Annotated in this window: 119 protein-coding genes and 2 riboswitches (1 of these 121 only partly in view); of the genes, 43 read left to right on the top strand and 76 right to left on the bottom strand. The window is 41.9% G+C overall.

Annotated features, from left to right (window positions below):
• Positions 1 to 123 precede the first annotated feature (123 nt).
• The 7 genes from NR125_RS11790 (at position 124) to NR125_RS11760 (ending at position 6,869) form a co-directional block, all read left to right on the top strand.
• Positions 124 to 1,029 (top strand): ABC transporter permease, encoded by a 906-nt coding sequence (locus tag NR125_RS11790; RefSeq protein ID WP_071155927.1) that lies wholly within the window; start codon positions 124 to 126, stop codon positions 1,027 to 1,029.
• A gap of 22 nt (positions 1,030 to 1,051) precedes the next feature.
• Positions 1,052 to 1,972 carry a nickel ABC transporter permease gene (nikB, locus tag NR125_RS11785; protein ID WP_009335793.1) on the top strand — a complete coding sequence of 307 codons (921 nt, stop codon included), beginning with the start codon at positions 1,052 to 1,054 and terminating at the stop codon, positions 1,970 to 1,972.
• Positions 1,973 to 1,992: 20 nt separating this feature from the next.
• The gene (locus NR125_RS11780) at positions 1,993 to 3,009 is read left to right on the top strand and encodes an ABC transporter ATP-binding protein (RefSeq protein ID WP_009335792.1); all 1,017 of its coding nucleotides are present in this window, start codon (positions 1,993 to 1,995) and stop codon (positions 3,007 to 3,009) included.
• 1 nt (position 3,010) lies between these two features.
• Complete coding sequence (locus NR125_RS11775) at positions 3,011 to 4,006, top strand: ABC transporter ATP-binding protein (protein ID WP_192908289.1); 996 nt, start codon at positions 3,011 to 3,013, stop codon at positions 4,004 to 4,006.
• Positions 4,007 to 4,099: 93 nt separating this feature from the next.
• Positions 4,100 to 4,870, top strand: coding sequence for a sensor histidine kinase (locus tag NR125_RS11770; RefSeq protein ID WP_009335790.1), 771 nt, complete (start codon positions 4,100 to 4,102; stop codon positions 4,868 to 4,870).
• Positions 4,867 to 5,559, top strand: coding sequence for a response regulator transcription factor (locus tag NR125_RS11765; protein ID WP_009335789.1), 693 nt, complete (start codon positions 4,867 to 4,869; stop codon positions 5,557 to 5,559). The genes NR125_RS11770 and NR125_RS11765 overlap by 4 nt, the downstream gene beginning before the upstream one ends.
• Entirely contained in the window at positions 5,556 to 6,869 is a 1,314-nt protein-coding gene (locus NR125_RS11760; protein WP_071155923.1) for an SLC5/6 family protein, read from the top strand. Before NR125_RS11765 ends, NR125_RS11760 begins: the two co-directional genes overlap by 4 nt.
• Positions 6,870 to 6,979: 110 nt before the next feature.
• Here the strand turns inward: NR125_RS11760 and NR125_RS11755 are convergent, their stop codons facing one another.
• The 9 genes from NR125_RS11755 to NR125_RS11715 all read right to left on the bottom strand — a co-directional run bounded on the left by NR125_RS11755 (position 6,980) and on the right by NR125_RS11715 (position 17,466).
• Complete coding sequence (locus NR125_RS11755) at positions 6,980 to 7,348, bottom strand: cupin domain-containing protein (protein WP_226280693.1); 369 nt, start codon at positions 7,346 to 7,348, stop codon at positions 6,980 to 6,982.
• Between the two features lie 26 nt (positions 7,349 to 7,374).
• Entirely contained in the window at positions 7,375 to 8,139 is a 765-nt protein-coding gene (gene allE, locus NR125_RS11750) for a (S)-ureidoglycine aminohydrolase (RefSeq protein WP_071155921.1), read from the bottom strand.
• Between the two features lie 24 nt (positions 8,140 to 8,163).
• Positions 8,164 to 9,426 (bottom strand): allantoate deiminase, encoded by a 1,263-nt coding sequence (gene allC / locus NR125_RS11745; RefSeq protein ID WP_071155919.1) that lies wholly within the window; start codon positions 9,424 to 9,426, stop codon positions 8,164 to 8,166.
• A gap of 43 nt (positions 9,427 to 9,469) precedes the next feature.
• Positions 9,470 to 10,861: an allantoinase AllB gene (allB, locus tag NR125_RS11740; RefSeq protein WP_019383471.1), complete on the bottom strand. Its 1,392-nt coding sequence runs from the start codon at positions 10,859 to 10,861 to the stop codon at positions 9,470 to 9,472.
• Positions 10,862 to 10,994: 133 nt separating this feature from the next.
• Entirely contained in the window at positions 10,995 to 12,230 is a 1,236-nt protein-coding gene (locus tag NR125_RS11735; RefSeq protein WP_071155917.1) for an amidohydrolase, read from the bottom strand.
• Between the two features lie 72 nt (positions 12,231 to 12,302).
• A complete protein-coding gene (locus NR125_RS11730) occupies positions 12,303 to 13,850 on the bottom strand; it encodes a glutathione ABC transporter substrate-binding protein (protein WP_175502135.1) in 1,548 nt (515 codons plus the stop codon).
• 142 nt (positions 13,851 to 13,992) lie between these two features.
• Positions 13,993 to 15,465 carry an amidohydrolase family protein gene (locus NR125_RS11725; protein ID WP_071155915.1) on the bottom strand — a complete coding sequence of 491 codons (1,473 nt, stop codon included), beginning with the start codon at positions 15,463 to 15,465 and terminating at the stop codon, positions 13,993 to 13,995.
• Complete coding sequence (locus NR125_RS11720) at positions 15,462 to 16,970, bottom strand: amidohydrolase family protein (protein WP_071155913.1); 1,509 nt, start codon at positions 16,968 to 16,970, stop codon at positions 15,462 to 15,464. Before NR125_RS11720 ends, NR125_RS11725 begins: the two co-directional genes overlap by 4 nt.
• Positions 16,971 to 17,100: 130 nt before the next feature.
• Positions 17,101 to 17,466, bottom strand: a complete 366-nt coding sequence (locus NR125_RS11715) for a DUF488 domain-containing protein (protein ID WP_009335779.1) — start codon at positions 17,464 to 17,466, stop codon at positions 17,101 to 17,103.
• Positions 17,467 to 17,581: 115 nt separating this feature from the next.
• Here NR125_RS11715 and NR125_RS11710 point away from each other — a divergent pair, with 115 nt between their 5' ends.
• The gene (locus NR125_RS11710) at positions 17,582 to 17,806 is read left to right on the top strand and encodes a hypothetical protein (protein ID WP_009335778.1); all 225 of its coding nucleotides are present in this window, start codon (positions 17,582 to 17,584) and stop codon (positions 17,804 to 17,806) included.
• Between the two features lie 38 nt (positions 17,807 to 17,844).
• On the opposite strand, the gene hemG is transcribed toward NR125_RS11710, so the two are convergent.
• The 3 genes from hemG to NR125_RS11695 form a co-directional block, all read right to left on the bottom strand.
• The gene (gene hemG, locus NR125_RS11705) at positions 17,845 to 19,230 is read right to left on the bottom strand and encodes a protoporphyrinogen oxidase (protein ID WP_071155911.1); all 1,386 of its coding nucleotides are present in this window, start codon (positions 19,228 to 19,230) and stop codon (positions 17,845 to 17,847) included.
• Positions 19,231 to 19,374: 144 nt separating this feature from the next.
• Positions 19,375 to 20,436 carry a C45 family autoproteolytic acyltransferase/hydrolase gene (locus NR125_RS11700; protein WP_009335776.1) on the bottom strand — a complete coding sequence of 354 codons (1,062 nt, stop codon included), beginning with the start codon at positions 20,434 to 20,436 and terminating at the stop codon, positions 19,375 to 19,377.
• A gap of 175 nt (positions 20,437 to 20,611) precedes the next feature.
• Positions 20,612 to 21,628: a DUF1835 domain-containing protein gene (locus NR125_RS11695; RefSeq protein WP_252246037.1), complete on the bottom strand. Its 1,017-nt coding sequence runs from the start codon at positions 21,626 to 21,628 to the stop codon at positions 20,612 to 20,614.
• Between the two features lie 144 nt (positions 21,629 to 21,772).
• Between NR125_RS11695 and NR125_RS11690 the strand changes: the two genes are divergently transcribed.
• The 4 genes from NR125_RS11690 (at position 21,773) to NR125_RS11675 (ending at position 23,618) form a co-directional block, all read left to right on the top strand.
• Complete coding sequence (locus NR125_RS11690; protein ID WP_256815359.1) at positions 21,773 to 22,249, top strand: glutathione peroxidase; 477 nt, start codon at positions 21,773 to 21,775, stop codon at positions 22,247 to 22,249.
• Positions 22,250 to 22,276: 27 nt separating this feature from the next.
• Entirely contained in the window at positions 22,277 to 22,717 is a 441-nt protein-coding gene (locus NR125_RS11685; RefSeq protein WP_009335773.1) for a MarR family winged helix-turn-helix transcriptional regulator, read from the top strand.
• An 87-nt stretch (positions 22,718 to 22,804) separates the two neighbouring features.
• Positions 22,805 to 23,107, top strand: a complete 303-nt coding sequence (locus tag NR125_RS11680; RefSeq protein WP_009335772.1) for a DUF5634 family protein — start codon at positions 22,805 to 22,807, stop codon at positions 23,105 to 23,107.
• A gap of 94 nt (positions 23,108 to 23,201) precedes the next feature.
• A complete protein-coding gene (locus NR125_RS11675; protein ID WP_071155907.1) occupies positions 23,202 to 23,618 on the top strand; it encodes a VOC family protein in 417 nt (138 codons plus the stop codon).
• A 41-nt stretch (positions 23,619 to 23,659) separates the two neighbouring features.
• On the opposite strand, the gene NR125_RS11670 is transcribed toward NR125_RS11675, so the two are convergent.
• The 11 genes from NR125_RS11670 to NR125_RS11620 form a co-directional block, all read right to left on the bottom strand.
• A complete protein-coding gene (locus NR125_RS11670) occupies positions 23,660 to 24,412 on the bottom strand; it encodes an AAA family ATPase (RefSeq protein ID WP_071155904.1) in 753 nt (250 codons plus the stop codon).
• A gap of 28 nt (positions 24,413 to 24,440) precedes the next feature.
• Positions 24,441 to 25,283, bottom strand: coding sequence for an SPL family radical SAM protein (locus tag NR125_RS11665; RefSeq protein WP_372675458.1), 843 nt, complete (start codon positions 25,281 to 25,283; stop codon positions 24,441 to 24,443).
• Between the two features lie 155 nt (positions 25,284 to 25,438).
• Positions 25,439 to 26,905: a protein adenylyltransferase SelO gene (locus tag NR125_RS11660; RefSeq protein WP_071155902.1), complete on the bottom strand. Its 1,467-nt coding sequence runs from the start codon at positions 26,903 to 26,905 to the stop codon at positions 25,439 to 25,441.
• A gap of 157 nt (positions 26,906 to 27,062) precedes the next feature.
• On the bottom strand, positions 27,063 to 27,218 hold the full coding sequence (locus NR125_RS11655) for a DUF1540 domain-containing protein (RefSeq protein ID WP_019383459.1): 156 nt from the start codon (positions 27,216 to 27,218) through the stop codon (positions 27,063 to 27,065).
• A gap of 102 nt (positions 27,219 to 27,320) precedes the next feature.
• Positions 27,321 to 27,743: a YhfM domain-containing protein gene (locus NR125_RS11650; RefSeq protein ID WP_071155900.1), complete on the bottom strand. Its 423-nt coding sequence runs from the start codon at positions 27,741 to 27,743 to the stop codon at positions 27,321 to 27,323.
• Between the two features lie 55 nt (positions 27,744 to 27,798).
• The gene (locus NR125_RS11645; protein WP_071155898.1) at positions 27,799 to 28,776 is read right to left on the bottom strand and encodes a tRNA dihydrouridine synthase; all 978 of its coding nucleotides are present in this window, start codon (positions 28,774 to 28,776) and stop codon (positions 27,799 to 27,801) included.
• Positions 28,777 to 29,108: 332 nt separating this feature from the next.
• Positions 29,109 to 30,491, bottom strand: coding sequence for a 23S rRNA (uracil(1939)-C(5))-methyltransferase RlmD (rlmD, locus tag NR125_RS11640; RefSeq protein ID WP_019383456.1), 1,383 nt, complete (start codon positions 30,489 to 30,491; stop codon positions 29,109 to 29,111).
• A 19-nt stretch (positions 30,492 to 30,510) separates the two neighbouring features.
• Positions 30,511 to 31,392, bottom strand: coding sequence for a DNA-3-methyladenine glycosylase family protein (locus tag NR125_RS11635; protein ID WP_071155896.1), 882 nt, complete (start codon positions 31,390 to 31,392; stop codon positions 30,511 to 30,513).
• A gap of 301 nt (positions 31,393 to 31,693) precedes the next feature.
• Positions 31,694 to 32,485: a delta-lactam-biosynthetic de-N-acetylase gene (gene pdaA, locus NR125_RS11630; RefSeq protein WP_071155894.1), complete on the bottom strand. Its 792-nt coding sequence runs from the start codon at positions 32,483 to 32,485 to the stop codon at positions 31,694 to 31,696.
• A gap of 122 nt (positions 32,486 to 32,607) precedes the next feature.
• Complete coding sequence (locus NR125_RS11625; RefSeq protein WP_071155892.1) at positions 32,608 to 34,161, bottom strand: fumarate hydratase; 1,554 nt, start codon at positions 34,159 to 34,161, stop codon at positions 32,608 to 32,610.
• Positions 34,162 to 34,347: 186 nt separating this feature from the next.
• Positions 34,348 to 34,530, bottom strand: coding sequence for an SE1561 family protein (locus NR125_RS11620; protein WP_009335760.1), 183 nt, complete (start codon positions 34,528 to 34,530; stop codon positions 34,348 to 34,350).
• A gap of 286 nt (positions 34,531 to 34,816) precedes the next feature.
• On the opposite strand from NR125_RS11620, the gene NR125_RS11615 reads away from it, so the two are divergent.
• Together NR125_RS11615 and NR125_RS11610 are read left to right on the top strand one after the other, a co-directional pair.
• On the top strand, positions 34,817 to 34,978 hold the full coding sequence (locus tag NR125_RS11615) for a hypothetical protein (protein WP_009335759.1): 162 nt from the start codon (positions 34,817 to 34,819) through the stop codon (positions 34,976 to 34,978).
• Positions 34,938 to 35,210, top strand: a complete 273-nt coding sequence (locus NR125_RS11610) for a YetF domain-containing protein (RefSeq protein ID WP_226280811.1) — start codon at positions 34,938 to 34,940, stop codon at positions 35,208 to 35,210. Before NR125_RS11615 ends, NR125_RS11610 begins: the two co-directional genes overlap by 41 nt.
• A gap of 12 nt (positions 35,211 to 35,222) precedes the next feature.
• Here NR125_RS11610 and ggt (NR125_RS11605) read toward each other — a convergent pair whose 3' ends face one another.
• Together ggt (NR125_RS11605) and NR125_RS11600 are read right to left on the bottom strand one after the other, a co-directional pair.
• Positions 35,223 to 36,929: a gamma-glutamyltransferase gene (gene ggt, locus NR125_RS11605; RefSeq protein WP_256815358.1), complete on the bottom strand. Its 1,707-nt coding sequence runs from the start codon at positions 36,927 to 36,929 to the stop codon at positions 35,223 to 35,225.
• A gap of 140 nt (positions 36,930 to 37,069) precedes the next feature.
• Positions 37,070 to 37,699: a hypothetical protein gene (locus tag NR125_RS11600; RefSeq protein WP_071155888.1), complete on the bottom strand. Its 630-nt coding sequence runs from the start codon at positions 37,697 to 37,699 to the stop codon at positions 37,070 to 37,072.
• 169 nt (positions 37,700 to 37,868) lie between these two features.
• On the opposite strand from NR125_RS11600, the gene yfkAB reads away from it, so the two are divergent.
• The gene (yfkAB, locus tag NR125_RS11595; RefSeq protein WP_071155886.1) at positions 37,869 to 38,984 is read left to right on the top strand and encodes a radical SAM/CxCxxxxC motif protein YfkAB; all 1,116 of its coding nucleotides are present in this window, start codon (positions 37,869 to 37,871) and stop codon (positions 38,982 to 38,984) included.
• A gap of 38 nt (positions 38,985 to 39,022) precedes the next feature.
• Here the strand turns inward: yfkAB and NR125_RS11590 are convergent, their stop codons facing one another.
• The 4 genes from NR125_RS11590 to NR125_RS11575 all read right to left on the bottom strand — a co-directional run bounded on the left by NR125_RS11590 (position 39,023) and on the right by NR125_RS11575 (position 43,728).
• A complete protein-coding gene (locus tag NR125_RS11590; RefSeq protein ID WP_071155884.1) occupies positions 39,023 to 39,844 on the bottom strand; it encodes a YfkD famly protein in 822 nt (273 codons plus the stop codon).
• 439 nt (positions 39,845 to 40,283) lie between these two features.
• Complete coding sequence (gene cax, locus NR125_RS11585; protein WP_071155882.1) at positions 40,284 to 41,345, bottom strand: calcium/proton exchanger; 1,062 nt, start codon at positions 41,343 to 41,345, stop codon at positions 40,284 to 40,286.
• 712 nt (positions 41,346 to 42,057) lie between these two features.
• Positions 42,058 to 43,200 carry an acyl-CoA dehydrogenase family protein gene (locus NR125_RS11580; RefSeq protein WP_009335735.1) on the bottom strand — a complete coding sequence of 381 codons (1,143 nt, stop codon included), beginning with the start codon at positions 43,198 to 43,200 and terminating at the stop codon, positions 42,058 to 42,060.
• A 144-nt stretch (positions 43,201 to 43,344) separates the two neighbouring features.
• On the bottom strand, positions 43,345 to 43,728 hold the full coding sequence (locus NR125_RS11575) for an OsmC family protein (RefSeq protein ID WP_071155878.1): 384 nt from the start codon (positions 43,726 to 43,728) through the stop codon (positions 43,345 to 43,347).
• A 160-nt stretch (positions 43,729 to 43,888) separates the two neighbouring features.
• Between NR125_RS11575 and NR125_RS11570 the strand changes: the two genes are divergently transcribed.
• Positions 43,889 to 45,067, top strand: coding sequence for an MFS transporter (locus tag NR125_RS11570; RefSeq protein ID WP_009335733.1), 1,179 nt, complete (start codon positions 43,889 to 43,891; stop codon positions 45,065 to 45,067).
• A gap of 363 nt (positions 45,068 to 45,430) precedes the next feature.
• On the top strand, positions 45,431 to 47,353 hold the full coding sequence (locus NR125_RS11565) for a heavy metal translocating P-type ATPase (RefSeq protein ID WP_019382406.1): 1,923 nt from the start codon (positions 45,431 to 45,433) through the stop codon (positions 47,351 to 47,353).
• 408 nt (positions 47,354 to 47,761) lie between these two features.
• Here the strand turns inward: NR125_RS11565 and NR125_RS11560 are convergent, their stop codons facing one another.
• The gene (locus NR125_RS11560; protein ID WP_071155874.1) at positions 47,762 to 48,586 is read right to left on the bottom strand and encodes a YihY/virulence factor BrkB family protein; all 825 of its coding nucleotides are present in this window, start codon (positions 48,584 to 48,586) and stop codon (positions 47,762 to 47,764) included.
• A gap of 19 nt (positions 48,587 to 48,605) precedes the next feature.
• On the bottom strand, positions 48,606 to 48,986 hold the full coding sequence (locus NR125_RS11555; protein ID WP_009334895.1) for a YtxH domain-containing protein: 381 nt from the start codon (positions 48,984 to 48,986) through the stop codon (positions 48,606 to 48,608).
• Positions 48,987 to 49,235: 249 nt separating this feature from the next.
• On the opposite strand from NR125_RS11555, the gene NR125_RS11550 reads away from it, so the two are divergent.
• A complete protein-coding gene (locus tag NR125_RS11550) occupies positions 49,236 to 49,466 on the top strand; it encodes a DUF1128 domain-containing protein (RefSeq protein ID WP_009334896.1) in 231 nt (76 codons plus the stop codon).
• A gap of 297 nt (positions 49,467 to 49,763) precedes the next feature.
• Here NR125_RS11550 and NR125_RS11545 read toward each other — a convergent pair whose 3' ends face one another.
• The 4 genes from NR125_RS11545 to NR125_RS11530 all read right to left on the bottom strand — a co-directional run bounded on the left by NR125_RS11545 (position 49,764) and on the right by NR125_RS11530 (position 53,439).
• Positions 49,764 to 50,279 (bottom strand): type 1 glutamine amidotransferase domain-containing protein, encoded by a 516-nt coding sequence (locus NR125_RS11545; protein ID WP_009334897.1) that lies wholly within the window; start codon positions 50,277 to 50,279, stop codon positions 49,764 to 49,766.
• An 83-nt stretch (positions 50,280 to 50,362) separates the two neighbouring features.
• Positions 50,363 to 51,112, bottom strand: a complete 750-nt coding sequence (gene treR, locus NR125_RS11540) for a trehalose operon repressor (RefSeq protein WP_009334898.1) — start codon at positions 51,110 to 51,112, stop codon at positions 50,363 to 50,365.
• A 39-nt stretch (positions 51,113 to 51,151) separates the two neighbouring features.
• A complete protein-coding gene (locus tag NR125_RS11535; RefSeq protein WP_256815356.1) occupies positions 51,152 to 52,141 on the bottom strand; it encodes a class I SAM-dependent methyltransferase in 990 nt (329 codons plus the stop codon).
• Positions 52,138 to 53,439: an FAD-dependent oxidoreductase gene (locus tag NR125_RS11530; protein ID WP_071155870.1), complete on the bottom strand. Its 1,302-nt coding sequence runs from the start codon at positions 53,437 to 53,439 to the stop codon at positions 52,138 to 52,140. Before NR125_RS11530 ends, NR125_RS11535 begins: the two co-directional genes overlap by 4 nt.
• A gap of 227 nt (positions 53,440 to 53,666) precedes the next feature.
• Here NR125_RS11530 and mnmH point away from each other — a divergent pair, with 227 nt between their 5' ends.
• Positions 53,667 to 54,725, top strand: a complete 1,059-nt coding sequence (gene mnmH / locus NR125_RS11525; protein WP_009334901.1) for a tRNA 2-selenouridine(34) synthase MnmH — start codon at positions 53,667 to 53,669, stop codon at positions 54,723 to 54,725.
• Positions 54,726 to 54,905: 180 nt separating this feature from the next.
• Positions 54,906 to 55,229, top strand: coding sequence for a helix-turn-helix domain-containing protein (locus NR125_RS11520; protein WP_009334902.1), 324 nt, complete (start codon positions 54,906 to 54,908; stop codon positions 55,227 to 55,229).
• Between the two features lie 103 nt (positions 55,230 to 55,332).
• On the opposite strand, the gene NR125_RS11515 is transcribed toward NR125_RS11520, so the two are convergent.
• From NR125_RS11515 to sipW, 6 genes are all read right to left on the bottom strand, one after another.
• Positions 55,333 to 55,479 carry an anti-repressor SinI family protein gene (locus NR125_RS11515; protein ID WP_083390439.1) on the bottom strand — a complete coding sequence of 49 codons (147 nt, stop codon included), beginning with the start codon at positions 55,477 to 55,479 and terminating at the stop codon, positions 55,333 to 55,335.
• A 30-nt stretch (positions 55,480 to 55,509) separates the two neighbouring features.
• A riboswitch (cyclic di-GMP riboswitch) is annotated at positions 55,510 to 55,598 on the bottom strand.
• 146 nt (positions 55,599 to 55,744) lie between these two features.
• A complete protein-coding gene (locus NR125_RS11510) occupies positions 55,745 to 56,002 on the bottom strand; it encodes a hypothetical protein (RefSeq protein WP_071155868.1) in 258 nt (85 codons plus the stop codon).
• Positions 56,003 to 56,053: 51 nt separating this feature from the next.
• Positions 56,054 to 56,359, bottom strand: coding sequence for a DUF5658 family protein (locus tag NR125_RS11505; RefSeq protein WP_071155863.1), 306 nt, complete (start codon positions 56,357 to 56,359; stop codon positions 56,054 to 56,056).
• A gap of 84 nt (positions 56,360 to 56,443) precedes the next feature.
• Positions 56,444 to 57,382 (bottom strand): LPXTG cell wall anchor domain-containing protein, encoded by a 939-nt coding sequence (locus tag NR125_RS11500; RefSeq protein ID WP_192908286.1) that lies wholly within the window; start codon positions 57,380 to 57,382, stop codon positions 56,444 to 56,446.
• Between the two features lie 80 nt (positions 57,383 to 57,462).
• On the bottom strand, positions 57,463 to 58,059 hold the full coding sequence (locus NR125_RS11495) for a CalY family protein (protein WP_071155860.1): 597 nt from the start codon (positions 58,057 to 58,059) through the stop codon (positions 57,463 to 57,465).
• Between the two features lie 81 nt (positions 58,060 to 58,140).
• Positions 58,141 to 58,731 (bottom strand): signal peptidase I SipW, encoded by a 591-nt coding sequence (sipW, locus tag NR125_RS11490; RefSeq protein WP_071155858.1) that lies wholly within the window; start codon positions 58,729 to 58,731, stop codon positions 58,141 to 58,143.
• A 267-nt stretch (positions 58,732 to 58,998) separates the two neighbouring features.
• On the opposite strand from sipW, the gene NR125_RS11485 reads away from it, so the two are divergent.
• From NR125_RS11485 to NR125_RS11475, 3 genes are all read left to right on the top strand, one after another.
• On the top strand, positions 58,999 to 59,340 hold the full coding sequence (locus NR125_RS11485; RefSeq protein ID WP_009334907.1) for a helix-turn-helix domain-containing protein: 342 nt from the start codon (positions 58,999 to 59,001) through the stop codon (positions 59,338 to 59,340).
• Entirely contained in the window at positions 59,341 to 59,952 is a 612-nt protein-coding gene (locus NR125_RS11480; RefSeq protein WP_009334908.1) for a class D sortase, read from the top strand.
• Between the two features lie 261 nt (positions 59,953 to 60,213).
• On the top strand, positions 60,214 to 61,344 hold the full coding sequence (locus NR125_RS11475; RefSeq protein ID WP_139266797.1) for a hypothetical protein: 1,131 nt from the start codon (positions 60,214 to 60,216) through the stop codon (positions 61,342 to 61,344).
• Positions 61,345 to 61,607: 263 nt separating this feature from the next.
• Here the strand turns inward: NR125_RS11475 and NR125_RS11470 are convergent, their stop codons facing one another.
• From NR125_RS11470 to NR125_RS11460, 3 genes are all read right to left on the bottom strand, one after another.
• The gene (locus NR125_RS11470) at positions 61,608 to 62,519 is read right to left on the bottom strand and encodes a pseudouridine-5'-phosphate glycosidase (protein WP_019382419.1); all 912 of its coding nucleotides are present in this window, start codon (positions 62,517 to 62,519) and stop codon (positions 61,608 to 61,610) included.
• Between the two features lie 14 nt (positions 62,520 to 62,533).
• Positions 62,534 to 63,631, bottom strand: coding sequence for a carbohydrate kinase (locus NR125_RS11465; RefSeq protein WP_009334911.1), 1,098 nt, complete (start codon positions 63,629 to 63,631; stop codon positions 62,534 to 62,536).
• Between the two features lie 133 nt (positions 63,632 to 63,764).
• On the bottom strand, positions 63,765 to 65,150 hold the full coding sequence (locus NR125_RS11460) for an alanine/glycine:cation symporter family protein (protein WP_009334912.1): 1,386 nt from the start codon (positions 65,148 to 65,150) through the stop codon (positions 63,765 to 63,767).
• Between the two features lie 158 nt (positions 65,151 to 65,308).
• On the opposite strand from NR125_RS11460, the gene NR125_RS11455 reads away from it, so the two are divergent.
• Complete coding sequence (locus NR125_RS11455) at positions 65,309 to 65,737, top strand: MarR family winged helix-turn-helix transcriptional regulator (protein WP_009334913.1); 429 nt, start codon at positions 65,309 to 65,311, stop codon at positions 65,735 to 65,737.
• A gap of 55 nt (positions 65,738 to 65,792) precedes the next feature.
• Positions 65,793 to 66,989 (top strand): MFS transporter, encoded by a 1,197-nt coding sequence (locus tag NR125_RS11450; RefSeq protein WP_071155852.1) that lies wholly within the window; start codon positions 65,793 to 65,795, stop codon positions 66,987 to 66,989.
• A gap of 305 nt (positions 66,990 to 67,294) precedes the next feature.
• Here the strand turns inward: NR125_RS11450 and motB are convergent, their stop codons facing one another.
• From motB to NR125_RS11420, 6 genes are all read right to left on the bottom strand, one after another.
• Entirely contained in the window at positions 67,295 to 68,092 is a 798-nt protein-coding gene (gene motB, locus NR125_RS11445) for a flagellar motor protein MotB (RefSeq protein WP_009334915.1), read from the bottom strand.
• On the bottom strand, positions 68,085 to 68,879 hold the full coding sequence (gene motA / locus NR125_RS11440; RefSeq protein WP_009334916.1) for a flagellar motor stator protein MotA: 795 nt from the start codon (positions 68,877 to 68,879) through the stop codon (positions 68,085 to 68,087). The genes motB and motA overlap by 8 nt, the downstream gene beginning before the upstream one ends.
• 137 nt (positions 68,880 to 69,016) lie before the next feature.
• Complete coding sequence (locus NR125_RS11435) at positions 69,017 to 69,436, bottom strand: hypothetical protein (RefSeq protein ID WP_009334917.1); 420 nt, start codon at positions 69,434 to 69,436, stop codon at positions 69,017 to 69,019.
• Between the two features lie 141 nt (positions 69,437 to 69,577).
• Positions 69,578 to 70,039 carry an STAS domain-containing protein gene (locus NR125_RS11430; protein WP_009334918.1) on the bottom strand — a complete coding sequence of 154 codons (462 nt, stop codon included), beginning with the start codon at positions 70,037 to 70,039 and terminating at the stop codon, positions 69,578 to 69,580.
• A 28-nt stretch (positions 70,040 to 70,067) separates the two neighbouring features.
• Positions 70,068 to 70,442, bottom strand: a complete 375-nt coding sequence (locus NR125_RS11425) for a DnaJ family domain-containing protein (RefSeq protein WP_009334919.1) — start codon at positions 70,440 to 70,442, stop codon at positions 70,068 to 70,070.
• A gap of 124 nt (positions 70,443 to 70,566) precedes the next feature.
• A complete protein-coding gene (locus NR125_RS11420; protein ID WP_226280810.1) occupies positions 70,567 to 71,154 on the bottom strand; it encodes a peroxiredoxin in 588 nt (195 codons plus the stop codon).
• 80 nt (positions 71,155 to 71,234) lie between these two features.
• Here NR125_RS11420 and NR125_RS11415 point away from each other — a divergent pair, with 80 nt between their 5' ends.
• Positions 71,235 to 71,504: a hypothetical protein gene (locus NR125_RS11415; RefSeq protein WP_306219773.1), complete on the top strand. Its 270-nt coding sequence runs from the start codon at positions 71,235 to 71,237 to the stop codon at positions 71,502 to 71,504.
• 38 nt (positions 71,505 to 71,542) lie between these two features.
• On the opposite strand, the gene hutH is transcribed toward NR125_RS11415, so the two are convergent.
• On the bottom strand, positions 71,543 to 73,036 hold the full coding sequence (gene hutH, locus NR125_RS11410; protein WP_026041753.1) for a histidine ammonia-lyase: 1,494 nt from the start codon (positions 73,034 to 73,036) through the stop codon (positions 71,543 to 71,545).
• A 346-nt stretch (positions 73,037 to 73,382) separates the two neighbouring features.
• The gene (locus NR125_RS11405; protein WP_009334924.1) at positions 73,383 to 74,222 is read right to left on the bottom strand and encodes an STAS domain-containing protein; all 840 of its coding nucleotides are present in this window, start codon (positions 74,220 to 74,222) and stop codon (positions 73,383 to 73,385) included.
• A 201-nt stretch (positions 74,223 to 74,423) separates the two neighbouring features.
• Between NR125_RS11405 and NR125_RS11400 the strand changes: the two genes are divergently transcribed.
• The 4 genes from NR125_RS11400 (at position 74,424) to NR125_RS11385 (ending at position 80,696) form a co-directional block, all read left to right on the top strand.
• A complete protein-coding gene (locus NR125_RS11400) occupies positions 74,424 to 76,517 on the top strand; it encodes a DNA topoisomerase III (RefSeq protein ID WP_071155848.1) in 2,094 nt (697 codons plus the stop codon).
• Positions 76,518 to 76,617: 100 nt separating this feature from the next.
• Positions 76,618 to 77,931, top strand: a complete 1,314-nt coding sequence (locus NR125_RS11395) for a short-chain fatty acid transporter (protein WP_009334926.1) — start codon at positions 76,618 to 76,620, stop codon at positions 77,929 to 77,931.
• Positions 77,932 to 78,046: 115 nt separating this feature from the next.
• Positions 78,047 to 79,327, top strand: coding sequence for an MDR family MFS transporter (locus NR125_RS11390; protein WP_192908285.1), 1,281 nt, complete (start codon positions 78,047 to 78,049; stop codon positions 79,325 to 79,327).
• Between the two features lie 136 nt (positions 79,328 to 79,463).
• On the top strand, positions 79,464 to 80,696 hold the full coding sequence (locus NR125_RS11385) for an aminopeptidase (protein ID WP_009334928.1): 1,233 nt from the start codon (positions 79,464 to 79,466) through the stop codon (positions 80,694 to 80,696).
• Positions 80,697 to 81,046: 350 nt separating this feature from the next.
• Here NR125_RS11385 and NR125_RS11380 read toward each other — a convergent pair whose 3' ends face one another.
• The 4 genes from NR125_RS11380 to queF all read right to left on the bottom strand — a co-directional run bounded on the left by NR125_RS11380 (position 81,047) and on the right by queF (position 84,901).
• Positions 81,047 to 82,243, bottom strand: a complete 1,197-nt coding sequence (locus tag NR125_RS11380; protein ID WP_009334929.1) for a hypothetical protein — start codon at positions 82,241 to 82,243, stop codon at positions 81,047 to 81,049.
• A gap of 272 nt (positions 82,244 to 82,515) precedes the next feature.
• Positions 82,516 to 83,958, bottom strand: a complete 1,443-nt coding sequence (gene panF / locus NR125_RS11375) for a sodium/pantothenate symporter (RefSeq protein ID WP_009334930.1) — start codon at positions 83,956 to 83,958, stop codon at positions 82,516 to 82,518.
• Positions 83,955 to 84,245, bottom strand: a complete 291-nt coding sequence (locus tag NR125_RS11370; RefSeq protein WP_009334931.1) for a YhdT family protein — start codon at positions 84,243 to 84,245, stop codon at positions 83,955 to 83,957. The genes panF and NR125_RS11370 overlap by 4 nt, the downstream gene beginning before the upstream one ends.
• 158 nt (positions 84,246 to 84,403) lie before the next feature.
• Complete coding sequence (gene queF / locus NR125_RS11365) at positions 84,404 to 84,901, bottom strand: preQ(1) synthase (RefSeq protein WP_009334932.1); 498 nt, start codon at positions 84,899 to 84,901, stop codon at positions 84,404 to 84,406.
• 110 nt (positions 84,902 to 85,011) lie between these two features.
• A riboswitch (PreQ1 riboswitch) is annotated at positions 85,012 to 85,057 on the bottom strand.
• A gap of 142 nt (positions 85,058 to 85,199) precedes the next feature.
• On the opposite strand from queF, the gene mscL reads away from it, so the two are divergent.
• The 3 genes from mscL to NR125_RS11350 all read left to right on the top strand — a co-directional run bounded on the left by mscL (position 85,200) and on the right by NR125_RS11350 (position 86,939).
• Positions 85,200 to 85,574, top strand: coding sequence for a large conductance mechanosensitive channel protein MscL (gene mscL, locus NR125_RS11360; RefSeq protein ID WP_009334933.1), 375 nt, complete (start codon positions 85,200 to 85,202; stop codon positions 85,572 to 85,574).
• A 66-nt stretch (positions 85,575 to 85,640) separates the two neighbouring features.
• Positions 85,641 to 86,282, top strand: a complete 642-nt coding sequence (locus tag NR125_RS11355) for a Bax inhibitor-1/YccA family protein (protein ID WP_009334934.1) — start codon at positions 85,641 to 85,643, stop codon at positions 86,280 to 86,282.
• Positions 86,283 to 86,492: 210 nt separating this feature from the next.
• The gene (locus tag NR125_RS11350) at positions 86,493 to 86,939 is read left to right on the top strand and encodes an AhpC/TSA family protein (RefSeq protein ID WP_256815354.1); all 447 of its coding nucleotides are present in this window, start codon (positions 86,493 to 86,495) and stop codon (positions 86,937 to 86,939) included.
• An 11-nt stretch (positions 86,940 to 86,950) separates the two neighbouring features.
• Here the strand turns inward: NR125_RS11350 and NR125_RS11345 are convergent, their stop codons facing one another.
• Positions 86,951 to 87,676 (bottom strand): 5-formyltetrahydrofolate cyclo-ligase, encoded by a 726-nt coding sequence (locus tag NR125_RS11345; RefSeq protein WP_009334936.1) that lies wholly within the window; start codon positions 87,674 to 87,676, stop codon positions 86,951 to 86,953.
• A gap of 455 nt (positions 87,677 to 88,131) precedes the next feature.
• Between NR125_RS11345 and NR125_RS11340 the strand changes: the two genes are divergently transcribed.
• The 5 genes from NR125_RS11340 to NR125_RS11320 all read left to right on the top strand — a co-directional run bounded on the left by NR125_RS11340 (position 88,132) and on the right by NR125_RS11320 (position 92,094).
• A complete protein-coding gene (locus NR125_RS11340; protein WP_009334937.1) occupies positions 88,132 to 88,896 on the top strand; it encodes a gluconate 2-dehydrogenase subunit 3 family protein in 765 nt (254 codons plus the stop codon).
• A gap of 27 nt (positions 88,897 to 88,923) precedes the next feature.
• On the top strand, positions 88,924 to 90,633 hold the full coding sequence (locus tag NR125_RS11335) for a GMC family oxidoreductase (RefSeq protein ID WP_009334938.1): 1,710 nt from the start codon (positions 88,924 to 88,926) through the stop codon (positions 90,631 to 90,633).
• A 92-nt stretch (positions 90,634 to 90,725) separates the two neighbouring features.
• Positions 90,726 to 90,944 (top strand): twin-arginine translocase TatA/TatE family subunit, encoded by a 219-nt coding sequence (tatA, locus tag NR125_RS11330; RefSeq protein ID WP_009334939.1) that lies wholly within the window; start codon positions 90,726 to 90,728, stop codon positions 90,942 to 90,944.
• Positions 90,945 to 90,958: 14 nt separating this feature from the next.
• Positions 90,959 to 91,687, top strand: a complete 729-nt coding sequence (tatC, locus tag NR125_RS11325; RefSeq protein ID WP_071155844.1) for a twin-arginine translocase subunit TatC — start codon at positions 90,959 to 90,961, stop codon at positions 91,685 to 91,687.
• Between the two features lie 65 nt (positions 91,688 to 91,752).
• Entirely contained in the window at positions 91,753 to 92,094 is a 342-nt protein-coding gene (locus NR125_RS11320; protein WP_071155842.1) for a DUF3243 domain-containing protein, read from the top strand.
• 41 nt (positions 92,095 to 92,135) lie between these two features.
• On the opposite strand, the gene NR125_RS11315 is transcribed toward NR125_RS11320, so the two are convergent.
• The 7 genes from NR125_RS11315 to NR125_RS11285 form a co-directional block, all read right to left on the bottom strand.
• Complete coding sequence (locus NR125_RS11315; RefSeq protein ID WP_019380285.1) at positions 92,136 to 92,459, bottom strand: hypothetical protein; 324 nt, start codon at positions 92,457 to 92,459, stop codon at positions 92,136 to 92,138.
• Positions 92,460 to 92,474: 15 nt separating this feature from the next.
• A complete protein-coding gene (locus NR125_RS11310; protein WP_071155840.1) occupies positions 92,475 to 93,026 on the bottom strand; it encodes a GNAT family N-acetyltransferase in 552 nt (183 codons plus the stop codon).
• 185 nt (positions 93,027 to 93,211) lie between these two features.
• The gene (locus tag NR125_RS11305; RefSeq protein ID WP_071155838.1) at positions 93,212 to 94,570 is read right to left on the bottom strand and encodes a TldD/PmbA family protein; all 1,359 of its coding nucleotides are present in this window, start codon (positions 94,568 to 94,570) and stop codon (positions 93,212 to 93,214) included.
• Position 94,571: 1 nt separating this feature from the next.
• Complete coding sequence (locus tag NR125_RS11300; RefSeq protein WP_071155836.1) at positions 94,572 to 95,963, bottom strand: TldD/PmbA family protein; 1,392 nt, start codon at positions 95,961 to 95,963, stop codon at positions 94,572 to 94,574.
• A 535-nt stretch (positions 95,964 to 96,498) separates the two neighbouring features.
• On the bottom strand, positions 96,499 to 98,010 hold the full coding sequence (gene cls / locus NR125_RS11295) for a cardiolipin synthase (protein WP_071155834.1): 1,512 nt from the start codon (positions 98,008 to 98,010) through the stop codon (positions 96,499 to 96,501).
• 164 nt (positions 98,011 to 98,174) lie between these two features.
• A complete protein-coding gene (locus tag NR125_RS11290; RefSeq protein WP_009334947.1) occupies positions 98,175 to 98,348 on the bottom strand; it encodes a hypothetical protein in 174 nt (57 codons plus the stop codon).
• Positions 98,349 to 98,464: 116 nt separating this feature from the next.
• Positions 98,465 to 98,608, bottom strand: coding sequence for a hypothetical protein (locus NR125_RS11285; protein WP_019382565.1), 144 nt, complete (start codon positions 98,606 to 98,608; stop codon positions 98,465 to 98,467).
• 133 nt (positions 98,609 to 98,741) lie between these two features.
• On the opposite strand from NR125_RS11285, the gene NR125_RS11280 reads away from it, so the two are divergent.
• On the top strand, positions 98,742 to 99,242 hold the full coding sequence (locus NR125_RS11280) for a GNAT family N-acetyltransferase (RefSeq protein ID WP_009334948.1): 501 nt from the start codon (positions 98,742 to 98,744) through the stop codon (positions 99,240 to 99,242).
• Between the two features lie 38 nt (positions 99,243 to 99,280).
• On the opposite strand, the gene NR125_RS11275 is transcribed toward NR125_RS11280, so the two are convergent.
• The 4 genes from NR125_RS11275 to NR125_RS11260 form a co-directional block, all read right to left on the bottom strand.
• The gene (locus tag NR125_RS11275) at positions 99,281 to 99,607 is read right to left on the bottom strand and encodes an SCP2 sterol-binding domain-containing protein (protein WP_071155832.1); all 327 of its coding nucleotides are present in this window, start codon (positions 99,605 to 99,607) and stop codon (positions 99,281 to 99,283) included.
• Positions 99,608 to 99,749: 142 nt separating this feature from the next.
• A complete protein-coding gene (ggt, locus tag NR125_RS11270; protein WP_256815352.1) occupies positions 99,750 to 101,531 on the bottom strand; it encodes a gamma-glutamyltransferase in 1,782 nt (593 codons plus the stop codon).
• A gap of 524 nt (positions 101,532 to 102,055) precedes the next feature.
• On the bottom strand, positions 102,056 to 102,244 hold the full coding sequence (locus tag NR125_RS29595) for a hypothetical protein (protein WP_306219769.1): 189 nt from the start codon (positions 102,242 to 102,244) through the stop codon (positions 102,056 to 102,058).
• Between the two features lie 15 nt (positions 102,245 to 102,259).
• Entirely contained in the window at positions 102,260 to 102,772 is a 513-nt protein-coding gene (locus NR125_RS11260; protein ID WP_009334951.1) for an acyl-CoA thioesterase, read from the bottom strand.
• A gap of 144 nt (positions 102,773 to 102,916) precedes the next feature.
• Between NR125_RS11260 and NR125_RS11255 the strand changes: the two genes are divergently transcribed.
• Together NR125_RS11255 and NR125_RS11250 are read left to right on the top strand one after the other, a co-directional pair.
• On the top strand, positions 102,917 to 103,489 hold the full coding sequence (locus NR125_RS11255; protein ID WP_192908282.1) for a TetR/AcrR family transcriptional regulator: 573 nt from the start codon (positions 102,917 to 102,919) through the stop codon (positions 103,487 to 103,489).
• 75 nt (positions 103,490 to 103,564) lie between these two features.
• A complete protein-coding gene (locus tag NR125_RS11250) occupies positions 103,565 to 104,515 on the top strand; it encodes an SDR family NAD(P)-dependent oxidoreductase (protein WP_192908281.1) in 951 nt (316 codons plus the stop codon).
• A gap of 10 nt (positions 104,516 to 104,525) precedes the next feature.
• Here the strand turns inward: NR125_RS11250 and NR125_RS11245 are convergent, their stop codons facing one another.
• A complete protein-coding gene (locus NR125_RS11245) occupies positions 104,526 to 105,485 on the bottom strand; it encodes a magnesium transporter CorA family protein (RefSeq protein WP_198286721.1) in 960 nt (319 codons plus the stop codon).
• Positions 105,486 to 105,668: 183 nt separating this feature from the next.
• Between NR125_RS11245 and NR125_RS11240 the strand changes: the two genes are divergently transcribed.
• On the top strand, positions 105,669 to 105,932 hold the full coding sequence (locus NR125_RS11240; protein ID WP_009334955.1) for a hypothetical protein: 264 nt from the start codon (positions 105,669 to 105,671) through the stop codon (positions 105,930 to 105,932).
• A gap of 58 nt (positions 105,933 to 105,990) precedes the next feature.
• Complete coding sequence (locus NR125_RS11235) at positions 105,991 to 106,665, top strand: TrkA C-terminal domain-containing protein (protein ID WP_192908280.1); 675 nt, start codon at positions 105,991 to 105,993, stop codon at positions 106,663 to 106,665.
• Positions 106,666 to 106,700: 35 nt separating this feature from the next.
• On the opposite strand, the gene NR125_RS11230 is transcribed toward NR125_RS11235, so the two are convergent.
• The 7 genes from NR125_RS11230 to NR125_RS11200 form a co-directional block, all read right to left on the bottom strand.
• Positions 106,701 to 108,026: a polysaccharide biosynthesis protein gene (locus NR125_RS11230; RefSeq protein WP_192908279.1), complete on the bottom strand. Its 1,326-nt coding sequence runs from the start codon at positions 108,024 to 108,026 to the stop codon at positions 106,701 to 106,703.
• 134 nt (positions 108,027 to 108,160) lie between these two features.
• Positions 108,161 to 109,528 (bottom strand): YjiH family protein, encoded by a 1,368-nt coding sequence (locus NR125_RS11225; RefSeq protein WP_192908278.1) that lies wholly within the window; start codon positions 109,526 to 109,528, stop codon positions 108,161 to 108,163.
• Positions 109,529 to 109,540: 12 nt separating this feature from the next.
• Positions 109,541 to 110,860: an aspartate aminotransferase family protein gene (locus tag NR125_RS11220; protein WP_192908277.1), complete on the bottom strand. Its 1,320-nt coding sequence runs from the start codon at positions 110,858 to 110,860 to the stop codon at positions 109,541 to 109,543.
• A gap of 86 nt (positions 110,861 to 110,946) precedes the next feature.
• A complete protein-coding gene (locus NR125_RS11215; protein ID WP_192908276.1) occupies positions 110,947 to 112,323 on the bottom strand; it encodes a sigma-54 interaction domain-containing protein in 1,377 nt (458 codons plus the stop codon).
• Between the two features lie 230 nt (positions 112,324 to 112,553).
• Positions 112,554 to 114,434 carry a ribosomal protection-like ABC-F family protein gene (abc-f, locus tag NR125_RS11210; RefSeq protein WP_256815349.1) on the bottom strand — a complete coding sequence of 627 codons (1,881 nt, stop codon included), beginning with the start codon at positions 114,432 to 114,434 and terminating at the stop codon, positions 112,554 to 112,556.
• Positions 114,435 to 114,763: 329 nt separating this feature from the next.
• Positions 114,764 to 114,898: an RAxF-45 family protein gene (locus NR125_RS11205; protein WP_019382576.1), complete on the bottom strand. Its 135-nt coding sequence runs from the start codon at positions 114,896 to 114,898 to the stop codon at positions 114,764 to 114,766.
• Between the two features lie 130 nt (positions 114,899 to 115,028).
• Positions 115,029 to 115,343 carry the final stretch of a cation diffusion facilitator family transporter gene (locus NR125_RS11200; protein ID WP_071155820.1) on the bottom strand. The gene runs 636 nt beyond the window's last position, so 315 of the gene's 951 nt are visible here — the last part of the coding sequence; the start codon falls outside the window, past its right edge — the gene reads right to left on this strand; it ends in the stop codon at positions 115,029 to 115,031.

Below are 115,343 nucleotides of genomic sequence, written 5' to 3'. Positions count from 1 at the left end.
ATTTACTTTACAGGTAATTTTGATAATTTTAACTAAACGTTTGCAATCCATTCTTCTTTTGAAAGGAGGAAGACTGATTTTCAATTTACTGCTAGTAAAAAAATCTTTTAGGGGGGAAATAAGATGACAGTTCAAGTAAAAACGGAGCAGCCAGATATAGCTGTAAAGACATTGATTAGCGGCTCAAAGGAATCTAGAATAAAAGATTTTCTTTCTATATTGATGCAAAATAAAGCAGCACTTGCTGGGGCTATTATTATTTTTGTTTATCTGTTAATGGCGGCATTTGCACCGCTGCTGGCTCCATATAGCCCATACGAAATTGATTTGGAAAATAAGCTGACTCCTCCATCTGCAGACCACTGGATGGGAACAGATGATAAAGGAAGAGATATTTTAAGCCGGATTCTATATGGTTCAAGGCTTTCAATGGGGGTCGGATTTGCTGCTGTGTTATTCGGAGCATTTTTCGGAATCATTTTTGGTCTTGTAGCTGGGTATTATGGCAAATGGGTTGACACCATTATCATGAGGATGATGGATGTTATGCTTGCATTCCCAGGGATTCTCCTTGCTCTAGCAATTATTGCAGCACTGGGTCCAAGTCTGATTAATGTGACCATAGCAGTAGGAGCTTTTTCTGTACCTTTATTTGCTAGAATCGTCCGGGGATCTACTTTAGAAGTAAAGCGCCTTGAGTATATTGATGCAATCCGATCGCTTGGCGCCTCTGATTTTGTCATTATATCCAGGCATATTTTCCCGAATATTCTTTCACCCATTATTGTTCAAGGGACTCTGCGATTGGCTACCGCCATTCTGTCAGCAGCTGGATTATCATTCCTCGGCCTGGGTGCACAGCCGCCTTCACCTGAATGGGGAACCATGCTCAGCAGCGGGAGGGATTTCTTATTCTCCGCACCTTATATCGCCCTATTTCCAGGTCTTGCCATCTCTATTCTAGTTCTTGGATTTAATATTTTTGGTGATGGTTTGCGTGATGCGTTTGACCCTAGGATGAAAAAATAAAAGCTTTGAGGAGGTTATATCTATGCTGATGTTTATATTACGCCGGATTTTACAAACAATCCCGGTCATTATTGGAGTTACTTTTGTTGTCTTCTTTATTATGCAGCTCGTTCCAGGGGATCCTGCAGTACTTCTTGCTGGTGAAGGCGCCTCAAAAGAAACGATTGAAGCTATTCGAGACCAGCTTGGATTAAATCAGCCTTTATATATCCAATACTTCGAATATTTAACGAGTGTGTTTAAGGGGGATTTAGGTGTCTCCTTAAAAAACAGCCAGCCTGTTCTTGATGAAATATTAGTAAGACTGCCAATTACCATTGAACTCGCCTTCTTTAGCATCATTATTACAATCGTGCTGGGAATGGCAGCAGGAATTATTTCAGCTGTTAAACCTTATTCTTTGACCGATGTCAGCGTCATGCTTGTTGCACTCTTAGGAATTTCACTTCCAAGCTTCTGGTTTGGCCTCATGCTTATGTATTTCTTCTCTGTTAAGCTTCAAATTTTGCCGGTTGCAGGATGGGACAGTCTGCTCCATGTCATCTTGCCGGCTATTACCCTTGGAGCAGGAGGAGCAGCAATTGTCGCAAGGATGACCAGATCGAGCATGCTGGAAGTTATTCGCCAGGATTATATTCGGACAGCACGTGCAAAAGGGCTTCGCGAACGAATCATTATTTATAAACATGCACTGAGAAATGCCCTGATTCCAGTGATTACGGTTGTGGGCCTGCAGTTTGGCGCACTCCTTGGAGGCACCGTATTGGTGGAATCGATCTTTGCTATTAATGGACTGGGAAGAATGATTGTCGATGCAATTCGAATGCGTGATCTTCCAATGGTCCAGGGAGGAGTATTATTTGCCTCACTTATTTTCGTAGTTGTGAATTTATTCGTAGATGTCTTCTATCGGTTCTTCAATAAACGCATTGAGCTAAATTAAGTTAAGGGTGGTGACTGGATATGAAAGAAAGTAACAGGCCAATACTTGAAGTAAAAGGATTAAAAACCCACTTTACAACAAAGCGGGGAGTCAGCAAAGCGGTTGATGGCATCGATTTTACACTGCATAAAGGGGAAACGCTGGGAATTGTAGGGGAATCCGGATGCGGGAAAAGTATGACTTCCCTCTCTATTCTCCGCCTCATTCCTTCTCCACCGGGAAAAATTGCCGGGGGTTCCGTTCTTTTTAAAGGAAGAGATTTAGTTACAATGCCAGAGGATGAAATGAGAAAAATTCGCGGGAATGAAATATCTATGATTTTTCAGGAGCCAATGACTTCCTTGAATCCTGTAATCCCGGTTGGGGAACAAATTGCAGAAGCTTTGAGGCTGCACCAAAAGATGGGAAAAAAAGCTGCATGGGATAAGTCAGTTGATATGCTGAAGATGGTTGGAATCCCCTCTCCTGAAAAACGAGCGAAACAAGAACCGTTCCAATTGAGCGGAGGGATGCGCCAGCGTGTCATGATTGCTATGGCTCTTGCATGTACACCTGAGGTATTAATAGCAGATGAGCCAACCACTGCCTTGGATGTTACGATTCAAGCGCAAATACTGGAGCTGATAAAAGAGCTGCAAACAAAAATAGGAATGGGTGTTATCATGATTACCCACGATTTGGGAGTTGTGGCAGAAACTTGTGATAAGGTAGCGGTAATGTATGCCGGAAATATAGTCGAGCATGCTTCTACAGAGCAAATATTTGCTGATCCAAAGCACCCTTATACGCAAGGGCTATTGAACTCATTGCCCAAAATCCATGAAGATCAGGAAGAACTAATTACGATAGATGGCAGTGTCCCCAGCCCTTACAATATGCCTGGCGGATGCCGGTTCGCCTCTAGATGCCCTTATGCGGAAGATATATGTGCTGCACACCAGCCTGATCTTGTTTCCTATTCTGAAGATATTAAAGTAAGATGCTGGAAATACACCGACAAGTGGACTGGCAAAAGAGATAAAGAAGGGGTTGTCTAACGTGGAAACGACAGCAGAAAAAAATATCATCTTGCAAGTAGATCGATTAAAACAATATTTCCCGGTTAAAAAAGACTCTATCTTCAAGCCAAAGGCATATGTAAAGGCGGTAGACGATATTTCATTTGAGCTTTTTGAAGGTGAGACATTAAGTATAGTTGGGGAGTCCGGATGCGGGAAATCAACAACCGGACGTGCAATTTTAAGGCTTGATGAACCTACTGACGGAAAGGTTCTTTATATGGGGAAAAATATTTTAACGTTAAATAAAATGGATATGAGAAAACTTAGAGGTGATTTGCAGGTTATATTTCAAGATCCTTTTGCTTCTCTTAATCCCCGGCAAATGGTGAAGCAAATTTTAAATGAAGCCATGGCCATTCAGAATGTGGTTGAAAAATCAAGGCGAAAGGAAAGAATGCTGGAACTGCTTGGCTATGTCGGACTTCCTCCAGAAGCACTTGACAGATATCCGCATGAATTTAGCGGCGGCCAGCGCCAGCGTATTGGAATCGCCAGAGCATTGGCCGTTAATCCAAAATTAATCATTTGTGATGAAGCTGTATCTGCCCTGGATGTATCTATCCAGGCACAAATTCTCAATTTATTAAAGAAGCTGCAAAAGCAGTTTAAATTGACCTTCCTTTTTATCTCTCATGACCTTAGTGTCGTCAGGCATATTTCAGACAGGGTTATGGTGATGTATCTGGGAAAAGTGGTCGAGATTGCAGAGAAAAAAGAAATGTTCGACTCTCCGCTTCACCCGTATACAAAAGCACTGCTCTCGTCTATTCCAGTTCCGGATCCAACTTTAAAAAGGGACCGCGTCATATTAAAAGGAGATGTTCCATCACCGATTGATCCTCCTGGAGGCTGCAGGTTTCATACACGCTGTCCTTTTGCTGTTGAAAAATGCAAGCAAGAGGAACCTCCCCTTAGGGAGCTGGTTAATAATCACTTTGTAAGCTGTCATATCGCTGAAACTCTTCCAGTTTAATACAAATACCTCTATTTTGTATAAAATGTTATATTAAAAAAGGGATAGGTTATTATACCTCCCTTTTTTAATACTTAAGGAGAAACGAACCACATGCTGCCTATTGAATCATTCTCCATATACATTATGTTTTGTGTTCTGGTTCCGCTGGCGGGAGCCTTTACCCTGCTATTTTTATTTGTTTTTGAAAAAAGAATTGATTTACTTGAGAGGCAAAAAAGAGAAATAGCGTTAGAAAGTGAACTTCAAACAGCTTTATACAATCAATTAAACCAGGAAATCCAGCCGCATTTCTTTTTTAATACCTTAAACTCCATCCTGGCTCTAGCTAGGCTGGACCGTAAAGCAGAATTAATACGGTCCATTGAAACCCTTTCAAAACTGCTAAAATTTAAATATCGGACTTTAAATAATTTCATATCAATTGAAGATGAGCTTACTTATGTTAATTACTATCTGGAGATACAGAAAACAAGATTTAGAGATCGTCTTCATTATGAAATTCATTTGGACAACCATGTGAATAATGCCATTATCATTCCCTTTTTAATACAAACACTTGTGGAAAATGCTTTTAAGCATGCCTTTGAAAGACATATTGGCGAGGCCTTATTAAAAATAAAAATAATAAAGATCGAATCAGCGATTCATGTTTCAGTGTGGAACAATTCTTTAGAGCGCTATGAAACAAGTCCCCAGGATGGCGGCGTGGGGCTGGAGAATATAAAAAGAAGACTTGAACTATTATTTCCCAATGATGAAACTTCTGTGCAATTAACAGACCAGGGAGATGGAACAGCAGTTTTGGCTATATTCCCCCACGTTATTATGTCAGAGAAATTGGAAGGAGAAAGGATGCAATGAATATTCTGCTTGTAGATGATGAACTTATAGAATTGGAACAGCTGGAATATCTCATCAAAAAGAAATTTCCCAATTGGATTCTTTTTAAGGCTCAGGATGCCTCACAAGCTCTTCAAATTATAAAAAAGCACGACATCTTTCTCGCTTTCCTTGATATTCAGCTCCCAGGCAAATCAGGGTTAGATTTAGCTATGGAGCTTTCCGCAGCTGGTGATATTGACTTAATCATGGTTACAGCCTATCAAAACTTTGATTATATTCAAAAATCACTCAGGCTTGGAGTAGTTGATTATATTACAAAGCCCGTCATTGAAGAGGAGTTAATGAGCGTTTTGCGGAGGTATGAACGAATTGGCAGCTACTCTGAGCAAATTGTTAAGGCTTTGCAAATTATTCAAAAGGAATACAATGAAAAGCTTACTTTAAATTATTTAGCATCTAAAATTCATATCAATTCAGCTTATCTGAGCAGAAAATTTCACGAGGAAGTAGGAATGGGCTTTTCCGAATACTTAAATGACTTTCGATTAAAACAGGCACAAAAAATGCTGATTGAAAGCCCTGAATTAAGCATTAGCACCATTTCAGAAAAGTGCGGATTTAACAGTCAGCACTACTTTAGCCAAATCTTTCGGAAAATGACTGGCCAATCACCCAGGGATTACCGCATGAAGGAGACTTCACAATGAAGAAAACCGATTTTCAATACTATATTGGCGGAGCATTTCAGCTGGGAATCGGTTTTGGTGTTGTGAGTCTTTTGTCAAGATGGGTAACAGGCAATACCATTCTTTCATCTCCCGAAACATTAATAAAGTATGGGTTAACCGGAGGAATCGGCTATTCCCTTATGGGGGCTCTTGCACTCATTTTATTTGGAATATTAGCAAAAAAGATTCGAGATCGGTTTCATGACCAGCAAACGATAGGTGATGTATTGCGCAAAAGATTGACTCCACCCGGTTACTGGTTCATGATTTTTATTCTTCTCGTAATTAGTTTCCATTCTATATTCGTTCAAGCTATGGGGGCAGGAATCCTACTGCACATGATTTTTCCCCTGCCTGTTTTTTCTGGTATGGTTTTCTTTTTATTGTTTTGTTTTTTTATTGGGGGAGCAGGGGGCATGCAAAGAATCCATCAGCTTGCAGGCATTAATGTCGTGCTCATATTCAGCGCTGTCATCATCATCCCTGTTTACTTTTATATCCAGGAAGGTGTATATCCTGTTTATGAAGGCATTAAATTATATCATCCATACATCCTTTACGTTAAAAACACGGAAGCTATTTTGTTTATTTTCACAGCTATTTTAATTGGCTTTGGACAAGTAATTATTGATCGTGCCTCTTGGCAAAGAGTTTTTATTATAAAAAAAGAAAAGCTGAGAATTACTTTTACACTAGCGGGTTTAATTTGGGCAACTATTCCTCTTGCATTATCATCTTTGATCATGATTATTATTTTTGGAAGAAGCTATGATTCCATATATTCCTTGTTATTTGAGTTAATAGGAAAAATCAATTCAACATTGCTTATTGTTTTATTTGTCCTGTTTTGCTTCAGTGCCATTTCATCTGCAATTAGTGCAGAATTACATGCTGTTGTCACATTGATCATTAAAAATATCGTCGGGATGCTTCGCCCCCTCAGCAATAAAGAAAAATGGGGATTCACCTATCTGTTTTCCGGAGCCATGTGTTTATTATTACTTATTATAGTTAGTATCCTGCCTCCATCTCCTATCGAACTGCTGTTTTTTTTCGGTAATACTTATGCTTCCATGATTGTTCCCATGCTGTATATTATCCTTGGCAGTAAAACCTTGCCTGCCCTTATTCCCCTTGCATCTATTATTGGGACTGCCGGGGGGTTTGCAGCTTTGCCTATTATGGAAAATCTTCTTACGATTTGGATCAGCTTTTCCCTGTCCAGCTTAATTTGCTTAGGTTATTTCATTTACAATCTATTAAGAACGAAGCTGACTGTGAAAGTTTAGCCGGGGTGCTTGTTTGTTATGAACATAAATTGGATCTAATTATACATATCGCTCTCTTCCAGAAAACTGGCTGAGAGCGATACACTTTTTAAAAGACTACAGCCTGCAAGTCAATATCTTGTTATATCCATTGGCAAAGACCCGGCTGCAAATCCAACAAATAAAAACCTGTCCTTCCCGGTATTGCGCATTCCATGAATCTGATTAGGCTTAGCAAGGATCACCATGCCTTTACCTATTTGAATTTCATTCTCCAAGTCAGGAAAGTAGGTTCCTGTTCCCTCCATACAAACCCATATATCATCAACATTGGAGTGAGAATGCAAGTATACCTCCTGTCCAGGTTCCAGACACCAGACAGCTCCTACCGTTTTATCAGTTTCATAAAAATAGTTCTTTTGCGGTTTATCTGAATCGAACTTTGCTATTTTATCGATTTCAAAAACTCTTTCTTCCATAATCTTCTGTATGTTTGGCACCGCTATTTCTCCTCTCCTGTAATTTTTTATAGTTCCGCATCCCGATTGCAATCTTTTGAGTAGATATATGTTAAATTTTCTCTCCCTATAGCGTACGCTGCCTGGTGAACATAAGGGCCCATGAAAATATAATCGCCTTTTTTTACTGGGATCCACTTGTTATCGAGATTATACATCCCTTCTCCGGAAAGGATATATGCTCCGTGTTCCTGAACATGTGTTTCAATAAACGGGTGGCTCGCAGCAGGATCGAACGAAAGGATATGAAAATTCATATCAAAATCTAAATCAGCAGGCAACAGATCTTTAATGTTGACATTATGCATATCATCGTAGTTCCTGAATTCTATTCTATTTGTATGTCCTGATATAACCCAGGGCTTTCTCCCTTCAAGACGGCGATATTTCTGCTTGTATAAGAAGAGCTTAGAATCCCCATCATTCATATTTTCTAAATACATTTTCACTCCCGGCGGACAATAAAGGTATCCGCTTTCCTCTAAGATAAATTCTTTTTCATCTGCTGAAGCTTTTATTTTCCCCTCCAGTATGTAAACAAATGTCTGTACTTCCTCCTGTCCGCCAAAGCCTTCTTTATTTCCGCCTTCTTTTTTCATTGTCACATGATAGTCGACAAAGCTTGCCCCAAGCTTAGGAGAACCTAAAATCGAAATATGGCAATGATGAAATCCAGGAATAACATTGTTCACTAATCCTTCAGGTGCAATTAAAGCATATTTTCCATGTTCTATTACAGACCTGCTCGATAATAAATCTTTTGGATAACCCATATATAACTCCCCTTTTCATTAATATTATTTATAAGCCAGTTCATATAAAGTGCTGATCAGTGCTTGAACTCCCTCAGCTAAATCAGCAGGCGCAGTATATTCACCAGGGTTATGGCTAATGCCCTTTTCGCTCGGCACAAATAGCATAGCCGCCGGAATGGACGGTGCAAAAATTTGTGCATCATGGCCAGCACCACTATACATTACTTTATAGCTCAAATTTTTCTCCTTGCACTTCTTTTCAATCAATTCTGTAATTTCAGGATCCATTGGGACCGGGTCCGTATCAAGCCATTTTTCAATGACCGTTTCAACCCCATGCTCTCGTGATATATCATTTATGTTTTCTATAAATCTTTCAGTAAAATGGGACATCGTATTTTTATCAATATGGCGCAGGTCTAAAGTAAACGCAGCTTTTCCCGGCACCACATTTGCAGTGTTGGGTGAAATATCAATCCTCCCAACGGTTGCTACAAGCGGATCGCCATATTGCTTTGCCATATTTAGTGTTTCATGTATCATTTGGCTGGCAGCATATACAGCATCTTTTCGATATGCCATGGGTGTTGTTCCAGCATGATTGGCTTGACCTTTTACTTCAATTGTAAAACGCCTTTGCCCAACGATGCATTTCACAATACCAACAGATTTTTTCTCAGTTTCAAGGACATTTCCCTGTTCGACGTGGATTTCAACGAATACCTTCAAATCCTGCCGCGGAGATTTTGTTTCATCCCTATAGCTGAACCCCGCCTCACCCATGGCTTCAGAAAAAATTACTCCATTTGAATCTGTAAGATTTTCAACATCTTTTTTATATGCGTATCCGGCAATATTCTTTGAACCCCAAAAGCAATAAGGAAATCTGCTTCCTTCTTCTTCTGCCAGTGAAACAACCTCGAGATTGCGTTCTGGAGTCCCATAATAATCTTTCAAATAAATTAAAGCCAGTATCCCAGCTACTATGCCAAATTGGCCGTCAAACAACCCGCCATTTTTCACGGTATCAATATGCGACCCAGTTAAAACGGTTTCTGTCTGATTTACCCCCTTTAGTATTCCGCTGAGATTTCCAACTTCATCAAACTTTACTTCCAAACCCTCAGTTTCCATCCATCTCTTCAAAGCTTGCTGAGTGTCCGTCCATTGTTGGGAATATAGAAGACGGGTAATTCCTCCTTCTGGGTCCTTTGCAAATGAGCCCAGCCATTCAAGCCTTTTCACAATATTTTTTGCTAAATTTTCATATTCAAGTTTCCCCTGCAAATTGATTAAGTCTGTCATACCCAGTTCCCCTATCTATAATCTTTCTGCGGACTTTTTAATTTCAGATCATATTCAAAGTTGACCTGCCATTTTTTAACTTAAGGGCTTTTCCGAGTGGTTTCCCAACAATCCCCTGATCCAAATCATATACAATCTTGCCGCGGACAAGGGTTTTGGTTATCCGGCAATTAATCATCCTTCCAATGTATGGGCTATGCTTATGCCGATAATATAGGCCTTCCTCCTCAACAACATAGGAACGATTAGCATCAATGAAGATGATATCTGCATCCATTGATACTGCTATTTCTCCTTTATTGGGAATGTTAAAACGTTCAGCGGGATTAGAAGAAATCATCCTTGCAAAATGAGTGATTGGCAGTTTTCTTTTCAAAACCGCTTCATCAAACATTAAATCAACGCTGTTTTGACACCCTGTGATTCCTCCCCACACTTCGAAAAAATTATTTGAAGGACTATGCTTCATTTCAGGCGGACATGGTGAATGATCAGATGTTAACATATCAATCTTGCCTTCTATTAACTTTTTCCAAAGCCTTTCTTGTTCCTCTATACTTCGCAGTGGAGGAGAACATTTGGCAGCCGGGCCAATTTTCTCAAGCTGTTCAGCTGATATCGTAAAATAATGGGGACAGGATTCAAGAGAGACATCCTGACCCGCGCTTCGGGCCTTCATAATTTCTTCTACCGCTTCTGCGGTGCTAATGTGCACAAAATGAATAGGGCACTTCGTTTCTTTTCCAAAATAAAGGGCGCGTTTCACTGCTTCAACCTCTGTTAAAACAGGCCGTGAAAAGACATAATCTGCTGCTGCTGTCCTGCCCTGTGCGGTTAACTCTTCGCCTAATCGATCAGTAATTTGGGCATTTTCCGCATGAATCGACAAAATTTGACCCAGTTCAGCAATCTTTTTCATCCCCGCAAAAAGGGTATAATCATCCACATTAGAAAAATCATCGGGATTATCCGTTCCACAAGTGGACATAAAGCATTTATAGGCGATAACTCCTTCATCTGAAAGCTCTTCGAGTCTTTCAAGATTGTCTGGAACAAGTCCGCCATAAAATGCATAATCAATATAATTCTTCCCCTTGGCTGCTTCTGCTTTTAATTGCAGTGTATGCCTGTCTATCGTAGCCGGAAGGGCATTCAAGGGCATATCCGCATAGCATGTAGTTCCTCCTGCTGCCAGTGCTTTAGTTCCAGTTATAAACCCTTCCCACTCTGTTCGGCCAGGCTCACAAACATGCACATGAGTATCGATCATTCCAGGCATGACATATTGATCAGAGGCATCGATAATCAGCTCAGCTTCATGGTCAATCGTCTCCGCAATCGCTGCAATTTTTCCATTAATAATGGCAATATCATTGTTAACTACCTCGTTTTTAAGAACCACTTTGCCGCCTTTTATTAACAAATCATAAATCATCGCATTTCCTCCGTTACTTTTAATCTTGTTCTGTATTTCGAGGAACCTCATTAACTGATTTATTAAATTGTATAAAAAAATCGAACTATTTTTTTCGGATTCTTTTATTAATTTTTTAGCTTTCTTTACTTCTTCAATTTCTTTTCTTCCCTGCTTTATCGCAAACTAAATTCCCCTTGTAGAACACTGCATGGCGTTCCGCTCTTCTAGCCATAGCCTCTGCTGAACAGCTTGCATCGACAAGGACCATGCTGGCTTCATCTCCAGGGGTTGGCCAGATCTGGTTTCCCTTCTGATCCAGCGGTGTTCTGCCCCCTGTAATATATCTAAATGCTTGCGAAAGAGACTTTTCATCTGTCCATCTATACCGTTCAATTAAGCGGCCTGCTCTTTCCAGGATATCGCCATTGCCTGTTGGCCACCAGGAATCAAAAATATTATCGTTTCCAACAGCAACCTCTACTCCACACTCACTTAACAGATCAACAGGCGGGATTGCCCGGCCAGTCGGGAGGCTAGTAACGATCGATATACTTGCGTCTTTTAAAATTTCTGCCATTTCAGCGGCTTCTGCCCTTGAAACATCACCCAGGCCGAATGCATGGCTAATCGCTACTCTTCCTTCCCAGCCAGCTTCCTTAGTCAGAAAGGCCAGCCTTTTCATTGTAAAGGTACCAAGGTGACCAGGATCATGTAAATGCAAATCAATATCTGCATTGCCTTCTACAGCTAGATCCATCAATTGAACAAGCGAAGCTTCAATATTGTTGTCAACGGTAGCTGGATCGACCGCACCTACAATTCCTGCACCATTTCTAATAGCTTCTCTAATAAGCTGAGGTGTCCCTGAGCGCAGCAAGCCATGCTGGGCAAAGGCAACAATCTCGGAGCTTGCATAGCTTGAAAATTCCTCCAATGCCTGCTGAACTTCAGCTAAATTCTGTAATTGGACTTCAGGGTATATATCCACATGGGTTCTAATGTGAGTTGATCCATAAGATATGAGTTGCTTAAGTAATGCTGTTGATCGCTGATAGGTACTTGCAGACATAGATAACAATGCATTCTTTTCAATTTCACACCGTTCTATAACACCCGATGCAGGGATGCAGGCCCTCCACTTATCCCCCATATAGGTTTTATCGAGATGGACATGCTTTTCAACAAAGGATGGCAATAGCAGCAGTCCCTTTGCATCTTTTATAGGCAGATCATCAGATGAAGCCTCTAAGTCCTTCGTAATCTTTGCAATGCAGCCGTCCTCTATTAATAAATGAAATCGATCTGTTATAGTACCTGACACTCTATTATTCTCATTTTTGTATCCGCATTCCAAACGCACATTCTTTAGCCAATAGCTATTATTCATTTTCATTCACCTTTCCGGCCCCGGACAAGATAAAAGGGTACCCAGAATGGATATCCCTCTTATCTTAGAGTCTTATTTAATTGAAATGTCATTGATCTCCAAGTATCCAGATGGACTTATAGAGAAGCCTTTTACATCTTTTGAAATAGCAGCCATATTCTCAATTACACGAACCGGAATATAGATAGATTCTTCCATTTCGATTTCCTGAGCTTTTGCATAGAACTCCATCCGCTTATCCGAATCTTTTTCAGCCCGTGCAGCTTCTATTAAGCCGTCCACTTCTTTATTGCTGTAAAAGAAGGTATTTCCGGCAGGGCCGTGTGAACTGCTATGGAAAAGGTTATATTGATTATAATCAGCATCTCCAGTCGCATTTCTCCAGCTTAAAATAAACATCTCGGAATCACCGCGGTTTACTTGTTCGACAAATGTCCCATATTCATATACCTGAATGTCCAGTTTGATTCCTATCCCTTTCAGCTGAGACTGAAGAACTTCCGCCATATTGATCCATTCTTTCTTATCCATTGTTTTCAACGTTGTTTCAAAACCATTTGGATAGCCTGCTTCGGCCAGAAGCCTTTTTGCCTCATTGAGATTATATTCATATGCTTCTAAGCTTTCATGATATCCAAATACCTTTGGCCCAAGCAGTGAATTGGACTTTTTCCCAACATTCTCAAATACACCTTCCAGGATAGAATCCATTTCAACAGCATGTCCAATAGCTTTGCGTACTCGGGCATCATCGAATGGCTCCTTTTCAACGTTAAACCCAATATATTCTGTACCAAATCCTTCACTGCGGAATATTTCTGCATTTTTGGAGTTTTCCACCGTTTCCATCATTGTGACGGATAAAGGTTCGGCTATGTGAGCTTCGCCTGTTTCAAGCATAGATATCCTTGTTGTTTCTTCAGGGACGATTTTAAAAATGACTTTCTCCAGCTTAGATTGAGTCCCCCAATACTTTTCATTTTTGTTAAAAACAATTTCCTTACCTGGAGTCCAGGATTCAAATACAAATGGACCTGTCCCTACAGGTTCTGCAATAACTTTATTTCCATATTTCTCAAGTGTTTTTGGTGAGATAATGCCGCCTTCATGACTGGCCAATATGGATAGTAAGGGTGAAAAAGGTTCTGATAGTTTAAATTGAACAGTAAATTCATCAACTGCTTTTACTTCTTCAACCATTTTGAATACTACAGCTCTTGGAGATGCAACTTCCGGATCTAATAACCGGTCAAATGTTGCTTTGACTGCATCAGCATTAAATGCAGTCCCATCGTGGAATGTAACATTCTCTCTAAGTTTGAACTCCCAAGTTGTTTCATCTAATTGTTCCCACTTTTCAGCCAGCAGCGGCTTGATTTCGGCATTTTTATCCCGACCAACAAGACCTTCATAAATTTTATTATGTGTAACGCTGGCAGCATTGATCGTCGACATAAAATGATGATCTAAATTTTCTGCGTCAGATAACCGGGCTATAACTAATGTTTCGCCGTTTTCAGATGCTGTTCCCTTGGAGTCCTGATTGCTGTTAACTTGCTTTTTAGTCGAACATCCTGAAATAAGGATCACGATCAGCAGAGCTAAGATCACTAACCCCATTCTTTTTTTCACTTTCAATTACACTCCCCCTTTTTTCAGCTCTAAATCCTTTGTCTAATTATATAAAATATTCTGATTAATCTGTTTCTACTTTCTTTACATGTTTTTAAACTTTTTCTACTACTTATAAAAAACGTCGTTGCTAATCAATAGAATCAACAAACCTAAAAGAAGGCGGCATCAATTCATTCTCAGGAAGCTCCTGATAATCTCTTTTTAAATAACCTTTTTTCATTTTCATAAAATATTCTTGCGCTTTTCCTTTTAATTCCTCTAAATCAAGGTTGGGTATTTTTCGGTCTGTCATGACTACTTTCCCATTGATAATGGATAACTTTACATCTCTTCCAGTTCCGCTTGCAATCACTGTTCTTAAGGGATCATCTAATACTCCCATATGGAATCCGTCTAAATCAATTGCAATAATATCTGCTTTTGCGCCAGCACAAAGACGGCCCAAATCTTCTCTTCCCAGAAACTTTGCAGCACCTAAAGTTGCAGCACGGTAAAGATCTGAGTATGCTGAGTCTTTAACTTCTTTATTTACGATCCGGGAAAGCATGCTCCCTGTTCTGATATTCTGGAACATGTCCGGAGGAAACGTATCTGTACCTAACGCTAAATTAATTCCTGACTGTTTATATTTTGCAAAGGATTCCATTGCCTGTCCGTGCCTTCCAATTATTAATGGGCAATGAATGACAGTTGTGCCCGTTTCCCTCAGCAGTGACAAATCATCTCCACCACCAATTTTTGCCCCACTGTAGCCAGCAATAAAATGGGCATGAGGAATCGCCGTTCTGGATCCTAAAAATCCCAGGTTATATAAATGCCTAATTGGCGTTACGCCATATTTCTCAATCATTGTATGGTATTCAAAATCACCTTGGGCTGCATGCAATTTTACCGGAACTTTATAGTGATCACTATATTGCTTTGTACGGAGAAGACTTTCTTCCGTTTGACTTTCAATCCGCTCAGGGGCAAGCATTCCCCTGACCAAACCATTAAATGAACCATCAAACTCTTCCAAAAAGCGCACAGCTCTTTTTAATCCTTGCCTTCCAGCTTCTTCATCCCAATGAATCTTTATATTGCCATCTGCCTGGACGACCCTTATCCCCGATTGATAGCTTGGACCCAGGTATATACGCAGTCCCAAGTCAGCAGCATGCCTCGCTGCTGAAGCAAGCTCCTCATATGTTTCTGCCCATTTTTTATAATGAACAGAAGTGATTGGCATAGCAGTTGTAATTCCATGAAGGATCAGCTGTGAATAGGCATATAAAGATTTAAAAGCCTCTTCTTCAGCTGTCATAATTTCATGGTGCCCTTGCTTAACATACCTCTCTGACCAAAGCAGATTTTTCTGTCTTGCTGAACTGGCCTCCAAATGCAAGATATCATGATCAATATCGCCTAATGCATTCAAGTCAATGAATCCCGGACTGATTATAGCGCTGCCGGCATCTATAACTTTATCAGCTTGGCCCGAATAACTTTTTCCAACATAAATGATGGTATCATTTTCAAATACAACCTCAGCATTTTCTATCAGGACATGATCTTTTCCATCATATCCAATTACATATTTCCCCTTTAGCCTGGTCTTCATTGATTTTCCCCTTTCTCCACAATATCAGATTCTTTATCATGATCCATACCATCCCCATAGGTTCGTGTGTGACCCCAAAAATATTTCGTTTGCTTCATGTATTTTTCAAGCCCTGCACGCTTAATTGTTGAGTTAGCTTCTTCATTTGCTTCTGCCAAAACTGATCTTTCATCAACGGAGCAGACTGCTCTGTCTTTCATAAGGACCCTGCCATCTACGATAACATGCCCCACATCAGTTGCATAAGCTTGATGGACGAGCCTGTGAATATGCATAAACTCAGGTGTTAAGTGCGGCTGATGCATATTGACAGTTATAACATCCGCCTTTTTCCCCGCTTCAAGAGAGCCCAATTCATCATCCCATCCAATACATTTTGCAGCATCAATCGTAACCATCTCCAGAAGTTTACCAGGAGGTAAGCAATATTCATCTCTATGAGCTGCCTGATGTATAAATTGTGTTTTTCTCATGGCTTGAAACATGTCAAAGCTAGTGGATGGTGAAGTGCCATCTGTTGATATTGCAACTGTTGTTCCCAGCTCGATCAATTCTATCATCGGTGTGCGGGCATGAATTTGAGAGAATCCAGGAGAGGCACTGACATTTGTTCCGGTTTCAGCTAATATTTTCGCTTCATCAAAGGATATCCCACGGCAATGCTGAAGATGAACATCAGGACCTAAAAGAGCATTCTCCCAATCTTTTACTGCTAAGTGAATCATGCCTCCAAAAGCATCAGAATGGATTCTTGTATTATATTTTCTGGCAATTCCTCTGACTTTCTTTGCTTGGTATAAATCATGCTCTGTTAAATGATGAAGTTTCGCAGGTGAAGTTGGGCCAGATGGTTCAACTGATGTAACAATTACGAAAGGGGTAATAAATGCTCTTGTCTGATCTTGATTGGCATGGTTTAAAGCTTCAATTACTGCTTCAGCACCATTTAACACTTCCTCGTAGGTGACTTCTTTAGTAATTCTTTGACCGTCTATCCACCTGCTGAATGAATGAGGCCATGGCGGATTGCAGGGACCGGTGCAAACAACCTCCCTGACACCAGTTTCTGCATAGGCTCTTGCATGATTGATGGCAAAAACCGGGTCATCCGACCTTGGCATTGAGCCAAGAACAGATACACCTGTTGTTATGCCCGCCTTCAGGCGCTCAAGTGCAGAAAGCTTTCCTTCAAAATACCAGAATTCGTCTGTTACAAAATGCTTATACGTATTCGTCATAATTGGCATCCAAAAATCCAAGCTTTCCATTGCAATTGTCTTAAACATCGAATGGCCGCCATGTCCATGTACATCTATTAATCCAGGCAGGATACAATGATGGCTGCAATCTATCACTTCTTTTGCCTCATACTTTTCCAATAGTTTCTCACTCATATCCACATCCAGGATCCTGCTTCCATTTATGGCAACAGCTCCATCGGTGATTATCCGCCTGTTTTGATCCATAGTAATGACAGTTCCATGAATCAGGAGTAAATCAATCATTTCCTTCTCCCTCACTTCTTTTAACTTAAAGTATAGGAAAAAAGAAAACACTTAACTTTCAGAATTATTACTTATTTTTAAAGTATTTCTACCTATTTTTTATTTTTTTCCTTCCTATAAAGTTAAGCTTCTATTTCACCTTCCTTAATAATTCTTCTAATAATACAATTGCATGATTATTTACTGTATCTTTTGCAGCATATAGTAATGTTAGTTTTTGCTTCTTTGATATCTCGTACAGTTCTTCCATCTTGTGAATCTTGTCTGTCTGTGTGCGCAGTTCAATGAGATACTTTTCCCGAAATATACCGAAAAGTTCAGGTTTATGATTAAAAGATTTTCTAAGCTCGCTGCTTGGTGCAACCTCTTTCTCCCAGGCTGATAAATGTGCATCTTCTTTTTTAATTCCCCTCGGCCACAGCCGATCCACTAATACCCGGTATCCATCAGCCTCTTCATACGGATCGTATACTCTTTTTATAGTAATTTCAGCCATTTCTTCACCACCAGATTATTTTCGCGTTTCTATCTCACTTGTCATTTGCTATAATTTATACAAATACAAATTATACAAAATTTTCTAATTCAATTAAATGTGAGGTGCAAGGAATTTGACAGGTACTATTGCTGTAGTGATGACTTTCTCTATTCCCATCATCGCCATCCTGACTTTTCATACACAAAGACTGGCAAAAATTAAACACAATATGATAAAAGATGAAATCACCCTGGAAAAGCTGAAGCAGGAAAACTTTCTGCTTGAAACAGAAAAAATGAAGCTCGAGCTTGAGCAAATGAAAATTGAAGGTCCTAAGGATCATACAAAAATCATATAAGAAAAAAATCCCCATCTTTAGCAGAAGGGGATTTTGGTTTATATACGATCAATAATTTTTCTGGCAGTTTCTACCCCATTTTCGATGCAATCTGGAATTCCTACACCATAATAGGAGCAGCCTGCAAGCCATATTCCAGGGTATTCCTGGTCCAGCCTGTTTTCAAGTGCAGCTACTGTCTGCGGATGGGATATCAAATAGTTTGGCATTTTTTCAGTCCATTTCGTCACTTCACTGGCAGCGGGAACAGATGTAATGCCAAGGCTTTTTTCAATATCGGCCAAAGCCGTCTGCAGCAAATCTTCATCGTTCATTTCCTTTAGAGATGCAAAGGCCGGATGGCTGCTTTTATAAAATAATCTAACAAGCAGATTACCGCTTTCTGAGGTATGCTCCCATTTGCGGCTTGTCCATGTACAGGCATTGCAAGTCAATTCATCCGTATTTGCAGTGATGAAGCCTGTCCCGTCTTCAGGCAGCTCGCTGTCTGGAATATCATAAGCAAGATAGATAGAGATTAAGGAACTGTTCTTCAAAAGTTCGAATTCCGCCTTCAGCTCCTCATGATCGAACAGCGCTGCAGCGGCATTATGCGGAATGCTCAGCACCACATGATCGGCCTCCAGGGTTTCGCCATTCGAGAAATCGACTATATATTTACGATCACTTTTCTCTATTTTAACTGCCTTCGTGTTTTTAAATATTTCTGATTCATCCAATTTTTCCTCATAAGCATCTATTAATCCATCCAGACCTTTTTTAAAGGAAAGGAACTTCTTTCCCCCTCCGCTCTGGAACACCTTTTTATTTTCTTCAAAACCTTTAATGATGCTGCCGTATTTTTCTTTATAATCAAACACCTGCGGAAGAGTCGAAGCAATGGTTAAGTCACTGAGATTCCCGGAATATACACCTGAAAGAACAGGCGCAATTTGCTTTTCCACCAGTTCTTTTCCGAAAAAATGCTCCAGGAAATCGCCGATGGAATCGTTTTTTGTAAAGCTATCATTTTTCGTATAAAAATCTTTCAGGGCTTCAACCTTTCCTTCTGCTGAAACAAGAGCAGATTTGGCAAGAGATTCAACACTGGCCGGTATCCCAAACACAGAATCTGCCGGTATCAGCTTCAGCTCACCATCACTGTATATATAAGACCGCCCCGCAGCATTGTAGACAACGTCTTCCTCCAGCCCCAGCTCCTGGATAAAGTTCATCGCATTCGCTTTGCGGGCAACAATCGAATCAGCTCCCGCTTCTATTACAAATCCGCCTTCCCTGACAGTGCGGATTTTCCCGCCAAGCAGTTCTGCTGATTCTGCCAGTACAAGCCTTATATCCTGATCATTTTCTTTTTTCCACTTATTCAGTTCATACATAGCGGACAATCCTGTTACACCGCCGCCTATGACCAATACTGTTTTCACTCGTATGCACCTCAGTTTACATCCAATTCATATATAAAGTGTACCATAACATGAAGTGATGAAAGAATGTGATGGTTTGTACAAATGATGAATTTATTTTTTTAAAAAAGGAAAAAACGGAGAACACATCTCTCCGTTTCATTATTACCTGAACCAATTCGCCTGTTCATCCATATGCAAAAAAGGAATGTCCGTATCAACTTCACCAGTGATTCTATTCATTTCAATATCCTGTCCATCGAGCCAATGCCCAAAATCAAAAATACTCGGCTCTCTGTCGCCGCCGAGCGCAAACCAGGCCTTCATCTCCCCCGGCAAATAGGCGGATGTATGAATCGTCCCGGCCCAGCTTCCATAAAGATCCGAGAAAACGCCTTTATCGCTATCATTCAAGAGGCGGAAAGCATCATGTGCATCTAATCGCTCACCCTGATGGCTTTTCATGACATCCAGCCTGCGCAGGCTGTCAGCTAGATGGTTGCGATTTTCATCCTTCATGATTTCAAAATGGTTTGTGCAGGCAGTTGTCTGACGGACCTTTACACCTCTCGGAGATGTTTCCACTGCATAAGTCTCTCCGCTTGTATCATGCACCACATATGTAAAGGAATGACGGTGCGGTATTTCCTTTAGCATCTCAACCGCTTCTTCCACGTTTGCACATGCCTCCAAAATCAGGCGGCCGATCATACAGCAGATAAAGCCATCAGCAGGCTTTTTCCGATTCATAAAATTATATCCAATCACAAGTCCTTTTTCGTTCATGCCATCCATCCGCCCGGTCACCCTCTGGCTGGGGCCAATCATCGCATATCCCTGATCTGTTGGCTGATAAAAAGTATAGCGCCCCTCATAGGTTTTCGGATGGTAATCATAATTGCGGATCAGGTAATCAGCCCCTGTAAGGATGGAACAGCCCGAGCGGACATAATCGAGGCGATAGCCGCCAAACTCCTGCATAACCCGCTCCATCGGCCATTGCAATGCTTCCCGTATCCCAAGCAGTTCATCCCAAATACCAGGGGCAAACCTTGTAATCGCTTTTTTCACTTCTGCTTCATTTATTGAAAATCGCGGCTTTCTTACCTTCCATTGATCCTCCCGATTTTTCACAGAAAGAGAATCCTTTATAAGTTCTCCCTGCATGAAACCAAAATCAAAGTGGGTTCCGCGGAATTGAATTATATCACTGTAAATCTTTTTCAAGATAAATCCCTCTTCTATTCGTTTCTTTTATTAAGAATAAATGAAGCCTGCATGAAATTCCAGCAGATGGCTTTTAGATATTAATTCACTTCAAGTACCGGACTGCTGCTAGACCGAAATAATACTAACACACGGTGGACAGGGATAATTGATTACGGTGAAAAACCGGATTCATCTAAAATTCTTTCAGTTTAATGCTATAATACCTCATACTTTTCGGAATTCCTTTTATGGCTAATATTCCGTTATAAATTAAGGATCTTACTCTATACTCTGCAAAGCCATCACCAATTGGCTCATCCAGATGCCCAATCACTTCACCAATTAATCTGGCTGATTTTATAAAACCTTTGTTGCTTTTATGCAGCTTTTTGGCTGACTCGATGATAGATTCATCAAAATAACTCTCTGGTACACTATGTATTTCATTATCTTCCCATATACGCAATACTTCCCTTGTTTTGGAGAGGGACTGCCAATCAGATACAAACCTATTTTTTTCTTCTGCAGATAAAGGGCTTCCTAAGTGATTTTCCAGCATCATCTTCAGCTTCTCAGGAGCTGCTTCGCCTGAGTGCCTTAAAATGGATTGATGCTTTTTCGCAGGGAAAAGCTCCTTATATGACTGAGCAGTATTAATAACATGCACATTATTTTCTTTGTTTCTTAATAAGTGAAGGAAATACCGTAAACCAGTTTGTTCATCTGCATTGTCAGCTGTCCAGATAACGATCGGTTTTCCCGCTGGAATAGAATCTATCTCTTCAAGTGCTTTAGCTACTTTTCTTTCATATCTCATTTCCAGGTAATCTTCATGCATATTAATGTGATCCATCAGCCATTCTAATCGCTTTTTTCTGCCCTCTTCTTCATGCAGCTTCCAGAGAGGTCCGTTACTAAAAAAATCAGGATAGCCAATGACCTTATTTTCTTTACTAAGCCCAACCTTTAAAGCGCCTGCCGGTGATTCTCCACACACAATATGGTATGTTTCATATTCCCGCTCCAATTTTCTTTCTTGAGAATAAAAGAGTATCCTTTTTTGAATATCATTTAGCAGTTCGAGTATCTCTTCCTGGGAATCAACACTGTTATTCAATAAGTGAACCCGAAGTAATATGTGGAATAGATAGCTCTTCGCTCCCCTCTCCGGGAGTTTCTCAATCGCTTCCCGCAATTCGTCCATCATCATGATCACCCTTTGTAAATGAAATTGAAACCTACCTTTTCTACGAATAAACTTAATGGTAGTTTCATAAAAAGCTGATTTGTTTGCAAAAGGAGTTTAGATCGCTTAAGATTAAATCGTACACGATTAAAAGTAGGAGGTATCCTAATGACAACGGTTTATGATTTTGAAGTCAAAAAAACAAATGGTGAATTGAAATCTTTGAAAGAATATGAAGGCAAGCCTCTGATTATTGTAAACACAGCCAGCAAATGCGGATTAACACCCCAATTCAAAGGACTGCAGGAGCTTTATGAAAAGTATAAAGACAGCGGCGTTGAAATTCTTGGGTTTCCTTGTGATCAGTTCAATAACCAGGAATTCGATAATATTAAGGAAACAACTGAGTTCTGCCAGCTTAATTATGGTGTATCCTTTCCGATCTTCGCTAAAATTGATGTAAATGGTGACAATACGGATCCATTATTTGCTTACCTAAAAGAACAGAAAAAGGGAATTCTGTCTAAAAACATTAAGTGGAACTTTACTAAATTCCTCGTGGACCGGAATGGCCAGGTTGTAGAACGGTATGCACCTACAACTGAACCAGGAAAAATCGAGGATGATTTGACGAAATTATTGTAATGCTAGAGATTAGAATCAGGTGATTATGTGAAAGACTTTTTTACACTGGACAAACAGCTATGCTTTGCTGTTTATGAAACAGCAGGCGAATTTACAAAACTGTATACAAGTGCCCTTCAGCCATTTGGCTTAACCTATCCCCAATATCTGGTACTTCTGGCACTTTGGGAAAAGGATGGCGTGACAGCAAAGGAGCTTGGAGAAAGACTAAATCTTGGCACGGGGACACTCACACCTATGATCTCCAGAATGATTTCTAATGGCTGGCTTCGAAAAGAGCGTTCCAAAGCTGATGAACGCAAGGTGTATATCTTCCTCGAGGAAAAAGCACGCAAAGAAAAAGAGGTTATCACCCAAAATGTCGGAGAGGCCATTCAGGCTTGCAGGATTCAGCTGGAAGAATATGAAGAGCTTATGGAGCTTCTCGGAAAACTTAGATTTAAGTTAAGAAGCAGAGTACTTCGCTGATGCGGAGTACTCTTTTCACAGTTCCGTGTTTAATCCCTGCAAAAAAAGCCATATTAAGGGATAGATAATCGGAAGGGAGCATACGTCATGGAGTTTTTACCAAGAGAGCAAATTATCAATGCATTGCAGGAGCCATTTCATTCCTATTTAGACAAATATGGAATCGACGATATTGGTATTTTCGAGGAAGAAGGCCAGGATCATCACTGCTATATAGGATACACGGTGAAAAAGGCAGGGAAAACTTATCACGTACATAGTCCATTCATTAAAGATGAAAATGGAGGATTAACTCCTGCAAAAACTGAGTGGACAATTGAATCGGATGAACCTGATAGCATTGACCGAAGAGGCTTCAATAATGTAGATCAAGCACTTCAGGAATTATAAAAATTGTTCTGATTTTCACTTTTTGACTTTTGAACTACATTAAATTTAGAATATTTTGTCTATAATGGAATTGTATTAGGAAGGAGTGAAAGGAATGGCTGTTAATGCCTATCTTAATTTCGAGGGAAATACACGCGAAGCAATTGAATTTTATGTAAAGGCTTTTGAACTGGAAATGCCTGAGATTTCAACTTTTGGTGAATCACCGCAAAATCCTGAATATCCTCTTCCAGAGGAAGCAAAGAATTTGGTCATGCATTCAAGCCTTAACATATGCGGCAGTAATGTTATGTTTTCAGATACTTTTCCCGGTATGCCATTTACAGTAGGAAATAACATTAATCTCGCAGTTGTCATTAATGACCTGGATAAGCTGAGAAAGTATTTTAACAATCTGCAGGCAGGCGGCACAGTAACAATGGAGCTGCAGGAAACTTTCTGGAGCAAGAGCTTTGGCCAGTTAACAGATAAATTTGGTATAAACTGGATGTTCAGCCACGAAAGTGAATAAGATACATAGACAAAAATGGAGGCCTGAAGCCTCCATTTTTATTATTCATCCAGCAAATGATGAAGCATCCTTTTCTTATCATCAAAGAATTGTTTCATGATGCGGTAATGATTCGTTTCCTCCAGCTTCTTTTCTGAAATGCCTTCCTCGCTGAATTCATATATCGCTGCCTCCGGATAGGCCATAATGATCGGAGAATGTGTGGCAATAATAAATTGTGAGTGTTCCCTGACCAAATCATGAATTCTTGTCAGCATGGACATTTGCCGCAAAGGAGAAAGTGCTGCCTCCGGCTCGTCCAGGATGTAAATCCCATTGCCGCGAAACCGGTGAAGAAACGTAGAGAAAAACGCTTCTCCATGAGATTGCTCATGTAAAGAACGGCCTCCAAAGGAGTCGATTACTTTTGGTGCGCCACCTTCCCGATCCATTTCCTCAATATTAGAAGCGACATTATAGAAACTCTCTGCCCTTAGAAAAAAACCATCAGACGGCCTATCTATGCCTTTTATCACCTTGAGATAATCTCCCAGCACAGAATGCGAATCGAAGGTTGAAAAGTTAAAATTGAAAGATCCGCCTTCTGCATTAAATCCTAGTGCAACCGCTACTGCCTCGAGCAGTGTCGACTTTCCCATTCCATTCTCTCCAATCAGAAAGGTTACTTTCGGGTGGAAAGGCACCTCATCCATGGTTTTCAAGCTGGGAAGGTTGAAGGGATACTGATTGAAGGAAGGAATTTCTTCTCTTTTAAGGCTAATACCTCTTACATATTGTGAACTTAACAGATCCATAAAAATACCTCATATATTTTATAGTCAGCTATTTGCCATCAGGGCTGAAGCCAGCCTTGGATATACCTAATTGAATGGGTGCATCTTGAAATTCCCGGTCCAGCATTTTAAGAACCACTTTATATGCAGATGGATTATACCATTTCTCCAAACCAAGCTCATCAAAAATCTTGCGGATTCCAAGTCTCTCAGTCCTGCGTCCGCCGCTTCCATCCCCCATCCAAAAATCGTCAATTGTAACTCGATTTGCAATAGACTTAAGTTTTGCAGGAAATTCTCTTGAACAAGGCAGTAACGGGGCTATTGTTGCTTGAGTTATAATTCCTGCATCTTTTATGTCTTTTAGTGCAGCCATTCTTGCCGGGATGGGAGGGGCCGCTGGTGCAAATGCCTTTCTGACTTCTTCTTTGTCTGTCTCGATTGTCATGGAAATTCTGATACTATCTCCGAATTGCTGAAATAAATCAATATCCCGCTTCACCATAGGAGAACGGGTTTGTACATGTAAAAAGTCAGGCTGATTTTTAAGCATAACTTCCAATAAACTTCTTGTCAGTTTTGAGGCATATTCAATCGGCTGGTAAGGGTCTGTGGAAGAGGACATAAATAAAGCAACTTTTCCCCTCTTTTTAGCTTTAACCAATTCTTTCTCCAAAAGTTCGGCCGCATTTGATTTTATATCAATCCACGCACCCCATTCCTCTTCACGAAAAATGGAAACAGGAAGCTCCCTAACGTAGCAATATTTGCAGCCAAAGGCACAGCCCGCATAGGGGTTCAATGAATGAGTAAAGTTGTCAATTGCACCTTTGGCAGGTGTTAAGATACTTTTTGATATGATTTCTTCAAGATGTATATTCAGGATTATCACCAAATCGAATGTATGTTCTGTCTTAAAAATAACACCGTGATTTCCTGAAGTCAACAATAAAGCACTAACTGCTTAAATAAAAAATGCCTGCCCCACTAATGGGGCCAGGCTTTGCAAAATTACAGCTAACGCTCTAAATTGTTCATTTCTTTATATTAAGTTCCGCAAAATGTTCGATATGGCATGCCGGATGGCTCTGGCAGCTTGCAGTATTCTTCCTGTTCTATTGTATAGGCATAAGGATCCTTCAGTGCTGCAAGAAGCTTTTTCATCACGCTGTAATCCCCTTTGGTAACAGCTGCTTCAAGAGCTTCTTCAACTCTGTGATTCCGGGGGATGACGGATGGGTTGCTCTTCCTCATTAATTCATTCACTGCTTCTTTCGATTCCTTCTGCCTGTTCAGCCTTTCCTGCCATTGTCCATGCCAGTTTGCAAATTCTTGATCATCAAATATCGAAGTTTCCTCAGGCTTGTCTAATGTTAATAAACGGAAGGTGTTTGTATAATCTGCTCCAGACTTCTGCATCATCTTTAGAAGGCTGGTAAATAGGGCTTCATCTTGTGCTTCTTCATTAAAAAATCCGAGTTTTGCCCTCATCCCTGCAAGCCAATGGCTTTGATAAATTTTATTGTATTCCGAAATTGCATCCTGGGCTATATTTACAGCATCTTCCTCATTTTTATGCAGCAGGGGCAAGAGGGTTTCAGCAAACCTTGCCAGATTCCATCCGCCTATATAAGGCTGATTTCCATAAGCATACCGGCCTTCTCTGTCAATGGAACTAAATACGGTTGCCAAGTCATACTTATCCATAAAGGCGCACGGACCATAATCGATGGTTTCTCCGCTAATTGTCATATTGTCGGTGTTCATGACTCCATGGATAAAACCTGTTAGCTGCCATTTCGCAATGAGTGCAGCCTGACGTTTGATCACTTTCTGCAAGAGTGTCTTGTAAGGATTTTCATCGCCTTTAATTTCTGGGTAGTGGCGCTGAATCGTGTAATCTGCCAGTGTTTTAAGCTCATCAACCGGCCTCCAATTTGCCGCATATTGAAAAGTGCCCACCCGTATATGGCTATCAGCCACTCTTGTCAGTACAGCACCTGGAAGCTCAGTTTCCCGGATAATCGCTTCACCTGTTGTTACAACTGCCAGACTGCGGGTAGTGGGAATTCCCAGAGCATACATGGCTTCACTGATAATGAATTCCCGGAGCATCGGGCCTAGAGCCGCCCGCCCATCTCCGCCGCGTGAAAACGGAGTTCTGCCGGAGCCCTTCAGCTGAATGTCCACCCGTTTATCCTCAGGAGTTACCTGCTCGCCGATCAGCATGGCCCGGCCATCTCCAAGCATATTAAAGTGTCCAAACTGATGCCCTGCATAAGCCTGAGCAAGAGGGTCAGCGTCTTTTGGAACTCGAGAGCCAGAAAGCACCTCAATGCCAGTTTCGCTTGTCAATGCATCAATGTTTAGTCCCAAAAATTTCGCCAGTGGCTCGTTAAGGATCACCAGCTCAGGTGATTGTACAGGATTTGGCTTTACTTTTGAAAAGAATGTCTGCGGCAGCCGTGAATAGCTATTATCAAAATTCCATCCGGTTTCATTAATAGTCGTCATTCTATCTCCTTCCTGTCTGCATGGATTTAGTGTCATTTTCATTTATTATACCCTTTCCGGAGAAACATAGCGGTCTTAATAATCTTCTCTTTTTGTATGTAAAAAAACCTGACGGCCGGGATCGTTAAAATTCTCCAGCAGTCAGGCCTACCCAATCTTATTCACGATGCTCAAAGGTTTTACAGGCTGTTTCCTCTACATCATCAGCTTCTCGGCCATTTTGGCCAATCACATAAATAGAGTCGGCAACGCACTTATCACCTTCAGCCCAATACTTGCAGTTCTCAACATTACATAAAACTTCTACTTCCATTCTTGGCCACCTCCTTTTGGATTACTGATCAATACCCCTTTTCCAAGTGAATTAACCATATGGAATTTAATTCCACACACAGGTGAAATGGCTGGGCTGCTGTTATTTGGAGAGAATTAGGCTTCTTAGTTTTATCGTCATTTCTGGAGAAGTTAGGTAAACAGATTCATCTGTAATATACATGAAGACGCTTTTTTCATTGTCTTCTCCAAGCCACAAATGAATGCCGTGAGAAGGAAGTTCTCCTTTATATTCTACTGCTATATCATACTTAGGTTTACTAATATCTGCATTCCCTGACTGTTTTACAGCAGATGTTATTGCCTTTTCAAATACAGCGATCGATTTTCTATCCTTGAAAGAAATAAAACTTTCTTCATCATTAATTCCGCCTAAACCCTCCGATTTTGAAACTTTGATTTCTCTGACTTCCTCATCCAGCAGGACCATTGTTTCAGCTGATTGACAGCCTGTTATCATTGCAAAAGAAAATACCATGAATGTGCATAATAAAAAAGCTTTCATCCTCATCCCCATTAAAAAAAGGAGGATGGACCGCTTGCCCATCCCCATTTAGAATTCAGTTATTATTTTCAAGATTCTTTGACACAAACGCATCAAGCAATTCGCGCACTTCATCTGTAGACCTAGTGTTCATTAATTGATTTCTTAGTGCACTTGCCCTTGGAAATCCTTTGACATAGATCTTGAAAAAACGGTGAAGAGCCGTGAACGGCCGCAGCTCTAAATGCGAATATTGATCATGGAGATCCATATGCAATCTTAAAAGGTCCAGCAATTCCTCACTGCTATGATCTTTCTTCTCCGTTTCAAAGGCAAATGGATTATGGAATATGCCGCGCCCAATCATAACTCCATCAATACCGTATTTCTCGGCCAGCTCCAAGCCCTTCTGACGGTCAGGAATATCTCCATTGATCGTCAAAAGGGTATCTGGTGCCACCTGGTCGCGAAGTTTCTTAATCTCCGGGATCAGCTCCCAATGCGCAGGTACTTTGCTCATTTCGTCCCTTGTACGCAGATGAATGGAAAAATTAGCAATGTCCTGCTCCAAAATGTGTTTCAGCCAGACCTTCCATTCGTCTACTTCCGTGAAGCCAAGCCTTGTCTTTACACTTACCGGCAAACCTCCTGCTTTGGCTGCCTGGATCAATTCAGCTGCCACTTCCGGGCGGCGGATCAGGCCGCTTCCCTTCCCGTGCTGTGCTACATTGGGTACAGGACAGCCCATATTGATATCCAATCCCTTAAAGCCCAGTTCCGCCATCCCAATACTCATTTGCCGGAAGTATTCAGGTTTATCCCCCCATATATGGGCTACAATTGGCTGTTCATCCTCTGTGAAAGTCAAACGCCCACGCACACTATTAATCCCCTCGGGGTGACAATAACTATCTGAGTTTGTAAACTCAGTAAAAAACACATCAGGTCTGGCTGCTTCACTCACCACATGGCGAAAAACAACATCCGTCACCTCTTCCATTGGTGCCAGTATAAAAAATGGCCGCGGTAACTCACGCCAAAAATTATCTATCATAGTAAAATTCAAATCCTCTCAATATGGGAAACCAACTTTTAATCCCAAAATTAAAAAGCAGAATATCCCTGCTTCTTTTACACTTATACCATGCTTAAGCACTTTTTATCAAACTGATTAAATAATGTAAATTTTAACTGCACAATTTTTGTACAGCTAAAATATCTCCTGCTGACATCCATCCCATTAAACAGTATTCCACTGGCTGAGTAAAAAATAAAGCTTTGATAAAACATTCTAAAAAACAGCAGGGATTAACAGAAAAAAGACCCCGAAACCGCAAAAATATTTTTTGCGAAATCAGGGTGGATCAGCAAAAGCTTATGTTTGGGTTACACGTTTAAAACAAGTTGTGTCACACTCTCCACGTGTGCGGTCTGCGGGAACATATCCACAGGCTGTATGCCATTTACTTTATATTTGGGGCTCAGGACCGAAATATCCTTTGCCAATGTAGATGGGTTACATGAGACATAAACCACTTTCTTGGGCTGGACTTTTAAAATAGTCTTTAACAGCTGATGATCAAGTCCTGTTCTTGGCGGATCGACGATAATAACATCCGGACGCCATCCATCTTTTGTCCATTTAGGAAGCCATTCCTCTGCTTTGCCGACAACATATTGGGCATGTTTAATTCCATGGCGGTCAGCATTTTTCTTTGCATCCTCAATGGATTCCCTGATGATATCCATGCCGCGGATTTCCGCTGCCTGATCTGCTACCCATAATCCAATCGTTCCGACGCCGCAGTATGCGTCAGCTACTTTTTCCTTGCCGGTTAAAGCCGCTGCTCTTTTGACTTCATTATAAAGCTTAACGGTTTGTTCAGGGTTCAGCTGGAAAAATGTCCGTGCAGATAGTTCAAACTGCAAATCTCCGAGTGTTTCCTGGATAAAGTCGCTTCCGTCCAGATTCATGGTTTCCTGTCCAAAAATAAGGGAGGTTTTTTCACCATTCACATTTTGTATGATTGATTTTACTTCAGGAAGCTCGCTTTTGATTTTTTCTATTATGATCTCTTTCTTTGGAAGCTCTTTTTGAGTTGTGATCAGTACAATCTGAAGCTCTCCTGTCTGGATTCCCACCCTGGCAACGATTGTTCTTACTATACCTTTTCGGCTTCTTTCATTATAGATTGGGATTCTCAAATCCTGGAGAATCCGTTTCACTGCTTCAGTCGCCTTTGTTGTTTGCGGATGCTGCACCGCACAGTGCTCAATATTAATCAGGCGGTGCGAATTCATGCCATATAATCCGGCAAGCACCTTCCCGTCTTTTTGGCCAACCTGGAACTGGCTTTTATTTCTGTAGCTCCACGGATCTTCCATTCCAATGGTTTCTTTGATATCCAGCTTCTCGGGATTCAGCTTAGTATGGCGTTCTAAAGCTTGAATAATGATATCCCGTTTCTCCTTCAGCTGCTGATCATACCGGAGATGCTGCAGCTGGCAGCCTCCACACTCATGATATACCGGGCATGGCGGCTGAACACGGAATTCCGATTTTTTACGGATTTTTTTTATTTTGGCCTCAGCAAACTTTGGGTTTACCTTTGTTGCTTCTGCTGTGATTTCCTCGCCAGGCAGTGCTCCTGGAACAAATACGACTTGCCTTTTAAAATAACCGACACCTTCCCCATTGATGCCAAGCCTTTTGATTGTCAGCGGAAATGTTTGCTTTAGTTTTAATTTAGCTGTTTGTTCTTGTTTCATGGTGCTTCATCACTCCAAATTACTCGATACTCCTCCACAAATAAAGAGAAGCATAGCTCAAATAAGGATCCCAGCTCTTCGAGAATGTCTCCATTTCCTCAAGAGTCGGTTTCGCTTCTAATTTATATAGTTTTTTTAAGGCATTCTGGATGCCAATGTCTGCAGCTGGAAAAAGATTTGGCCGGCCCAGCCCGAACATCAAGAAGTTTTGAACAGTCCAGGGTCCGACACCGCGCAATTTGATAAGTTTATCATAAATTTCTTCATCTGAAAGGTTTTTAAGCTCGTCAAAGTTTAAATTTCCCGAGGCCGTTTCTTTTGCGATGCCAATTACATACTCAGCCTTTCGTCTACTGAACTGCAGCTCTCTTAATTCATCCACTTTCAGTTCTGCAACTTTTTCGGGAAGCGGATAAAACCACACTCCATCCTTTTCGAATCCAAATGCTTTTACAAACCGTTCTGTTAACGTGTGTGCGAAAGCAAGATTAAGCTGCTGGTGAATAATGCATTTTAATATACAGCTATACGGATCAAAATCAAGAACAATTGGAGTACCATAATGAGCATCGAAAATTGGCTGTAATTCTGTGTTTTGAAAATGTTCGTGAATCCTCTCAAGAGGCAGATGCCATTGAAAAATTTCCGATAAACGCTCTGCTGCTTTTTCTTTAAAAGCGCCATCAGTTCCGGTTATTAAAAATTCCGGCTTATCAGTTGTACCGATTGCTTTTACTTCTGCCACAATCGGATGATGGCTGAGCAGCATAGGCACTTTCACAGACCGATTTTCTATATCAACCTGATTAAGAGGGTCATTCAAAAGCCTGTCCAGTACCAGATCAAAATTATAAGGTCCTTCTACTTGTATCTTTTCCAAGAAGAATCCGTCCTTTATCATTTTCCCCGATTATAGCATTTTTTGCCGTTATTTTACTAAACTTGTTGGACTATATACAAAATAGACCCTGAAAAGTTGGGTCTATTTCATGCAATTTATAAATTTCTGCAGTGTTACCGGCCGAAATTGGGCATTTACCGGCCATCTTTAAAAAAATACCGGCCAAAGCACATAATTTACAGGCCTAATCTTAAGTTTTACGGCCAATATCACTTTGTTGTGCCCATCCAAATTTTTTATCGAAAGCTGGACATTTTGCCGATAAATCCAAGATTTGGCCGATTTATCGGCCAAACATATATCAGTACAGCATCCGCTCCCCAATTGCCTGTTGCCATGTCAGATCATCAAGGCTCTTAAAGGTGTACCCGCGTTTTTTCAAATCCTGTATGGCCTTTTGGAGAGCATCGGCATTGTCCTTTGAAACAGTGTGCAAGAGAAGGATACAGCCTGGATGGATCTGACGCATAATATTGTCGTAAGAATACTGCCAGCCTTTCTGCCGGTCTGTGTTCCAGTCGACAAAGGCCAGTGACCAGAATACATGCGTATAGCCTTCCTTTTTAGCCAAAGCCAAAGTGCGTTCACTGAAAATGCCTCGAGGCGGCCGCAAATATGCCATATGCTTAACACCTGTAAGCTTTTCGTTTTCAGCACGGACCATTTCAAGTTCTTTAATAAATTTCTCATCGCTCACTCTTGTCATATCAGGATGATGCCAGGAGTGATTGCCTATGATATGCCCTTCATCCGCCATCCTCTTTACAAGATCGGGTGCGCTTTTTAAATAATGTCCTGTTACAAAAAAGGCAGCAGGAACATTTTCCTTTTTTAGAACATCCAAAATTTGCCCTGTATAGCCGTTTTCATATCCATTATCAAATGTTAAATAAATGTCTTTTTTGCTTGTATCGCCTTTATAATAGGAGCCATGTCTTTCAAGCAGTGAGTCGAGCGGCTTTCCTGCTTCGGCAGGCACCTCATTTTTTGCTTTTTTGAATCCCCAGTGAACCGGCGAATTGCCATAATTCGCATAAGCTGTTCCGGAAAAAAACAAAATAAAAACACTCAGGAAGATACTTAATTTTTTCATCTGAGCTCCTCCAATATTTTTTTCTTAGTGTTTGTGAATGAAATAAAAACATTCGCAGGGATCATTGGCAAAAAAATGCACAAAAAAGAGAGGCCGCAAACAGCCTCTCTCCCGTTCATCTATTAGAATACACGCTCTTTGAATTGAGCCAATTTCTCAAGTGAAGATTTATCTACATCCCTATGAAGACTGTTCCCGTGGGAATCCATCGTCACAACTGCAGTAAAGCCTTCAACCTTCAGGTGCCACATTGCTTCCGGAATACCGAATTCCATGAGGTCCACGCCTTCAACCGACTTGATACAGTCAGCATAATATTGTGCAGCACCGCCGATTGCATTTAAGTAAACGCCGCCATGTTCCTGAAGTGCTTCCAATGTTTTTGGCCCCATTCCGCCTTTACCGATAACAGCACGGATGCCGAACTTTTTCATGATATCTCCCTGATATGGCTCCTCACGAATACTTGTAGTCGGTCCAGCAGCTTTTACATGCCACTTGCCGTCTTCGTCCTTCATCATGACCGGGCCGCAGTGGTAAATGACCTGCCCATTCAGATCGACTGGTGCATCATGGTCCATCAGGTGATGGTGGATGGCATCGCGGCCCGTGTACATCATGCCGTTGATCTGTACCACATCACCAACCTTAAGGTTGCGGATCTGTTCTTCAGTAATCGGCGCCTGCAATGTTACGATGTTTGTTTGCTCTGCTGTTTCTGATGCTGCCGCTGTCTCTAGTTCAGCTTCAGAAGCACCAAAGTCGATGTGCTCGCCTTCCTGATACATCCATTCATTAATTTCGCCTGTTTCCATGCTGATGGCTGCTCCTAGGCGGCGGAACGCCCAGCAATTATAGGCAACAGATACGAAGAAGCTTGCCGGAATACGGTTCATAACACCGACTTTACAGCCTAAAAGCGTGGTTTCCCCGCCGAAGCCCATTGTTCCGATTCCTAACTCATTTGCATTCTCCATCACGTAATCCTCGAGTTTGCGGAGATCTTCATTAGGATTTACATCATCTACAGAACGGAACAGCTGCTCTTTCGCCAGGTCATAGCCTGAAGAGCGGTCTCCCCCGATGCCGACACCGATAAAGCCGGCGCTGCATCCCTGTCCCTGCGCCTGGTATACAGAGTGCATGATGCATTTGCGGATTCCATCTAGGTCGCGTCCAGCTCGGCCAAGGCCTTCAAGTTCGCAGGGAAGGCTATATTGGATATTTTTATTTTCACAGCCGCCGCCTTTAAGAATCAGGCGGGCGTCTATATAATCTTTTTCCCATTGTTCAAATTTAATGACAGGTGTTCCGTAGCCAAGGTTGTCCCCGCTGTTGGCGCCAGTTAAGGAATCAACAGAGTTCGGGCGAAGCTTTCCGTCCTTAGTTACCTGGGCGATTGCGTTTTTGATTGCTTCCTTCATGACCAGCTGGTTAGCACCGACTGGCGTCTTGATTTTGAAAGTCGGCAATCCGGTATCCTGGCAAATTGGCGACACATTATCATCAGCCATTTTAATATTATTCGTAATGGTATCTAAGCTCATCGCTGCTCTAGTGCCGGCATTTTCTCTTTCTTTCGCTGATTTGATTGCACGGCGCACATCACGCGGAAGATTAGTGGATGTCTCAACAATCAGCTGATACATGCTTTCCTGAAATTTGTCGATATTCATTGCTTTAGTCCCCTTCCCTTTGCTCCCTATATAGCTCATATCTTTTATGAAAATTACAATTATTAATCGTAATCATTATACTCCTATCTGATGCGTATTTAAAGACAAAGGTTGCAATCGTTTACAGGATGAAAGAGGGAATTTCCAAAGCAATTTCCATAAAAAAAGAGCCCTCAGGCTCCTGTTTTAATCGCGGTTATTAAATTCACGGCATTTGGATTCGAGGTCATCGATCATAGCAATTAAACGGTCGATGTCTTCGATTTCGGTGTCTTCCGGCTCAATAGCTTCCAGTACGTCCAGGAACATATTTAAGCGCTGTTTTAGAAAAGTAACCTGTGAATTCTTATCTTGAATCGGACTGCCCAAAACGTTCTCTCCTTTCGTCTCGATTACATCCTACATGAAATTAGTTATTTCAGCAAATAAGTATTTTTATTTAATATACCCTTCAATTGCCTCCCTGCAACATGAATGGAGATAAAAATCGTCCGTTTATTGTCTTCCTATAAAAGGAATAAAAACCATATATAAGGGAGGCAATCATGTTTTTTCCAGCTGGCAAGATTTATGGAGAGTTCTTTCAAATGGAGCTATAAGCTATATTTTTCTGATTCTGTTCCTGAGACTATCGGGAAAACGTACTTTAACAAAAATGAATGCATTTAATTTAGTGGTAAGAGTTGCCCTTGGGTCTACCCTGGCGACTATTTTCCTTAACAAACAGGTATCACTTGCAGAGGGTCTGACTGCATATGCACTTTTGATCGGCCTATATAGTAGCCTGGCTTTCTCTTCATTCAGCCACATTCAATAAAGCAAGTCCTGACCTGCTTTATTATCAAGGTCAATTCATAGAGTCAGCCTTATATAAAAACAGGGTTTTGAAATCAGTAATTATGCAGGCTATTCGTTCCAATGGGTTTTCCTCAATGGAAGATGTGGAAGCAGTTGTATTCGAGACTAACGGCAGTATGTTAGTCATTAAAAGGAGCAGCTCAAACAGCAAAACGAGCACACTATCTGATATTGATCCAAAGAAAAGCTGATGCCAGGCGGCATCAGCTTTTTATTTGCTCCTCTGTAATTCCGGCTGCCTTTCCTTCACGGCTGGAGTCAGCCGCACCATATAGACGGCCCTTCTCCCGGTCAATCTGAATGGCCTGAACATTCCCGATTCGGCTTGGCTTGTCTCCAAATTCAAATCCGCTTGACTCCATTTCGCCTTTGGATTCCATGCTTATTCCCGGCTCCCATTCAATAAGCGGGCCTGTTGTGGCAAAGATCCGGGGCTCTTCAATGGCTTCCTTTAGATTCATTTTATGGTCAATGATATTCACGATCGTCTGAAAAACCGAGCCAATAATGGTCGGTCCGCCTGGAGAACCAAGAGTTAGAACGGGCTGGTCATCCTTAAATAAGATCGTCGGGCTTTTGCAGCTGACCGGCCTTTTGTCCGGTTTTGGTTCATTGATTCCGCCAGGGTTGGCATCAAAGTCTGTAAGTTCATTGTTTAATAAAAATCCGTAGCCCTTTACTATAATCCCTGACCCAAATGGATGCTCAACGGTTGATGTACATGCGGCAATATTGCCCCATTGGTCAATAACCGTGAAATGAGTTGTTTCACTTTTCTCTAAGTCATCCGGCTGGCGAATAATCTGCTTTGGTTCGCCCCCTTGATATTTCCAGGGGTTTCCAAAATCTATTGCATCATTTCTCCTTTTAAAATTTATAGCCTTTACCCTTTCAGCAATATAATCATCATGTAGCAGGCCTTCAATAGGGAGATCAGAAAATTCCGGATCCCCTGAATAGGCAACTTTGTCCGCAAAAGCCAAACGCATAGCTTCGGTTATCAGATAATACTTTTCCCAGGACTTTGCGTCATATTGGCTTAAATCAAACTTCTCCAGCATTTTAAGAATTTGGATAACGGTTACCCCGCCTGCACTGGGAGGAGCGGACGAAGCGATCTTATAGCCTTTATACTCGCCCCATATCGGCTCATCAATGGTAAGCCGGTAATTTTTCAGGTCCTCCAGCGTCATAAAGCCGCCTTCTCCTTTTAACGTTTCTACGATGGCTTCAGCTATCTCTCCTTCATAAAAGGAGGCTATTCCTTCTTTTTGCAGGATCCTGAATGTCTTGGCTAAATGATCCTTGACAAGTCTGTCACCTTCCTTTAGAGATTTGCCTTCCGGAAAATAAAAAGCTTTGGCTTCTTCACCCAGCCTGTAATGAAAGTTCTGAAGAGCTTCCTCCATTACCCAGTTCACTTCAATGCCGCTTTCTGCGGCTTCTATTGCCGGCTGAATCAGATCGGCTAATGACTTTGAACCGTGATCCTTTACAGCTGAATCCATAGCTTTTAATATTCCCGGGATTCCTACTGCTGTTCCATGCGTAGAGCGTTTGCGAAAATCGATTACTTCCCCATTGTCATCGAGGAACATTTCCGGATGCACACCTTTTGGCGCCCTTGTGTGTCCATCATATATTTTTACATCTTTCTTTTTATTGTCGTAAACCATTAAAAATCCGCTTCCGCCAATGCCTGTCATCATTGGTTCTACTACATTTAATGCAAATTGGATGGCAGCTGCAGCATCTACTGCATTGCCGCCCTCCCGCAGTATTTTTTCACCTATATCTGTGGCAACTGAATGAGGACTGACTACCATCCCTGCAGTTCCAACAGCTGTTTCTCTTTCGTAAGATTGTTTTTCCATATCCTTTGATAATGATTTCCCTCGTCTATAACCCATAAATGTAACCTCCAAAAAATGTCCTATACCTATAGTTAAGGGTTACCCCCTCCATGTATATATAAAACAACCATCATTAGGAAACAGAACCAATAAAAAATCCTCCACTCATAAGAGCAGAGGAAATTTTATATTATTAATTAAAGGTTATTGCTGTTCTTTTGAGTCTCAGGACTATAGGTGACAGCACTTTCGCCACGATCTACCGGGAAAGCAGTTTCTGAACTGCTCACTGAACTTGCTGCCTGGTTGTTCGAGCCAGTGGAATTTCCACCGTTCTCAACAGGGCTTTCCATTAATTCTGAACCTGCTTCCTTTACTTTTGACCCGATATCAGCCAGCTCGCTTTTTGCTTCCTTTGCTGTTGACATGGCTTCATTAGACACTTCTTTTACCATATCCATGTTGCCGAAAACATCTTCGTTGACACGCTGGTACAAACTCTGGGCATCTTTTATGGCCTCTTTAAGAGTATTGGAAGCACTCTTAAACTGGTTAATCATATTATCCTTTACATCACCAGGATTTTCTTTCACTTCAGAAATAAGATTTGCAGAAGAATCCTTTAGATCCATCGCTTTCGTTTTTACTTTTGTTCTTGTTGTACTATCCAGCATTGCTAAAGCCCCGCCAATAATACCGCCAATGACAATCCCTTTCATCAGCTTGCTGTTTGATCCGTTATCATGGTCATAATTCATATCCTGTCCATAATCTGATCTTAAAGCAGTTGTTGTGTTTGTTGTATTATAAGTGTTATTCTGTTCCATGTTAAATCCTCCTCTTAAGTTAAAAAGTGTTTCGCGTTTGTTATTGAGTTAATTCCCGCATGAGGAGAAATTAAACGTATTTATATCATTTTTAGTCCAAACTATCGATTGACATGGGATATGAAAGATTAAATAATGACAAAGGACTTAGATTTAAAAGGAGATACATATGAAAACACAACTTTCACCTATCACACCGGAAAATGATCCATGGGAAGCTTATTCCGATATCGATCAGCACGGAAAATTGGTGCTTTCAAATATTGAATTCACAACCACTGTATTATGCAACATGCGCTGTGAACACTGCGCTGTCGGCTATACACTTCAGCCCAGGGATCCCGATGCCCTGCCCATTGATTTGATGCTTAAGAGGCTGGATGAAGTTTCTCATTTAAGCTCACTGAGCATTACCGGCGGGGAGCCGATGCTTTCAAAAAAATCGGTTAAAAATTATGTTGCGCCGCTGCTTCGCTATGCGCACGAAAGAGGGGTCAGAACACAGATTAATTCTAATCTGACACTGGAGTTAGCCCGTTATGAAGAAATCATTCCATATTTGGATGTCCTTCATATTTCTCATAACTGGGGAACTGAGGAGGACTTTATCGAAGGCGGCTTTGCGATGATGGAGCGAAAGCCGACGATAGAGCAGCGTCAGCGGCTCTTTTACAGGATGATTGAAAACAGCAGGGAGCTCGTGAAAGCGGGGGTAATGGTTTCTGCTGAAACAATGCTCAACAAACGGACATTGCCTTATCTTGAAAAAATTCATAAACAGATTATAGAAGAAATGAACTGTCAGCGCCATGAGGTCCATCCAATGTATCCATCAGACTTCGCCTCATCATTAGAAACTTTAACTCTTGAAGAAATGAGATCAGCCATCCATCATCTGCTGGATATCCGGGATGAGAATACATGGATGCTGTTTGGCACCCTGCCCTTTTATGCCTGCAGCAGCAATAAAGAAGACCTGGATCTTTTAAGAAGACTGCATTCATCAAATAATGTAACCGTCCGGAATGACCCTGACGGAAGATCACGGCTGAATATAAATATTTTCACCGGCGATGTCATTGTCACTGACTTTGGCGATACTCCGCCGCTGGGAAATATCCAAACCGATCAGCTTGAGGATATTTATCAAAAGTGGAGCAAAACAGAACTCGCTGATTCTCTGAACTGTCATTGTGCGGGGGTTAGATGCCTTGGCCCTAACGTTCTGGTAAAGAACAGCTACTATAAAGAAACAGATTTCAAAACAAGACGTTCGAATATCTAATAGATTAAGCCAGCCTATATGTCAGGCTGGCTTTTTTATTATCTAGGCCTTTCTGAAACAAGAAACCCAAACGTCACATGATCCTGAATCGGAATCCAGGCACCTATTCCCTGTGAAGTGACATTTTTAATGACAATCATTTTCTTGCTGCCTTTCAGCATCAAATACACTTCTCCATACGTTACTTTCCCCTTTTCATTGATTGCGGGAGCATAGCCGTATAGATACCCTAATCTTTTGGGCGGAATGTTATAGATATGATCTTTTTTGGTGCCTGCTCCAACAATCGTTTCAAAAGCAAGAGTCAGACCGGATTTCTCCATTGCTTTGAGAAGCATCATCTTTTTTACATCCTCGGCATTGGGAACCTTGGCAGTCAGACCTCCGCGGACAACCTTTTGGGCTTCCTGAACATAATGAATCTGGTATGGGGCCTTTCCGCCGCGGTTGTCGAAATAATTCGTGTTAATCCTCTGATATTCCCAATTAGGGGAGGTTTCAGCAGACTCATAATTAAGCGGCCACTGACCGAGATAGACGATGGCCCTGTATCCAAGTGCGAACGGAGTGCTGCTCACAGAGGTTTCATTCAGCATCCGAATGAGATCCGGATTTTCGATTTTAACCTTGGATGAATCAATGAGCTGCTGGGTTAATTCACTCGGCTGGAGTGTCGGCATATCCTGAGCCGGATTAGGATACGTATTTTCCTTTGTAACATTCAGCACCGAATTAGGGACAACAATGGCCTTCGGCGGCTGTTTTGCCGATTTCTCAGTCCCTTTCTGCGCTTCTGCGGCCTGATGGAATGACAGTATTAATATTAGACCTAAAAAAAGAATGCTTACGTATTTTTTCATGATGTCTTTCTCCTTTCAAGTCACAATCTTTTTAGGTTGATATTAGTTTTTTCGGAGAAAGTGGATATTATCCGTCCCGTGAAAAATAACGGAGGGATTTGAAGAGGAATCAGCAGCAAAAATATTTCATTTGTAATGATTTTGTAAAAATCTGAATATTTACAAATATCTAATAATGTTTTATAATAGGCTTACTAAACTAAAGGAGGGCAGTGGAAATCAACCCCACTACTATGTAAAAGGAGGAGAATCGTTTTTTTGTTAAGTCTTCTGCAAGTCATGATAATGGTCAAAAATCAGCGTAAAGGTTGGTGATCAATGACTGAAAGCGAACAGAACCATTCTCTGAAAAACATAATCCTTTAAAAAAGTACTTAAATACCCATATAAATAACCGGCCCTGAGATTTTTTCAGAGCCGGTTTTCTGTTTTGTCATGACTATAAAAGATAAAATCCGATTCCCATTATAACGTAAGCTGCCAGCAGAGTGGCGCCTTCGAACCAATTGGTTTCCCCATCATTGCCAATGACAATCATAAGCAGCACCGCTGTCACCATGGCAATTAACTCAGGCAATGTAAAGACAAGAGGCATTGCAGCCGGGAACAGCAATGAAAGCAGTACAAGAACAGGTGCTACAAACATCGCAACCTGCAGCGTGGAACCAACAGCAATTTCAACAGCTATATCCATTTTATTTTTATAAGCCATAATGATGGCAGAGGCATGCTCAGCCGCATTTCCCACGATTGCCACAATGACCACCCCAATAAACAATTCCGTCCAGCCAAACGCTTCTCCAACTTCTTCGAAGGTGTGAACCAGATTCTCTGATACATAAGCAACCGCAATGGTCGAAATGGCAAGTACAGCAATGGCTTTTCCTTTGCTCCACTCCGGAGTTTCCTCCTCATGAGAGCTTCTGTCATCCTCTTTTGATTGATAAACGCCCCGGTGAGTGACCAGTTTGAAGAACAAAGCCGCTAAATAAAGAGCTATTAATATGACAGAGATGCCAATGCTGAAAGTTATCGTTTCAGCTTCATCCATGGTCATTGAAAAAACTTCAGGAATCACAAAAGCCACAATGACGGCAAACATCAGAAGTCCTGAGTTATGACGTGCATCATATACATTAAAGGACTGGGTCTTGTATTTAACTCCTCCAACGAAAAATGAAAGGCCGGCCACTAACAGTAAATTTCCCAATACGGACCCTGTCAGTGAGGCAAGAACAACACTAATCAGGCCGGCCTTTAAAGCAAAAATCGAAATGATCAGTTCAACCGCATTTCCAAAGGTGGCATTCAGCAGCCCTCCAATTCGGGGGCCGGTTACTATGGCAAGGCTTTCTGTCGCCCTTCCCATATAGCTGGCCAATGCGATAATGGTGATGCAGTAGATCACAAACAGCAAAATATTGGACCAGTGCATCAATGTTCCGATGACAGACAGGGGCACACCTGCAAACACCAATACCATGAAAACTTTATTAGTCATATCTTTTTTCTCCTTACGTTTTAATATTTTTAGTATTGCCTGCTCATTCACGCCTATGTGATTATATGCAGTAAGTTTATGTAAAACGTTTCTTTCTCTTTAGCCGATTTCGAAAAAATTCAAACTTGAAGCAGGATTTAGGCATTTTAAAAACAGGGAAGAAATTTAGCTTTTGCTGTCCGAACACAGGGAGGCTTCGGACACAATCCACGGTTTTTCCTCTTCTCTTGTCCGAACTCGGGGCGACTTCAGACACAATTCACGGTTTTTCCTCTTCTCTTGTCTGAACTCGGGACGACTTCGGACACAATTCACGATTTCCCCTCTTTTTCTGTCCGAACATAGAGCGACTTCGGACACAATCCACGGTTTTTCCTCTTCTCCTGTCCGAACATAGGGCAACTTCGGACACAATTCACGATTTCCCCTCTTTTTCTGTCCGAACATAGGGCGACTTCGGACTCAGTCCACGATATTTCTTCTTCTCCTGTCCGAACATGGAGCGGCTTCGGACAGAATTCAAGGTTTTCCCTTTTTTTCTTGTCTGAACTCAGGGAGACCCTAGGCCCAAACCACGACTTTTGCTGTCCGAACTTAACCGCTAATTCAGACATGAAGACAACAAAATACCCCAATCACCAGGCGATTGGGGCTACGATGAAATAAGTTTTTTAAATAATAACTAAAGCTGCTAAGAGAGCAGCCTTCCGGGTTACTTTATAGCTTTTTTTGCTAAGGCCAGAATGGTCATATCATCCATTGGCGGATTATGCAGGCCGGCACGCACATCCCTGTAATATCGCTGCAGAGGATTTTTTGCTGATAAACTGCGGGCACCTGCCACACGCATGGCTAAATCGACTACTGCTATGGCTGCGTTTGTTACAGCCAGCTTGACTGCTCCCAATTCAGGCTGCATCCTGCTTCTGGCTTCATCGTTTGCTTCATCCCATTTCTTTGCAACTGAATAGAGAAAATGGCGTGCTCTCATGAGTTCAAGCTCCATCTCGCCAATTTTTTGCTGAACATTTGGCAAATCAATGATTGCACCACTAATGCTGTTCGGGGAATAATTTTTGGCAAAGGTAATGGCATAATCTTGAGCCGCTTGTGCAATGCCTAAATAACAGGCCGGTATATGGAGAAGCCAGCCAGCCGCTCCTTTTTTTCCAGGCTGAAACAGCTCGACTAGCGCGTCCTGCTTCACTCTTACATTTTTTAAAAGAAGATCATGGCTCCCCGTTCCTCTCATGGCAATGCTGTCCCATGTTTCCTCTATTTCCAAGCCTTCGGAACTTCTCGGAATTAAAAAGTTTCCTATTTCCCCGCTTTCTTCAATCGTGGCGCTCACATTGAAGTAATCAAGCACAGGGGCCATGGTTGTAAAGCTTTTCCGGCCATTAATGATCCAAAAACCCTCTTCTTTTCTGGCAGAGGTAATTGGCTTTCCTCCCCTTGTAGGGCTGCCCGTCTGAGGTTCTGATGCACAGTTATTCATTAAAGCCCCCTTTTTTACTTCTTCACATAAAGCCCTAAATACGGATTCATCCCAGTTGTTTTTCTCGCCCAGGCTTTTGATAATGCCCATATGCCAGCCAATGGATAAGGCTGTGGAGCCATCTCCTTCAGCAATCTTTTCCTGGAGGCGCAGAAATTCAGAAAGGGAGATTTCCTTTCCTCCATATCGTCTGGGGACTGTTAATGATGTATATCCCGATTCTTTAAGTTCTTTTATATTTTCAAAGGGAAAAAGACCCTCTTCATCATTTTTGCCAGCTCTTGATAAAAACGTTTCCGAGAGTTTTTCCATGAGCTGGATTCTTGCTTCGGCTGTATGTAAGTCTTGGAATTTCATTGCGGGGCACCTCACTTCTAATTTTCAATTCTTATTATTTTTATAGGAATTATTATACTATGTTTCAGTTACCCTTCACAAAGATACTTATGAAAAGCTTGCCTATAAAAAAAAGAAAGAGGCATCCTCTTCCTTGTTTGCGTTTTAAATAAGTTCAAATGTCTCTTCTATTTCAATGCTTCCTTCCACTGAGCGCACCATTGAACAATTTTTTCTAGTCAATTCCAATGCTTTGTGAAGTTTCGCTTCATTTAAGTCAGTTCCTTTTATGATGAAATGAATATGTACTTTCTCTACACGATCAGCGACTTCAGGATTTCTTTCCACATTGGTTTTTATTTCGATGTCTTCGAATTCCATGCGCATTTTTTTCATGATTTTCCTCAAAACACCCCCGCTGCACACAGCCAGCGAAGCGACAAGCAGCTGGTACGGTCTGAAGCCATGCTCTTCATCCCCGGCAACATCCAGGCGTCCAAATGGCAAATCGGTATAAAAGCCTACTTCTTCATTCATTTTAAATTCCATGGTATTCGCCCCTTTTTATCTTATTAATATTAGAGATTACACTATTTTATCTACAAACAAAAATATTATGACCAGCAACTTTCTCTTGCCAAGATTCTCTATTCCCGATACCATCATTTAGGAGACATTTATATTTCACGTCAGAAAATGAGGTTTTAATATGAATAAAGAAACAATGCGTTTTTGGATTCTCATCAGCATTGTGGCCATTTCAGGTTTCAGTCAGGGAATGCTGCTTCCTTTAATTGCAATTATTTTTGAAAATGACGGCATTTCCTCCAGCTTGAATGGTTTGAATGCAACAGGTTTATACATTGGGATCCTGCTCATCTCTCCTTTTATGGAATATCCATTGCGCAAATACGGCTACAAGCCTGTTATCATCCTTGGAGGTTTATTAGTGGTGGTATCTCTCATCCTGTTTCCTCTCTGGAAATCATTTTGGTTTTGGTTCATTCTCCGGCTTTTAATCGGAATTGGCGACCATGCCCTGCACTTTGGCACACAAACATGGATTACGTCCTTCTCACCTGAAAACAAGCGCGGCCGGAATATTTCATTATATGGACTTTTCTTCGGGGTGGGTTTTGCAGTAGGTCCATTAATGGCTCCGCTTGTCAAAATTAATGAAACCATGCCGTTTGTCCTTTCTTCCATACTATGTCTAATCGCCTGGCTGTTCTTATTTACATTGAAAAATGACTTCCCTGAACAGGCCATTGAAATCAACTCATTCAGGGAAACAATGAAACGTTTTTCAAAAGCCACAAAATATGGATGGGTTGCCTTCTTGCCTGCACTCGGCTATGGGTTCCTTGAAGCCTCCTTGAACGGCAGCTTCCCTATTTACGGCCTGCGCATAGGACTTGAGGTTTCAAGTGTTTCCCTTCTGCTCACTTCATTTGCAATCGGCGGAATCATATTCCAGCTTCCTTTAGGGATCATGAGTGATAAATTCGGCAGACGCAACGTGTTAATGAGTGTTCTTTTTATCGGGTTTATCAGCTTCATCGCCGCAAGCATGCTCGAAGAATTGGTCTTTGCTCTAACAGTTTGCTTATTCATTGCCGGTATGGCAGTCGGATCAACCTTTTCACTTGGCATAACCTATATGGCAGACTTAATGCCTAAAAACCTGCTTCCAACCGGCAACCTCCTATGCGGAGTAGCATTTAGCATTGGCAGCCTGATTGGCCCCTATTTCGGCGGCCTTTTCATTGAATTATTCAAATCCATAAGCTTCTTCAATATTATCAGTGTCATGCTTTTGATTATCTTTGGTGCAGTCACATTGTTTGGGAATAAACAGCAGGTATTGGAAAAGAGCCAGTCATTCTAAGCATTGTAAAGCAGTTTAATATTAGTGCGGGGTTTTTAAATGCAAATTAAATTACTGAGTTGACTGGAGCGGAAAGCAAGTACCCGCAGCGGAAATCGACGTGCAAAATTCATAAGCTAAATAAATTTATTTAATTTTTATAGAGACCGTTTAACTTTCCTTTTCATAGGCTATATAGTAATATAAGTGTAATAGAATACAATATTTGCATAATGCTAGCTGCATTACCTGATATGACTGGATTTTAACGCTGTCACCTAATTGGTGGCAGCTTTCGTCGTTTTTTAGGGGTATTGAATGTGATTATTCTTCTCAAATAAGACAACTGAAAAAACTTTAAATTCATTTTTAGGAGGACAAACGATGAGTATGGAGGCAAAGGCTCTGCTTAAAAGCAGCACTGCATCTGAAGAAAATCTTTTAGAAAAAATCAAACCGCATGCTGAACTGATTGCCGCTCTTCTAAGCGGTGTATTGATTCTGGCAGGCTGGTTATTAGACCGAAGCAATATGGAGGCTGCATCGATTGCCGCTTACCTGCTTGCTTTCATTATAGGCGGCTTTGCGAAAGCAAAAGAAGGTATTGAAGAGACCATTGAGAATAAAGAACTGAATGTTGAAATGCTGATGATTTTTGCTGCGATCGGGTCAGCCATTATCGGGTATTGGACAGAAGGTGCAATCCTGATATTCATCTTCGCCGTCAGCGGCGCTTTAGAAACATACACCATGAACAAGAGCCATAAAGAAATCTCTTCCCTCATGGAACTTCAGCCGGAAGAAGCCCTGAGGATCATAGATGGGGCCGAGGAACGTGTGCATGTTTCTGAGCTGAAGATTGGGGATTTAATCCTGGTGAAACCAGGTGAACGTGTTCCATCAGATGGAACGATTGTAAAAGGCCATTCATCATTGGACGAGGCAGCCATCACGGGTGAATCACTGCCAGTTTCCAAAGGTGCAGATGACCAGGTATTTGCCGGTACTGTGAATCTGAACGGATCGATTACCGTTGAAATAACAAAACCAAATAATGAAACTCTTTTTCAAAAAATCATTGAGCTGGTCCAATCTGCCCAAAGCGAGAAATCTCCTTCACAGCTTTTCATTGAAAAGTTTGAAGGAACCTATGTCAAAGTGGTTTTGGCTGTTGTCGTTTTAATGATGTTTGCTCCTCACTTTCTTTTAGGATGGAGCTGGACAGAAACCTTTTATCGGGCAATGATTCTGCTTGTCGTCGCTTCACCTTGTGCCCTGGTTGCATCGATCATGCCGGCAACCTTATCCGCTATTTCGAATGGTGCGAAACACGGCATTCTGTTTAAAGGAGGCGTGCACCTCGAAAACTTAAGCCATCTTAAGGCAATCGCCTTTGATAAAACCGGCACCCTGACAAAAGGAAAACCGGAAGTTACCGATGTAATAGTCAAGGATGGTCTTTCCAGGGAAGATCTGCTTTTAAAGGTAGCTTCCATTGAGAGTCATTCAAACCACCCGCTTGCAAATGCCATAGTCAAATATGCTAAAGAAACACTATCAGAATCCCTTGTTCGTCCGGAAAGCATTGAAGATGTTACCGGATTTGGAGTCAAAGCCAAAGTTGATCAAGATGAATGGAAAATCGGCAAAGCCTCTTTTGTCGGTAAAACAGAGGCCAAGGCATTTGCAGAAGCTGCTGCCGATCGAATGGCAAGTGAAGGAAAGACTGTTGTGTTTGTACAGAAAAATGATGAAGTAATCGGCCTTATTTCCCTCAAGGATGTTGTCCGCGAAGAGACGAAGCAGGCAATAGACCTATTGAAGCAGCAAGGGATTTACACCATCATGCTTACTGGAGACAGCCAGACCACGGCCGCAGCGATTGCCAGCGAAAGCCATGTGAATGAGCATATTGCCGAATGCCTGCCTGAAAACAAAGTGGAGCATTTAAAAAAGCTCAAAGAAAAATACAGCAATGTCGCCATGGTCGGTGACGGAATAAACGATGCCCCTGCCCTTGCAACGGCAAATGTCGGAATTGCCATGGGCGAAGGAACGGATGTAGCGCTTGAAACAGCTGATGTTGTCTTAATGAAAAATGACCTGCCAAAAATTGCCGAAGCCATTGAACTTTCAAGCCGAATGAATCGCATTATCAAACAAAATGTCATCTTTTCTATAACGGTCATTATGTTTTTAATTGCATCCAACTTCCTGCAGATACTTGACCTTCCTTATGGAGTAATCGGCCATGAAGGGTCTACCATTTTAGTTATTTTAAATAGCCTGAGGTTATTGAGATCATAAGAAAAAAGCCTGGGAACTCAGTTTCCCAGGCTTTTATTATGTCTGGCGCAAGCAGCCTGCCCCCTCGAGTACACAAACCAATCCTGCCACAAAGGCAAAGGACGCCTTTCAGGCTCGTCTTGTGCTTGGGGCCCCCAGGATGGGGGTCATGCAGACGTTTCCACAGGTCGTGGTGTCCTTAGTCCTGCGGTCCTACGTGATAAGGCGCTTACGCCTTTCTTTTTAATGGTAGCCGTTCTGCCCGTTAGCAGATCCGGATGTTTTTTGTTTAGGTTTATTTTTGCCTTTTTGCTTTGTGCCGCCGTCTTTTTTCGTGTGTTTTGTCATTTCGATGCCCTCCTGAAAATTCATTTTCCCCCATTACTATTGTGCTACGGAGAGAATGTTTTTAAGAAGGAAACTTTTTCATCAGCAATCCTCTTTATTGATCTTAGAATTGATGGCATTGATTTCCCCGCCAAGAATGATGATAATGCCGGATATGTAAAACCAGATCATAAGCACGATAATGGCCCCAATGCTTCCATATGTCGCGGAAAAATTGCCGAAGCTGCTGACATAGTATGAAAAGGCAAGTGATGACAGCACCCAGCCGGCTGTTGCAAAAATGGCACCAGGTACAACACTTATACACTTTAATTTTTTGTTTGGGGCAATCCAGTATAACCCTGTAAACACCACAAAAAGAATGAATGGACTCACTAACCAGCGGACCATATTCCATATCGCCAGAAATTGGCCTGACAAACCAAATTCTGAAGAAATAAACAAACCAATCTGTCTTCCGAAAACAGGAAGGAGCAATGCCAGTACAAACACAAAAATCATGGCAAACGTCAGTAATATCGCCATCCCTCGTGCAATAATAAAATGACGGGTCTCCTTAACGTCATACGCCTTATTAAAAGCCTTCACCACGGCATTGATTCCATTTGAAGCTGACCAGAGCGTAGCGATGATCCCAAAGGAAAGCAGCTTTCCATTTCTTTGCGTAATTTCATAGATATTGGTTTCAATAAGCTTCATGGTCTCTCCTGGTGCAAAATCCCGAACAACATTTAAGATATCCTGCTGTGTGATCGGCAAATAAGGAACGAGTGTGACCAAGAAAATTAGCAGTGGAAAAAGAGAGAGGAGAAAGAAATACGCCAATTGGGCTGCAAGTCCAAACACGTCATCCTCTTCTACTCTCCTCCATAAGTTTGGAATCAGAGCCGAAAAAGTTCGTCCCATTCCAACACCTCACTTGTTTTTAATGCGGAATCTGAACTGAATCGTCAGCAGATTTTTCCGGCAGTTCACTTGATCCCTTCAGCTTAATATCTGAAAAGGCCTGCTTTGTATTTTGGACAATCTGTGTTACTTCCGGTGCCATTTCTCTTATTTCTTCCACTGTTCCAGTAATAAAAGCAACGTCTTCACTTACCTGGTCAATCGCTGTTTTGACCTTGTTGGAAACATCCTTCACCTGATTAACTGCTTCACTTGGGTGCTTTAAGTAATAGCCGACATTGCTGGACGTTTTCCGGCAATTGTCAAAAACGGTTTCCCTTGTAGATTTGTCAAGAAGGCTTAGCGCACCGCCTGCAAGTGCTCCATATAGTACGCCTTTCCAAAACAATGATTTCCCCATATTTTATTCTCCTTTAGCAAAATTATTATATGAAAATTTGATTCAATTTTTCCCTTTTTTCCGGCTGACGAAACCTGACTCGTCCATTTCTTGTATTATCTTATGTGATTTGTACAAACTTCTCCTTTATTTTCTACTAATTTCCATGGTACATGCAAGCCTAATTTATATTGACAATTTATTGAGAACATGGAAAGATGAAAAGAATACGAAGATTCGTGAATACATAGTGATGAGAGGGTGTTGGGAATGAATAATTTGTCAGAGAAATCGGTTGAGAATGTGGAGTTTATGATTGAGGCGATTAAGGAAAAGCTGAAGGTTTTAAACTTAGGTGCTATAAAGCCTTCCCACTTTGATGAGGAAATGTATGAGGAATTGAAGGATATTTATGATCTTGTTATGAAGAAGGATTCTTTTAGCCCGAATGAAATGCAGGCTTTGGTGGAAGAGCTGGGGAGTTTGAGGAAGAATAAATAATTATTGGAGCAGCCTATTGATGGCTGCTTTTTTTGATGGGTTGTACCCTTTAAACATAATGTGCAGCTGTTGATATGGGTGCTGATTTCCACTGCAGGCACTCGCTTTCCACGTGGCTACCGCGAGCCTCCTCGGCGTGACCGCCTGCGGGGTCTCCCCTGGTTCGCTACTCCCGTAGGAGTCTCGTACCTTTCGCTCCAATCAGCACAGTTATTTAACAATTATACGGAATCAAAACCCATATTAAGTGTATATATTAAGCCCTCTACCAACTAAGGCAGAGGGCTGTCAATTTTATTAACCTAACAACTTAAGCGATTCACGTGTAAATGCCGGAATATCATCTGGCTGTCGGCTTGTTACTAACTGGTTTTGGCAGACGACGACTTCTGAGTCCTGGAATTTGGCTCCTGCGTATTCCATGTCGACTTGGATGGATTTATAGCCGGTTGCGTCGCGGCCTTCGAGTGTTTTAGCTGTCAGCAATAGCTGTGGTCCGTGGCAGATGGCGAATACTGGTTTCTTTTCGTCCATGAAGGATTTTGTAAATTGAACAAATCGGTCATCGGCACGAAGCTGGTCCGGTGAGAATCCGCCTGGCAGGAATAGTGCATCAAAGTCCTGCGGATTTACGTTATCAATACTTTGATCTATTTGAACAGTGGCTTCGCCCTGTTTTCCTTTAACAGATTTGCCTTGTTCCTTTTCAATTGTCACAACTTCATGGCCGGCTTCTTTAAATGCTTTGGCAGGTTCCGTGTATTCACTATCTTCGAACATCTCGGTAATTAAGCATGCGATTTTTTTACTCATTTATAACATCTCCTTTGAAAAATCTTCACATAAGGAGATTTCCCTGAATGGACAATCTTAAACGTAAAAAGGCATATTCACCTTTAAAATACCTGGCTGTCCATTCTTCTGGCAAAGTCAACAAACCTGAATTTGTCGGGTCTGTGCCTGGATTCTGTGTATTGAAAAAGGGTGGCATCGTCAAAGTAGATATAATTTTTCACCACGACAATGGCATGGAACCCTTCCATATCAAGGAGCCTGCGGTCTTCAGCAGTTGGTTCTTCCACAGTAAATTCCTTTTTGGCAAAACTGATTTTTTTCCCGAGTTCGCCCTCAATGTAGGCAAAAATAGAGCTCTGGCATATTTCTTTGTTCAAGCCCGGGACATATTTCTCAATTAAAAAATCCTTGTCCAAAATAATCCGCTCATCTTCAATCTTCCGGACACGATACACTTTCCATACCTTTTCACTTTTATCAATATGGAGATGCTTCATCTTTTCTGCATCAGGCTGAATAAGTGAAAATTCGTCCACAATCGTTTCGGCACGCTGACCCATCTTCCCGGCCAGCTCTTTAAAGCTGACCAGACCCGATATGGGGAACTGAAGCTTTTTTAAATCAAGGACCAGCGAGCCTTTCCCGCGGATTTTCTGGATAAAGCCGTTTTGCGCAAGCAAATTCAACGCTTTTCGGATGGTTTCCCTTGAAGTGGAATACATCTCCGTCAATTCATGTTCAGATGGCAGAATGGATCTGGCGGGATACTTGCCTTCCTGAATTTGCTGGGCAAGCTCCTCATAAATCACTAGGTATTTATTATTTCTCATTTCAATCACCATTTCAGTCATGTTTTACACCATTCTACCATTTATCTAGCTTGCTTTCATTTACCTGTTGGACAGCTGGATAAAATACCATCCACCTTCAGTTACGACCGGCTTGAAGGTTTTTACTTTCAGCTTCAGCTCTTTAGCGATTTGATATATATCCTCCTCGGTCGGGGTAGGATAGAGATTTTCAAATGCAGAGAAGAAGCTGTTAAAAACACTTGAAAACTCTTCCCCTTTTTTCGAATGAAGAATGGGCGTGATAATAATTATGGATCCTTTTCGGCTAATCCAGCCTTTCAAGCGGAATAGCAGCTGCTTGCGATCCTCCGGCTGGATATAGTGCAGTAAGTTATTGACCATAATTAAATCAGCCTGATGCTCAGGTGAGTATTCACGGACATCCGCTGTGACAATTTTAATGTTGGGAATATCTTTGCAATTGGTTCTGGCGGAATCTGCCACCTCTTCATTCATTTCAATGCCTGCCAGTTTTGCCTGCGGGAACTTTTGGCCGATTCTGCTTAAATAGCCGCCTTCCCCGCACCCAATGTCGATGATCCTTTCCATTTTGTTTTTCTTAATGGTTTTCATCAGACGCGGCAATGCAAGCTGTTCAAGCAGTGACGAGGTTCTCGCTACGGTAGGTCCATGCTCTTCATGGTCAAAAGTGTTTTTCTTATTGGAACGGAGCAGTTCTGGATAAGAGAGTAAAGTCGGGATATGCAATTCCATCATTTCCTTCAGGATGATTCCTGTAGATCGGGGGTTTTTCGGCGTAGACGGAAGACTGAATTTAGATGCTGTCTTAATTTTATCCTTCCCTTTCTTTTTCAAATGACGGATCGAAAGCCCCACCTCCACCCACCTTAAAAGCAGCTCCTCCTGAAGATTTCTGCTTGATGCCACCTCTTTTACCGTTTTCCAGCTGCGGAACTGGGAAAAAAGGTCAAGCTCGAAGCCTACGTATGCGTGCCAACTGTACAAAAACGGCTGGTTCTTTTTCATCCAATTTCGTGCTTTTAGTAATCTTACATATTCATTTATCATGGCTGTTCAACCTTCTTCCAGGGATAGTCATCTTTTTCTGTATAAAAATAATCACTTTTAACGGCAGCTGATAATTCTGTTTTTCTTGCCGGCAGCATTCCTGCCTGAATCAATCGATCCCACAGGCTCTCTGACCAATATCCAAGGCCTGAAACATTCAGCATTTGCTTATATTGCAGGGTTTTATCTCTTTCAATCTGCTTCAGGCCTTTACGGCGTATTCCAGTAATAACCCGGTTGGAATAGGAATAGGCTATGGCCGATAAATGGCTGAGGCCAATCATGTTTTCAGCGCGGGGCTTCCTGACTTTCTCATACCATTTAAGCTTGTCCGGCGAAATTCTTCCGCTCGCATACATCTCTGCAAGCAATTCACCAAGCACATCCGCATCCTGAATCGCCATATTCATCCCTTCACCTGCCATCGGGTGGACCGTATGGGCTGCATCCCCCAAGATAGCGAGCTTTCCATCCACATATTTATCTGCATAAAAGGCTGTCGGAATCATCAGCTGAATATCCTTCCAATTTTCCAGCCTGGTCACATACCCCTCCAATTCCGGAAAAAGCTCTAAATAGTTTTTATGGAAATGGTGAATTCCTTTTTTGAGATGTTCCTTATAAGTGCCCTCCGGAATTAAATAGACAGACCGTACTTTCGCATCCGGCAGCGGAAATAATCCGAGAAACCGTTCACCCTTAGAAATGATCTTCCCTTCCTCCAATGATTGAGGCCGGGGGAAAGTAACAGTTAAAAATTGATGATTGTACTCAATCTTTTTAATCTTGCTATTCATTACTTTTCTTGTTATGGAATTCCTTCCCTCAGCACCTATAAAAAAGTCAGCCTTCACCGTCAGCTGCTCCTTTAAATCCTTACGCTCAACCATTAATTCGCCATTTTCATAGCCTTTTGCCAGGGTCCCTGACAAGTAATGAAAGTTTGGATATTGAAGTGCCTGTTTGAGGAGGATTCCTTTCAGCCTTTCATGCTCGATCATGAGTGAATATTTATAATCTCCCGGCAGAATGCTGTAATCCATGGCAAACTCTTTTTCCCCTTCCTCAAACGCAATTCGGGAAAATGAAAAGCCATTCTCTCGGATTACATCCAAAGCATCAAGCCGCTTAAAAATTTTCAGGCTCTTCGGCTGCAGGAGTTCTCCCTTATAAACGGAAGATGGGGCATCCAGTTTCTCCAGAACGAGGACATCAATATTGGCTTGGGCCAGCTTCAATCCAAGCGTCAAGCCGCCAATCCCTCCACCCACAATTGCAACCTCTGTATTCAAGGACATGTTTCCACCACCTTTGCCTTTTATTTAACCTCCTTTTTAAAAAGCAAAACCAATGGATATGCTGATATTACAATGTCTGGAAAAAATTATTAGAACAAACTTTTAAAAATAGGAGTATGATTGTGGGAGACACCTATATTTTCAAAATCCTGTATAATAGAGAGAGTAAAATCAATTAACGTCCCTTTTCGGACGATATATAGCATTATTTTTTGGAGGCAATAATAATGAGAGAAATAGCAGTCGAACAATATATCCAAATGGACAACGCAGTTCCGGTCGATGTCAGGTCTCCAATTGAATTTGAGGAGTGCAGCATTCCCGGTGCTGTCAATGTGCCGCTTTTCACCAATGAAGAGCGTGTGGAAATCGGAACTCTATATAAAAGAGAAGGATCTGATGCGGCTAAGTGGAGAGCGATGGAAATCGTTTCACCTAAAATTCCGTCCATGATGCAGAAAATCAGAGACCTGAAAAATGATGGCTTACAGCCTGTCATTTACTGCTGGCGCGGCGGCATGCGCAGTAAAGCGGTCACCACATTTATAACGTATGCGGGCGTTTCAATCCCCCGTTTAATTGGGGGCTATAGAGCGTACCGTCAATATATTCTTGAAAACACAGCAGACTTGATTCCTGAAAAAGCAGTTGTTCTGCACGGAATGACCGGCGTCGGGAAAACGGATGTGCTGAAGGTATTAAGCGAAAAAGGATATCCTGTTATTGACCTTGAAGAAATGGCAGGACATCGCGGTTCAATCTTCGGATCCTTTGGCATGGGAGACGGCAGTACCCAGAAAACATTTGATGCACTATTGTATCAAGCCCTTTCTGAGGTTAAAGGTTCCCCTTATATTATTATGGAAGCTGAAAGCAAGCGAATAGGAAAGGCTGTTCAGCCGGACGAGCTTCTTGATACCAAAAAAACTGGTATTCATATTGATATGTTTGCAAGCATGGAGTCCCGTGTGCAGCGTATCCTCCGTGACTATGTGGAACCTTATCAAAGAGAAGAATGGTTCAAGCCGAAAGTGGATGAAAGCCTTGTGTTTATTAAAAAACGTCTGAAAGATACTGAAATCCGCGAGCAGCTGGATGAATCAGCTGAAGCAGAAAACTACGAGCTATTTATCAAGCTTTTATTAGAACACTATTACGATCCGCGCTATGCTTTTAAACAGCATGACTATGAAGGCCAATTCCACCACGTAAATGCGGATGATGTGGAAGCAGCTGCACAACAAATTATTCACATTATTGAAAACCAAAATGCTCCCGTCCTCTGACGCGGAGCATTACTTTTTGCGAGCGACAAAAGATTTATTTTTATAAAACACAGATAACTAACTATTTAAATCGGTTGACACTGTGGTATGATGGTAATAATATTGAACAAATCGTTCTTAATATGGAACTAGATATATGATATAATCCTATTACATACAAAATAAGGTGTGTGGTATACGATGATCGGTGATCGTGTAAAAAAACTTCGCCAGGACAAGAAAATGTCCTTATCCGAGCTTGCGGACCAGGCCGGTGTGGCAAAATCATATTTAAGCTCGCTTGAGCGCAACCTGCAAACTAATCCATCGATTCAATTTCTTGAGAAAATCGCAGGTGTTCTGAATGTTCCCGTGGACCATCTGATCCATGAGCAGATCAACAAGGAAGACCTCGATTCAGAATGGATGAAAATTGTAAAGGAAGCGATGGAGTCTGGTGTTTCTAAGGAGCAATTTCGGGAGTTTTTGGATTTTAATAAGTGGAGAAGCGGACAAAAATCATAGATGCAATGAGCCTGAATGTACAGGCTTATTTTTTTGGCAAAATAAAAAGCATTTCCATATAGAGATACCTCTAACAGAAATACTTAGCAATACCTACCGGATATTAAGCTTCGATCAAAAGCTCTTTGGCTCTGTTATTATGTAAAAACTCTCTAATTTCTTCCTTTTGCAGGCCTAAGTTCTTTGCTTCCATAATTAACTGCAGCCACTCCAAATCAATTTCTTCGACCTTTACATTTTGCTCCGTCAAAATTCTTCCCCCCAGGATACGTATCGTATTCCAGGCAACCCAGCCATCGTAGTATCATCCAATACCTTAGACCCGTGACTTTGCGTCCTCATCTTTCAATGAGTTTGCCTTTTTCTGCGCCTATCGGCTCAAAGAAATTTTTACCATAAATGTATTCTACTATGGCCGTATTGCTAACGTTGTCAGATTTTGTATTTTCAGTTAATTATTTTAATATTAAATTAATTCTTTCTTCGACAATTATCTTTATAAACTCCGATAATCCTTATGATTCATTCATTGTCCGCTTTGTCGAGTAGTAAGAATGGCCGATTCTTTTTCTATAATTCTTATTTACTTGCTGCAGGGAATATGTCAGTGAAAGTTTCTTTTTCCTATAGATAATATGGACTGGTTCCCGTGTCATTGCGTCCAGGAACATTTCATTCGTCAAATCATTTCCGCATACCGGGCACAGCCACTCTTCTGTTTCACTGCTGCTGAAAGATGGTTTATGGCATGTATTGCAGTTTTTTTGGTACATGGGACACCGCCTGAACAGATTTATATTGATAATATATTTCCTATTTAGATTTTAATGAATTCTGTTAACAATTAAGGAGAAAATCCAAACAGAGTGCTGCAAGCATACGATTGAATACACAATTGAAGCTCCTGCTGCCAGAAGCTTTATTCTCGATTCTGCAGAGATAAATATTGACAAAATGATCAGTAATCCTGAAAAAGTGATTTTAAGAAAAAGGAAAATAAAAGGATGCAGGTCATAAAGATCACGCATTAGCGGATTGCTTTCTTCTATAACATTAAAATGGAGTCCTAGAGCAGTAATAAATCCGTCCAGTAAATTTAATAAAGCAAGATAGTTTAGCATCTTTTTCATGTGATCCCCACTTTTTTGCTAAGGTGAGTATTATTTGTAATAATAAAAATTAAGGCCAAGAAGTTGTCATTCTCCTGGCCTTGTCTAACGTTCACTTCTTATCCTTCTATAAAAAACAAGTATTAATACACTTCCAGCACCCAATGATAATCCACCGATTAACATAAGGTTATAGGTATTGGTAGCAGTGTTTGGCAAAAGATTTTCGGTCATTTCAGGATTTATTACAATATTGTCTTTAGGATTGTGAGGTTTTGCTCCTTCGTCTGCAGTTTCATCTGAAGGTTCTTCTACACCTGGGGAATCTCCATCTCCTGGGGGATCTCCGTCAACTGGGGAATCTCCATCTCCTGGCGGGTCTCCATCTCCTGGGGGATCTCCGTCATCTGGCGGGTCTCCGTCACCTGGGGGATCTCCGTCATCTGGCGGGTCTCCGTCACCTGGGGGATCTCCGTCACCTGGGGGATCTCCGTCATCTGGCGGGTCTCCGTCATCTGGGGGATCTCCGTCATCTGGTGGGTCTCCATCTCCTGGAGGGTCAGTTGGATCAGTTAATGCCTCAGCAAGAAATATTATCTCTACCTCAGCAGAAGATTCCTGAAAGGCATTTCCTAGTTCATAAGGCATTGAAACTTGAAAGAATAACTGTTCAGAGCTGCCCTTTGCCAGCTTTCTTGGAGTAAAACCCTCAAAGTCCTTTAACTTTCCATCAAATAGAATATCTGAATCTTTTTTAACCAGAAGGTCAAGTTCTTCAAAAAGACCTTTTACGGATTTTTTCTTTCCAATTTGCGCTGTGTATCTGAAATCCTGTTTTCCCTGGTTTAGGATGGTTATATCGCGTGGCATCCAGTCACCGGGTTTGAGGTTACCTACTTCGAAAAAGTAGCCGTTTATGTTTGTGTTAATATCTAGTTCTTTCTTATCTGCAACTACAGTTTTTTCATTAAAAAAAATAAGAGTTAACAAAAATGCTAATACTGAGAACCTAATTGGACTTGCTAAAAATCTAATAAATTTCATAGCATTCCCTCACATTAGATAGTGGACAAGAGGTGGGAAATATTCCCCACCCCTCGTTTTATCAATGAAATTATATGAAATTATCTTGCTATCCCTTCTCCTTGCATTGCTTCAAATGTCCACGTTAGCTGCAGTGAGTCACCTTGGAACTTATTTTGATCAGCATCATTGTCAACGAACTCATATTGGACATATAATGTATCAGTAGTACCAGCTGCAAGCTTTCCTCCTCTTTCAGCTAACCAACCTCCTAAAATATTTCCTTTAATAATATCAGGAGATAGTGTATTTAACTCTGCGAGAGTAGTTGAATAGATAGGAGCATCTAGTTTATCAGCATTTATCAAGAAGTTAACACGTACATGTTTTCCAAAGTCCTCTCCGTTATTATCCCCCTTCGCATCTCCAACTGTATATGAACTTTTCAAGTTTATACTAGCAATATCAAGGTTTCCATTATTCCCCAAGGTGAATGACCTAAGCATCGTATCACCTGGTTTAATTTTATCAACATTAATAATAGTTGTAGGGTTAGCATTCAAATCTAAAGTACCAGCTGCAAATGTTGCATTGGTATCAACACTATCACTAAAATATGCAAATGTTCCCCCGCCAACTAATGAAATTCCTAATGCTGCAGATGCAATTCCCATACCTAATTTCTTTTTTAAACTCATTTCCCTTTTCCTCCTCTACCCCATCCGGGTATGTATGATTTTTTATATTGACCCTTGCGTATAACAAGGAGTGCAACCAAATTATGCGGTTTTTTCATTTGTATCTGATTTCTTATTCTTGGAATCTAGTTCTCTTAATCCCTGCATGATGCTAAATGCAGAGTATGCTAAAAGCAGAACACCGGGCCCAATCAGCAGAATCGCTCCGCCTTCTTTTGATTGTGCAAAATCTATGAAATATCCCACATATGGAATCGTGAAACCAGAGTAAACGGCTCTTACATTTTCAGAAAGTACGGGATCCATGTCGGCTGCATTGTTGTTATCTCCTTTTGTTTCATACATGACATGTTCGCCGCTTGTTTTGACACCAGTAATACGGTGGGTAATCAGCTTCTGTTCAGCGGCCTGAAAAGTAATAATATCTCCTTTTTTAAGACCTTTACTTTGGGATGAATCAACTGGCTTAACCGCGATGACGGATCCTGTCATGAAGGTTGGCTCCATTGAACCTGATAACACAGTTTTAAGCTGATAACCGAATGCCTGTGGTTCTCCGCCAGATGCTTTAGATGAAACAACGAGCACCGCCATAAGAATTAAATTGATAAACAAGATTGCTGTAATCAAATTACCAATAATCTTTTTTGCTGTTTTCCAGCTAAATTCCAATTCACTGTCACCTTCCTTTAAAAGAAAGAATAATGTTCTTTCTTTATGTTCATTTTGTTCTTTTTATCGAACTGATAAGTCGAGTATAGTCCATCCTTCTTATTTTGAAAAATTCCAAATTCAGCTGTTTTTTCGTTTTAAAGAACGTTTTTCGTTCTTTTTCTAAGAATATCTCAAGAATTCTCACTATTTTGTATTTTTTATTGAATGTTTTGTTCGTTATAATGAAAATATCTTTACATTTTATGATAAGGGAGTATTATGCCTATGATAGGTGGCCGGATTAAAACCTTAAGAATCAAGAAGGGATACTCAATTAATGAGCTTTCTGAAAAAGCAGAGGTATCCAAATCGTATTTGAGCTACATTGAGAGAGGCATACAGGAGAATCCATCATTGCAAGTTTTATCGCGAATCGCCAAGACATTGGATGCTAATCTCGAAGATCTGCTGGAAGAGAACAAAGATGAAATTACCGACCTGTCTAAGCTTGATGAAGAATGGATTTCCCTTGTGAAAGAAGCAATCAGACAGGGAATCACAAAAGACGATTTTGCTTATTATCTGGAGTTTATTAAATTTAAGAAAATGAATGGAGGGAACGTTTAGTTGAAGGGTAGAGCCCGATTGCTACTAATTGCTGCCTCCTTCTTTATCTTAACCGGAGGCGGATTGGTCCTGTTTTCGCTGCAGGAAATGTATGCTCAGGAGAAGAAAACAAACAATTCTTTAGTCTTGGCAAAAAAAAGAATTCAAGACGATGTGAACAAAGAGAGCAAAAGCGTTCTTCAAACAGAACATCCAATAAATGTTTCCTTCAAGCAGGGTGAAGCCATTGGCATTTTAAAGATACCCCGCTTGAAAGCTGAACTTCCCATAATAGAAGGAACAGATGAGGATGAACTTGAAAAGGGTGTTGGACATTATTCGGCTACTGTACTTCCAGGACAGAAAGACCAAATTTTATTATCAGGACATCGAGATACAGTTTTCCGCCGACTTGGTGAACTTGGAATAGGAGATATTTTTCAAATTAACATGACCTATGGAGAATATATATATGAGATAACTGAAACAGAGGTTGTTGATGCAGATGATACTACAGTTATTAATTCCACTGCTCCAAATGAAATTCTCACTGTCTCCACTTGCTATCCTTTCTCGTATGTAGGTAATGCACCATATCGGTACATTTTATCTGCTAAAAGATTATTAAATTAGATTGAAATTTTATGAAAAGAGAATATTAATAACAAAAATGTTCTTAATAAAGAATATTCGTCCGAAAATTTGAGTAAAACTTAGAAAATGGGAGAAAAGATGCTATTTACCCGCCAAAAACTTAAATTATTCAATTTCCAAAACTAATTTCCTAATAGTATAATGAATTTGCATTCTATATAAAGAACAAATCGAACTTTCAATAATGAACACTTAAAGGAGGTTACTGTTATGGAGCCGAGAGGGGTGAGAATAAAAAGAATGAGAAAGCAAAAAAGAAAACAAATAGCAAAAGCCGCTGCTTCAAGTTTTGCACTTTCATCCTCCATTGTTGTTGGAGCACATTTTATATCGCCTACATATGCCCAGTTTAATAGCACGGATGAAGTGAATTCGACTATCGAGGCATGCTTTATTTTTCCTAGAACAATAGAACAAGACTTTGTAATCAAGTCAGAAGAGATCTTCAAAAAAATTAATGAGGACATACAACAGGCTTTGACTTTAAAAAGCAGTATTACTGAAATAGATGTTGATGGCAATTTAAAGAAAATAAAGCCCTATTCCAACGGGCATACAAATCCATCTGAACCAGCATCTGATAGTAATGCCTCAATAAAAGGGCTAACAGCAACCCGTTCTGCTTTAGAGTCACATATTAGCAGTCTGCAGCAGAACATATCAACAGCTAAACAGGACTTGGCTTCTATTAACTCCTTAAGCAGCCAATTATCTTCTTTAATCCAGCAGCTCGAGGTTTACAATACGTCTCTCAAAACAGCAGTAACAAATTCACAGACAGACACTGAAGAATTAACGATCCTTTTAGATACTATAAATGGATTAAAAGATCAAGCAATTACAGAATGTGCTTATGAAGAAACTTACTTCGAAGAGCGCATAACTAAAATGGAGAGTTTTTCAAAGGATGCTGAAACTCTTATAACCCAAGCCAAAGAGGAACAAGCAACATCTTTACAAAAAGTCAGCAGCTATAAAGAAAAACTAAACCAGTTAACAAAAGTGGAAAATAATATACATGACGAAATTTCCAAGTTTGAGAGCAGCATTGAACATCTGAATAACCGTATATCAAATATTAATGCCCAAATTCAAACACTCGAACAACAGCAAAAAGAAGAACAAAAGAAAAAGGCTGAAAAGGAAGCAGCTGAAAAGAAAAAGAATGAAAACAAGCCTCCTGAAGAAAAGCCAGCAACAACCCCCAAAAATGATAAGCCAAGTGAAGAAAAAACCAAACCAGCTTCTGAACCAGGAGCAGAACAACCACAAGAGGAAGAAAACAACACATCTGACAATGCTGGTGAAACAACACACCAAAACGAATCTTCTTCCGAAAATGCAGAAACTAACTCAGAAGAAGCTAAATGAAAAGTTCTCGAGAGCTTAGTGTGATCACACTTGGCTTTCTTTTTTCGTCCCAAAAAATCACATGGAAAGTGCCCTTTTTACTGCATATAGACAAACACCCTTCCCCCATATAAGACCCTGTACATATCATCTAATATATGGGTTCCAGAAGGGACAGATCCTGATGATCAATTTCTTAAGATTACTATTATATTTAGCCATCATCATCACAGCTATCATTCTATCAGTATAAAAAGCCAGACTCCCTAAGTCTGGCTTTCCCCTTACTTATTCAAACTAACAGCAATCTTAGAGCCCACTTCCGCATTATGCTTCACCAATGCAATGTTCGCTGTCAAGCTTCTTCCTTCTGTTAACTCCTTCACTTTACCTAGTAGGAATGGCGTTACTTTTTTGCCTGCGATATTGTTTTCTTTTGCTTCTTTAAGAGCAGTTTCAATAACATTTGTGATGAACGCTTCTTCCAGCGCATCTTTTTCAGGGATTGGGTTGGCAATGACAACGCCGCCTTTTAGGCCCAGTTCCCATTTTGTGCGGATCATTTCGGCTGCTTCTTCTGCATTATCCACCCGGTAGTTCACGCTGAACGGACTTGTGCGTGTATAAAAGGCAGGCAATACATCTGTTTCAAATCCAACGACCGGAACGCCGTGGGTTTCTAGATATTCGAGCGTTAACCCGATATCCAGGATGGATTTTGCACCTGCACAGATAACAGCAACATTGGTCATCGCAAGCTCCTGAAGGTCAGCCGAGATGTCCATTGTGGTTTCAGCTTCGCGGTGAACTCCGCCAATTCCGCCTGTTACAAACACTTCAATGCCGGCAAGCTCTGCACAGATCATGGTGGCTGCTACAGTTGTCGCACCATTTTTCTTTTTCGCTACCAAATATGGAAGGTCACGGCGGCTTGCTTTTTCCACGTCCTTGCTTTGGGCCAGGAACTCCAGCTCCTCATCTGACAGACCGATTTTAATTTTTCCGTTTAAAATGGCGATCGTTGCAGGGACAGCACCGTTTTTGCGGATGATTTCCTCTACCTCTTTTGCCGTCTGAACATTTTGCGGGTATGGCATTCCATGTGAAATTATTGTGGACTCAAGGGCAACAACCGGTTTATTTGCTTTCTTTGCTTCTAACACTTCTTCTGAGTACTCAAGCCATTTTTCTAACATGATGTCACTTCTCCTTAGTCGAAATATTGTTTGAATGTTTCCTGCAAGCGTGTGTTGTTTAGATTAGGATTAACGGTTTCAAGGGACTGCAGAGCCAGCATGGAGCAGGACATTCCGATTTTACAGGCATCCTCTGTGCTCAGGCCCTTTAAATGGGCAAAAATAATTCCTGATACAAGCGAATCACCTGCACCTGTCACATCGGCAATTTTTACCTTCGGAGGAAGCTGCACACCTGCTTCACCCCTGTTTGTAAAGTAGATCAGCCCTTTATCTCCCCGGCTGATAACGACTCTTTCAACGCCTTTTTTCATAATCTCCTGTGCCGCCTTAAAGAAGTCTCCTTCATTGCTGATCTCCATCCCCGTTAGTGCTTCTGCCTCATTTTGGTTGGCAATCAGCCAGGTAACACCCTTCAGATCATCCGGCAGATTTTTTATTTTTGGTGCAGAAACAGGAGTAATGCAAAGCGGAATGTTCTCTTCATAGCACCTTGTAATAATCTGTTCCAGAACCTTGGGCGGGAAGTTTGTATCGAGTATCACCATTTCGGATGATGCCAGGTAACCCCACTTTTTCTCGACAAATTCTCTGCTAACGCTTTCATAAATGGACATATCAGCGAGTGCTACAGCCATTTCTCCTTCATTATCGAGCACTGCGGTATAGGTACCGGTGGTGGACCCTGCCAGCGACTGTGAAGGAGTGACATCAGCAAAAGCTTTCGTATATTCAAGAAGCCATTCGCCTTCCGGATCATCTCCCACTACTGTCATCAAACCCACATCACAGCCCAGCCTGCCAAGGTTTTCAGCAATGTTGCGGGCCACTCCGCCACAGGATTGGGAGCTTTCTGCAGGGTTCGATGTTCCGTATTGGAGCTGCCCTGTTGTCTGGATTTTTCTGTCCACATTGGCGCCTCCAACACAAAGCACTTCTTTCTTTTGCGGCAGGATATAAGCTCTGCCAAGAATTTTCCCCTGCTTGGTCAGTGAAGAGATGTAGCCGGCTACTGCGGACCTGGAAAGTCCCGTTTTTTCTGCCAGCTCGTTTTGGGCAATAAAAGGATCCTCTTTAATCAGCTGCAAAATCAATATTTCTTTATCATTCATAATTGACCAGCCCTGCCTTATTAAACTTTTGTCTATATTATAAACTTATGTCCATTTGTAACACAAGTGTTATTTTTCAAAAAAATTGCGAAGTTAATAAAAAAGCCTCCCGCCATAAGCGGAAGACCAAACTTTACGCAGCATTATCATCTTTTTTAATATCCTTTAAATAATATTTTTCTGAAGTGAAAAACTCGTTTTTCAGCTGTTTAACCTCTTTGCTTAGAAGGAGAACAGCAACGATGTTTGGTATCAAAATCATGGCAAGAGCCAGATCAAGGAACTGCCAGATTGTTTTCGCCGCTCCCACTGAGCCAAGAACAATGGCAGCAATGTAAACGACTTTAATGGCTTTTCCGGCAAATGAGCCAAATAGGAACTCTGCCATTTTGGATCCATAAAAGACTACGACAATGATCGTCGAAATGACAAAGAATACCAGGGATACAGCAACAAGAATACCTCCAAATGATCCAAAGTATTCCGTAAATGCCGCTGCTGTCAGGGCAGAAGGATCTTCCATTGCCCCTTCCCTTGTCCACACCCCGGAGGATAGGACAACAAATGCCGTTGCAGTACAAACAATCAGCGTATCAACAACGATTCCGATGATCGCCCAAAATCCCTGGCGCACCGGGTGATCGGTTGTGGCTGCAGCATGGGCAATCGGAGCGGTTCCGAGTCCTGCCTCATTGGAATATAATCCTCGAGCAAATCCCCAGCGAATGATTTCGCCAATTGCCGCTCCGGCAAATCCGCCCATTGCAGACATTGGCTGAAACGCATAAGTGAAGATTAATTCCAACACTTCAGGAAGTTTGCCAAGATTCATAAATAAGACTACTAACGCCGCACCTACATAAATGAGAGCCATAAACGGAACAAAGATTTCGGTCACCTTGCCGATTCTCTGAATCCCGCCAAAAACAACTAACGAAACAAGTACTGCTACAGCAATTCCTGTATAAAGGCCATCAATTTTAAATGTCTCGCCAACCGCAGCTGCTACTGCATTTCCCTGTACCATGATGCTTGGAATCAGTTCAATCATCAGCGCGAACGCAAAGATCACACCAAGCCACTTCATGTTAAGCCCCTTCGTCATATAATACATAGGGCCGCCCACATATTCTCCATCTTCATTTTTTTCTCTGTACTTAATGGCTAATACACTTTCCGAGAACTTGATGGCCATTCCAATGAGCGCAATGATCCACATCCAGAATACGGCACCTGGACCGCCAAACATGATGGCTGCCGGCACACCTACAATATTCGCGGCACCAATGGTAGAAGCAAGTGCTGAAGTGAGTGCCTGCAGCGGTGTAACGGTTCCTTTCCCCTTCGGCTTTTTAAACACACTTCCGAATGTTTGCTTAAAAATATATACCGGATAACGGAACTGGAAGAAACCAAGCAAAAAGGTTAAATACAGTCCTGTTCCGGCTAATAATAGGATGATGGGATATCCCCACAGCCATCCTGAAATATCTCCTACGGCTTCTAATAACTTATCCAAAAAAATTTCCCCCTTATTGTTGTGCACAGTTGCCCTTATTCTTCCATTCCCTTTTATTTGGCAGTTAAACACTTAGTTAGCAAAAGAATAGAAGAGGTGGACATTTTCGTAAATTTCATGTATAGTTAGCTAGGTAATTATTTTAAGCAGGTGAATACATGCACCCTAATCAAAGTGAATTTTTTCATTCTATTAACCAATTTACACGCCATTTTTCCAAAGTACTAAATGAAAGTTTAGTGCCGCTTGGTTTATACGCTGCTCAATGGACGATTATTTACCGTCTGAAAATTGGAGGCCCGAGCACTCAAAAAGAGATTTCTTCTTATCTTGGCGTTGAGGCTCCGACCATGACCAGGACATTGGCCCGTCTTGAGATATCGGGCTGGATCACGAGAACGGCAGGAAAGGACAAACGTGAAAAATTGATTTCTCTGACTGATGCAGCCATCCAGGAATACGACAATTGGCTTGCTGCAGTAAGATCAAGTGAAAGCAATGTCCTGCAGAATATTACGGAAGAAGAAATCAGCACGATGATCACAATTATGGCAAAAATGAGAGAAAATATGGTACCAGGCACCTAGACCAGTTCACCAAAGTGGTCCAGGTACCTGGTACTTCATTGTTAGGAGGACAACTATGAAGAAACAGCCATTATGGACGAAGGATTTTTTGAGTATTTCTATTACTAGTTTTTTTTTATTTATGGGGTTTTATGTTTTGCTGACTACGCTTCCCCTTTATATTTTGGATGATTTAAAAGGGGATGAAACACAGGTAGGTCTGATTATTTCAGTCTTTCTGATTGCTGCAGTGATCAGCCGGCCTTTTACAGGGAAATGGATTGACGAGGTTGGACGCCGAAAGATCCTGATTGCTTCCTTGATTGTATTTGCCGTATCTTCTCTGCTTTACTTCTGGGCTGACTCTACACCCGCTCTTTTAGCACTGAGATTCCTGCACGGAGTTGGATTTGGCATGGCTACCACTGCAACTGGAGCTATCGTTGCTGATATTGTACCGAATGAACGCAGAGGCGAAGGACTTGGATATTATGCAATGTTCATGAATCTGGCCATGGTCATTGGCCCGTTTGCCGGTTTGACGATTGTTCAATATGCAAATTTCTCATGGATTTTTGCTTTATGTACAGTTTTATCTTTTATTGCTATCGTGCTGGGTGCTTTTGTAAGAATACCGCATAAAGCAGAGAGCTCTGTGAAGCATCCAAAATTTACCCTTTCAAGCTTATTTGAAAAAAGTGCAGTTCCCGTGGCGATTTCTGCAGGCATCCTTGCTTTCGCTTACTCAGGAATTCTTTCCTTTATTTCTGTTTATGCGAAAGAGCTTGATTTGCTTGAAGCTGCAAGCTTCTTTTTTGTGGTATATGCGGCATTTATTATTATGTCCCGCCCATTTACAGGCCGCTGGTTTGATGCGTACGGAGAAAATAGAGTGATCTATCCGGCCATTATTCTTTTTGCCGCAGGGTTATTTTTACTAAGCCAGGCAAACAGTACCTTTGTGTTTTTGCTGTCAGGTGCGATAATCGGATTGGGATATGGCACCATTGTTCCGGGTCTCCAAACGGTTGCAATTAAGCAGGCTGATCCAGCTAAACGCGGACTTGCTACCTCAACCTTCTTCACACTTTTTGATACCGGAATTGGACTGGGATCCTATGTTCTTGGAATACTTGCTGTAAAAACAGGCTTCGCTTCACTTTATTTTATGCTTGCGGGCGTGGCACTGTTTGGATTACTCGTTTACTATTTGCTCCATGGAAAAAAGACAGAAGCCAAAACCATTCATTCAGAAGCAGATCTTCCATTATAAGAGCCCATTTGCGGCTCTTTCTTTTTGTCAACCTTAAATTATGTGTATTTTCTGAATATTATTTGTCTTTTTTGTGAATGTTGGCATATAATGTAATTAATACCTTTTGGGAGGTTTGCTAATGACCATTGTTCATGTATTGAATTTTTCTATTCCAATTGCCTGTGTATTTCTATTTGGTGTAATGGTCGACCGCATGTGTAAACCGGAAGGCACGGAACAGGAAGCAAATGAATAATGATTTTTCATTCAAAGCGGCTGGATCACAGCGCTTTTTTTATATCACCGCAAAAAGAAACCAGCCCCTAAGGCTGATTCCCCGTTCTTGGCAATATTAAAATTTCTACCCGTCTGTTCTTCGCTCTGCCTTCCTTGGTATTATTTCCGGCAACCGGCTGGAATTCTCCGAAGCCTTTGGCACTGAACCATTTAGGGTCCAGCTGGTCATTTTTCAGAATTATTTTCATAAAATTGACAGCGCGCATCACACTGAGTTCCCAGTTGGACTCGAAGCTTGAGTTGCGGATCGGGACGTTGTCTGTATGGCCGCTTATGATAATGTTTCTTGGCGGGTCCATGATGAGAAGCTCTGCAATTTCACTTGCCATATTTAAATCCTGCTCACGGACTTCTGCACTTCCTGAGCCGAACAGGACATTATCCCTGATTGACACAAGCAGTCCTTCGGTGGTTAAAGAGGTTTCCAGTTTATCCGCCAGGTTTTGATTTTCAATAAAAGCATTGACTCTTTGCTGCAGCTCTGCCAGTTCTTCCTGATCGGCAGCCTGCTTCAGCTTTTCTTTTTCCAATTCATCCATTGCTGCCATCTCCTCCAAATCCTTGCTTGGCTTTTCGGACACAGCATCAGTGGATTGCATTTGGCCTTCTGGCATTGGACTTGGGAATTCAAATACCCCAGTCCCTCCTGAAAAGACATCATTGAATGCCTTTGAGAGCTTCTGAAATTTCTGGGCATCTACGGAACTCATTGCGAATAGGACAATGAATAGGGCCAGAAGCAGTGTTAATAAATCAGCATACGGCAATAGCCAGGATTCATCTACATGCTCCTCATGGTGCTGCTTCTTTTTCCGCCTACTCATCCTTCGCCACGCTGCTTTCTTCAAGGAATTTCCGGCGTTCCCCTGCAGGAAGGTAGGAAGCAAGCTTTTGTTCTATTACCCGAGGCGCCTCCCCTTCTAAAATAGAGAGAATGCCTTCGATCATCATACTTTTAATTTTTGCTTCCTGCTTGGATTTTCTCTTAAGCTTATTGGCAAACGGATGCCAAAACACATAACCCGTGAAAATCCCCAGCAAAGTCGCTACGAATGCCGCACTGATGGCATGACCGAGGCTCGTGGTGTCCTCCATATTACCCAGTGCTGCAATTAATCCTATTACTGCTCCCAGCACTCCAAGAGATGGGGCATAGGTGCCTGCCTGGCTGAAAATCTGGGCTCCGGCCTGATGTCTTTCTTCCATCGCTTCGATTTCTTCGCTTAATACATCACGTATATAATCGGCACTTTGCCCATCAACGGCCAGAGATAAGCCGTTCTTTAAAAAAGTATTTTCGATTTCGTTCGTTTTGACTTCAAGTGCAAGTAATCCTTCTTTTCTTGCCAGCTGAGCCCAATCCGAAAACATCTTAATCATCTCAGCCGGGTTCATCAGCTTTTCTTCTTTAAATAAAATGCCGAAAAGCTTGGGCACCCGTTTGATTTCATTTGTTGGAAATGCAATAGCCACTGCTGCTGCAGTTCCCAGGATAATGATCAGAATAGCGGCCGGATTAATCAGAACAGACGGGGAAACCCCTTTAAAAACCATCCCTACTCCAACTGCTATGATCCCTAATATTACGCCTATAATCGTTGTTTTATCCATGCAAGCCACACCTTCTATGTAGTCTGAAAATCTCTATTACCTTCTATTATTAATTTCGGATGATTTTTACAGTTCTTTAGGGAATTTTTCATATATAAAAGGCAGAGGTGCTTCCCCTGCCTTCGTTTTCATTGTTTTTAGATCCAGCGGCATCCGCAGAAACCTCTTCTTCTGCGGTCATCATCATCTCGGCGGCGTCTGCATCCTCTTCCAGATCCGGCTAAGTCTCTGTTGTACCATAAGTCACCTGCACCGCGTACGTCATCACGGCGATGTCTTCTGCGGTCGTCTTCTGCTCCGCCCACACTGTCTCTTCCACAGCCGCAATGGTTTCTGCGATTGTCTTCGATACCAAATACATCGTCATCACGGTGGTGCTTCCTGCGGCGGTCTTCTGCTCCACCTACATCATCCCGACGGTGCTTCCTGCGGCGGTCATCCGCTCCACGTACATCATCACGGCGGCGATCATCATCTTCTTTTACAATAACTCTTTCGGCTCTGATTTCTACTTCATCTGCATTAATCTCAAATCTTCTTCTCCAATCTCTCGACATATTTCTACCTCCTTTCTCATGGATACTATAGAATATGTGCCACCGGAGGTTTTCGCATGGACAAATCCCCAAAGGGAAAGAAAATGTGCCTGTTCAATGAAAAAAACCCCTGTCCTATTCAGGAGAGGAGTTTTTTAGAATTTATATTTTTTGAAAGACGAGGCTGTTTATTTTCATTAAATGCTTTAAGGCCGCCTGGAAGGTTGCATGTGTTTCAGCGTTTAGCGCTATTCCGGAAAGGACGATTTCCTTTATCAGCTGCGGGGTCATTCCTACAAAGTAAGGCTTAACCCCCATGAGGTTAATGGAATCAGTCAGGTTGCGGATTTGCTGTCCAAGTTCGGAAAGGCACATCTGCTCTATGCGGTCGACCGTAATGTCTGTAAAATCTATGATGGCGAATTCAGTGTCATGCTCTTTAATATGATTCAGGATTTTAGCCGTAATTTTTTCAAATCTTTCTGCCATGAGCAGGCCTGTAATAGGCACCAGTATCGTCTGGGGAATGATCGATGGTATAATCGGTGCAGTCATATCCGCTATGGCTGCCTCATATTCTTCCACTCTTTTTTCAAGGACCGTTATATATTCATCTTTGTTCATGTATTCTCCTCAATTCCAATCTGATCCATTAGAATAATTTATTGTTAATTTTCTCTTCGTAGTTTTTGAAAAGGGATGAATTGGTGTTTTGTCTTCTTTTCGACATCATGCTGTTAAAGCGGATCATCTTTTCGTTAAGCTTCTTCTGCAATGCCTTTTTTTCTTCCTGATCCTCACATTGTTTAATCAGGTCTTCGATCGTCAGCATTTCCTTCTTCATTTGGTTTTCTTCATCAGTGAATCCCGCATTCTTCATGATGCGGTAGGCCATGCGCACATTTTCAGGGACGGAAGACAGGTCATCGAACGGAAGCGGTTTCCCATAGCCTGGCAAATTATTAAACTCGCCATCCTTGTACGCTTTTTTGATCCGATCTTCAGACAGTATAGAAAAGAAGTCCAATCTCTAGTTCCCCCTTCACTTCATTTGTTACTTATTATTATATATTTTCAGCGCTGCTTATTAAAGCAATTATGTATATGGAGGACCTGCAGAAAAATCAAGAGAAAGCTTGCGCCTCCTCCCTTCAGATTTTGCCTATTAAGTTCGGATCCATGTTTATCCCGGTCTGGCCAGGCTGCCAATTGGCCGGCACACCTTTTCCTGTCTGTTGTGCATATTGAATTCCCTGCATGATTCTGACATGTTCATGCAGATTTCTTCCAACTTCTCCAGGGTAAATGATCTTCGCCGCAATAATGCCATTAGGGTCGATAAAAACGGATGCCCTGATTGCCGCTCCTGAATTCTCGTCCAAAACCCTGTAAGCTCTGCTTATTTGATGGGTTCGATCACTTACCATTGGATAATTTACATTTTTCAAAGAGGGAGATGTTTCCTTAAATACTTTATGGGCGTATACACTGTCCGTGCTGATGGACATTACTTCACAGTTTAAAGCTTTTAAATATGGATTCACAGCGGCGACCGCCGCCAATTCTGTCGGTCAGACAAATGTGAAATCACTAGGATAAAAAAACAGCAGAACCCATTTTCCGATATAATTCTCCAAATTGACTTTTTTTATTTGATGATCAATGACAGCATCTGCAGTAAAAACAGGAGCTCGATCTCCCCGGCCCGCACAAAATACGGAGGCATTCGAATCGTTCATGGCTATCCCCCTCCCTTCCTCTTTCGTCTCTGCTATATATACTTATGCGGCCAAAGACAAAATTGAACGGAAAATATTGAGTGAATCAGCCGTACATAGTCCAGGTGTCCAAGGGAAAAATAGTGAAAGAATATGAATTAAAGAATGAAAGGAGCCAGACTATGTCACGCGGAGTCCATTTTAATCATAAAAGAAAACATCACCCTGGGGAATTTCCTGAACACACAATGGTCGAGCGCCACACAACTGAAGCACAGGAAGACGAAGAATTTATTGTGACACAGGAAGCTTTTAAGAACCGCTTTGAAGAAGATGAAGCAAAGCAACTTGAGGAAAGAGCCAAAGATTAAAAAGCCGGGGGCCTGAATAAAATTCAGACCCCTGCTGCTTATATTGCGTCTACTTCCACTTCTTTCAGCCAGGACGCGCATGCTTCAATATCCTTTGAAAATACGCGGTCTTTTGTGATGGAAGGCACCACTTTTCTTGCTTCTTCATAAAAACGTTTTGTTTTATCAGCCATTTTATCTGAACCGCGGTATTCTGCTGCCTGGAGTGCGCAAATCAGTTCAATTGCAAGCACTTTATTAACATTCTGGATAATCTGATATGCATGTCTTGATCCGATGGTTCCCATGCTCACATGGTCTTCCTGATTCCCGGATGAGGGGATCGAATCCACACTTGCGGGATGGGCAAGTGTCTTATTCTCCGATACAAGTGAAGCTGCAACATATTGGAGAATCATCGCACCGGACTGCAGTCCAGGTTCCGGGCTTAAAAATGGCGGCAAATCACTCAGCTGCGGGTTAACAAGCCTTTCAATCCGGCGCTCTGAAATATTGGCCAATTCCGCAACCGCGATTTTCATGAAGTCCATTGCAAGTGCGATTGGCTGCCCATGAAAGTTTCCGCCGGATATAACGCTTTCCCCGTTTTCAAAAATCAGCGGGTTATCTGTGGCTGCATTCATTTCAATTTCAAGCTTTTCTTTCACATAATCAAGCGCCTGCCAAGATGCTCCATGCACCTGCGGGATGCAGCGGATGGAGTACGCGTCCTGGACCCGGATTTCTCCCTGTCTTGTGATCAGGCTGCTGCCTGAGAGATATTCCCTCACTCTTCTTGCTGTATCGACCTGCTGCTGATAGCCTCTTGCCTGATGGATATTCTCATCAAACGCATCAATAATTCCGTTTAAGCCCTCCATTGTAACTGCAGCGATCAATTCACTTTGATAAGCGATTTTTTCCGCTTCCAGATAGCCAATCACTCCCATTGCCGTCATCGCTTGAGTGCCGTTAATCAGGGCAAGCCCTTCCTTCGCCTGTAATGTTAAAGGCTCGATTCCCTCCTGAACAAGCACTTCAAGAGCAGGCTTTCTTACCCCCTTGAAAAACACTTCCCCTTCTCCCATTAACACTAATGCCAAATGGGAAAGAGGAGCCAAATCGCCGCTCGCTCCAAGAGATCCCTGCTGCGGGATGACAGGATGGATTTGTTTATTCACAAGCGCTAAAAGAGTTTCTATCACGACAGGACGGACTCCTGAAAATCCTTTCAATAAAGCATTGGCTCTTAATAGGAGCATAGCTCTCGAAACAGCCTCCGGAAATGGTTCCCCTACACCGCAGGCATGCGAGCGGATTAAATTCAGCTGAAGATCCTCTACATCTCCCTGATCAATTCTTACATCGCTGAATTTGCCAAAGCCAGTGTTAATGCCGTAAATGACCTTTTCTTCACTTACAATTCTCTTAACGGCTTCACGGCTGTTTTTTACACGCAGCATGCTTTCCTCCGATGCTGCAGCCTTTACTCCTTCAAAAAGCACTCTTTTGGCTTCAGACAAAGTAAGGGTATTTCCATTTAAAGTAACCACTTTGTTCTCCTCCCCGCGAGTTAAAGTCATCATCGAATCTGTCAATTTTTCCATTTCATTTCCTCCCCGGTACATTAGCGAGATAAAGAAAAGGCTGTATCTCAAACACAGGTTTGAAATACAGCCTTTTTAAAAAGATTATTTGCAGTATCAGTTTTTAGATGCCTCATCTTTATCACAGCCTAATTTTGATATATTTTCTGAATATAATTAATTCTATGTGCCATATGAGAGGATGTCAATTAGTTTTTACCATTTTTTAACAAGTTAGATTGTTAGAATGGTAACACAGTAAAGCGTTATTATTATAGCTATATAAAAAGCCGGCATTTCTGCCAGCTTGATTTCATTCAATGTCTTTTCTTTTCAGTGCTTGCTTTAATGTACCGTAAGTATTAATGCCTGTGAAGTCCAGGCCAAGCTGAATGGAAGTCTGGGCAACTTCAGGGCTGATGCCGGAGATGGTGGATTTTACCCCCAGCAGCTTTAAAGCTGTCGTTAAAGAGAATATTTGATGGGCAACCATCGTGTCGATGATGGCCACACCTGATAAATCAATGAATAGATGTTCCACATCTTCTTTTGCACATTTTTTCGGAATTTCCTCCAGCAGGATTCGTGCACGTTCGGTGTCTATATTTCCGATAAGAGGGAGTACAGCTGTATGGTCTTTTATCGGAATAACAGGAGTTCCAAGTTCATTGATCAGACTTTGCTGGGCAACAAGCCTGTTGGTCGTTAATTGATAATACTTCTCTGAAAATTTATTAATGAGCTTATCAAAAGCCTTGTTAATAATTGTGCTCCATTTCAATACATCATCTGCTGTGACTTCAGACTTGTTTTCGTTAATGAACTTTTCAACAAAATGCCAATAGGTTTCCCGCACATTGCTTAAAGCTTCAAGCACTTGAAAAATGGGCGTATTAGAATCCACTCTGCTCTCCGCTACTGTAATGGCCCATTCTTCCATATTCTCGTTAAAAGTGTCCTCATCAATCAGAGCTGCTGAAACGGTGCGGTTGGTAAATGTATTTTGTTCTCTCAGGAGCTTCTCATAAGCAGAGTCTGCATCTGCAGAATAAATGGAACCTTTCTGTTTATCCCTTAAAGACAGCCACATATCTGTGATATTGATTGAATTCTCCTGAATGTAATCATAAAGAAGCCGATTTTTTGCATTCATTCATTTCACCTTGTCTCTTTCTATTTGTAAACAAACGGGTAAGTTCATTGTAGAATGAATTGTGGCTGATGAAAAGCAATACAACTTAGGCAGTTATTCACTTTACTGCCCATCAAAGTTTATCCCATTACAAATATTGATTAATTTCAGCTATACTTAGTTTGTACAGAAATGGCTGAATGTAATTTGAAAGGAGTTCTTATGAAATCACTTGTTCTTGCTGAAAAGCCCAGTGTTGCCCGTGAAATTGCACGGGTTCTGGGATGCCGGCAATCTCATAAAAGCTATATGGAAGGCGATAAATATATCGTGACATGGGCTCTTGGCCATCTAATCGAGTTAAAGATGCCTGAGCATTATGACACCAAATACAAAAACTGGAATCTGGAGGATCTGCCGATTATTCCTGATCAAATGGGCCTGAAGGTGATGAAGCAGACCAGCCACCAGTATAAAGCGATTGAGAACCTGGCAAAGCGGAAGGATATTAAAGAAATTATCATTGCTACTGATGCAGGACGCGAAGGGGAGCTTGTCGCACGCTGGATTTTGGAGAAAATCCGCTGGCGCAAGACAATCAAACGCTTATGGATATCTTCTGTAACGGACCGCGCCATCCGGGACGGCTTCCAAAACCTTAAGCCAGGAAAACAATTTGAAGATTTGTATGAATCGGCCGTTTGCCGTGCAGAGGCCGATTGGCTTATCGGGCTGAATGTCACAAGGGCCCTGACTACTAAATACAAGGATCCCCTATCCGCTGGACGGGTGCAGACACCGACACTGGCTCTCGTGATGGAAAGGGAAGCATTAATTCAAAAATTTGTTCCAAAAGAGTACTGGACGATTCGCTCTCAAATTGGCCCCCTGCAGGCTGACTGGGAGAAAAATGGTGAAAAGCGCATCTTTTCTAAAGAAGCAGCTGATGAAGTCCTTTCTAAAGTGAAGGGGCAAAAAGCAGTTATCCACTCCATTATCCGGAAGGAAAAAACAGAGCCGCAGCCGCTTCCTTATGATTTGACGGAGCTGCAGCGTGACGCCAATAAGCGTTACGGCTTCTCCGCCAAGAAAACATCGAATGTGCTGCAGAAACTTTATGAGCAGCATAAGCTCGTCACCTATCCGCGTACTGACTCGCGCTATTTGACAAAAGATATGGAAGCCACCATGATGGATCGCCTTCATGGCATTGCAGCTTCCTATAAGGACGAAGTGAAGCCGATCCTTGCGAATCAGGGCAAGGTCCTGGCAAAGCGAGTCTTTAATAATGAAAAAGTAACTGATCATCATGCAATTATTCCGACTGAAGAACGTGTACACCTCAGTGATTTGTCTGCTGATGAGCGGAAGCTGTACGAATTGATTCTGCGCAGATTTCTGGCCATTTTCCATAACCCTTATAAGTATGAAACCATCCATGCTTCGATAGAAGTTAACAGTGAGACATTCACTGCCAGGGAAACAGCAGTTATCGACCTGGGTTATCGCAAGGTTGAACGCAGCAGTGATGAAGAAACAGGAAAACAGAGCCTGAAGAACATCTCAAAAGGACAGAGCTTTACGGTACAAACGGCTGAATTGTCCGCCAAGCTTACTGAACCTCCTCTTCGCTATTCCGAAGCTGACATATTGACCCAGATGGAAAAATACAGCTTGGGAACACCTGCGACTAGAGCGGAAATCATTGAACGGCTCCTTGATACGGAAGCGATCGAAAGGCAAAATGGACGTCTGTTTCCGACTAAAAAGGGCAAACAGCTGATGGACCTGGTGAATGAAGATCTGAAATCACCGGAACTGACTGCTAAATGGGAACAGGAATTGGAGAAAATCGCACGCGGAAAAGCAGATCCCAAAGAGTTTTTGCAGAATATCCGCAAGCAGACACGGACATTGGTTTCAGAAATTAAAAAGAGCGATAAATCTTACCGTGCCCATAATCTCACGGGCTCAAAATGTCCAGAATGCGATTCCTTCCTAAAAGAAAGAAATACCAAGGACGGAAAAATACTTGTCTGTTCCAATCTTGATTGTAATTTCCGAAAGCGCAAAGATCCAAAGCTTTCAAACCGCCGCTGCCCTCAGTGCCGCAAAAAAATGGAAATCCACCAGGGCAAAGCAGGAGCCTACTTCCAGTGCCGGCCATGCAATGTGGTGGAAAAAGCACAGGACAAAAAGAAAGCCGTCAACAAACGGGAAGAGCGAAAACTTGTTCAGAAATACACCCAGAAGGAAGATTCCTTTGGAACAAGCCTTGGCGATTTGCTTAAGGCTGCCATGGAAGATAAGGATTAATATATAGCCCTGGCTGATGCCAGGGCTCTTACTTTATGAACAGGCATACACAGCTTGTCCTCTCCATAGCATGTACTAATACTGAAAGGAGAGTGAAGAGATGTTAACCAGAGTGGCAGACCGTTTCTCCAAGCTTGTGGAAAGGTATCTCCCAGACGCCTTTGTCATTGCGGTATTAATGACTCTGTTTGTGTTTATTGCAGGGTTTTTCATGAAGCCTTCCGAACCTGTTGAGCTATTTAAATCCTTCGGTGACGGCTTCTGGGTGTATCTTGCTTTTACCATGCAAATGGTGCTCCTCCTAATGACAGGCATGGCGCTTGCTTCAGTTCCTTCTGTACAGCGTATACTTGAAAAGCTGTCCTCAAAAGCGAAGACAGCCAACCAGGCCTACGTGCTGACTTTTCTCGTTTCATCTGCTGCTTATTATATTAACTGGGGCCTTGCTGTTGTCGTTGGCGCCATTATTGCCCGTGAAGTTGGGAAAAGAAATCAGAACGCACACTTCCCCCTATTGGTGGCTGCAGCCTATGCACCAACTGCTCTTTATACGGCTGGTTTATCAAGCTCAATTGGTTTGACTGTTGCGACCAAGGGCCATTTTCTCGAGGAAGCGGCTGGCGTCATCCCCACTTCGGAGACCATTTTCCATCCTGGAACAATTGCGATTTTAATTGCTCTTGTAATGACTATGCCAATTTTCATTGTGCTGATGGCACCCAAAAAAGGCATTATCTCATACGTTCCCCCTAAGGCACCCAAGCAGGACGCTGAACAGAAGGAAGTTTTAAAAACTCCCGCCGGAAAGCTTGAAAGAACACCCTTTCTCGGCATCATTACCGGATTAATCGGGGTAATCTATATCATATTTGAGTTTGTAAACGGGCGTGACCTTGACTTGAATATTATCAATATTGCCTTTTTATCGTTAGGCCTCATCCTTCATAAATCGCTCGTACAATACGCCAATGCTTTTAAAGAAGCGGGTTCTGCCATTTCTCCTATCATTCTGCAATTTCCATTTTACGCCGGGATTATCGCCGTTCTCGGCAGCTCCGGGTTAGCAGAGTCTATAATTAATGGGATGGCATCCATAGCAAGTAAAGACACCTTTGATATATTCACCTATTGGTCCGCCGGTCTCGTCAATATTCTTGCTCCTTCAGGCGGCGGGCAGTGGGCATTGCAGGGGCCGCTTCAAGTGCCTGCCGGTCTCCAGCTTGGTGTGGATCCTGCCATTACTGCTATGGCTGTAGGCTGGGGTGATGCCTGGACGAATCTGATCCAGCCTTTCTGGGCCCTTCCTATACTGAGTGTGGTTGGCCTTCATATTCGTCATATAATGGGCTACTGTGCATTACTGGCCATATGGGTTGGCATAGTTACTACGGTCTTGATGTTTTTTGTATATTGATTAAGAAAAGCCAAGCCTAATCAAGGCTTGGCTTTTTTGGAAAAAGTCTTCTTGTGTTTTTTACAATTTTGGTAGTATGATAGCGTTATTCTGAGATTGAAGTTGGGGAAACAGCATGAAAATAAAAGATTGGGATAAGAATTTAAAAGTAAGGTTATTTGGGGAAGCGCTTATGAATATTACATTCTGGATGTTCTTCCCGTTTTTAACGATTTATTTCGCGGATGAATTCGGAAAAGACAAGGCTGGTTTATTGCTCATTTTTTCTCAGGTATTCTCCGTACTTGCCAACTTAATGGGCGGTTATACAGCTGACCGCTTTGGCCGCAAGAAAATGATGGTTCTCTCTGCATTTGGACAGGGACTTTCATTCATCATTTTTGGATTTGCCAGTTCACCCTGGCTCGATTCTCCGGTGCTTGGCTTTATCTGCTTTGCTTTTGTGGGAATATTCGGTTCATTTTATTGGCCGGCAAGCCAGGCAATGGTTGCAGATGTGGTCGAGGAAAAGGACAGAAGCCAGGTATTTGCTATTTTTTACACTTCAATTAATATTGCAGTTGTGGTGGGTCCCATTTTAGGAGCCATTTTCTATGTCCATTACCGTTTTCAGCTTCTTATGGCCGCCGGCATTATCTGTATCCTATTATCTTTCATCCTTTCCCGGTGGACAAGGGAAACATTGCCAATACAAATACTTATAGAAAGCGGAAATAGTAAATGGCATGCAGTTTTATTAAAGCAAACGAAAGATTATGGCATTATCTTCAGGGACAAAACCTTTCTCCTTTTTATCATAGCAGGTGTTCTGGCTGCACAGACTTTTATGCAGCTTGATCTATTAATACCTGTCTATACAAATGAAGCAGTTCATAATCAGGCGCTTTTTAAATGGAATGACTGGTCCTTTTCTGTTCAGGGAGAACAGGCTTTTGGCATTCTGCTGTCTGAGAACGGCTTCCTCGTAGCCTTATTTACCGTAGCCGTAACGAAAATGATGTTAAAGTACAAGGAAAGAAATGTCTTTATCTTATCATCTCTTACTTATGCAGCAGCCATTATCATGTTAGGGCAAACGCAATGGATATGGGGATTAATTCTGGCTATGGCCGTTTTCACTATGGGTGAATTAATGACAGCCGGCCTTCAGCAGAGCTATGTATCAAAAATTGCTCCAGATCATATGCGGGGCCAGTACTTTGCAGCTGCCTCCCTTCGATTTACAATCGGGAAAACCATTGCACCTATCTCCATTCCGCTTACAGTCTGGATCGGATATGACTGGACATTCTTCATACTGGCGCTGCTGGCTGTTGTAAGTGCGTTTTTGTATTGGCTGATGTTTGCTTTGCCTGAAAGAAATAATGGATCCCATGCCAAAAAGGAATCTGTATAAGGTTCCTTTTTAATTATGTCTCCGTCCATAGATGGAGACCCAAGGTTCTCGAGCACGAATTTCAATTCAATAGGTTTCTTTTTGCGAACAGAACAGCTACAATGAAAATGAAGATTCTGACAAAGGAGAATACATAATGAGTCATTTTCAAACGAATTTAGAGAAATACGCAGAGCTTGCCGTAAGAGTTGGTGTAAACGTACAAAAGGGACAGACGCTTGTAATTAACACAACGCTTGATGCAGCTGAACTGGTTCGTACAATTGTTAAAAAGGCCTATGAAGCAGGAGCTCATAACGTAGTTGTGAACTGGAGCGATGATGCGGTCACTCGCACAAAGTACGACTTGGCACCGGATGAGTCTTTCTCCGAATACCCTGAATGGCGTGCGAAGGAAGTCGAAGATTTAGCTGAAAAGGGTGCGGCATTCATGTCAATCGTTTCGGCAAGCCCTGATTTGCTGAAAGGCGTGAAATCAGAACGAATCTCAAGCTTCCAGAAAGCTGCAGGACAGGCGCTGGCAAAATACCGCAAATTCATCCAGTCCGATAAAGTAAGCTGGACAGTCATTGCAGCTCCATCTAAAGCCTGGGCAAACATGGTATTCCCTGACGCACCGGAAGAATCCCGTGTGGATATGCTTTGGGAAGCTATATTCAAAGCAACTCGCGCTGATTTGGATAACCCGGTTGAAGCCTGGAAAAAGCATGATGAAACACTTCATGAAAAAGTGGATTATTTGAACAGCAAGCGATATCAGAAGCTTCATTATAAAGCTCCAGGTACAGACCTGACAATCGAGCTTCCAAAAGGCCACTTATGGGTCGGGGCAGGCAGCATTAATGAACAGGGACACGAATTCATGGCTAACATGCCAACTGAAGAAGTGTTTACGGTACCTTACAAGACAGGTGTTAACGGCACGGTTTCCAGCACAAAACCTTTAAGCTATGGCGGAAATATCATCGACAAATTCAGCCTGACATTTGAAAACGGCCGTATTATCGATGTGAAGGCCGAAGAAGGCGAAGAGATTCTTAAGCAGCTTGTTGAGACAGATGAAGGCTCCCACTATCTTGGTGAAGTGGCTCTGGTTCCTTTCAACTCGCCAATTTCACAGTCCAACCTGCTTTTCTATAATACTTTATTTGATGAAAATGCTTCAAACCACCTTGCGATCGGCAGTGCGTATGCATTCTGCATTGAAGGCGGCAAGAAAATGTCCAGTGAAGAACTGGCTGAAAACGGCTTGAACGAAAGCTTAACACATGTTGACTTCATGATCGGCTCCGCTGAAATGGATATCGATGGAATTACTGAAGACGGCAACGCTGAACCCGTGTTCAGGAAAGGTGATTGGGCATTTTAAAGCGGAACCGCATTGCCCGGAACGCAGACTAAGTACGCCACGTCCTGTGGCAACGTCTGCATGACCCACATCCTGTGGGCCTCAAGCACAAGACGAGCCTCCCGGAAAGGCGTCCTTTGCCTTTTGGACGGCTTGCCCGAAATGTGGAGGCGACTGCCCAGGGACGACAGGCATAAGACGGTTCCTGTAAGAAGGCGTTATTCCTTCTGAAAGGAAATGGCTTATGACCCCGAGTCCCTAGGAGCCGGAGCTAGACAAGCTTGTGACCCTGAGGGGGTAGGCTGCTTGCGCTAGACGGTTCTTGAAGTTCAAAGTATAATACTTTGTTATTTTACAAAAAAATCATGCGGTCAATGTGCCGCATGGTTTTTTGTTTTCATCAATACTATTTCACTAACGTTTCCTTCTAAATCAGAAATGAATTCGATGGAATATTTATCTGCCAGGTAGGTGGAAATGGTTTTACCTGACAGCACCTCTTCCCTTACTTCAAGAGGAGTGCCAAACATAGCAGTAATCTCGTCAATGAAAGTTCTCACCCGCTGTCCAGGAATAGAAATTGCGGTTACATTTCCGGTTTCCCGTTCAAAATAATAGCTGATTTCAGGGTACATGACAAAAGGGCTTCCATTTTCAAACCCTTCCTTAATATAATTTGGATCTGACTTCTTAATTTCAGATATGTTTGTGCCAATTGGATAAGGGCTTCCGAGCGGAATTCCCTGTTTGGCTTTTTCAATGGCATCCACGCTGAGTGCCAGGTTTTTAAAAGGATAGTATAGGGCTTCCTCTTTTAACCACAGATTCATCCAGTCGATATCAGAATGATCTTCTTTGTTCAGCTCTATTCGGTCATGCAGGCTCATCGAAAGGGTTTCTTCATTAAATAGCCATGTTGAAATAACCCATCTATCATTCTTATTTTGGGCAGTTTGAAGATACTTCTGATTAATATTTTTTATTTTCGCTTTGGAGGAAGTGACCACTTCTTTTTCTGTATTGATTTTAAGCACTTCTCCATCTTTAATCGCCAGCAGCTGGCCCTTAACCGCATTTTCCCCCTTGGACTGAAAAATCGAAATGATGGTTTTATTCCTCATTTTCTGAGTGTAAACCTGCTCCTTCGAAGGGTTAAATGACAATTCAGCACTGTTATTCAAAGCTTCCTGTCTATAAGCCTCTTTCGACCCTTTCTCAGCCAGGTAAACTGAGTAATGTCCTGTAAAATAAGAATCGCCTTTCTTCCCTTTCGCACTGTCCTCTTCCAGAATGGTTCTTCTTTCATCTTCAGCATATAGATAAACTGTATATTTCATTTTTCCATCTGTTGCGTCCACCTGGAATAGTGACTTGCCTTCAAGCCAAACAGTATCTTTTTTCTCTTTCCCGACCTCTTGTACAGCTGATGTATTCTGTTCAGCTTCCACTTTATCTTCTTTTTCAAATTTTATTTCTTCTGTATTTAAAGATGCATTTATTTCATTTGAACATCCTGCTATAACGGATGACAGCATGGCAATCATGATCATATTTATTAAATTTTTCATTATATTCTCCCTAATGTTATAAAAACATTTCCATTTAAAGTCAAATGTTACAATTACGTTTCAACTAATTAAGTGTAACAAATAGGGATCGTTTCTACAAACCTATCAATATGCTCATTTTTTTACAAAAACAAGGGTTTCCTCCCGTTTCCTTTATATATGACTCTTCTCCTGCTTTACTTACACGGTTGAATAAAACGCCATATGCCCTATTTATCAGCGTTTTACAGTAAGAGACAAGAGGCCCCGGAATAGTTTCCGGAGCCTAATGCTTATATTTCTGCTGGTGCCGATGCATGTTTTTCGGTCAATAGACTTACAGATACGTATGCAGCAAGTGACAAAGCAATAGGCAATACGACTGTATTCATGCCTAATGCATTTGGATAAAAAGTATGGAATAAAATATACGAAGCAGTTCCGGTTATCATCGAGGCCACAGCCCCATATCTATTTCCCTTAGCCCAATATAGGCCCAGCACAACTGGCCATATGAATGCTGTTTCCAGTCCCCCAAAAGAAAAGAGATTCAGCCAGATCAGCAAATCGGGCGGACTGAGAGCCATGATGCAAACCAGAATTCCAAGCAGGGCTGTAACCGCAAAACTCAGTTTCTTTATGGCAGCTTCTTTGGCATCAGGCTTAATGTAATTAATATAGACATCTTTCACAATCGCCGAGCTGACCAGGAGGAGCAGGGAATCCACTGTTGACATGATGGCAGCCATCGGTGCAGCCAGTACAATTCCCGCAAGCCATGGAGGAAGAACTTCCATGGCAATCAACGGCATAACTTTATCTCCCACTTCAATCCCCGGAAGAATAGGACGGGCAAATACGCCAATTAAATGCATGCCAAGCATGATAAAGCCGACTACTATTGTTCCGATTATAATGGCCCTGTGCATGGCTCTGGCATTTTTATATGACATGGCCCTCACTGCGACCTGAGGAAGGCCTACAACTCCAACTCCCACCAGAATCCAGAATGAGGATACATATAAAGGAGTCAATCCGCCATCAAAGCCAAACGGTGTAATCAGATTCGGATTTTCTGAAGACAGGTCGCTGATAATATTCGGTATTCCTCCACCTGCCACAATAACAGCAACCAGAAGGATCATGGTGCCGATGAACATGATTCCGCCTTGGACAGCATCCGTTACGGCAACAGCACGGAAGCCGCCGATGACCACGTAGACCATAACAGAAGCCGCAAAAATGAATAAAGCAGACAAATAGCTTAATCCTGTCAGTGACTCAATTAATCTTGCTCCGCCAACCCATTGGGCAGCCATGGCAGAAAAAAGGAAAATAATGATGCTGAGAGAGGATAGCCAGACAACCCATCTGCTGTTATATCGTTCTTTTAGAAAATCGATGAGCGTCACAGCATTATACTTTCTTGCTGTGATGGCAAACTTTTTCCCCAGCACCATGAGAACGAAATAACCTGTGACAACCTGTGACATCGCAAGCAGCACCCAGCCAAGCCCCTGTGTGTAAGCAACGCCGGGACCTCCAATGAAACTGCTGGCACTTCCGTAGGTTGCAATCATCGTCATAGCCAGAATAAAACCGCCAAGCTGCCTTCCCCCAAGAAAATAATCCTGCAGGAACGAACTCCCGGTATCAATCTTTCTGCTGGACCATAAGCCTACGAGAAAAATAATAATTAAAAAGATGAGAAGAGGAAAAATTACCTGCCAATTCATTCAGATTCTCCCCCTTCCCCGTTTTCTTCAAACGGCACTTCTTTAAACAGGAACTTAACAGCTGCTGTTACCAGAATCACCATTACGGCAAATCCTGCTGCGCAGCTCCAGAAAAACCAGGCAGGCAACCCCCAAATATATGTATACTCACCAGCAGGCCCAGACCCCATCCCATAGGCAAACCCATACCACCATACAAAATTGAAGAGCACCAGACCAATGCCAATCCACGCCTCTCTCTCTGCGATTTTAAAGCGCGGATCTTTTTTATGTACGCCTTTCTTCATTATGTCCCCCTTCAGAGCTTTATTATAGTAACGTACCATAAAATACAGAATATTCCCTGAATATAATCCCACTTATGTATATTTTCTGCAACAAAAAAAGCAGATTGCTCTGCCTTTTTGATATTATTTTAAAATTTCACTTTAAGCAAGCTAGGATCTTAACGATTGTCAATTGTCTCCGGGTAAAGGTCATGGTTCATTAAACGGTATTCTGCCATTTTTTCATATTTCGTCCCCGGCTTGCCGTAGTTGCAATACGGATCAATGGAGATTCCGCCACGTGGCGTAAATTTGCCCCAAACCTCAATATAGCGCGGGTCCATTAATTCAATAAGGTCGTTCATAATGATGTTCATGCAGTCTTCATGGAAATCTCCATGATTTCTAAAGCTGAAAAGATATAGCTTTAATGACTTGCTCTCTACCATTTTCTGATCCGGAATATAGCTGATATAGATGGTCGCAAAATCCGGCTGTCCTGTTTTCGGGCAAAGACTCGTAAACTCAGGGCAATTAAACTTTACAAAATAATCGCGGTTTGGATGCTTATTGTCAAAAGCCTCCAGAATATCAGGCGAGTATTCAAAAAGATATTTTGTACCCTGATTTCCCAATAGCGTAATATCCGTTAATTCCTCATCTTTTCTTCCTGACATAAAAAAGCCTCCCTTTATACGATCCCGCTGATCCTAAGAAGAGGTCCAAAAAGTACAGCTTAAAAAATAAAAACCATATCCTCTTATGGATATGGTTGATTATTATAATCAAAGCCATAGTTTTTTATAGAGGGTGAAGCTATGAACCTCTCCCGCTCACACGGGAATATTCGAAATATAATTGTCATTGTTACTATAGAGAAAAAGCCTGTTTCTGTCAATAGGGGCTTCTTTATCTGGTTTTCATTTATTCTTCTATAGTATAATTACGTTAATTTTCTTAGAAAGGTGACATGTTATGTGGAATGAGTTTAAAAAATTTGCCCTGAAGGGAAATGTGCTTGATTTGGCTGTCGGGGTTGTTATCGGAGCTGCCTTCGGAAAGATTGTATCTTCTCTTGTAGATGATATCATCATGCCGCTTGTTGGATTGCTGATGGGCGGAGTAAACTTTACGAATCTGATGGTAAAAGTTGGAGGAGCTGAGGTCAAATACGGTTTATTCATACAGAATGTGGTTGATTTCTTCATCGTGGCATTCTCTATTTTCATCTTTATCAGGATTATCAACAATCGTTTTAAAAAGAAAGAAGAAGCAACACCTGCACCAGCTGTGGATAAAAACGTTGAGCTATTAACGGAGATAAGAGACCTTTTAAAAACCAATAAATGATGAAACTTATATAATAGTTCTGACGTATATACATATACAAATGATTTTAGGGGAGAAATGAAACAAATGTATGTACAGCAAACCGCAAATAATAGTTATTTGCCTTCTGTTTTACGGGCATTCGCCTTATCATTGGGTATTGCTTTTATCGGAACGATGGCGGGTGTTTTCGTCCCTCCAGCCCTGTTTTTGCCGCTCATGATTCTTGAACTCGGAATGCTGCTTTTCGCTTTCCTGCTTCGCCGCAAAAAGGCCATCGGGTATCCATTCCTTTATGTATTTACATTTATTTCAGGGATGACGACCTATCCGATTGTTGCCCATTACCTGGCTGCCATTGGCCCGAACCCCGTACTGGTCGCACTTGCAGCGACAACGGTTGTGTTTACAGGCCTGGCTGTATACGCTACGACAACCAAGCGGGATTTATCTTTTCTTGGCGGCATGCTGATGGCAGCATTGCTTGCCCTTATTGCAATCTCTATTTTCAGCATCTTCTGGCCGTTAAGCTCTAACGCGATGCTGGCATTCTCCTTCATCGGAGTGCTTGTATTCAGCGGATATGTGCTATTCGATTTCAACCGCATGAAGCATTATGGAGTTTCACCGGAAGAAGTGCCTTTAATGGCTCTTAACCTATACCTTGATTTTATTAACCTGTTCATTAATATTCTTCGTATTTTTGGAATTTTGGGGAGCAGGGACTAAACAGGAGTGCGAACTCCTGTTTTTTTATGTGCAAGCTTCATTTCTTTATTCCTTCAAAAAGATTAGGTATGATCAGAAGTAAATCCGAAAGGCGGGATAATAATGAATTATATTTTGGAAACCCAAAATCCTGATAAAAATATTACGCTTGAACAGGCCATTAATGGCCAATATACAATGGCTGTTTTCGTCCGCCATCTTGGCTGACCGGTGTGCAGAGAATATCTTGCGCAGTTGCGCGAGCGCATAAGTGAATTGGAAGCCAGAGGTTTTCAAGTCATTGTCATTGCTCCTTCTAAAGGAACATTCATCAATCAATTCCTTGAGCAATTCGGCCCGTTCCCTTTTCCAATCCTTGGCGATCCATCCCGGGAAGCTTATAGAGGAATGGGACATAAAACAATGCCAAAGTGGAAGCTCCTTTCAAAAGCAGCATTTGGATTTATAACAGGAAAAGTGAAGGGGTTTGTCCCTGATAATGAAAAACAGAAGGAATTTGTCATGAAATCCATGAAGACCCAGAATGTCTACATTCAAGGCGGGACATGGCTTTTCTCGCCACAGGGAAAGATTTTATGGAAGCATATTGATGAATCCCCTAAAAATCACGCAAAGATTGCTGATGTTTTAAAGAAAATGGACGAAGTTAAAGCTTGAAAGGCAGTCAATTACTTGGCTGCCTTTCCTTTTGTTAACTCCCATATTTCACGCAAAACCGGCATCTCTTCCATTTCCTTCTCCGTTACAAGATCCCATTGAATCCCGTTTGGTTTTGGATATGGCGTGTTGGTTTTGATCAGTTCCTTTTCAGTGGCAATCCAGTCGATAGTCAGATCATATGGATCCCTCGGGATATCTGCCTCTATCACCTGAGCGCTATTCACTGTTCCAATTACAGGGATTTCTGGATTTCCCAGCTCTCTGATTATCGCATATTCACGGTCGGCATAGCCCTCCCCTTTTCCGACACGCCGCCCATCCCGGTGAAGGCCCACTGATCCGGCAAAAAACAAATCAATTTTTGGCAATTCGGTGAGAGGAACTTCTTTACCATATGAGTGGATATGCTTAAGGCTCGCTGCTTTTCGCTCCTCCCCGGCTGGGACCCATTCCGGCTTTACCATAATAAATCCTGCTTTCAGCCTTGGAGTTGGAACCAGCAATGTCTTTCCATCTTTCAAAATTTGTGCACGGACCGGCAGCTGCGGAGAATCAGGATTTACCTTAATTACCTTAGCTTCTTTATATTCAGGCATAGTAAAAACAAATGCAGCCGCTTTTTCAGCTCCTTTGAAATTGGGGATTCTATTTTTTAAAGGAAACGGAAAGCGTCCAAGCTTGTTCTCCTCGAGAAAATTCCATATGTACTCACGGATTTCTTTCTTCGTATTCATTGCGTTTCACTTCCTTTCTTTTATTTTATCCATAAGGGATAAAACTGAATAGAAAAAGAAATAGGTTTTAAGTCAAGATCTCGTGGTAAACAAATAATGCAAGGCCAATAACAAAACAGAAGGGACTGGTTGACGATGAAAAGCGTAACAGCGACTTCAAGGTTCGTCATTGGCATTGCAAGAAACCAGGGAGGGTTTGCAGAGCGTTCGAAAGGCACTCTCGTCTATAACCGATATATTTAAGATCGGTTCGGCCCTATGCAATTCATAATCCTCAGGTTGTCCGTCATCGGACTTAAAAAAGGTGCAGACCAATCGGTTTGCATCTTTTTTAATGCCTTAAATCCCCTAAAACCCCTCTTCTTTTCTCCCTATCTGCTAAAAAAATTCCTGATCATTGTTTAGACATGTATTTTTTTCACCATAATGGCAAATAAAAGGAGGTTTCTAGATAAATGTCTGAACATGAACAAAAACAAGAATCAACCATGTCCCGGAGGAGATTCATCCGTAATTCCGGGTTAGTTGCCGGCGGTTTGGTAGGAGGCGGCATTCTTGGCGGCTTAATTGGCGCAAACATGAATAAAGACGGTACAGCAACGGAAGAGAATGCCCATACAAACGGGCATGATCAGGTTGCCTATCAGCAGTCACCTTTATATTTCACAAACCCCGAGATATTCGGAATCCTTCAGGCGGCCGTTGAGAGAATTTATCCAAAGGATGAAAATGGCCCTGGCGCTAATGATTTGGATGTTCCATTTTTTATTGACCACCAGCTTGCGGGCTCATGGGGAAACAATACAAGGGAATATATGCAGGGCCCTTTCTTCCCAGGCTCAAACTTTCAGGGTTACCAGTCCCCTTTAAAACGGCATGAAGTCTTTGATGTCGGCCTTGTTGCCCTGCAGACCTACAGCAATGATAAGTTCAATAAGCCTTTCGCTGAACTGGAGGGTGAACAGCAGGATGAAATCCTTACCGCTTTTGAGGAGGATAAAGTAGAGCTCCGGGGTGTTACTTCCAGGACATTTTTTAATATTCTCCGGGCAGCAACTATTGAAGGCGTTTACGCAGATCCTGCCTATGCCGGAAACAAGAATATGGAAGGCTGGAAAATGAAAGACTTTCCTGGCCATCAGATGAGCTATATCAATCAGATTGAGTCTGAAAAATTTGTGGAAATTGAACCAAATAGCCTCCATTCATATACGAAATAGAACTATCTCTTAAGGAAGTGATAAAAAATGGCTAAAACATTGCCTAAAACAGATGCCGTCATTGTAGGAGTTGGATGGGCCGGCGGAATCATTGCGGCTGAACTAGGGAAACAGGGATTAAAAGTGGTCGGCCTGGAGCGGGGAAAAGAGCGCGGTGTCAAGGACTACTATGTTGTCCATGATGAACTTCGCTATGGAATCCGCTATGAATTAATGCAGGACCTTTCAAAAGAAACGATTACCTTCCGCAACCAGGGGAAAGAAAGAGCTCTTCCGATGCGTCAGCTTGGTTCCTTTTTGCTTGGTGAAGGCTTAGGAGGATCCGGTGTCCACTGGAATGGCCATACTTTCCGCTTTTTGCCTTATGACTTCGAAATTAAATCACAGACGGTTAAAAAATATGGAGAAGCAAAGATTAAGGGGCTTCAAGTTCAGGATTGGGGCATTACATACGATGAATTGGAGCCTTATTTCTATGAATTTGAGAAGGCGGCAGGAATTGGCGGTGAGGAAGGTGAGCTAGGGCCAAAGAGAGCAAATCCATTCCCAAATCCTCCAATGAAGGAAACACCCATTACAGCAAGATTTAAAGAGGCAGCGAAATCATTGGGAATGAAACCTTACCATATGCCATCCGGCAATATGAGCCAGGCATATGAAAACCAATATGGCGCCAAGCTGGCTCCATGTCAGTATTGTGCGTTTTGTGAACGCTTCGGCTGTGAATATGGTGCCAAGGCAGATCCGACCGTTGCCGTCATTCCGTTTGCCAAAGAAACTGGAAATGTGGATATCCGCAACTTTTCGAATGTCACAGAAATTATTCACGACGGCAAAAAAGCAACTGGAGTACGCTATGTGGATGTGCAAACTAAGGAAGAATTCATCCAGCCGGCAGAAATGGTTATTCTGACAAGCTATGTCATGAACAACACCCGCCTGCTGCTGACATCCAAACTGGGGCGTCCATACAATCCTGACACAGGGTCAGGGGTTATTGGAAAGAATTATTGCTACCAGATCCTTCCCGGATCAGCTGGATTTTTTGATGAAGAACAATTTAATACATTCATGGGTGCCGGTGCTCTTGGTGCTACTGTGGATGATTACAATGGAGACAATTTTGACCACTCGGATCTGGGCTTTATCCATGGGGGCTCCATTTCCCTAAACCAATCAGGATACCGTCCGATTCAATATAATATGGTTCCGACTGATACACCGAAATGGGGCAGCAAGTTCAAGGAGAATTCCATTAAGTATTTCACAAGGGCTTTAAGCATTGGGACACAGGGAGCATCCATGCCTGTGCAGCACAATTATATGGACTTAGACCCTTCTTATAAAGATGCCTACGGGCTTCCGCTGTTACGCCTGACATACGATTTCACCGAGCAGGATAAGAATCTTTATAACTATATTGGAAAAATCACCGACAACATCATGAAGGAGATGGGACCATCAAAAATTAATGACCGGCAGCAGCTGGAGCACTATGACATCGTCCCTTATCAGACAACACACAATACCGGCGGCGTGATCATGGGGGCTGAGCCCGAAACATCAGCTGTAAACAACTATCTGCAGATGTGGGATGCAGAAAATGTATTTGTCATTGGCGCATCCGCTTTTCCTCACAACGGAGGGTATAACCCGACAGGAACAGTTGGTGCACTCGCCTACCGTGCTGCTGAAGGAATCATCAAATACAGCAAAGAAGGCGGACTGCTTGCATAAGAAAGGCGGAAGCGCCTTGCCCGCCCCCGAAACCTAAGGGGGCAGGCGCACTTACTCACCTTTTTAAAAATCCACAAAAAGGAGTGAACATCATGGGGCTTTCAAATATCGGAATTCCCGGATTAATTATCATCCTTGTTATTACCTTAATTATCTTTGGTCCTAAAAAGCTTCCGGAAATCGGGTCTGCCTTTGGAAGGACCTTATCAGAATTCAAGAAATCAGCCAGAGAAATTATGAGTGATGATGAGGAACCCGATTCAAAAAAACGTCCAATCGAAACGGCTGACCGGAAGGATAAACCGCTTTAATAGGAGGGTTTAGATTGAAAACGGATGAACAAACCCTTGTAGAGCATTTAACAGATCTAAGAAAAGTGCTGATTCGATCACTGATTTTCTTTATAGCCAGCTTTGCCCTTTGTCTGTTTTTCATCAACAGACTGATCCCTATGCTCGCGAATGATCATGAGCTTGTCATGCTTGGACCGCTGGATGTGATTAAGATGTACACGGGAATTGCAGGAAGCATCAGCCTTGGGCTTTCGCTTCCTTTTATCTCATATCAGGTCTGGCTATTTGTGAGGCCCGCATTAACGGAAAAAGAAAGCAAAGTATCATTGATATTTTTTCCGGCTATTCTCTTCAGCTTTATCGGCGGTCTTTGCTTCGGCTTTTTTATTATATTCCCTGCTATTTATCAGTTTTTAATGCTATTGGGTGAATCACATTTTGCGATGATGATCACTGCCAGGGAATATTTTTCTTTTCTGCTGATGTCGACCATTCCTTTTGGTTTTCTGTTTGAAGTGCCTTTGCTGTTATTGTTTCTGACAACCATCGGCATTGTTACCCCAGCCATGCTCAGCTCGATGCGAAAATACGCTTACTTGATCATGGCTGTTGTATCAGCTCTAATTACACCGCCTGATTTATTTTCACAGATTCTTGTCCTTGTGCCCCTTATCGGGCTATATGAAATTGGCGTTATTATGTCAAAATTAAAATTCAAGAAATTGAAAGCTGTTCAGGAATCTCCATCCAGCGAGATATAAACAAGTTTAGGTTGGCCCCCAAAAGGATATTTAATAAGAAAACGTTCTTTTGGGAGGTCTGTTAAATGAATGAACAGGATCATGTAATCAAACAAGATGGTGAATTGGATACAAAAAATATCAAGAATGTAATGGACAAGATGTCAAATGAAAGGGCCGAAGATATTTTAAGCAATTTCGACGAGTTTAAAAGCTATCTGGCTGAAAGAATCGAGCTTGGCAAAAAGCTGGGATTAAATGAGGAACAGCTTGCGGTAACAGCGGAAAAGGTGGCTGGCTACCTGGCTGAAAATGTGGAGCCAAAAAACCGCGAGGAACAGCTTCTGAAAGAATTATGGAAAGCTGGCAATGATGAAGAAAAGCATAAGCTGGCCCATATGCTTGTACGACTGGCCCAACAGGCTTAATAACAAAGCCGGAATTGCTGTGTATGACAATTCCGGCTTTGTTACTTTTTCAGATTTCTATAAAGATTTATAAACTGGTTTGGCTCAGACTTTACTTGAAAAGAGAATAGCCCTCGATTGGTATGAAGATAGAGAAAACCAATTTCGCAATTGGAAGATCTGTATGACATATCCCAAACTTCATCAAGGAGAAATTTATCCGTTGGCGAAAGGATGTGATCCTCAAATAAATGAAGATAAAGTTCCTTTTCAATGTATTGCTGCTGATTCCAATCGATCTTCCGGCTGACTGTTATAAAAGGATGGGAAGCAATGATCCGCACATGAACCTCCATATAAAAAATGATTTGCTTCCATTGAAACATAATGCGGACAGCGATTCAAATGGCTGCACCTTCCCCTATATATTCCTCCAGCAATATCGCATAATAAGTCAGGTCTACCGGCCTGCCGTCTTTCATTACATGCTGGCGCAAAATTCCTTCATGCTTCATTCCTGATTTCTCCATAATCCTCCATGATCCAGGATTGTCTGTAAAAGCAAGGGCATAAATGCGGTTATGGTTCAGCTCTTCGAATCCATATTTAATAACTGCCCTGGCTGCCTCTGTACCATACCCTTTTCCCCAGAACGGCTTGCCGATCCAATAGCCGATTTCTGCTCTTCTGTTTGCATTAGTACCTGTTATATTGATGAGTCCTATTAAGCTATTATCCTCTTTTTTCGTTATGGCGAAAATCGCAATTTTACCGTTTCTCTCTGCTTCCAGGATGCTTGTAATAAACTCCCTTGCTCCCCCTTCCGGATAGGGATGGGGAATATTTAGTGTTGTTTTGGCCACATCATAATCACTGGCATATTCTTCTACCTTGAGTGCATCGTCAAGGGTAAGACTGCGAAGAATTAGGCGGCTGGTTTCAATTAGGTCCATCTCATTGCCTCCTTTTTTGTTTAACAGCAATATTTCTATTCTTCGAAAGAATATCCTTTATTTTTCCAGAAGATTTTTCAGCTTATCCAGCAACTTATTATTTATATCTAGGTATTTTTAATTAAATATTCCCACACAATTAAGAAAGCACACCACGATTACAGTAGTGTGCCATTATCTTTTAATTATTCAACCGTCACAGCCAGTTCCCTGATTAATAAAGATGGCGAACCAATATAGCCTGTGGCCATGAACCCCATCGAAAATTCCAGATCTGAGCCGATGGCTTCAATATTATTCAATAGCTCATAGAAGTTTCCGGCAATCGTCATTTGGTTTACTGCATTTTGCACTTTACCGTCTTTGACATAATAGCCATTAGCCGCAATGGAGAAGTCCCCTGATACGGTGTTGGCACCGGAATGGAGGCCGGATAATTCGGTTATGATTATGCCCTCTGACAGCGATGATAACAGCTCGTCATAGCCTTGATCAGATGGAATGACAAGAAGGTTCGTTGGAGCTACCGTTAAAGCGCCCTTATAAGAAGCTTTGTAAGCATTGCCCGTCGATTCCACACCATCTTTTTGAGCCGTTTTGCGGTTATGCAACAAGGTAACAAGTCTGCCGTCTTTCACAATATCTTTCCTGGCAGTGGCGACCCCTTCGCTGTCGAAATTTGAGCTTAGCAGACCTTCCTCTAAAAATGGATCATCCACTATATTCAATGACGCTGCCGCAATGATCTCCCCTGTTTTGCCATTTAAAGCCGATTGCCCTTTTTGAGTATTTTCCGCTGAGAAGATAGGGATGTATGTCTGAAGGAGGGCGCTGGCAGCATCATTTCTCAATAATACGGGATATTTCTTGCTTTCAGCACTTCTGGCATTAAGCTGAGATAATGCTTCTTCTACTGCATGCTTGGCAATTTCCTCAGGATTCAAGATGGAAAAGTCTCTCGTAAACTTGGAGTATTCTCCGTTTTTCACTAGATCTCCTTGCTTAACGATAACTGATACATAAATGCCGGCATGATTGTTCTTTTCGCTGAGTTTCAGGCCTTTGCTGTTGAGAAGAACCCTTTCCGTTTCACCGCTTTTCAGCATGAAATAATCAGTCCCGGTTACCCGCTCATCATATGCATAGATGTGCTTTTCTATTTCCTTAAGCAAATTTATTTTTTCAGCGATCGTAACTTCAGCAAGACTGCTTGAATAGTAGCTTCCTGCCTCATACTTTTCGCTGCCGGCAAAGATTTCTTCCTGTACTTCATCTTCAATAAACTGAGAGTTTTCCTTTGCATTCTCGATCAGAAAAGACAGGGAGTCCTCATCCAGTTTCTCCGTAAAAGCATAGCCCATCCTGCCTTCGTAAAGGCCTCGGAAGGAGGTTCCGAATACTTCGGAAGTGTCGTAGGAGTCAATTTCTCCTTTGTAAAGCTCGCAGGCGAACTTTTCCTCCCTCTCATAATAAAGCTCCATGTCTGTAAAACCATGCTGCTCGCCAAGCTGAAATAGTTTTTCCTTAAATTCCTGCACGTTCATATTATTCGCCCCCCTTTGTTCCGCCAACAGTCATTTCGCTTACGCGGATCATCGGCTGGCCAACATTGACAGGGATGCTTCCGCTTTGTGAACCGCACATGCCTGCACCATGGTCCAAATTATTCCCCACCATATCAACCAGCTGGAGAGTTTTCGGGCCATTTCCTATTAAAGTAGCACCTTTTAAAGGTTTGCCGATTTTTCCATCTTTTACAAGGTACGCTTCCATGACGGCAAAATTATAATCGCCAGTTGTTGTATTCACCTGGCCGCCGCCCATGTATTTTGTATAAATTCCGTACTCTGTATTTGAAATGATTTCTTCCGGAGTGGATTTGCCGTTCGCAATATACGTATTGGTCATCCTCGAAGTCGGTGCATAGCGGTAGGACTGCCGTCTTCCCGATCCTGTCGACTCCATGCCCATTCTGCGTCCGCCGAATTTATCAATCAAGTAACCTTTTAAAATCCCATTTTCAATCAGCACATTTTTACGGGCCTTTTCGCCTTCATCATCTATCGTAATTGATCCCCACTCATTGGCAAGCGTGCCGTCATCTACGTATGTAACGACATCTGAGGCCACTTTTTCGCCGATCCGGTTTGCAAAAACGGAGTTATCCTTCGCCACAGATGTAGCTTCAAGGCCATGTCCGCATGCTTCATGGAAAATAACGCCGCCGAATTCATTATCGATGATGACAGGAAATTTCCCACTCGGGCATGGGTCCGCTCCAAGCATCGTAACCGCGATGCGGGAAGCTTCATTGGCATAATGTTCAAGGTTAAGGTTTTCCATGAATTCAAAGCCTTTATGGGCTCCAGGTCCATAGAATCCAGGCTGCATTTGATTTCCTTCTGCAGCAATCGACTGAATGGCAAGGCGGCTTCGCACCCGGCGATCTTCAACAAACTTACCTTCCGAGTTGGCAATCAGCACATTCTGTTCTTCATCCAAATACCTGACCGTAACCTGCTGGATGCTGCTGTGATAGTTTTTGGCAATTTCGGATGCCTTTTTCATCACATCTACTTTGCGGATCTTCTCCACTTCGCGCGGATTCAGAGATATAGGATGTGCTGCCGGAATAATTTCCTTTTGCAGCCGTGCAGGCTGTATGATTTTCTCACCTCTGATCGCCTGGGCAGCATTGCCCGCAGCTTTCAGCAAACCTTCCTTTGATCCATCCGTTGTGTAAGCATAAACACTCTGCAGTCCCTTAAACACGCGAATGCCTATCCCATAATCCCTGCCTGATAAGCTGCTCTCAATTTTCCCGCCCTGAAGTGCAAGGTTATTAGTGAAACGATCCTCAACAAACACTTCCGCAAAATCCCCGCCAGTGGCCAGGGCTGCTGTAATTACATCCTGAATGACTGATCGTGAAAGCATAAAAACCCTCCTTCTTTCTAACTTTTCAAACTATTCTAATCATATCGTACTGATCTCTATTTTAGTATGATTTTTTCCTTTTTTGACCAATAAGGAGGATGATTACGCCTCGGTCTGGAGACTTAAATGGGTTATTGGCAAGTTCGGATTTCTATTTGTACGGGGCTTGGTCTATTTGAAGGTTTATTTATTTATTTATTTATTTATTTATTTATTTATTTGCTAGGTTTGGTGCTCTATTTGCAATTTCGTTATTTATTTGCAAGTTGAGCCGCTTTGTTTGCAATTTCACTTATTTATTTGCAAGTTCAGCCGCTTTATTTGCAATTTCGTTTATTTATTTGCAAGTTCAACTACTTTATTTGCAGCTTCACCATTATTTGTTAGTTATGTCGCTCTATTTGCCGCCTCACTAATTTATTTGCCAAATCAACTGCTTTATTTGCAATTTCACTAATTTATTTGCAAATTGAGCTACTTTATTTGCAAAGCTGTTTTCCACACAAAAAAAAGCGCCACATCCATGGCACTTTCTTTATAAGACCCCGGAAAACAGCCGGGCGAAGGATTCCTTCGATCTTTCCGCCAATCCGCGTTTATAATACTGGACGGGGCTTATTTTTTCGCTTTCTTCCAGATCCTCCTCATAATGGGCGACAAGATCACGGATGGAGCTTGTACCGTATAGGAAGACGTTGACTTCAAAGTTCAAGTGGAAGCTGCGCATATCCATGTTCGCAGTTCCTATTGAAGCGAGGATTCCGTCAACGATAATGATCTTCTGATGCAAAAAGCCTTTTTTATAGGAATAAATTTCAACGCCATATCGAAGCAGTTCCGCAAAATAGGACCGGCTTGCGTATTGTGTCAGGAAGCTGTCATTGATCTCAGGGACCAGGATGCGCACTTCCACTCCTTTAGCCGCAGCCACCCTTAATGCAGTGCGAATGGATTCATCAGGGACAAAATAAGGTGTGGCAATCCAAATGGATCTGGTCGCGCAGGATATCATTGAATAATATAAATCGCTCATAATTCCCTGCTGTGTGTCGGGTCCGCTGGCCACCACCTGCACGGCACCATCGAGCACATCATCATCTATCGGATATTTTACATTTCTGTATTCCTCCAGCACATCTTCCTTGCTTACATATTCCCAATCCAAGAGAAAGACCGTATGCAGTGTGTACACAGCCTCCCCCTTCAGAAGCATGTGAGTATCCCGCCAGAAACCGATTTTTTCATTTTCGCCCAGGTATTCAACGCCCACATTCAGTCCGCCCACAAAGCCGACTTTCCCGTCTATAACAACTATCTTGCGATGGTTTCTAAAGTTGAATTTCTGATTGAAAAAACCGTACTTCAACGGAGAAAATGGACGTATCTTAATGCCTGCATCCTCCATGGACTGCAAATCCTCCAGTGTAATCCCCATGCTGCCTGCCGCATCAAAAATAAACAGCACCTCCACACCCTGCCTGGCTTTATCCATCAAAATATTGATGATTTCCTTGCCAAGTCTGTCAGAGCGGAAAATATAGTACTCCATATGAATAAACTCTTCTGCTTCATGCAGCTTTTTCTTGATTTCATTAAAAGTCTCTTCGCCATTTTTGAGGATTTTTGCCCTTGAATTTGTGCTTAGGGGAGTCAGTGCTACATTATTGGCGAATTTTGCAAAGCAGTGCTGGCTGTCCTGCAGGAATGATATATCTGGCGTGTCTTCTCTTTTCATCAGCTTCTTCCATTCATCCCTGTCTCTGCTTCTTTTGCTTTTAAACAGGTGGCCTTTCAAATAAAGCTGTCCGGAAAACAAATAAAACAGATAGCCGGCAACCGGAAAAAATACAAGCACATACATCCACAGCAAGGTCTGGTTAGGGCTGCGATTCTCAAGCATCAAGGAATAGGCGCTGATAAAAATAACAGCTGCATACAGCAGGACAGCACCGATTTTTATTGGCGAACCGGCATCCGTGAAAAATATCGTATACACAGATGCAATCAGAATAAAAACAAATAGGGATTCCACTCTTCTTTTTTTCATAGCCCACTTCTCCAAATCTAAAAAAGGTTACAATATGTATGTTTCCTTATACCCTTTTTGATGCCCTGTAGAAACCAGGCAACCTTAGCTTTTCCCATTTTCAGGAGAAGAAAGCATGATCCGGAAAAAAAGAAGAGCCTTGCTGATAACGCAAAACTCCATGGCTATTGTCCGCCTCCGGTATAATGATTATCACCCATCGTATAATTCGTGCTTTCCCCCGGTTTATCACTTGGGCTGATTCCTTTTTGGATCGTATTATTTATCTTTTTCCTTCTTCGGTCGATCCCATAAGCGAAGGCCAGAGTCGCGATAATTAAACCAAACAGCACTCCCATTCTGCATCCCCCTTTTTATATGTATATTCAATAGGAGTAACCCATTGCTTACTATTCGGGGCGGGAGTCATTTTCCCTTTTTAAAAAGAGAGCTATTCTTCATAGCTCTCTTAAAACTACTTCCTCATATTCTCCTGGTCCTTCAAACGGTTTTGCTGATCCGGCTTACGCTCCTGATCTTTCAATGACTGTTCTTGTTTCTGCGCGGAATTCTGCCCTTTTACAATATCCTTTAAGTCCTTACTGTTTTCCTGAGACATTCCAATCCCTCCTGTACTTTTTTTATCCTGTTCCCTTATATAAGCAGAAAAAAACTTTTCTTAGAAAAATGTTAAAGGAGTTTGTCCTGTTAACTAGAATCTAAGGGTTAGGAAAAATAAAGGAGTGTCCAGGATGGAAATTAGGCTTCTGCGTCCGGATGATGCTGAAATTTACAAAGAGATTAGATTGGAAGGGTTAAAAAAGAATCCGGAAGCATTTGGTTCAAGCTATGAGGAGGAAGCCGGGAGGCCTCCTGAAGTGTATGGTGAAAGATTTAAGGGGGATAACTCCTTTCACTTCGGCGCATTTGAAAATGGAAAACTTATAGGTGTAGTCAGTTTAGTACGAGAAACCGGATTGAAAGTAAATCATCGGTCCAATATTTATGCGATGTACGTTACAGAGTCATGGCGTCAGAATGGCGTTGGCAAGTGCCTGGTGGGCAAAGCTGTGGAAAAGGCACGCTCATGGGATGGGGTTGAACAAATCCACCTGGCTGTAATGTCTGAAAATATTCCTGCTAAAAAGCTATATGCTTCTTTTGGCTTCGAGGTTTACGGAAAGGAGAGGCACGCTCTTAAGATTGACGGAAAGTACTATGATGAAGACCTGATGGCACTGTTTTTATCATAAAATAAGGCAGCTTCCTGTTTGAGGGGGCTGCCTTATTATCATTGATATTTCTTTACAATTTCCTGCAGCTTCAGGGCCAGCCCCATTTTACCGTCAACTTTCAGACTGCCTGTCATAAATGCCATCGTCGTGTTGAGATCATCTTTTAATAACTTAGAAAAGTTTTTATCTGACAGTTTCAGTGTCACTTCAGGCTCATGGGAAGTACCCTCTTCCACTATGACTTTCCCCTCCTTTAATAAAATCTGGATTGGGCCGCTTTCCTCAAGGTACACCTGAAATACCCGATTTTTCTCATCCTTGATATGAACGGGATCATCGTTCATTTTATCTGCCAGCTGGTATAATTCATCTTTGACTGCCATGGGATGTTCCTCCTTCTTTTATGAATGCCTGCTTAAATTATATTTCAACAGATAAACATAAATTCCTGCCATAAAATGAACGACTATTCATTTCGCATCAAAAGAATAGCACCTTATTGATAAGGCGCTATTCTCACAAATCTTATTTGCTTTTCCCTTTTCCTTTCAAATCAACACCAATGGCAGCACCATTGCGGCTTGAATCTGCCACACCTTTGAAATTTCCTTTGTCCCGGTCGATCAAAATACTTTGGACGTTTCCAATCGTGGTCGGACTCGGACCGAAGCTATGCCCCATCCCTTTTAGCCTATTAATTACTTCTGAAGGAATGCCCTCTTCATAGCGGTAGGAATTCAGGCTATTTGTATAGATTCGCGGTTCTTCAACTGCTGCTTTTAGCTCCATGTCATATTCAATGGCGTAAAGGATCGTCTGCAGTACTGATGTTATAATCGTTGGGCCGCCTGGTGAACCGACAGTCAGGACCGGCTCTCCATCTTCAAAGACAATCGTCGGGGTCATCGAGCTTAAAGGCCGCTTGTTTGGCTGGACTTCATTTGCCCCGCCCGGTACAGCATCAAAATCTGTCAGCTCATTATTCAGCATCAGCCCGTAGCCTGGAACCATGATTCCTGTTCCGAATACCTGTTCAATCGTTGTGGTATATGAGACAACATTTCCCCATCTGTCCGTTACAGAAAAATGAGTGGTCTCACCGTATTGGCGGTCATTCGGCTGTTCAGCTGCTTCATAATTGGCTTCACTGTTCTCATATTTCCAAGGATCTCCCGCTTCCGGGCTTGGATTCACTTCATTCAGGCTGATCAGTTCCTGGCGCTCCTTAATATAATCAGGGTGAAGCAGCCCATTGACTGGGACATTTACAAAGTCTGGATCTCCTGCATATACGGCGCGGTCTGCATAGGCAAGATGCATGGTCTCAGCAAGCAGGTGATATTTCTCCCAGGATTTTAAATCATATTGTGATAGATTAAAATCATCCAGAATCTTCAGCATCTGCAGCAAAAACACTCCGCCAGAGCTTGGGGGCGGCATGCTCGCAATTTCATACCCCTGGTAATCTCCCCAAATAGGCTCATCAATAGTCACTTCATATCCCGCAAGGTCTTCAGGTGTCATGGATCCGCCAAAATCCTGCACCACACCAGCAAGAGCTTCTGCGATTTTCCCATTATAAAAAGCGTCTGTCCCGTCAGCACGTATCATCTTCAGGGTTTTTGCAAGATCCTTCTGTACTAGACGCTCCCCTTCTTCAATAGGTTCGCCCTTAGGCAAAAACACTTTGCCGGCAGCTGTTCTGCCAAGCTTGTCCTGATTATCGGCAATCGCATCGGCTAATACAGAATCTATTGGGAATCCTTTATCTGCCAGCTTAATGGCAGGGCCGATCAGCTGCTGCATAGGGCGTGTTCCCCATTTTTCAAGGGCCGTTTCCAATCCTTTCAATGTGCCGGGCACACCGACTGCCGTACCGCCAGTTGAACGCTCCGCAAATGGAATCGGCTTTCCGTTTTCATCCAGGAACATATCTGGTGCGGCACCTGCTGGAGCGCGTTCACGGCTGTTAATAATGCTGGTTTCTTTCGTTTTGCCATCATAGACCATCATGAAACCACCCCCGCCAATTCCGGACATCATTGGTTCCACAACATTAAGGGCGAATTGGACTGCGACAGCCGCATCAATGGCATTACCGCCATTTTTCAAGACATCTGCCCCAATTTTTGATGCCAGCGGATGGGCTGAAGCCACCATTCCGTCCTTGCCAACATCAACCTGGCTATAGCCGCCATAGCCATCATCAGGCTTCGGCTTTTTCGCCTGCCCGGTTAAAGGCATGGTTCCGGCAACTAGTAAAATACTTAAAAGCATTAGGACACTAGCTTTCAAAACTCTTCTCATATTCATCCTCCTTCAGTTATGTTATACACGTCTAACTTAAGAGGAAGGAAAAGGATTATCAAGGAATAAGAGTTAATATTCTGAAAGTTAAATCTATTTTACTAGATTATTTGATACAAGCTAGGAAGAAATGAGGAGTTTATTTTTTAAAAGCAAGAATTTCTTCAACTCTGCAATCCCCAGCTCTGCAGAGGTTTCAACGTATCCGACAATCTGCTGAAATATAAACACTTCAAGGGGCTTCTCAGCGTCCTTTTTATCGTATTCAAATTCGTTTTAAACAAATGGAAGAAATAAGCTGACTTGTTTGGAAGAAATCTCTTCTAAGTCTGGCAGGTTCAAATTTCATAGGGCCGTAATGTCCAGAGAGCTTTGCATTACACAGGCGAAAATCATTATGATAGCGGGTAAGACCTCGTCATCTTTTTCCATTCTGTTTTTCAGCCTGGGAAGATAGAATCCTGTCAGCCAGACATGGTCTGCAATTAAGTGGATGTAATAGCCGAGGATGTAAGGTGAATGACTTATATTCCTGTATTTATAAACAATACTCTTATAATCATCCGTTCTCCCTTTATAAAAATGGGAAAGATCCCTTTGGGAGAAACAGCGTCCGGTGCTATTCCCCCCAATAAAAAAGCTGCTCTGTCCTCTATTTTCATTCTGGATGCAATTTCATTGTTGATGATGCTATGCATCACTTTGGAACCCATTATTCTCCCCCTTATTTACCAGGGCAGACCTGTACCGTATGTCTTTGCCCTGGCTTCACTGTCCTTTCTCCGTTTTTTGCGAATTTCCGCACGTTCTTTTGCTGATTCATATAAGCTCTTTTCTTCATCTGTCTCAGGAACAACCGCCGGCACCGGGGTCGGCTTTCCATTCTCGTCAACCGCAACCATTGTCAAAAAGGACATAGCACACACATTTCGGTCCCCGGTCAGCAGGTCTTCTGCAATTACTTTTACAAAGATCTCCATTGATGTCCGGCCTGTATAGGTCACAAAGGCCTCCAGGCAGACTGAGTTGCCTTCATAAACCGGATGAAGAAAGTCAACAGAATCTGTAGAAGCGGTTACGACATTTCTTCTGCCGTGCCTCATCGCCGCGATGGCTGCCACATCATCAATATAAGCCATTAGCTTGCCGCCAAATAGTGTTCCATATGTATTCGTGTCTGGCGGAAGCACAATGCTTGTTTTTACCGTAAAAGATTCTCTGCATGTTTTTGTTTCATTCATGTTGTTCCCTCCTGTTTTATTAAAGCATATCAAAAGCTGATGGCTAATTAAAATTATTTGGATAGATAGTAAAAAAACATTGCCAAAAATATCCTATCATCATATAATTTTATTGACCAGTGTTCAATAACGAAAGGTGATTCCATGAGTCCAAGAAAATCAGCCCATGACGAACTAACAAAAGAAGCCATTATTTCTGTAGCACGTGACCTGTTTGTTCAGGAAGGATATGCCGCAGCATCCATGAGAAAAATTGCGGACACCCTTCAGTGCAGCCATGGTGCCATCTATTATCATTTCAAAAACAAGGCTCAATTATTTTATGAAATTGTTGAAGCCGATTTTCAAAAACTTGATCAAGTCCTCGCCAGTGTCCTGAGAGAATCTGCAGATAGCAATGAACAAAAGCTTTTCAGCATTTTTTACCGTTATATACAATTTGGCCTGACCCATCAAAAACATTATGAGCTGATGTTTTTAATACGTGATGATGATGTGAAAGGCTATCTAAATGAAGGGCCAAACAAAAGCTACCTGCATTTTGCACAAGCGGTTAATTCACTCGCTCCCAACTCTCTCTCCATAAAGGATATTTGGTCTGTATTTCTAAGTCTGCACGGCTTTGTCACACATTATTGCAGAACGGAAACCACATTTGAAGAAGTGAAGGAACTCGCCTCTTCACATGCCCAATTTTTAATAAAAGCAATTTGTTAAAGAAATGTTATCGCATTTCTTTCATTTTTCCACTCAATTGAACAGTGGTCAATTAAATAAAAAGGATGATGACAAATGATGAAAACAGCTGCAGTATTAGGAGCAACAGGCGGAATGGGCTATGCTTTGACAGAAGCATTATGCCGCAGAAATATTAAAACTATCGCTTTTGCAAGGTCTAACGAAAACCTTCTTAACTTTAAAAAAAGCTGGGGACAAAATGCTGTTATCCATGCTGGTGATGCCTTGAATCCAGATGATGTTGAGAAAGCAGTGTCCGAAGCAGATGCAGTGTTCCATGCCATCAATATCCCTTACCCGGACTGGGATCCCACACTCTCAATTATCTTAAATAATATCCTGCAGGCCTGCAGCAAACATCATAAGCCTTTTATATATGCTGATAATATATACTCCTATGGTCTTCAATCCAGCCCTGCAAACGAAGTTTCTCCCAAGAATCCGCACACGAAAAAAGGCATGCTGCGCCAGGACTTGATTGAGACTATTAAAAGATCAGGGGTACCATATATCATTGCCCACTTCCCTGACTTTTACGGTCCTCATACAGGAAACACACTCATACACTATACTCTCAGCCAAATTATTGAAAAGAATAAGGGCATGTTTGTCGGCAAAACCAATATACCGAGAGAATTCATTTTCATTAAAGATGGAGCAGACGCATTAGCCGAGCTTGCATTGAATGAAAACTCATATGGTGAAGCTTGGAATATCCCTGGTGCAGGAACCATTACCGGAGAAGAAATAGCCAGTATTGTATCTCAGCATCTTAGCAGAGGCGTTTCCTTCAGACCTGTCCATAAATGGATGATACGTGCAATCGGCCTATTTGATCCCATGATGAGAGAATATACAGAATTGATGTATTTGAATCAGACACCTGTTATATTGGACGGCAGTAAATATGAAGCGAGAATTGGCACTCTTCCTAAAACATCATACGAGACTGGGATTAAAGTAACACTGGATCATTTACTAAACGAAAGGAATGCCGCATTCTAACGGCATTCCTTTATTTGAAGAATGAATTCTTCTTTTTCCCCCTTAGGATATCACCCATCCAGCCTTTTTTAATAAGCATGATATAGAGGGCTGCGGTAGAAGCGATGATAATGATAATGGAGAACAAATACCCATACTTCCATTCCAGTTCAGGCATAACTTTGAAGTTCATACCCCAGAGCGCTCCCCATGTTGCGATCGGAGTCATAAGGGTGGTAATGACCGTGAGTGTCTTCACGATTTCATTTCCCCGGTGCATGGATACCATTTCTTCAAAATTAACCAGGTCATCAATTTCCTGCTGATACTCCCGCACCAGCGTATAGCCCCTTTCAATTCGCTTGCACGTTCTTTTAAATTCAGTTCCATCGGTGACACCTTCACCAAACGTCTCTTCTACACCCAGCCTGATTTCCTTAACAGGAATCATAATATTCTTCCAAACCAGGATCTGGTGACGGAGCTCATAGATTTCCTCCAGGCGGTTAATATTATTTTTCTCTTTTATTTTCCATAGCAGCTCATTTAACCGTACTTCAAACTTATCAATCTTCTGGATGTTATCACTTAGGATCTCGCCTAAAATCACGAAAAATCCATCAATAGCATTATGGGTATAATCCATTTTTTTTAATAGCAATGAATCATCAGACTGAATGACAGACGAATCAAAGCTAACAGTGATGAGAAAATCCCTTGTCAGAAAATAGTGGAACAAACTATTTTCATGCTGCTCCTTTGTTTTTTGCTGATAAATGAGCGAACCGCTAATAAATTCCTTACCGCGGACTGAAGTATCAATTTTCATTACATTTGTTTTATTCTCGGATGTATTCTTGGCCCATTCCTTTAAGACATCTTTATAGTCACCAGCCACCTGGTAATCTATTTCCTCCAAATGATCGTAACGGTGCCATTTCCAGTTATCTTCGTTATATTCTTTTTCCATCCCCATCTTCCTTCCTAACATCGTATCCTTATTTATATTTAATACATAATTCCCTTCTTGCTGCCTGAATAAAACCATTCATAAGGTGTAATTATTTCTAGCACTGGAAACAATGTAATAAAGATTAAATGTTTGCTTTTAATTACGCCGGGTAAATAAACACCAAGAAATACAAATCAAATTATTTAAAGGAGGAGCATAATCATGAATTCTCGTCCGTTAAATCCCTATCTGTTAGCCGGTGTTGGCATTACGAGCATTTTATTATTAGCCAGCAAAAACAATCGAAATAAGGTTCAGTCTCTTGCAGTTAAAATGAAGGGCATGCTTCCTGACCGCTTTCTAAATGATACAGTGCCAACAGAAAAGCTTGGCCACCCTGACCCACATAATATTGAAGATAATAAAATGGTAGATGAGGGTGCCATGTATTCAGTAAATTACTATAACGAAACTGTACAGCAATGACCTAAGGACTGGCTTCCTTAGGTTTTTTACATAATTCTATATTTTTGGAGGAGTCTAGATGGGTGTTCTATTCATCCTGATATACTTGGGAATCGTTTTGGCAGTTATTGAAATTCATACGCTGATCTTCACATATACCGGGCTGGATAAGCCTATTGCGAGATTTCAGGTGATCAGCATGCTGACAGGAACCGGTTTTACAACCGGGGAATCTGAACTGATTATCGACCATCCAATCCGCAGAAGGTTCGGAGCCTTTTTAATTTTATTTGGCGCCTTTTCATTGGCAGTAATCATTTCGGCAATCAGCAGCATCCTATCAGATGACTTCTTTACTGCCAAGATCTCGGTCGTCGCCGCTGTCCTGATCCTGGTTATTTTTATTTTAAAAATTCCTAAAGTGCGCGATTATCTTTCGGGGAAACTGGAGCATGAGCTCGAAGAACATTATGATTTTCGCGATCTCCCGATAAGAGAAGCGCTGCTTACGGATGATACGGATCATGTATTGGACTATACCATCAATGAATCATGCGATTTCATTGGTAAAGAATTAAGGGAATTGATTGAAGATGACGAAGATATTAATGTGCTGTACATCCAAAGAGGTGAAATAAAGATCAGAAAAGACCGGCTTATCACTGAGCTTCAGGAGGGAGATCATATCATCCTGTACGGAGATGAACAAACGATTGAGAGCAAATTCGGGGGAAAAAATGAGGACAAAAAATAAAGCATCTGCCCATGACGGGAGATGCTTTCTCATTTTCAATTAAACTGCTTGGCTGGCGATAGATAGAGTGTCAGGCCAATTTTTCTGCATACTGTTACATAATGCATCATGGCCAGGAGGACAGCTCCCATATTCATGCCCATTATAATACCGTCCATCTGCAGGCTGTGCATGGATCCAAGCACGAACATGGCTGTAAATGAAACAACAGTTGACCATACTGAATGATAAAACGCATCTTTCATGAGGCCCAGGCCGATTAAATAAGCCTGCATCGGGATAATGAAAAAGTGGAGCAGAAAAAATGGCCACAGCAGCTGTAAATAAACGGCTGCATCTGTGGAGTGGAAAAACACCTCGGTCAGCGGCCGTGCAAAAAAATAGAAAAGAACGACCGATGGGATCCCGTATAAAAAGGTGACAAAGAACACCTGCTGAAGAAGTCTCCGAAGCTCCTCCAGATTTTTATCCGCATATTCTTTGGAGACTGTCGGAATCAGCATGATTAAAAATGAATGGGCAATAAAGGATGGGAAAAAACCGATCGTCATGGCGACACCAGCAAGCATTCCAAAATGTTCTGTTGCGACTTCGCTCGGCACTCCTGCCTTTAAAAGCGCCCCCTTAATCAAGAATGGCTGAACAGCATGTGTCAGGGCATGGAAAACTCTCAAAGCAGTCGTCGGCACTGAAACAGAGATTAAGTTCTGCCTGACACTACTTCCGCTTACAAACTCAGATGGCTCTTTTTTAATACGGTGATACTGGATAATAAACATATTCAGCAAATAGAGAAAAACAACAATCTCACTTCCTACAAACGTACAAAATGCAATAAAGACTGCTGTATTGACATCAAATTGAAAGGCCTGATAAAGAACCACGAGCAGAAGGAGCTGAACGGATTTGCGCAGAAAATTGGAGGCTGCAATTTTCCCCATTTGATGCTTGCCCATGAAAAAGCCTCTGGCAATTGAGGAAAAAGACACGATTGGGATGAACCCGATCACAACCCATCTCAGGAGCGGATGGTACTCATTAAAGACACTGACAAACGGAATGATTGCCGCTGCAATCGGAACCAAAACCGCTGTAAAGATAATGGTCAGCTTGATGACATGATGGAGCATACTGAGATGATACCTTTTATCCTTTTCAGCTATGAACTTGGAAATAGAGATTGGAAGCTCAAAACTGGCCAGCAGCACAATTAGAAATATGGTCGGCAAAATCGACATGTACATGCCGAGTCCCCTCTCCCCCAGTTCCCGGGCAAGCACCATATTTACCACAAACTCTATACATTCGCTTGCAAAAGCAGCCAGTGCAAGCAATATGACTCCTTTGAAGAATTTACTCATTGCGCCTCTCCTTATATAATGCAGATTCTATATAAGATATGAGACATGCCCCAATAATATATTGCCCTTTTTGAACTTTTAAGAAAATTAATATAACGAAAAGGAGGGCAGGCTACCTGCCACCCTCCTTCCAACTAAAATACAAAAACATGTGCAATCAGTACAATAACAGGTAACGTAATAACCGTTCTTTCAATAAAGATAACGAATAAATCCATAAAGCTCAGCGGAATGTTTGAACGCAGGATCAGGATCCCGATTTCAGACATGTATACTAATTGTGTTAATGACAAGCCCGCCACGACAAATCTTGTCAGCTCGCTCTCAATCCCGCTTCCGATAACGGCAGGAAGGAACATATCAGCAAAGCCAACAAGCATAGTTTGTGCTGCTGCTCCTGCTTCCGGCAATTGCATAAACTCCAAAACAGGAATGAGCGGGTATGAAATAAACTCAAATACAGGCGTGTATTCCGCAATAATCAGGGCTGCTGCTCCCAAGCTCATAACAAGCGGAATCAGTCCCATCCAAATATCTAAAACGGTTTCGATCCCATTGGTTAATAGCTTTTTGGGACCCGGGGCATTCCTGGCTTTATCAATTGCCTGCTCCCATCCCCATTTCAATTTCGAAACCCCTTCCGGAATGGTTTCATCAATCTGCTGTCCTACTGGCTCATAATAGGTATCCGGCTTCCGGGATAATGGCGGAATTCTAGGCATAATCAATGCTGCCACGACACAAGCTGCAGAAACGGTTAAATAAAAGGGAATGAATAAATGCCCAAGGCCAACCACGTTCGCAACAACAAGACTGAAAGCAACTGATGCAATCGAAAAGGTCGTCGCAATGACCGCTGCTTCTCTTTTTGTATAAAAGCCTTCATCATATTGCTTCGTGGTAACCAAAACACCTACAGTTCCGGCGCCCATCCAGGACGCAAGACAATCGATGGATGACCGTCCGGGAAGTGTAAAAAATGGTCTCATAAATTTTTGGACAAGTGCCCCAATGAATTCCATTAATCCAAATTCCACTAAAAGCGGCAGAAGGATGCCGGCAAAAAGGAACCACGTAAGCAAAACGGGAGCCAGGTCATAAAGAACCACTCCGCCTGTATTCCGTGACCAGATAAATTCAGGCCCGATCTCAAACAAAGTCATGATTCCTGCTGCGAATCCAAGGATTCTCATGGTTAATCCAAACTTGCCGGTATCAAATAATCCTTTTAAAAACTTATTATCCAGTATAAATGCCGGTTTTGCTGCTTTTGTCAGGATGGAAAGAAAAACCGATATTCCTAAAATGAAAATGATAATGGCAGGCATCTGCTCACTGAACGCATTACCTAATAGTGATGCTAAAATACCAACACCAATCGTTACGTCTCCCTGAAATTTAACTGGAACCAGAAATAGGAGCGACCCAATTAATGATGGAATGATAAATTTCCAATACTCTCCTGTGACAGCCTGCGGCTTAACCCTTGTCTCAGCTTTCATTCTCATACCTCCTTATGAATTGGAAACAACTGCTTCATGCTCTGTAAGTGCTTCTTCCAATACTTTCAGTCCCTGGTCGATTTGCTTCTTTGTTACGATAAGCGGCGGAATCATCCGAATCACTTCCCCTGAATTTCCGCAGAGATAGAAGAGGACGCCTTTATCAAGTGAAGAGTTCAGAATATCCATTACCGCTTTTCCATCCGGTTTTCCGGTTTGCGGATCGATTATTTCAATGCCAATCATCAGGCCCAGCCCTCTGACACTGCCAATTGCAGGATGTTCGGCTTTTAAATCCTGTAATTTCTTTAATGCATACTCTCCCATCTGCTTTGCGTTTTCCAAAAGATTCTCCGTTTTTAGTATTTCAAGAGAAGCTAAAGCTGCAGAGCAGGCAATCGGATTTCCGCCGAAGGTTGTTCCATGGGCACCCAGCGGCCATTTTTCCATCAGTTCTTTTGATGCTGCAGTTGCGCTTAAAGGCAGGCCTGCCGCGATTCCTTTTGCAATCGCCATGATATCCGGCACAACATCAAAAGCCTGAGCGGCAAACCATTCTCCAGTACGCCCAAAGCCTGTTTGCACTTCATCAAATATCAGCAGGATTCCATGCCGGTCACATATTTCCCTGATCTTCAGCATCCATTTCTTCGGAGGAATGATATAGCCTCCTTCTCCTAAAACCGGTTCAATGATCATGCAGGCAACCTCTTCAGGGTCCACCTGATGCTTGAACAGGGTTTCAGCATCCTTTTCCAGCTTTCTTGGGAAGTACTCCTCAGGATCTTCACCAAAAGGGCAATCGCGCTCATCCGCATATGGAAGCTGATAGGTCAGCCAGGACGGCTGCTGAAACTTGCGGTAATTGCTCTTCGATGTAGATACACTGAGTGCCCCCATCGACCTTCCATGGAAACAGCCTGTAAAGGAGACAACATAGGGCCTACGCGTGACATACTTTGCTAGCTTAATAGCTCCTTCTATTGCCTCTGTCCCGCTGTTTGCAAAGAAAAAGCAATCCAGATTTCCCGGCGTAATTTTTCCAAGTTCATCTGCGAGCCGCAAAATCGATTCATAGATGATAACGCCTGACGGGCCGTGCACCAAATGATCTGCACTGTCTTTAATGGCCTGTACAACCTTTGGATGTCGATGTCCCACATTTTCCACTGCGATGCCTGATGTAAAATCCAAATACTCTTTTCCGTCGACTCCGTAGTAATAGCAGCCTTCCGCCTTGACCACCGGCAAATTCGGGTGGTCCTTTGCCATGCTTGGTGCCAATAAGTTTGAAATATTTCCGACAAGATGACTCCAATTTTCTTCGTTCATACTAACCCCTCCTGAATCCTGCATTAGATGTAAATGCTATATTTGCTCTGCTATTCTTTAATGCAATATTCATGCCAAAGTATGTATTAACAATCATATTTTTTTAATTTTCTTACTACTGAAGGCTGACTGATCCCCAGGGCCCCCGCTATTTCAGTAGTGGTTCGGTAACGCTTCCTTGCATTGATTAATACCTTCCTCTCTACATCTTCCAAAATAGCAGGAAGAGATTGCCCCTCAAAATCTATAAAACCATCTTTTTTTCCTTGCATATGGTATTCATAAGGCAGGTCCCCTTTCGTGATCATCAGGCTGGTGCTTGTCACGATAAGGCGTTCCATCAGGTTTTCAAGTTCTCTTACGTTTCCCTTCCATTCCAGCTGCAGTAAGTGATCGACCAGGGGTCTTTCGAGCTGCCTTTCCCGATTATGCCGTTTGGAGATAGAGTGGAGAAAATAATGAATGAGCGCAAACAAATCCTCTTTCCTCTCCCTTAAAGGCGGTATCTTCAATGGCACCACGTTCAGCCGGAAGAATAAGTCCTGCCTGAAATCCTTGGATTCAACTGCTTTCTCGAGATCTTTATTTGTAGCCGCAAGGAGCCGAAAGTCTGCCTGAACAGGCTTTGTTCCTCCCACTCTATAAAACTGCTTGTCTTGTATGAATTTCAGCAGCTTTGCCTGCAGATGGGCTGAAAGTTCGCCAATTTCATCAAGAAATAGCGTGCCTCCTTTTGCCATTTCAGCAAATCCCATTTTTCCTTTATTCTTTGCCCCTGTAAAAGCACCGCCTTCATACCCGAAAAACTCAGCTTCAAAGATGGATTCTGGAATGGCACTGCAGTTCACTTCAATGAATGGCCCGTCTTTTCGCGTACTGTTTTGATGAATCCATTTGGCGAGAGCCGATTTTCCGACACCAGATTCACCCAGAAGCAGGACTGTGACATCTACATCCCTGATTCTTCTGATGGTTTCGGCAATATTTCTCATCGCCAGGCTGTCAGCTATCATGCCATCCAATTTGATGCTCTTATTGCGCAGGAGATCCAGCTCGCTCTTCACCCTTGCCATTTCTTCTTCGACACTGTTCAGGTATTCTTTTATAACAAGAAGCTCTGAAACATCGTAGGAATAGCTGACAATATGTTCGATTTTTCCAGTTTCATTGAATACGGGAATACCAGTAACCAGAATCTTTTTTCCTGAGCCGGCTTTTTGCACCAGAATGACTTTTTTCTTTTTCTTTAATACTTCAGGAGTAATCGCAGGCTTGAAGACCCCTTTTCTTTCCAGATCATAAACAGATTCGCCGAGTAGAGATTCCGGTTCAACGCCATAATGACTGCCGCTGCCTTTACTGACTTTTATAATTATGCCGTCTGCATTAGTAACCATAATGTCTTCTTCCATTGAAGATATGACTTCTTTGTCATTATTCCAATCCATGAAAAAGCTGTTCATTTGGGTCCTCCGAAAAAATTATTCAATATTGAATAGCGGTTCTTCTTTTGAAAGATCTTATTATTAAAAGAAAATCTCGTGAAATTATTCAGATTTAAATAATTATTCAAATTTGTATATTACTATACAGGAAATAGATGAAAACTGAAAGGTTTATTTGAAAAAAATTTATATTCATTCGATAAAATGCATAAAAAAAGGCTAACTCATTTGTTAGCCTTAACTTTTCTTTATAAAATAGCATCCAATTTCCTGTACAGCTCTTCCCTCTTCTTTTCAAGCTCTACTTTTTCATTATAAAATGTTTGCAGTTTCTCCAGATCCTTTTCCGATTCCAGAACCGTTTCTAATTTCATAAGAGTTGTTTCAAGTTGTTCAATTGCGTTTTCCAATTCCTCTGTTTCCTGCACTTTATCCTTTTTTTTCGGAGAAACAGCTGCTATTTTAGCCTTTTTCACAGGAGGAACTTCCATCACTGCTCTCCACTTCTCATCCATTTTCTTTCTGGCCCGATCATAATTCCCTTCATAGTAATGAAGTTCTTTTTGATCAATCCAGTATATTTTGCTGAATATTCGATTGATAAAGTAACGATCATGGGAGACAGCCAAAATGGTTCCATTGAATTCTTCCAATGCCTCTTCGAGTACCTCTCTAGATTCGATATCAAGATGATTGGTCGGTTCATCAAGAATAAGAAAGTTAATGTCCCTGTGCATAAGCTGAGCCAAACGAAGCCTCATTTTTTCACCGCCGCTCAATTGTGAAACTTTACGAAAAACAGTGTAGCCATAAAAGAGGAAACCGGCCAGAATATGGCGTGCCTCTCCCTCTGTTACAGCAAGCCCTTCCCTAAAGGCATCAATCACCGATTGATCATCTGCATCTGCGAAAACATGCTGTGACAAATAGCCGACTTTCAGGTTGCTCCCTCTGCGAATTTCCCCAGTATCAGGTTCTAGCTCTCCCAGGATCATTTTGACCAAAGTCGATTTTCCAGTCCCATTATCCCCCACAATAGCTGTCCGGTCGCGGAATTGGATGTGTATGCTGACGTTTTGGAATAAGTGCTTACTCCCAAAAGACTTGCTTACTTCTTTCATCAAGACCACATCTTTTCCGCTCCGTTCAGATGCTTCAAGATCCATATTCATTTTTTTGCGGTTTAATACAGGCCGGTCCAGCTTCTCCATCCGATGGAGGGCTTTTTCCATGCTGCTTGCCCGTTTATGAAGGCCCGCGTTAGGCGGAGTGCATTGATTGGCCCACTCTCTTAACCTCTTGATGGCTTCCTTCATCTTCTTGATTTTCTTTTGCTGCTCCTCATATTGCTGAAACTCTCTCATTAGCCTTTCTTCTTTCTCTTTTACAAAGCCTGAATAGTTTGTCTGGTAAAGAGTGATCTCTCCACCTTCCAAATCCAGAATCCTGCCGGCCGTTTCATCTAAAAAATAGCGATCATGTGAAATGAGCACTACTGTCCCTTCATAATTCTTTATAAAATCAGCCAGCCATTCCACTGCCTTAATATCCAGGTGGTTGGTCGGCTCATCCAGCAGAAGCAGATTCGGGCTTTTCAGGAGCATGTGGGCGAGGCATACCTTTGTTTTTTCACCACCGCTTAGAATGCTGAAATCCTTGTTCAGAAGACTGCTGATATCAAGGCCATTTGAGATGCGTTCTATCTGGCTATCCATTTCATAACCATTGTTCAGTGCAAACTGATCCTGCAGCTCTCCATACTCTCCAATAAGTTTATTTAATTGATCCGGAACATTTTCATTTGCCATTTGCTGTTCCATTTTCTTCATTGTTTTTTCCATCTCCAGCAGATAAGTAAAAGCTGTTTTTAAAACATCAATTGCCTTCATACCTGCCGGATAGTCCGGAATTTGTGCAAGATAGCCAATCTCACACCCTTTTCGCCAATGAATCTTGCCTGTATCCGGGACTTCTGCTCCAGCCAGCAATTTAAACAGAGTCGTTTTTCCGCTTCCATTTCTTCCTGTCAAACCAACCCTGTCCCTCTCATGAATTTCAAAGCACATATTTTCAAACACGGTATTTCCGCCGTAACTTTTTCCGACTTGCTGTGCGCTGCATGCGATCATAGATATTTCCTCCAAATTTATAAAAATATACATAAAAAAGCCATAGGAAACATACTCCTATGGCCTGGGTAAAATCTGATAAAATGAAGCTTTCACTGGACGATTTTCTGCTCACAGTTAGCTGTACGGCAATGCGCCGGCCACTCAGCTGCTGCCAAAATGCGGCTGCTTTATACTGAGTTCATTTAATCGGACTTTTATTGGAAGCTTGGTGCAACAAGATTTCTTAATCTTGCTGCGAAGCTTACCGCAATGAAACGGGATAAAAAAAAAGAGAGCTTGAAGAAGCTCCCTTCACCGTTCTATATAATGGCGTAAAAGAGATGTTCTCACTGTTTTGTTTTCATATAAAATTTGCTAAAAAAGGGCAGACTTGTCCCGTTAACAGCAAAACCATGAAAAATCGCACGGTAAATTGTCAGGAATTCAATCCATTCACCTCGTGCCAAAACAGTTCCACTCATCTCTTCTCCACCTCCATTTCAAATAAGTTAGTTTTATTTTAATATTTCTTCAATTTAAAAGCAATGGGTATTTTTCCAGCATAATGAGCGCTAAAAAAGGAAGCCTTTAGTGCGGGCTTCCTTTTCAATATTATTTCCACGTCTGGATTTGATCTGTCTCAAGAATACCAAGTGTTACATCACTGATATCAGGGTCATCAAGCAGCTGATCTCTAACACCAATTTTTATATCATCCGCATCGGCAAGCGTGAGGCCTTCGACCAGCTCAATGTAACCTTCCACATGATATCTTCTTCCCTCCTGAATCAGCCGCAGCTGTTTAATATCCACGACCTGAGGATCTCCGAGAATAATTTGGGCGATACGGTCTTCAATATCTTTTGGTGCCGCTACACCAATCAGGCCTAGCGTATTTTCAAATCCGATTTTTACAGCGATCCCCAC

Source organism: Cytobacillus sp. Bac17, from assembly GCF_024519925.1.
Taxonomy (GTDB): Bacteria; Bacillota; Bacilli; order Bacillales; family Cytobacillaceae; genus Cytobacillus; species Cytobacillus pseudoceanisediminis.
Note: the sequence above shows the minus strand (reverse complement) of the source record. Positions and strands in the feature narration are given on the sequence as shown.

Bases quoted from the DNA above. Each gene is read 5' to 3' on its own strand.
- NR125_RS11235 (WP_192908280.1), top strand. From the start codon at position 105,991: ATGGGTGTTCTATTCATCCTGATATACTTGGGAATCGTTTTGGCAGTT.
- NR125_RS29595 (WP_306219769.1), bottom strand. From the start codon at position 102,244: ATGGGTTCCAAAGTGATGCATAGCATCATCAACAATGAAATTGCATCC.
- NR125_RS11720 (WP_071155913.1), bottom strand. From the start codon at position 16,970: ATGATTGATTTACTCCTGATTCATGGAACTGTCATTACTATGGATCAA.
- NR125_RS11315 (WP_019380285.1), bottom strand. From the start codon at position 92,459: ATGTTTCAATGGAAGCAAATCATTTTTTATATGGAGGTTCATGTGCGG.
- NR125_RS11320 (WP_071155842.1), top strand. From the start codon at position 91,753: ATGAATGAACAGGATCATGTAATCAAACAAGATGGTGAATTGGATACA.
- NR125_RS11635 (WP_071155896.1), bottom strand. From the start codon at position 31,392: ATGATAAAGGACGGATTCTTCTTGGAAAAGATACAAGTAGAAGGACCT.
- NR125_RS11405 (WP_009334924.1), bottom strand. From the start codon at position 74,222: ATGAATGCAAAAAATCGGCTTCTTTATGATTACATTCAGGAGAATTCA.
- NR125_RS11555 (WP_009334895.1), bottom strand. From the start codon at position 48,986: ATGGGGAAATCATTGTTTTGGAAAGGCGTACTATATGGAGCACTTGCA.
- NR125_RS11285 (WP_019382565.1), bottom strand. From the start codon at position 98,608: ATGTCTCAGGAAAACAGTAAGGACTTAAAGGATATTGTAAAAGGGCAG.
- NR125_RS11790 (WP_071155927.1), top strand. From the start codon at position 124: ATGACAGTTCAAGTAAAAACGGAGCAGCCAGATATAGCTGTAAAGACA.
- NR125_RS11530 (WP_071155870.1), bottom strand. From the start codon at position 53,439: ATGTCCTTGAATACAGAGGTTGCAATTGTGGGTGGAGGGATTGGCGGC.
- NR125_RS11385 (WP_009334928.1), top strand. From the start codon at position 79,464: ATGAGTCATTTTCAAACGAATTTAGAGAAATACGCAGAGCTTGCCGTA.
- NR125_RS11545 (WP_009334897.1), bottom strand. From the start codon at position 50,279: ATGAGTAAAAAAATCGCATGCTTAATTACCGAGATGTTCGAAGATAGT.
- panF (WP_009334930.1), bottom strand. From the start codon at position 83,958: ATGAATTGGCAGGTAATTTTTCCTCTTCTCATCTTTTTAATTATTATT.
- NR125_RS11225 (WP_192908278.1), bottom strand. From the start codon at position 109,528: ATGAAAGCTGAGACAAGGGTTAAGCCGCAGGCTGTCACAGGAGAGTAT.
- NR125_RS11575 (WP_071155878.1), bottom strand. From the start codon at position 43,728: ATGGAATTTAAAATGAATGAAGAAGTAGGCTTTTATACCGATTTGCCA.
- NR125_RS11450 (WP_071155852.1), top strand. From the start codon at position 65,793: ATGAAGAAACAGCCATTATGGACGAAGGATTTTTTGAGTATTTCTATT.
- NR125_RS11380 (WP_009334929.1), bottom strand. From the start codon at position 82,243: ATGAAAAATTTAATAAATATGATCATGATTGCCATGCTGTCATCCGTT.
- NR125_RS11765 (WP_009335789.1), top strand. From the start codon at position 4,867: ATGAATATTCTGCTTGTAGATGATGAACTTATAGAATTGGAACAGCTG.
- NR125_RS11275 (WP_071155832.1), bottom strand. From the start codon at position 99,607: ATGGCAGTCAAAGATGAATTATACCAGCTGGCAGATAAAATGAACGAT.
- NR125_RS11500 (WP_192908286.1), bottom strand. From the start codon at position 57,382: ATGAAATTTATTAGATTTTTAGCAAGTCCAATTAGGTTCTCAGTATTA.
- NR125_RS11395 (WP_009334926.1), top strand. From the start codon at position 76,618: ATGTTAACCAGAGTGGCAGACCGTTTCTCCAAGCTTGTGGAAAGGTAT.
- NR125_RS11675 (WP_071155907.1), top strand. From the start codon at position 23,202: ATGGCTGTTAATGCCTATCTTAATTTCGAGGGAAATACACGCGAAGCA.
- NR125_RS11430 (WP_009334918.1), bottom strand. From the start codon at position 70,039: ATGAACAAAGATGAATATATAACGGTCCTTGAAAAAAGAGTGGAAGAA.
- NR125_RS11220 (WP_192908277.1), bottom strand. From the start codon at position 110,860: ATGAACGAAGAAAATTGGAGTCATCTTGTCGGAAATATTTCAAACTTA.
- NR125_RS11690 (WP_256815359.1), top strand. From the start codon at position 21,773: ATGACAACGGTTTATGATTTTGAAGTCAAAAAAACAAATGGTGAATTG.
- NR125_RS11230 (WP_192908279.1), bottom strand. From the start codon at position 108,026: ATGAGTAAATTCTTCAAAGGAGTCATATTGCTTGCACTGGCTGCTTTT.
- NR125_RS11310 (WP_071155840.1), bottom strand. From the start codon at position 93,026: ATGGACCTAATTGAAACCAGCCGCCTAATTCTTCGCAGTCTTACCCTT.
- allE (WP_071155921.1), bottom strand. From the start codon at position 8,139: ATGGGTTATCCAAAAGATTTATTATCGAGCAGGTCTGTAATAGAACAT.
- NR125_RS11650 (WP_071155900.1), bottom strand. From the start codon at position 27,743: ATGAAAGCTTTTTTATTATGCACATTCATGGTATTTTCTTTTGCAATG.
- NR125_RS11760 (WP_071155923.1), top strand. From the start codon at position 5,556: ATGAAGAAAACCGATTTTCAATACTATATTGGCGGAGCATTTCAGCTG.
- NR125_RS11455 (WP_009334913.1), top strand. From the start codon at position 65,309: ATGCACCCTAATCAAAGTGAATTTTTTCATTCTATTAACCAATTTACA.
- NR125_RS11560 (WP_071155874.1), bottom strand. From the start codon at position 48,586: ATGGGACGAACTTTTTCGGCTCTGATTCCAAACTTATGGAGGAGAGTA.
- allC (WP_071155919.1), bottom strand. From the start codon at position 9,426: ATGACAGACTTAATCAATTTGCAGGGGAAACTTGAATATGAAAATTTA.
- rlmD (WP_019383456.1), bottom strand. From the start codon at position 30,491: ATGAAACAAGAACAAACAGCTAAATTAAAACTAAAGCAAACATTTCCG.
- NR125_RS11570 (WP_009335733.1), top strand. From the start codon at position 43,889: ATGAATAAAGAAACAATGCGTTTTTGGATTCTCATCAGCATTGTGGCC.
- NR125_RS11305 (WP_071155838.1), bottom strand. From the start codon at position 94,570: ATGAACGTGCAGGAATTTAAGGAAAAACTATTTCAGCTTGGCGAGCAG.
- NR125_RS11400 (WP_071155848.1), top strand. From the start codon at position 74,424: ATGAAATCACTTGTTCTTGCTGAAAAGCCCAGTGTTGCCCGTGAAATT.
- nikB (WP_009335793.1), top strand. From the start codon at position 1,052: ATGCTGATGTTTATATTACGCCGGATTTTACAAACAATCCCGGTCATT.
- NR125_RS11340 (WP_009334937.1), top strand. From the start codon at position 88,132: ATGTCTGAACATGAACAAAAACAAGAATCAACCATGTCCCGGAGGAGA.
- NR125_RS11370 (WP_009334931.1), bottom strand. From the start codon at position 84,245: ATGAAGAAAGGCGTACATAAAAAAGATCCGCGCTTTAAAATCGCAGAG.
- NR125_RS11590 (WP_071155884.1), bottom strand. From the start codon at position 39,844: ATGAAAAAATACGTAAGCATTCTTTTTTTAGGTCTAATATTAATACTG.
- mscL (WP_009334933.1), top strand. From the start codon at position 85,200: ATGTGGAATGAGTTTAAAAAATTTGCCCTGAAGGGAAATGTGCTTGAT.
- motA (WP_009334916.1), bottom strand. From the start codon at position 68,879: ATGGATAAAACAACGATTATAGGCGTAATATTAGGGATCATAGCAGTT.
- NR125_RS11250 (WP_192908281.1), top strand. From the start codon at position 103,565: ATGATGAAAACAGCTGCAGTATTAGGAGCAACAGGCGGAATGGGCTAT.
- NR125_RS11510 (WP_071155868.1), bottom strand. From the start codon at position 56,002: ATGTACCAAAAAAACTGCAATACATGCCATAAACCATCTTTCAGCAGC.
- pdaA (WP_071155894.1), bottom strand. From the start codon at position 32,485: ATGAAAAAATTAAGTATCTTCCTGAGTGTTTTTATTTTGTTTTTTTCC.
- NR125_RS11485 (WP_009334907.1), top strand. From the start codon at position 58,999: ATGATAGGTGGCCGGATTAAAACCTTAAGAATCAAGAAGGGATACTCA.
- NR125_RS11660 (WP_071155902.1), bottom strand. From the start codon at position 26,905: ATGACGACTATTAATGAAACCGGATGGAATTTTGATAATAGCTATTCA.
- NR125_RS11205 (WP_019382576.1), bottom strand. From the start codon at position 114,898: ATGAGTGGAACTGTTTTGGCACGAGGTGAATGGATTGAATTCCTGACA.
- NR125_RS11535 (WP_256815356.1), bottom strand. From the start codon at position 52,141: ATGATAAATGAATATGTAAGATTACTAAAAGCACGAAATTGGATGAAA.
- NR125_RS11390 (WP_192908285.1), top strand. From the start codon at position 78,047: ATGAAAATAAAAGATTGGGATAAGAATTTAAAAGTAAGGTTATTTGGG.
- NR125_RS11645 (WP_071155898.1), bottom strand. From the start codon at position 28,776: ATGATAGATAATTTTTGGCGTGAGTTACCGCGGCCATTTTTTATACTG.
- NR125_RS11670 (WP_071155904.1), bottom strand. From the start codon at position 24,412: ATGGATCTGTTAAGTTCACAATATGTAAGAGGTATTAGCCTTAAAAGA.
- NR125_RS11435 (WP_009334917.1), bottom strand. From the start codon at position 69,436: ATGTCGAGAGATTGGAGAAGAAGATTTGAGATTAATGCAGATGAAGTA.
- NR125_RS11680 (WP_009335772.1), top strand. From the start codon at position 22,805: ATGGAGTTTTTACCAAGAGAGCAAATTATCAATGCATTGCAGGAGCCA.
- allB (WP_019383471.1), bottom strand. From the start codon at position 10,861: ATGATTTATGATTTGTTAATAAAAGGCGGCAAAGTGGTTCTTAAAAAC.
- NR125_RS11715 (WP_009335779.1), bottom strand. From the start codon at position 17,466: ATGGCTGAAATTACTATAAAAAGAGTATACGATCCGTATGAAGAGGCT.
- NR125_RS11625 (WP_071155892.1), bottom strand. From the start codon at position 34,161: ATGAATATCGACAAATTTCAGGAAAGCATGTATCAGCTGATTGTTGAG.
- cls (WP_071155834.1), bottom strand. From the start codon at position 98,010: ATGAAAAAAAGAAGAGTGGAATCCCTATTTGTTTTTATTCTGATTGCA.
- NR125_RS11505 (WP_071155863.1), bottom strand. From the start codon at position 56,359: ATGAAAAAGATGCTAAACTATCTTGCTTTATTAAATTTACTGGACGGA.
- NR125_RS11735 (WP_071155917.1), bottom strand. From the start codon at position 12,230: ATGAATAATAGCTATTGGCTAAAGAATGTGCGTTTGGAATGCGGATAC.
- treR (WP_009334898.1), bottom strand. From the start codon at position 51,112: ATGACTGAAATGGTGATTGAAATGAGAAATAATAAATACCTAGTGATT.
- tatA (WP_009334939.1), top strand. From the start codon at position 90,726: ATGGGGCTTTCAAATATCGGAATTCCCGGATTAATTATCATCCTTGTT.
- NR125_RS11215 (WP_192908276.1), bottom strand. From the start codon at position 112,323: ATGAACAGCTTTTTCATGGATTGGAATAATGACAAAGAAGTCATATCT.
- NR125_RS11335 (WP_009334938.1), top strand. From the start codon at position 88,924: ATGGCTAAAACATTGCCTAAAACAGATGCCGTCATTGTAGGAGTTGGA.
- NR125_RS11695 (WP_252246037.1), bottom strand. From the start codon at position 21,628: ATGATGATGGACGAATTGCGGGAAGCGATTGAGAAACTCCCGGAGAGG.
- NR125_RS11345 (WP_009334936.1), bottom strand. From the start codon at position 87,676: ATGAATACGAAGAAAGAAATCCGTGAGTACATATGGAATTTTCTCGAG.
- NR125_RS11725 (WP_071155915.1), bottom strand. From the start codon at position 15,465: ATGAAGACCAGGCTAAAGGGGAAATATGTAATTGGATATGATGGAAAA.
- NR125_RS11600 (WP_071155888.1), bottom strand. From the start codon at position 37,699: ATGGAACAGAATAACACTTATAATACAACAAACACAACAACTGCTTTA.
- NR125_RS11290 (WP_009334947.1), bottom strand. From the start codon at position 98,348: ATGGGAGTGCTGTTTGGTTTAATTATCGCGACTCTGGCCTTCGCTTAT.
- NR125_RS11240 (WP_009334955.1), top strand. From the start codon at position 105,669: ATGAATTCTCGTCCGTTAAATCCCTATCTGTTAGCCGGTGTTGGCATT.
- NR125_RS11255 (WP_192908282.1), top strand. From the start codon at position 102,917: ATGAGTCCAAGAAAATCAGCCCATGACGAACTAACAAAAGAAGCCATT.
- NR125_RS11470 (WP_019382419.1), bottom strand. From the start codon at position 62,519: ATGTTAGAAAAATGGCTTGAGTACTCAGAAGAAGTGTTAGAAGCAAAG.
- motB (WP_009334915.1), bottom strand. From the start codon at position 68,092: ATGAGTAGGCGGAAAAAGAAGCAGCACCATGAGGAGCATGTAGATGAA.
- NR125_RS11260 (WP_009334951.1), bottom strand. From the start codon at position 102,772: ATGAATGAAACAAAAACATGCAGAGAATCTTTTACGGTAAAAACAAGC.
- NR125_RS11520 (WP_009334902.1), top strand. From the start codon at position 54,906: ATGATCGGTGATCGTGTAAAAAAACTTCGCCAGGACAAGAAAATGTCC.
- NR125_RS11615 (WP_009335759.1), top strand. From the start codon at position 34,817: ATGAATGCATTTAATTTAGTGGTAAGAGTTGCCCTTGGGTCTACCCTG.
- ggt (WP_256815358.1), bottom strand. From the start codon at position 36,929: ATGGGTTATAGACGAGGGAAATCATTATCAAAGGATATGGAAAAACAA.
- NR125_RS11280 (WP_009334948.1), top strand. From the start codon at position 98,742: ATGGAAATTAGGCTTCTGCGTCCGGATGATGCTGAAATTTACAAAGAG.
- NR125_RS11655 (WP_019383459.1), bottom strand. From the start codon at position 27,218: ATGGAAGTAGAAGTTTTATGTAATGTTGAGAACTGCAAGTATTGGGCT.
- mnmH (WP_009334901.1), top strand. From the start codon at position 53,667: ATGAGAGAAATAGCAGTCGAACAATATATCCAAATGGACAACGCAGTT.
- NR125_RS11495 (WP_071155860.1), bottom strand. From the start codon at position 58,059: ATGAGTTTAAAAAAGAAATTAGGTATGGGAATTGCATCTGCAGCATTA.
- NR125_RS11355 (WP_009334934.1), top strand. From the start codon at position 85,641: ATGTATGTACAGCAAACCGCAAATAATAGTTATTTGCCTTCTGTTTTA.
- NR125_RS11565 (WP_019382406.1), top strand. From the start codon at position 45,431: ATGAGTATGGAGGCAAAGGCTCTGCTTAAAAGCAGCACTGCATCTGAA.
- NR125_RS11780 (WP_009335792.1), top strand. From the start codon at position 1,993: ATGAAAGAAAGTAACAGGCCAATACTTGAAGTAAAAGGATTAAAAACC.
- NR125_RS11550 (WP_009334896.1), top strand. From the start codon at position 49,236: ATGAATAATTTGTCAGAGAAATCGGTTGAGAATGTGGAGTTTATGATT.
- NR125_RS11300 (WP_071155836.1), bottom strand. From the start codon at position 95,963: ATGCTTTCACGATCAGTCATTCAGGATGTAATTACAGCAGCCCTGGCC.
- abc-f (WP_256815349.1), bottom strand. From the start codon at position 114,434: ATGATCGCATGCAGCGCACAGCAAGTCGGAAAAAGTTACGGCGGAAAT.
- cax (WP_071155882.1), bottom strand. From the start codon at position 41,345: ATGACTAATAAAGTTTTCATGGTATTGGTGTTTGCAGGTGTGCCCCTG.
- NR125_RS11770 (WP_009335790.1), top strand. From the start codon at position 4,100: ATGCTGCCTATTGAATCATTCTCCATATACATTATGTTTTGTGTTCTG.
- NR125_RS11730 (WP_175502135.1), bottom strand. From the start codon at position 13,850: ATGGGGTTAGTGATCTTAGCTCTGCTGATCGTGATCCTTATTTCAGGA.
- queF (WP_009334932.1), bottom strand. From the start codon at position 84,901: ATGTCAGGAAGAAAAGATGAGGAATTAACGGATATTACGCTATTGGGA.
- NR125_RS11465 (WP_009334911.1), bottom strand. From the start codon at position 63,631: ATGAATGATAAAGAAATATTGATTTTGCAGCTGATTAAAGAGGATCCT.
- yfkAB (WP_071155886.1), top strand. From the start codon at position 37,869: ATGAAAACACAACTTTCACCTATCACACCGGAAAATGATCCATGGGAA.
- NR125_RS11475 (WP_139266797.1), top strand. From the start codon at position 60,214: ATGAGAAAGCAAAAAAGAAAACAAATAGCAAAAGCCGCTGCTTCAAGT.
- ggt (WP_256815352.1), bottom strand. From the start codon at position 101,531: ATGAGAAGAGTTTTGAAAGCTAGTGTCCTAATGCTTTTAAGTATTTTA.
- NR125_RS11245 (WP_198286721.1), bottom strand. From the start codon at position 105,485: ATGTTAGGAAGGAAGATGGGGATGGAAAAAGAATATAACGAAGATAAC.
- NR125_RS11580 (WP_009335735.1), bottom strand. From the start codon at position 43,200: ATGAAATTCCAAGACTTACATACAGCCGAAGCAAGAATCCAGCTCATG.